Raw genomic sequence first — 115343 nt, 5'->3', positions numbered from 1 at the left:
CAATACAACGTAGAAAATCGCCAAGATCCTCGCATCTCGTTGGCGCAATAAAACCTTGTTTGAATTCATTAAACGTGAGTGTCGGAATAGCTTGTTTAACATAAGAAAAACTTAAACACGTATCTAAATGCACATGTAGTTCCACTTTTGGCATAGCGTTAATTGCTGTTTTTATACTTTTAGTAAATCCGCTTAAAGGTTTTAAAGACGCTTTCATGTTAGTATCCTGCGAGTTATTTTTGAATAAGCTTGCAGAGTTATTGCCATTTTAAAAAGGACATATGTCCTTTATTGCATACACCAATTTATGTCATACTGTTCTCCGAAAAGACCCATACTGAGAGAATAAATAGTGAAAAAAATTACCTCTTCTGAAAAAATTGAAGAATATTTTACTCTCTATCAGCTTGATAAAATTCTATCTGAGGAAACAATAAAGTCTGCAAAACTGCTTAAAATAGATACGTCTGAATACTTAATATCACAAAATGACAAAATTAATTTTATTTACTTTCTTGTTGCGGGAAAACTACAGGTTGAACGTTATGAAATAAACGGTGAACATGTTATTTTTTCATTTGAAAATGCCTTTTCAGTTATTGGTGATTTAGAGTTATTTCAGAATAATGACAGCAAAAAAAACCGTATCTATAGTACAATACAGGCAATTACTGAGTGTTATTTACTGGCATTTCCGTTACAGGTTATTCAGAAAAAAGAGCTTAACTCCCCTATTTTTTTACAGTTTATCTGTCAACATCTTAGCAAAAAGCTTTTTAATGCATCACAGCTACACTCTTCCTCTTCATTCTCTGCTGAATATAAATTGAGGCGCTATTTAATTTTTGCCGAAAGCCAGTATGGTTCTGAATTTAAATTGGAAAATCGCGATTCATTAGCTGCTATGCTCGGTGTATCTGTCAGGCAATTAAACCGTACACTAGTGAAATTAATTGAAAGGAAACTTATTGAACTTAAAGGTAAACACATTAAAATTATTGACCTAGAAAGCGCGTCATGATTACAAACGAATTACAAAAGGCTGCCATGACAGCCCTTCAATATTTTGCACTACTTCTTAGTTGCCAAAATAACACTAGAAGCTTTGATAATCGCAGTCACTTTACTTTTAACATTTAACCCCAACTCTACGGTACTATTATTTGTCACCACCGCAGATAACAAAGTTCCTGCAGTGGTTTTTAAATTTACCACAGAATTAACGCTTCCTTTTTCAATGGATTCAATTACACCATTAAATTGATTACGAGCAGAGAAATTATACTCTTCAGCGTTAGATACTAATACAACCCAAGGCGCTTTTATTACTGCTGTCGCCAGTTTACCTTTTTCTAAACCGAGTTGTTTAGTACTATTTTTGGTAATCACTGCCGCAATGCTTTCACCATGACCTAAATCGAGTATAACTTCATCATTTACCGCTCCCATTAAAATTGAATCAACAACACCTGACAATTGGTTTCTTGCAGAAATAGCCATTGAATATCTCCTATACTTAATAAAAGTCGACTTCAGTAGTACTGTTTTTTAGTAGTTTAATCTCATTGCCATTCGAATTAAGACTTAAAATAAAGTCACATTTATAGGCAATATTCTTAGCGTTATAATCACACTTAGAATTGACGAGTAATATTGTTTGCCCCAACGCGCGTATGTCCATCATGTGATCAAACGGCTTACTCATATCTTTCCCATAAGTTACTATAGTCTCTGATATGATTGCATTATCTTTAAAATATTTTATCGTTGTTGGAAGTTTAAATTCATTATAATCATTTTTGCTATATTGTTTTTTCGTGTCAGCAAGCAGTGAGCCAGCAATAATGCCATCTTGGTTATATTGGTAGATTAATTCACCATTCGAATCTTTTTTAGACATTATTTGACAGTTATCACCTATCACCATTTCGACAGGCCCACTAACATCTCGACCAATCAATTTATTTTTAACTCGCTTTACAAAAAGATAGTTATGAGCACCATTTAAATACTCATCTTTCTTTTGATCAAAAGAAAAACTTTCCACACAACCATCATGACCAATTTTTAACATTGATTCATAATTAATTGATTTATCCTCATTATAAACAACTGATTTTATTTGCTTAACAGCACCTCTAACAGGATTGAAATCATAAAGCTGAGCCAGATTAAACACCACTGGGTTATATTGCTGTTCTTGAAACGCTAATGATGCAAAAGAAACAGGGAATAAACTTAAATAAATGATTCCCAATAGGTATTTTTTACTCATTTTTATCGTCTACCTCTAACGGCTACGGCTTGTTTTGACTTAAAAATAGCCTTTTGTATACATATTATCAGTTTTTCGATAAAAGTCAGGTTATGAACTCATAAACTTAGTACTAAAAACGAGCCTTAAATTAAATTTAAGGCCATTCTCGGTTTGCTTAAAATAAATAACAAAGAAGTTACTTAAATTGATTATGGCATAATTGGAGCCAGTGTAGGGTTGCGTTCATCATTAAAAACACGGCCAAAACGTGGGTTTCCTTGGTTCCATTCCTCAACAGCAGCATGAATATCAGCTTTAGTTCGACCAATAAAATTCCACCACATTAGTACAGATTCATTTAAAGGCTCACCACCGAGCAATAAAATATGACTATCTGAAGCTAGCTCTACAGAAATTTCAGTGATACTTTTGCCTAAATAAATTAATTCATTACTATTCACTTGCTGCCCTTCAATAACGGCACTTCCATTTATGACAAAAATACCGTATTCAAATTCAGAGCATAACGTTAAAACTTGTCGAGCGGTTTTCTTAGCAATAATATCGAGCCCGACCAAAGGGGAAAATGTCAGTGTTGGTGCTTTATAAGTACCATATTCCCCAACTAATAAGTTGAAATGCATTTCTCCTTCAGACCATCGAGGTAGCGTAGGATAATGGTCAAAACGTGGAGAAATATCTTTAACTGCTTCCGGTAAAGCGATCCACAGTTGTACAGCATGTAATCGGCGACTTTCTCCGTAGGTATCTTCGGAATGGCTGATCCCATAACCTGCCGTCATTAAATTGACCTGTCCTGGCCGAATAACCTGTTCATAACCAAGACTATCTCGATGTAATACTTCACCTTCAATCATCCAAGTGAATGTTTGTAAAGCGGTATGAGGGTGAGGTGATACCTTCATTCCCTCTGAATCTCCTTTAAAAACCGTAGGTCCAGCATGGTCAAGAAAGCACCAAGCACCTATTAGTCTACGTTCTCTTGTCGGTAAAACTCGTGCAACAGGAAGCCCACCAACATCTTTTGAGCGTGCTGTAATTAACTGTAAATTAAGTATTTTATCATTATTTTGAATACTCATGCTGACCTCATCAGTAATTAGCAAATATTATTGGCGGATATCATTGTATTCAGATGTTCTATCGAATATTGCTTTTGCAAAAGGGCATAACGGAATAATTTTTCGTCCCTCCTCTCTCATTCGCTCAACAACCTTAGCAACTAGTAACTTTGCAATGCCTTGTCCTTTTAAGCTTTCATCAACTACTGTATGGTCAATAATCACCAGATCATCGCCAGTATAAACAAAGGTTATCTCAGCAATGCGAGTTTGCTTGTCATCAGATAAAATAAAAAAGCTATGGTGATCAGATTGGATATTCATCATAAATAACGCCCTCTAAATTAAATCAATTTAACTTAGAGTATGTGACGTATGCTAAAAAGACAATATTCTACAATTGTCGATGTGATCCAAATATTTTGAAGTTAGAATGTGGATAAAAGGAGAAAAAATGTTGCGACAGCGCTTAACTAGAGATTAAATTTAGTTTAACGCTGTTTTTCAATTGGTTAATTAATGTTCAGTACATTAATTTTCGGAAAAATTACTTATCACTGTATAGGTTAATGAGTTTTCTGAACTATCGATAACTTTTAATTTTACATTTCGATAAGAAATAATATCGCTATTCTTGAGGTTATACTGAATAGTATCGCCAAACCCTTGATTCTCAATATTCGAACCTATTTTCTGATAACTAACATCAACAACATGGCCATTTATCCCATTGAAAATTAAGGCTTCTTCAAATGAGTTACCATCAGTATTATTTAGTTTTACTTGTTCGATTTGTGCTTTATCACTACAAACAGCAACATTAACATCTGTTACGATACAAATCTCATTAGGAGTAGAGTCTTTTTTAATTAAAAGTGAATTCCAAGGCTGCCCTAAAACCTCAACAACGACCGAACCAGAGTCAACTATTTGGTCTGGCATATAAAAATCGCCTTTATCACTTGACCCCACTTTTTTGAATACACCTGGAATAATTTTGTAAGCCAAATCTATCTGCACAGGGTTTAATATTTTAATTCCGTCTATTTCGCTAATGTTGCCTTCTCTTACTAAGGGTTGCCCTACTGTAATATGGTTCACCTGACCTATTCGGGGTTCACTAATTTTCTGTGATTCAGGAACATAGTTATACTCAGTCACTGCACATCCTGATAAAGAAACAATACAAAAAACTGGAACTAATAATTTATTCATCTTGATAAAATCCATGGCATTAAGATATTAAATATTATCTTTATAAAACAATTTCAACAAGTTACTAATTATGTTCCTGCCAGCTAATAGATAGGAAACCTTCGGCTTATCATTCACTTTGAAATTTTTCCATTTTAATGAAGCCGACAACTACAATAATAGAACTGATACATTGCCCACAAATGATTATGATAATCATTTGTGATAATAAATTTACCTTAAGGTGTTAAAAGAAAAAGAGTTATTGAATTTATAGTCCAGGCTCTTCCATTGGCTGAATAGGGTTTGTTACAAATAATAAAATATTTATTTTTATAACTTGTTGAAATTTGTCTTTTACCTCATAGAGTTTCCCAATCATCCTAATTTATGTGATTTACAATTTCATTTCTTACTCAATCAAGAGGTAATTATGACTTCATCATGTCAACATTAATACTTCCGTTCATTTTCAAACTTTTCATATAAAAACATAAGATGATCCCCCTATAAATTTCATATTAATTTTGTAAAAAAATAAATCTCATTTCTCTTTAATAAAATTAAATAGATAATCAAATTAAATTATGTAAGAAAAATATATGAATATGTTACATGCTGTAAAAAATTGATTTACATCACAGACTTTTCATACTTAATTTTCTTAAACAAGATTTATCTAGCGTGCAAAAATACTTATACTTATCATTATTCTGATAAAAAAATCGCCATATAAACTATGAATACGCATTATTAGATTATGAGTAAAATTTTCAACTAAAATACCCCATAAAAATAGAATACATTTCAAACTAAATATCACGAAATTATATTCAAATAACAATTTACATGTTGATCCTAAGTTAAATTTGTATATTATTAACAAACTAAAAAATACAACATAAAAATTTGATAGTTTAAACACCTTTCTGGGAAAAAAATTCTTAACATAGAATCTGTTCTGTGTAGGGAACTGTATGCTCTAAATTTATTATTAATTTTTAATTTAGGCATTTGAATTTATGGAATGAAGTTATCGTATACTCATACAAGGAGATTCACTTAAATGAGTAAGAAAAATCTCGGTAGTGTTGCCCCTAAAGAAAGAATTAATATCAAATATACACCTAATACAGGTGGAGCTCAGGCTGAAGTTGAACTTCCTTTAAATATGCTGATTGTGGGTGATATGACAGGTAAAACTGAAGATACCCCAATAGAAGAACGAAAAGCAATTTCAATTAATCAAAACAATTTCAATTCAGTTATGGAAAGTGCAGGTATTAATTTAAATATCAACGTCCGTAATACACTTGAAAACACCAATGATTCTGAGCTTAATGTCAATCTAGATGTAAAATCTCTGCAAGATTTTTCACCAGATAATATTGCTCGCCAAGTTCCTGAGTTAAACAAACTTCTTGAATTACGAGAAGCTTTAGTTGCATTAAAAGGTCCTCTAGGCAATGTCCCTGCTTTTAGAAAGCGTCTTCAAGAATTACTTGAAAATAAAGAAACACGCGAACAACTTCTAAAAGAACTCGATATTGCCGCTAATCAAAAATAATGTTTATAGAGGATTATTTCATGTCACTAAATACAGAAGCTCTAGGCCAACAAGCCCCAGCATCTAACGGCTCTCTTTTAGATGAAATCATGGCTCAGTCACGTATGTCACCTGAGACTGAAGCGTATGATATTGCAAAGCAAGGCGTTGCAGCTTTCATTAGTAATCTTTTCGCAAATGAATCAGAAGACCAACAAATCAATAGATTATTAATTGATAAAATGCTGGTTGAGCTTGATAACAAACTAAGCGCCCAAGTTGATGAAATTATTCACGCGCCTAAATTTCAAGAAATTGAAGCATCATGGCGCTCCCTGAAATTACTCGTTGACCGTACTGATTTTAGAGAAAATATCAAAATCAATATTCTTCATGCAACAAAAGAAGAGTTATTAGAAGATTTTGAATTTTCTCCTGAAATTGTTCAGTCTGGTTTTTATCAGCACGTTTATTCTTCAGGTTATGGACAATTTGGCGGCGAGCCAGTTGCAGCAATTGTTGGGAACTATGCATTTAACAACACAGCGCCTGATATGAAGTTAATGCAATATGTCAGCACTGTCGGAGCGATGGCACATGCGCCATTCTTATCATCTGTTTCCCCTAATTTCTTCGGCATTAATAGTTATGCTGAATTACCTGCGATTAAAGATCTTAAATCTGTCTTCGAAGGCCCTGCACATACGAAGTGGCGCTCTCTGAGAGAAGCAGAGGATTCGCGTTACTTAGGATTAACGGCACCACGTTCCTTATTACGCTTACCATACTCCCCAACAGAAAACCCAGTGAAAATGTTTAACTATTCCGAAAATGTTAAACAAGACCATGAGCACTACTTATGGGGTAATACCGCATTCTTACTCGCAAGCTGTATCAATGATAGTTTTGCACAATACCGTTGGTGCCCAAATATTATTGGCCCACAAAGTGGCGGTACCGTCAATGACCTCCCTGTACACATGTTCGAAGCGATGGGTGAGTTACAAACTAAAATACCAACCGAAGTTTTAGTTACTGATCGTAGAGAATTTGAACTGGCAGAAGAAGGCTTTATTACCCTAACAATGCGTAAAGGTAGTGATAACGCGGCATTCTTCTCTGCAAACTCAGTTCAAAAAGCCAAAACCTTCCCAAATACCCCAGAGGGTAAAATGGCAGAAACTAACTATAAGTTAGGAACACAACTGCCATACATGTTTATTATCAACCGATTAGCTCATTACATTAAAGTGCTACAACGTGAGCAAATTGGCTCTTGGAAAGAGCGCCAAGACCTTGAGCGTGAACTGAATATCTGGCTTAAACAATATGTTGCGGACCAAGAAAACCCGCCAGCAGATGTTCGTAGTAAACGCCCTCTTCGTTCAGCTGAAATTAAAGTGCTTGATGTTGAAGGTGATCCAGGTTGGTATCAAGTCGCAATTCAAGTTCGTCCACACTTCAAATATATGGGCGCAAACTTTGAATTATCACTTGTTGGTCGCCTTGATAAAGAGTAACAGTGATGTCATTCAATCATAGCTGGTCCCCTAACAGCGGAGCCAGCTTATTCGATCGAATTAAGAGGAAAAATGCGAGTTTTTCCTCTCGTTCACGTACAAATACACTCATTGAATCAATTAAACAAAATTTAAATGATGTCCTGAATAGTCGGCCGAATGGTTGCCAAGGCTCACCATGTCTAGGGATACCTGATTTAAATGATGCGACTCAATCTGCGGTTGATTTTAAAACCGAATTAGAGAATAGCATTGCAAGTTGCATCCTCACTTATGAACCTAGGATCACAAGTGTTGATGTGCAATTCATTGAAAATGATGCAGATAGTTTATCTTTACAATTCAGTATTAATGCTTGTATTGACTTAGATAATCAACAGCAACTCATTGAGTTTAATATGTATTTGGATAGTAATCGTAGATATCAGTTAAAGTAGCACTCTTATGTCATCAAAAAACTATTTTACGAATGAATCAGAATACTTAAAGGATTTGGCAGAACAAGTTGCGCAAGAAAAACCGCAGCTTGTTAATCTGTTATCCAATAAAATTCAAGATCCTGATAGTGCCCGTATTATCGACGGATTATCATATTTATCGGGTAATTTACGGCAGCAAATCGATAGGCAATTCCCTGAATTAACCAATAGCTTAGCAAATATGCTATGGCCAAATTACGCACGTCCTGTGCCTAGTATGACAATTGTTGAATACCAGCCTAATTATTCTGAATGCCACCACGCGATAAAAATTTCAGCAGGCCAACTCTTTAATGCAACACCTATTTATGTACAAAATGAAAATACCAACCAAGAAACTTTATTTCAATGTCGATTTAGCCAAAGTCGTGATCTCTGGTTAATACCAGCGAAAATTACGCAAACTTTACAAAGAACAACCGCCATTGAAATAACATTTGAATTGGATGGAATACAACCTCTCGCAAACATTGGTTTAAATAAATTATGTTTTTATTTAAATGGTTCTCCATTTACAACAAATCAGCTTTATTTTTTATTAAGTCAGCATATACAGAATGCCTCACTAGTCACAGATGAGCATGTATTGCCACTTAACCAGTTTGCAGTGAAACCTGTCGGTTTTCAAAAACAGGATGCATTACTCCCTTACCCAAAAAATAGTTATGATGGCTACCGCATCTTACAAGAGTTTTTCTGTTTTCCTGAAGCCTTTCTATTTTTGGATATTCAAGGAATGGATGACATTCCCTTAGCTATCCAAACCAAGCAATTCAAACTTGTTATTAATTTTGATAAAGAAATCCCCGATGGGGTTATTCTTCATAACGATAGTATTAAACTGAATTGCACTCCCATAGTGAATTTATTCCGTGCTGACAGTGAAGCAATCAATCTCACAGGAAAAGATGAGGAATATGTATTAAGCCCTAATTACCAATACGCCCACTGTTTTGATATTTTTTCCGTTAATGAAGTTTATGGATTACGCTATCCATCTGAAGCTAAAGCTTACCCGGTCACCTATACCGCATTTGAAAGTTTTTATCATCAAAACCATCACGAGCAAAATGATGGATATTATCGTTTAAAAATAACTCAAAAAGAGCGTACCTATGGTTACGCCCATCGGCTTTCTTTTGTTCGTCAACACGAACACCAATTACAACAATGCGAAGAAACGGTTTCGATTTCGCTCAATTGTACTAATCGCTATATCGCATCCCAGTTATCTACACGCTCAATTGATTTAGACCGTTCATTTATACCTTATGGGGCTTTATCAGCTAAAAATTTATTCAAACCAACAGTTCCTTTATACCCACTGCTCGATAAAACGTTGTATTGGTCAGAACTAACTAATTTATCCCTAAATTATCAATCTTTACTGAACCTAGATTCATTAAAAAAAATATTACAACTTTATGATTTACCTTCAGTTTATGACAAGCAGACCGCAAGGCAATCCCAAAAGCGTTTAGATGCATTAGTTGATTTACATTCAGAGCATATCGAACGTATCTACAAAGGGTTGCCAGTTCGTGGTTTAAAAACAACCTTGGTAGTACGTCAGAACGCTTTTCTTTCTGAGGGAAGCTTGTTCTTGTTTTGCACTGTTATTGCTCAATTTTTTACCTTGTATACCAGCATTAATATGTTCCATGAGTTAGAGGTTCTTAACCTTGATAATAAGGAAATTTATCAGTGGCCAGCACAAATCAACCAGCACATACTGAAATAATCGATCGCTGGCTGGAACAAGCTGGCCCATCGGTTACAGAGTATAATTTTTATCAACTTGTTGAATTATTAAATAAAATGATTCATCAAGACATGGATATCACTCGTGATAGTAGCGATATTATTCGCTTTAAATCACACTCTAATGTTGCGTTCCCAACGAGAGATGTCGTGTCTTTTGAAAAAAATGCCACTCATCAATATGAGCTAGAAGTTGCTTTTCTCGGGCTACAAGGAAGCCAGTCACCACTTCCTGGTTATTACCTTGATGAATTTGCTTGGGAAGATGCACAGCAAATCCCAGGGATTTCTGATTTTTTAAATATCTTTAATCATCGATTGCTCTCATTGCTCTATCGTATCTGGCGAAAATATCGCTACTACATCTGTTTTGAGAATGAAGGCCAAGATTCCTTCTCCCAATATATGTTTTCTCTTGTTGGTTTAGGAAATGGAGTTAATCGCGGACGGATTAAAATCAATCACAGCAAAATGCTCGCTTACGCAGGGCTTTTAGCGAGTCCGAGCCGTTCAGCAGATGTCATTAGCAGTCTAATATCCCATTGTTTTGACTTAGAAAATGTATCGGTTATTGGTTGGGAAACACGCCGTGTTCCTATCCCAGAATCACAACAAAATAAGTTAGGTATTATTTCTCATCAACCCGGACAAAAATCTCGCCCTCGAATGTTATTAGGTGAAAATTTTAGTCTTGGATCTCATATACATGATTGCAACGGAAAATGCACTATAGAAATCAGTGAGTTAACTATAGAGCGTTATATGCGTTTTTTACCTAACGGTAGTGATTTCGCTCCTCTCGTCGCCTTCGTTTCTTACATTTTTCATGAGCAATTAGCTTGGGATTTACGTCTTAGTATTGCTGAAGATCAAGCTGAAGGTTTCTGTTTAGGTAAAAAAAATCATAACCAATTAGGTTGGCAAAGCTTTTTAGGGAAACCGGCTAAAAAGCCAAGTGTCACCATTACGGTATTGGAATAAAAGACATGGATAAACATCAGCCAACAATTTCATTTAGCATAACGAATAGTGAACAACTAGAAAGTGGTTACCTACCGAGTGCAACATTGACCCAACATGGCGGCCTAATTGGTAGTGGTAATCAATGTGACTGGAAAATTCAAGACGGTGATGGTGCTATCTCTGCCAGCCAGTTTACTGTTTTCTGGAAAGATCAGCATTTTTGTTTAAAAGTAAACTCAGGCTCTGTTTACATTAATCACGCGATTATACCGTTACATCTTGATGCGGTGAAGCTTGCCCAAGGAGATCAAATTAGAGTGGGCAAACTGGTTATTACAACCAATATTAGTTTAACTGGGCAGCCTGTACAAAATATGATGGCAGCGACACCGCAATCTATTGTTGCAAAAGATCATAATCCTTTAGATTCATTATTTGATATTGATACGGTAAATAATGAAAACAAAGAGTCCCCATTTGTTCCAACTGTTCAAGGTGCTCTCACTACAGATCCCTTACAAGCGCTAGAAAATGAAAATCTCAGTTTAATTTCTAAGAGTCAATCCGTCGTCTCAGAACCTTCTTTATTGAGTGACCCACTCTCTTATTCACCTGCCCTTGCGATATCAGATAATCAAGAGAATACCATGGTACAAGAATTTATTGATTTACCCAAAATTACACCTTTCGAAGATGAACACATGACCGATATTGATCATGTTGCCATTAACCCTCTCATGAATGGTTTAGGTATCCATCTTAATTTAGCGAGCTCTCAACAAGCTAATGACTTTCTCATAGAACTCGGTAAAACAATGAAAGCTGCTGTTGAAGGTTTACTCGCTTTGCAGCAACAGCAGGAGAGTTTACAGGATAAGCAACTTCGCCCTATTGAAGATAACCCGCTACGTCTAAACAGTAGTTATGAAGATACGATGAAATTGATGTTTACAGATGAACGTAGCCCTGTTCACCTTTCAGCACCTTCCGCCGTCACTGAAAGTCTGCACAATATGCAGTTACATTACCATGCAAATCAAGAAGCGATATCGACAGCTTTAGCAACAATGCTTGCGGCTTTTTCTCCAGAACATTTATTAAACCGTTTTTCCCAATACCGACGTGCTTCAGATAACACGCCAATGACTGATGGCTGGGCATGGGAAATGTACAGTAACTATTACAAAGAGCTTTCTTCATCGCGGCAGCAGGGTTTTGAAAAATTATTCTATGAAGTTTATTCCCATGCTTATGACCGAGCATTAAGAAAAGGCCTAGAGGAAGCTTAAAATGCAGCTTAGAACTTTCTCAGTGTTACTGTTATTTGCCTCATTTTTCATTTTGAGTGGGTGCAGTAAAACGTTACAGACAGCGTCAAAAGTGGGGCAAATTCTATTGGACCCGTCGATTCCCGTTGGCTATCCAAAAGATCAGCCATCCACTGTTGATTTAACCATCCTCGCTGAACCCTATATTAATCCTAATCAGGAAGATGAAGCTGCACCGATAAATATCCAAATTGTTTATCTTAATGAAGATTCTTTATTTGGCTCTTTAGATCATGACCAGATAGAAGCTAAAGATGGGGACTTAGAGAAAGTTCTGAAGAAAAATTATATAGACCACCAAGATTACACTATCTTGCCGGGCCAATATAAGCCCTTCCCGACGATGACACTACAGGCATCTAATCGTTATATCGGCATTATTGCCTATTATTCAGACCCTGATAATGCGGAATGGAAAAAAATAGTTAAAGCCCGAGGAAAAGGACGACACTACTTTATTTTAGCTCACATTAGAGAAAACGAAATCGAATTTAGACAAGAAGAGGATGATTAATATGTCGACTAAAAATAGAGTAATTTGGCGTGAAGGGCTATTTATCAAACCTCAACATTTTCAGCAACAGCAACGTCATCAAGATTACGTTACTGAAAGTATTTTAAAGAGCTTTATCTCTCATTTTTGGGGATTCAGTACGTTATCGTTAAGTAACGATTTATATTCGTTAGGTCGTATTGGTATTCAAGAAGCTTCTGGCGTTATGCCAGACGGCACAATTTTCTCTATTCCAAACCAAGATTTATCACCACAACCAATTGATATAAAAAACATTACTGATAGTGATAGTAATGTCATCTACCTTGCCTTTCCTTTAGCTAATGGGAACGTTGGTGAAATCTCAAATGAGCATAATGGGAGCCGTTTACTTTCATGTTATAGTGAAAGTACAGAAAATGTTCGTGATTTACATACTGAAAATGGTGATTTAAGTACTATCCACGTTGCACGATTAAACCCTATCCTCAAGCAAGGTAAAAGTGGCTTAGACGCTTACGTGGCATTGCCCATATGCCGTATTAGAGAACGTAATGCCAACGGAAGCTTAACGCTTGATAACGATTATATTCCAAGCCTCCTGAATATTCGGGCATCGCTATTACTCAATGAATTTCTTACTGAGATTGAAGGCACTTTGTATGAACGAGGTAAACAAATAGCCTCCCGAATTGGTGCCCCTGGCCAGCAAGGTGTTGCGGATGTCGCTGAATTTATGATGCTACAAGTACTCAACCGTACCTATCCACTTTATTCACATTATGCGCAAGAGCCAGTCATTCACCCTGAAAAGCTTTTTCGGGATTTATTGGAACTTTGTGGCGAGCTACAAACATTCACGAATTCGTCTCGCTTACCCGATACCATTGCAAAATATAAGCACTTTGATTTAACAGATAGTTTTCTCCCATTAATAAAAAGTATCCGTGAAGCATTAAGTGTTGTCTTGACGCCGCGTGCAATTCCTATTCCGTTACAAATCCAAGAACACGGTATTCGAGTGGCGACTATTCATGACAAACAACTACTCCAAAAAGCGGAATTTATTATTGCAGTTAAGTCACAGATGCCACAGGAACAACTACGCCGGCAGTTCCCACAGCAAACTAAAGTGACCACGGTAAATAATATTCGTAGCTTGGTCAGTGTTCAAATACCGGGAGTCCCTTTATCCCCTCTTTCAACTGCTCCACGGCAATTACCTTATCATTCTGGGTATAACTACTTCCATTTTGATCAACAAGGTAATGAATGGAAGGGGATCCAGCAGGATGGCAATATCGCCTTCCACGTTTCTGGCAATTTCCCTGATTTAGATATTCAGTTATGGGCAATAAGAGATGGAGCACTCTATGACTGATAATATTTTGCTTAATCACGATGTTGATAGCGGTATTTCACAGAAGAATTACCAAATCCCACTTAGGGGTAACAACATTAACCCAATGATCGATGCTGCAACGCCACTTTTAGGTATGGTTTTACGAATGAAAGCGATGTCTGAAACGCCACTTTCAGAGAAACTTTACCAGCAAGTGGTCATGGACATCACGTCTATTGAACAGCAACTGCAAATACAAGGTTACGAGCCTGGGGCCATTGTTTCGTTTCGTTATGTCTTGTGCACTTTCATTGATGAAACAGCGCTTGGATTGGGCTGGGATCAAGAAAATGGCTGGGTAAAACAGTCATTACTTGTCCACTTTCATAATGAGTCATGGGGTGGCGAAAAGGTCTTTATCTTAATTGAAAGATTATTAGGTGAGCCCAAACGTTACCTCGACCTCATTGAGTTTATCTACCTTTGTCTCTGTCTTGGATACCGAGGTCGTTACAAAGTATCTGCGGGGCAAAATGATGAATTCAACCATTTGCTTAGACGCTTACAAAAACAAATACAACAACTTAAAGGCGATGCAAAACCGATTATCCTGTTTGAAAAAGGGGATAACAAGCAGAGCCGCTACCGTTTAGGTAAGCGGTTAGGCGTACGTTACATCATCATTGGTGCGGCAATATTAGCATTTATTATTTATCAGATTTACTCATCCCAACTGAATTACCAAACACTCAGAATTGTGGAACAACTTAATACTTTACTCGGCTAGGACGCATTATGATCCAAATTGATCTCTCAACACTTGTTAACCGATTACACCCGATTGCTAAGCATGCGTTAGAAAGCGCAGCAGCCTACTGTGTAAGCCATCAACAACCTGAAATTACGATTGCTCAGTTTCTTCAGAAACTCATTGAAACGCCATTAACTGACATTCGCCTAATCAGCCAGAAGAGCACTTTGGATATTAATAAGCTGTCAGAATTATTAGATATTCAAATTCCACCTCATCAAGCCATTACACAGAGCTATCCGAGCTTCTCTCCTTTATTGGTAGAGTGGATGAAAGACAGCTGGTTACTTGCATCGACAGAATTCAACCACAGTGAACTTCGCTCAGGTGTTCTCTTTCTCACATTATTACAAATGCCGTTGCGTTACCTCCCAAAACCGGTTGCAGACATGCTTTCACAAGTTAATCGAGAGCAATTAAAACTCAGTTTTGATAAGTGGACAGAAGGGTCTGCTGAATCGCCTTTTGACGAACAAGCACCTCAAAATAACGGCAAAATCGCGTCGGACTCATTGTTAGCAAAATTTACGCAAAACATGACCGAACAAGCTCGAAATAATGAGCTCGACCCTGTTTTATGTCGCGATCATGAAATCGACCTTATGATTGATATCCTTTGCCGCCGTCGGAAAAATAACCCTGTCGTCGTTGGGGAACCAGGCGTTGGGAAAAGCGCGCTTATTGAAGGCCTCGCATTGCGTATTATCGCCGGTGAAATCCCTGAAAAATTAAGAGGATGTGAACTTCTAACCTTAGATTTAGGTGCATTGCAAGCTGGTGCAGCGGTTAAAGGTGAATTTGAGAAACGCTTTAAAGGCATCATGCAAGAAGTTTCTCAATCTCCTCACCCCATAATTCTATTCATTGATGAAGCGCACACATTGATTGGTGCAGGTAATCAACAGGGTGGCCTAGATGTTTCCAATTTATTGAAACCTGCATTAGCGCGCGGTGAATTGAGAACAATCGCCGCAACCACCTGGAGCGAGTATAAAAAATACTTCGAAAAAGATGCTGCGCTAGCCCGCCGTTTTCAGTTAGTTCAAGTTAAAGAGCCCATATCTGCGGACGCAATTATCATTATGCGTGGTTTACGCGCTATTTATGAAAAAGCACACAATGTTTTTATCGATGATGAAGCACTTCGAGCCAGTGCTGAACTCAGTGAACGTTATATTTCAGGACGTCAATTACCTGATAAAGCCATTGACGTATTAGACACCGCATGTGCAAGGGCAGCGATCAATTTATCTTCGCCGCCAAAAATGCTCTCTTCATTAAAAACAGATCTCCAGCAAATAGAGATGGAGACAGCGATATTAAAAAGAGAACATCATCTTGGCTTGGATAATCACTCAGAACGCCTTGAGGAATTAGCATCAAAAGCAAATGAGATTGAGCAAAAAGCTTCCGATATACAACAAGCATGGGAACAACAACAAGCGCTTGTTTCGCAAATTATTACTTTGCGCTCAACGTTATTAGACGATGAGAATACTGAGCCCCAATCTGAAGAAACTTGCCAATTTGATGAGCTGAAACAGGAATTGCAAACATTAGACCAGCAACTTGCTCAACTACATGAAACACATTTGCTTGTTTCGCCACACGTCGATAAAAAACAAATTGCAGCCGTTATCGCAGAATGGACAGGCGTACCATTAAACCGATTATCGCAAGATGCTTTATCTATTGTTACAGACCTTCCCTGCTATTTAGAAGAAAGCATTAAAGGGCAATCATTAGCAATACAGTGCTTACATAAACATTTGTTAACGGCACGCGCTGATTTACGCCGCCCAGGTCGCCCTCTTGGTGCATTTTTATTGGCAGGGCCAAGTGGTGTCGGTAAAACAGAAACTGTGATCCAAATTGCACAATTAATGTTTGGTGGAACTCAATACCTAACGACTATTAATATGTCTGAGTTTCAAGAAAAGCATACGGTATCTCGTCTCATCGGTTCGCCACCAGGTTATGTCGGCTATGGTGAGGGGGGGATATTAACAGAAGCTATTCGTCAGAAGCCTTATTCTGTTGTACTACTTGATGAAGTCGAAAAAGCCCATCCAGACGTTCTAAATTTGTTCTATCAAGCATTTGATAAAGGCGAGATAGCCGATGGTGAAGGACGAGTCATTGATTGTAAAAATATCGCATTCTTCCTAACGTCTAATTTAGGTGACCATGTGATTACCGCGTATGCGGACAAGCCTGATGAGCTGCAAGATGCACTTTATCCTGAGCTCACCACATTTTTTAAACCCGCCCTACTGGCCCGCATGGAAATTGTTCCTTATTTACCTCTTTCGGCTGATATTTTACGGCAAATTGTTGATAGTAAGCTGACGCGTCTTATGATCTTATTGAAACAACGTTTTAATGCAAAAATCCAGTTAGAAGATAGCGTCCCTAATGAAATTTTACGTCGATCTTCTCGCGCTGAAAATGGTGCTCGTATCTTAGAATCAATTATTGACGGTGCCTTATTACCGCCTCTTTCTTTGTTGCTCCTTCAATTCAGTGCCCGTAATGAAACCATCTCCCATATTCGTTTAACAACGGAAAATGATGAATTTATTGCGGAGGTTAACAAAGAAAAATGAAAGCAAGACTAAAAAATGCACTTGCTCTTCTTGAGTGCCGTGACGTAGAAGCGCTAGCCGTTCAATTTTTGACATATAGTTTTTCGCGTAGCGTATTCAGCGGGCTAATTATTTCATTGCTCAATAAAACCGAAAATAGATTAGAAAGCTGGAACATTGACCACTCACTCCAAGTTCAAAGCCATTTTTTAGACACTGATATTACTGATGCCGATCACCCTTTAATTCAACTTGTATTAAAGGGTGAACCCACATTTTGGAAGAATTTACAGCAAGGTAGCTACATTAATAACGCGTCATTACGTGATTTTATTTCGCAGCTTCCTGTTAATACTGGGCTGTATAGCTTACCACTGCATGATCTGAACCATAAACCATGCGGTGCCATTATTCTTTTAGGGCAGGCCAAAGAGTTAGAAAATTTCGAACAAGGCATTTTCCCTATTTATTGCGAGCTCTTTCATCAGCAATTAAAACGCATTCTTGAATTGGCAAATACGCAACAAAAAATTTCGCACTTGCAATATCTCAATCAGTTGCAGAAAGAAAAGGAAGTAAGCCTCAATGAGGCCTTAAACATATTAACGGCATCAATCACAAGTATGGAACCAATAACAAATAACCCAAAAGATATTAATGATTTAGAGGCTGCTGTAGAGAGCTATGAAAAAGAAATTTTATTAAACAAGCGGCGTGAGCTAAAGGAAGATATCAACGCAATGGCAGAACACCTCAACATATCTAAGCGTGCGCTGATATATAAATTGAAGAAGTACGGAGTATAAAATGAAAATACTGAAACTCTTTTTTTGCTCTTTGATGCTAGTTTTCTTCGCTTTGTCTGGAAAAGCTGAAAGCAATATTAGCCAGAAGATCGCTGAAGAACTCACCCAGTGTCGTCTAGAATCTTCTCAGCTTATTCGCTTAGATTGCTATGACAAAATAGCGCTGTCCTCGACGCCTGCAGCAAATACTTCACCTAATATTGCTCAAATGGGGAAAACTTGGCGCCAAGCTTATGAACACGAAATGAAACGTGTCGAAAATAGTGCGGGTTTCTTAGTCTCAGTACCTGAAAATGGTGATTACCCCGTCATTATGACTATCCCTGCCATTGGTTTTCAACCTCCGCGCCCTGTTCTCATGTTGAGCTGCATCGACAACATTACCCGTATGCAAATTATTTTACCCAATAAACAAGATGCAGGCAGTGTCATGGTCTCGACTGATAGAACGCAATTCACTGCAGAATGGTTTTTACGCGAAAATGGCTATGTATTGGAATCAAGCCGTGGTTTACCTGGCATAGATGAAATCAAGCGTTTATTAAATGGCGAAAAATTGACTTTAAAATTAACTAATAACGAAAAACTAACGTTCAATATTTCAGGGATGTCCCAAGAAATTAAACCATTAAGAGCCGCTTGCCACTGGTAAAAATAATGACAAACAATACCCCTTATTCTTGGAAAGAACAGTTACTTGCCCATCTTGATGAACAGCTGGTGTGTAGTGCTGTGAACGATAGTGACCCCGACTGGGAGTATATCGATAGTGAAATGATAAAATTCGGCTCTCTCAGTCACAGCCAATTAGATGTTAAAGAAATTCAACGTCGGTGTTTGCGGTTGCTTGAAACACAGACAAAGGATTTCCGCTTAATCGTTCACTTATTACGTACCTTACAGCATGCAGGTGAACCTAAAGAATTAGTTTTAGCAGCGCAGATCCTTTCTGATTTTACGCGCCAATATTGGCATGTCTGCTATCCAACGAATATTAAGCTCAAGTTACGCTTAGCGAACCAAATTATAAAACGCTTCGAATCAGTAAACGATATTTTTTGCCGTTCTGCTAATAGCAAAATGCGTGATGATATCCTGGGATCTTTTGCCTATTTAGCGCAATTTTGGCATGAACAGAGCCCTGAACTTTCTGAACAAATTGATGCATTGAGTCGAGGTTATCAGCGAATTGAAGAAAGCGAACAGCCCATAGTGTTAGCTTCAGCACCAAAAGAAGCCGCAATGCCTATTACTGAAACTGTACAACCACCAGCAAATAGCTTTGTCATGCCAGCAATCAATATAAATCAGCATGACGAAAGACAATGGAAGCAAACGCTACTCCAAGTTTCAGAAGTTATTTGTTTACAAATGCCTGAAAGTTCAGTTGGTTATCGCTTACGACGTTATGCTATCTGGCATTCCATTACAATGTTGCCCCAAGCCGATCGTCAAGGTAAAACCCCCTTAGCGCCGGTTTCGATGGATCGCATAATGGATTACAAAGCCCAACTTTCTCAACCATCAAACTCCCTATTAAATAATGTAGAGCAAAGCTTATCACTATCGCCTTATTGGCTAGAAGGCCACATGCTCGCAGCACAAGCAGCAGCTAAACTGGGTTATTCAGAAGTCGCGGATGGTATCGCAGAAGAGTTACGTCTTTTTTTAGCTCGCCTTCCAAACCTCGTCAATTTGCATTTTTCTGATATGAGCCCTTTCGTCCCCGACAGCGTAAAAGAATGGTTAGAAGATTGTCGCCAAACAGAGAGTGGCCAATTATCTCATTCAAATACCACATTATTACAGCAAGACGTTTTACTGTGCTATGAACAACAAGGGCTTGAAGCCGCATTGAAGCTCATTGAATCAAGCCTTGTAACTGCAATAGAGCCTAGAGATAAATTTTATGGGCAATTATTGTCAGCGCAACTATTCGAGCTCTCAGGAATGGGCTATATGGCGGCCCACTTATATCAGCAACTTTATACTGCTACTTTACACTTTTCACTCGAGGATTGGGAACCCAGCCTCGTAAGACAACTCGTTCAAAAAACAGACAAAATACCAGAAACAACAATGACTATGGATAGGGATCTACAATAATGAAATTACCGTTTTTCTCCATTTCAAACATAACCAATTCGGTAAAAAAACTGTTTTTTGCTGATAGGCCCAAAATTGCCTCCTTTTTCCTATTTTTATTAGCGTTACTCCCTGCGCTCGTCATTGTGTGGATTTGGTGGTGGGGGCCGACATTCACTTATCAAGACTCAATGCCATTTAGTACACTCACCTCACGCTGGCTTGCTACGCTAATTATTATTTTGCTTGTCGTCAGTTGGATAGGTTTAGTTACATGGCGTCGAGTAAAAAAACTTGAAGCGTTAAAACTCGATGTTGAGTTAGCCGTTGTTGACCCCGTTAGGCAGGATATTGATTTCCAAAATCGTTATTTAGACTATTGGAAATCTCAATTTACTCGTCACCTAAATGGCCATTCTAAGGCTGTTTATTTGCGTCCTTGGTATTTTGTTTTAGGTGCAAACCAAAGCGGAAAACATAGCTTATTGAAAAATACGCTGAATCCATTGGATATCGCGCCAAGTGACAATATCGTTAATGAACAAAAGCTGCCTTTAAATATTGAGTGCTTGTTGACGGATAGTGCCGTTCTTTTTGTTCCTAACGGCAAGCTATTGACTCAACCAAATGAACATAATGAGAAACCTCAACTCTATCATCGGTTGTGGGAAGAGTTACTTAATTGGATAAAGACTAATCGCTCAAGACAACCCATGAACGGGATTATTTTAACGGTAGATACCTTATCCCTACTCACCAATACGAAAGAGCAAAACAGCCAATTGATTGCTGACCTGCAAATGCGTATTGAAGAAATTAGAATGACTTTTAATAGTCAACTACCATTATATATCGTATTAACGAAGCTCGATTTACTACGTGGTTTCGATTCAATGTACCAGTCATTGGATGCGCAACAACGTAACCAAGTACTGGGTGTTTCTTTCGACCTTAAATCTCAAAAAGATTGGAAGACGGGTTTAACGCACTTCTGGTTACAGTGGGTTAACCAAATGAATAGCGCACTACCTGAAATGATGCTACAACGAGCAGAAGGTAATCAACGTAGTGATTTATTCAGCTTTGTACGTCAAATAGAAGGGTTACAGAGCCACGTTATAACATTAATTAATGCACTGTTGATTAATAACGAACAACATAACATTTGTTTAAGGGGTGTTTATCTCACCTCTGCATTACAGATTGGCCAAATAGACGATGTCTTTAGCCAAACGGCATCCGTGCAATACCATTTACCGACAGCCCCACTAACAACTTGGCCAATCAATGATAGCCACCCTTACTTTACACATAATTTATTTGACCAAGTCCTTTTCAGTGAGCCCAATTTAGCAGCTGAAAATCAATATTGGGTCAAAAAACACCGTTCTCGTCTCTTAGTCACAACACTGGCCAGTTTTGCCGGTTTAATTGCGCTTTGGAGTGGTTGGAATCACTATTATGATAAAAACTACCGCGCCGGTGAGAGTGTGCTTAATGAGGTTAAAGCCTTTAGAACGATAGATAATAACGTCCAAAAAGATACTGATGGTAGCTTACAACTTCCCGTCCTCAACCCATTGCGTGAAGCGACACTTGCCTATGGGAACCACCGCGATAAAAATGCGCTGTTTTCTGATATGGGGCTGTATCAAGGCCAAAAAGTCGGCCCACAAGTTGAGCAAGTTTATCTGCAATTACTGACCGAACGTTTCTTACCCGCAATTATGTCAGGGCTTTTAATTGAACTTAATAATGCAGATAAGGGCAGTGAAGATAAACTCGAAATTTTACGCATTATGCGCATGTTAGAAGATAAAACAGGGCGCAATAATGGCATGGTTGAAGACTTTATGGCGAATTATTGGAGCCATCTCTTCACTGGGCAACGTGAAAAACAAATGCTATTAAAAGCACACTTACGTTATGCGCTTGAACACACGGATTGGAAAGCGGAACGAGACAACGGTCTGATGACTGCGATTAAGGCCTTCACGCCTTTTGCGACCCCCATTAAAAATGCCCAGAAAGAACTCAGTGTGTTATCGCTTTATCAACGTGTGTACCAGGCATTACGGCTAAAAGCCAACCAAGAACTTTCAGCGCCTTTAAATTTGCAATATCAGATAGGCCCAAGTTTTAATACTGTTTTTACCGCTATTGATGAGGATAAATTAGAAATCCCACAGTTTTTAACACGTTCAGGATTATTAAACTATTTTATTCGCCAAAATGACAAATTAGTTGAACTCACGTTGCTTGATGCTTGGGTGCTCAATCTCACATCAAATACCCAATATAGTGAGAATGACCGTAAAGAAATTCAACGTCAAATCAGTGAGCAATATATCAGTGATTATATCGCTCAATGGCGTAACGGAATGAGTAATTTAGAAATTCGTGAATTTGACTCAATCCAAGATGAAATCATCGCTCTTGAACAAATCATCAGCGGAGAGCAGCCTTTACGTCGTGCCTGTAGTGGTCAACTAAAATTGGCCACGGTTTTAGAGTTTTTCCGGTATTGGTTTTCTGATTCGTTTGGTGGTAATCCACCGTTATATTCATGCGGCCTGACTTCGCTGTAATACCCGACGATATAATCCGTTATTGCATGGGCTGCTTCACTGAAGCTGATGTAGCCGGTCACCGGCACCCACTCATTTTTCAGACTTCTGAAGAAGCGCTCCATCGGGCTGTTATCCCAGCAGTTACCACGCCTACTCATACTTTGTTTTATCCGGTATCGCCACAGTAACTGTCGGAACTGCCTGCTTGTATAGTGGCTACCCTGATCACTGTGGAACATGAGCCCGGATGGCTTATTTCGTATTTCCCATGCCATTTTCAGCGCTTTGGTTGTCAGTTTGCTGTCCGGAGAAAATGACATTGCCCAGCCCACGGGTTTCCTTGCGAACAGGTCGAGTACAACGGCCAGGTATGCCCAGCGTTTACCGGTCCAGATATACGTTACGTCGCCGCACCATACCTGATTGGGCTCTGTCACTGCGAACTGTCGCTCAAGGTGGTTCGGGATAGCAATGTGTTCATGACCGCCACGTTTATACCGGTGAACAGGCTGCTGACAGCTCACCAGCCCCATCTCCTTCATTAGCCGTCCGGCAAGCCATCGTCCCATCCGGAAGCCCCTGTGTGTTGCCATTACAGCGATACTTCTTGCACCTGCTGAGCCATGACTGAGGCCGTGCAGCTCCTGAACCTGACTACGTAATACGGCTCTCCTGCCGTCCGGATTGTCAGGCCGGTTTTCCCGGTATCTATAGCTGCTGCGGTGAACTCCGAACACGCAGCAAAGAGTGGCCACAGGATAATGCGCTCTGAGTTTCCCGATCACCGAGACCTGTTCAGGGAGTCTGACATCAAGAGCGCGGTAGCCTTTTTTAATATTTCGTTTTCCATTTCAATACGTTGAATTTTTTTCTTCAGCTCACGTATCTCAATTTGTTCCGGCGTGATAGGGGATGCTTTCGGTGTTTTGCCTGCCCGTTCGTCCCGTAATTGCTTTACCCACCGCGTCAAGGTGGAAAGCCCGATATTCATGGCTTTCGCGGCATCTGCAACTGTATAGTTCTGATCCACAACCAGCTGGGCTGATTCACGTCTGAATTCTGCACTGAAATTTCGTTTTTTCATTAAGGCACCTGTGTTGTTCTGAGGTGAGCATATCACCTCTGTTCAGGTGGCCAAATTTATTAAACCACTACAATCCGCGAATATGTTATTAGAGATGTCGGTGACACTGAATAACGAGAAAAAAACAAGGTGGCATTTATCCCCATCCCCCCTAAAAGGACATAAGTCGATGATTTAACTATCTCTTAATGAGTAACTAATTAAAGTATCCCAAAGACTACCTCAATATAGTAAAGGGGAGCATAAAAAGTGTGGCGCAAAAACGCTTCAATTGCATCCCCACCCCATGAACCTATGAGGCAGCGTTGCCTGCTTTTAAAGTTTCAAGGTTGCAGTGACTCGCTGTTGTAACGGGCGAATAATCCTATCTCTGTTTAATGGCTAGAATTCATAAAACCCATCTCACTGCGGCGAAGGTATTCTTGCCCAAACTCATTGTTCAGCTCGCAATCACAAGAACTCAGTCTATTATTTAATTTATATTATTTCAGTAAATATATCATAGAAAATAAGAATGATATTTTAGATAAACTTGATTACAGGTGTAATTATTTTCCTTAATTCTAATAAATAATCAATAGCATTTACTTTGTTAGATGCATTAAAATTTAATGTTTCTAGTTTTTGGATAATGGGATCAAAGCAATAAATTTCATTTTCATTTAATCCCCCATATTTTTCAACTAAAGAAAGAAAAAAGACCATATTGATAACGACTCCAGCTTTCATTTACCCAACAATTAAATAAGTTATCGGGTAAAATTGTTTTCCACTTTGCAATATACTCAAGTGAAACATAACGAGAGGCTGTTGCTTCACCAAGACTATCGATTATTGATGCGAAGTAAAGATCTCTCATTATATTTTCTCTTTGAATCTAAATATTAATTTCATTAATTTCTGGTTCAGCCAATTGGGCTAAAATAGACAAATGAATACGTGCATCGACTTTTTGGATATGTTTAATATCAAGTTCCCCACCTAAAATAATCGCAGGTTCAAAACCAAATATTTCATTATCACCAAGAGGCCCAAGTTTTTTTACCGCTTTTTCAAAAAGACCTTCTTTACTATGTCTATCTATCTTAGAAAATGCAAATAGAGTCTCTATACTAATGTTTAAACTTTTTTCTGTATGCTGTTTTTTCAATTCTTTAGTTTGTACAAATAGAGTATTAAATGCCGTATTAATAACTACACACTGGCCAGTTCTTTCACCGCATAAATAGATATTCCCAAATCCATTAATGGCAATCGCATGAAAACTATCAATTTCCTCTAAATAGGTGTTTTCCAGCCACTCATCGACAATATCCTCATAGTCATCAGGATCTACAATTGTAAATAATCCATTATAATAACTACTCCATCCTTCATTGTGCCAATAAGTTAAGAGTAATTCAGGTAACTTTCCTCGCCACTTATCGATTTCTTCCTCAGAAACAAAACGAGATATAGTGGCTTCTCCAAATTTTTCAACAAATAATTCAAAAGCTTCATCGCGCATCTTATTTTCCTTTTCCTCGGCAGACTTCTAATTCTATCGTTACTTTTATTAAATTGTTTGATTTACAGTAAGGCAAGGTATCCTGATAACCATATTAATACGGTGTTCTCTGTTGGAAATCAGGTGCACTTAAATACTCTCTTACGCCAGGATCAAACTCAACATCCATCACTTTATCTGAGTTTAAGATACTTATGATGGCGTCTAGTCCTGGCCTAATGGGACCTAAAAAATGAATATTTTGTTTCTTTTGTATCAGTACCACCGGAATTACATCTAGATCAATTTCACTCACTAATTCAGGATATTCATCGATATCAATCCAAATAAAACAATCATCAACAAATCTTTCAGACAAAAGTGTGAAAGTGTCTTTCCATGATTCACAATTATGGCACCAAGAAGCACAAAAGCTTATCACCAGTTTTTTTCCAAAGGCTGATTGATAACGAATATTATCTTTATTTAAATCTGGATAATTAATCACCTCTACTCCTTATATTTATTCGATTAAAGTAACAAATATTATTGTATTTAATTTTATTACTCAGATGAAATAAGTGCCAATTTGCTATATGTCTTTCAAGCTGACAACCATTTTGAATAACCGCCTCACAATGAGAAATAGAAATAGTTTTACCTAAAAGTACTTTCCCTTTAAAATTCAGTGATAGTACTGTCCTTTTTACTGCTTCTTGATTAACTTGATTAACACTTGATGAAAGAAAACGAACTCGGCTATCAACCGCTAATTCGGCCTGTTCTACAGAGGCAAATGTCAATTCAGGTGAATTCACATCAATGCCTGTAATCAAACAAATACCTTTAAATGCTAAGCGCGATAATTCAGGGACATCAAGATAACCAATAAGATTTTGAAGATAAGCGGTATTACCGGAATTAGCATAATAAACAATCTTTAAGTAATCAGGCAGTAATTGTATTTGTTCTGATAATACAACTCCATCAAGCATAGAAGATGTATAACCCATCAATCTAGCGATATTCTCTATTATTTGTGAATGAATTAAACCTTTACTTCCTTTTAAGCTATTTTCATTTAAATACAACTGAATGAGTTGAATTAATGCGGAATAAATACGATTATAGTCATCTGAAAGCCAACTAATTGCCTCTATAGCGGCATATTTTATTGTAAGGTCTGTTTCATGATTAAAGAACTGCCATAGGTCTTCAGATACGCTATTTAGTCCCATATTTTTCGTATAGTCACATAGCGCTATTTTGACCTCTTTTGATGGGGAACTTAAATACTGTAAAAACGTTTCGTATTGAATAACCTCAGCATCATATGCTTTTATTTTCAATAGCGCGATATAAAACATAAATAAATCAATATCTTTAAGTATTGCTAATTGCGCATTTCTAGATGTGATTTCCACCCGAACTAGAGCATCTATAGCACCAATAAATGCATCAAAGCCTAATGTTTTTATCGTTCGCCAAAAATTATCAACGTCTTTCTCATTATCTAACTCATTAAAAAGCGAAGCATAAATAAAGGCATCCTCATAACCTTTCCAACGTTTTAATGCGGACAATGCTTCATGTAAACCAAGCTGCCCGGCATGATATAAACCGTCAAGGTTCGCGTTTAATAGTGCATTAAAGTGATTAAATCGCTCTACATTAATTAATGAAGAATAACGGCTTTCATGTAGCGTTTTATAATAAAACGTCGCATTATTCAGATGCTGCCGAATAATCGGAGTTGGATTTAGAAAATCAATAGAGATTACTGTTGACATATTTTTATCTACTAAACATGTTTTATTAACTATAAGGCCTAACAATCTTATGCCATACCGTTCCATCATACAGGTCTACACTATAATCACCCGCTACCACTAACATGCCGTCACGCACATCCATATGGCCAGACAGAAGAACAGATTCATCACCATCCATCGGGCGTACCATTTCATTGCCGTCCCAACACTGTAAACGATAGTCATCACAAGCCCAGACTTTATCTTCAAACCAGCGCAGTTGATTCAGTAAAATCGTCGAGCCCCCGTGGTACAATTTTTCCCATTGGAATTGACGGCCACGCCATAGGCTGCCGCCTTCACCACCGATATACACATAACCATCTGGGGCGCACAGCACTGCGCTTAATTGTTCATTGGAGGGAAAGCCACAGGGGATCCATTGTTCACCATCATAGTGCCAGACATCCCCTTCACCGCCAACGGCATACATATCTTGCTCTGAAAAACCATCAAGATCCGTGAATCCCATATCGGTATCTGTTTCTCCACCTGGAATACCTTTTTGAAGTCGCACCCATTTTCCAATGTCGACACGTTTATAAATTTCACGTGCAGAGCCGACATAATAGGCATAACCTTCAATGCATTTGATATTTTTAGGATTTGCAAAATCACCTTCCATGACCTTTTCTAAGGGAAACTTAGAACCACTACCCATAGATTTTACAAACCCATCATCCCCTCTAGAAGCAAGCATCCCTTGTTCTTTTGGTTTGAAACAAACTCCCACTTTAGGACTATCAAACCCCTCAAATCTAATATAATCAATCGGGTCATCTGGTGTATCTAAATAAATACATAACAACTGTGAAGGTATTTCACTATTCCAGAGATTTCTGGCTTTTTCATAGGGAACATCTTTGCGTAAGCAAAAATACACGATATTTTTATCTCGGATTGCACATCCAGTAAAAATATACCCTTTGATATATTTAGCCCAATGTTCTTTGGTAACATAACTCATTATCTTTCTCTCTCTTTTTCAACTGTTATTGGATTACCTCGAGAGTCTTTGGCAGGCAATCGTGCATTCTTACACATCGGCAAGTAGTAGCCCTTAAGTTGTTCTCTTATGCAATGATTAGAACAGTTGGCATATGGAAATGTTTTTTTGTGGGAACGTACCGCCGCATCAATCGCCTGATCCATACTCAGTGTATTATTATCTAATTTATTATTTTTAACTAAGCGGCTAAGTTCATCATCCATCGCCGTATGAATACGCCCATGGCTTCCACCATGCCAAGAAGTTCCTTCGACACAAACAGTTGGGGCAATTGACGCATCATAATTTGGACAGGCGTCTTTTATCATATTGGAATAAATTAAATGATGCCCCGTTTGCCCTTTGCAACACCCGCCGTTGTTGGCCGGCTCCGTTTTACTCCCTCTAGCCCCCTTAATGGCATTTTTTACAGAATAGGGCACTAAATTGCATTTTCTTGCCCGTGCGCATGCATTTAATGAGGCTAATATTTCTTGCGTGTCTTCGGCTAACTTTTGGGCTCTTCTTATTTGTTCTTCAGGTGACAGATTTTTATAACTCTCCGCTTCTTTCATCAATTTCTTGATGTCTTCGGCTTTTTCGGATAACACTTTGATTTGCTCAAGCCCTTCTTCAGCCGCTGATTTAATAGAACTAATCTCAAAGCCAGAATAAGCAAGGTCGCCCAATGTCCAAATGGCCATTGCCGCATTTCCCCACGCTGGAACAGCACTACCCACAGCTTGTTTTGCAACTGCTTTCGCCCCTACTTTCCCCAAGGCTTTCATTGCTGCATTTTCAGCCATGTCCGTTAGCTTACTTTTTAATGCATTAACGTAATCCAACTCACTCTTTAATGTCTGTATCGACTCAGACATATCATCCATGTATTCTTTCGCCATTTCCTGCATTTCTTCAGGGGTATTTCCTGATACTTTTATTTCAAGCCCAGCACAATGGTCATCCGTCCAATGCCATTTTTTGCTGTTCTTTTTATTTTGTCGTTGCTTTTTTTTTGCTAAAGCTTTTCTGAGCTTGCTCTCTTTTTTGAGCGTTTGCTGTGTCTCTGAATTATCTTTATCCGGCTCACAACGTTTTTCAACTTGCGTATTTTCTTTATCACACGCTTTTAATCCCCCAAAAACACCGCGGGAAACATAAGGAAAAGTCGGTGTATTAGACGGAAAAGAACCATGGTTGTGTGTCATTAAATCTTGATGGCGGGCAACGCCATATCCTTCAAATTTCACATTCAATGACCATGAACGGAAATAAGCCTTACCTTTGATTACTCCCGTCATCACCCCTTTAGCTAACCCATAAGTGGCAGGTTCATCGCCAGTACTAGTAGAAAAAAATGAACGATCTTCCTGAGCTACCATGGTATTTTGAATAAACACCGTTGCGGTGCCATTTGATAACGCATCCGCTTTTGACGTATTTGGATAAGGAACTACACTTGGCCCTGGAGACCAGCAAGGGTCTGGAAATGCGGCCGTTGATACGCCATCAGATGCCTTAGAGCATGCTTCTCGATCATTAACATAGACACGTGTATCCATCTATTTAACCTCTTGATATTGTAAAATAATCGCCGTTCTTTCCCCGCTATCTGCGCTAGATATCACCAATCCGCTATCTCCGGGTCCTTCTGGATGTTTCATCCATTCAAACAAGGTTGCCAACATCATCACACTGCTTGCTGCTCCTGTTTCACCTAGGCTTTTAGCAATTAAATAATGAGGATAATGTGCAACTTTTTCTTTTAACGTACGAGTTGTTGCCAACGATATTTCTTTAAAATAAAAAGATTCGCCATTAGCGTCGCTAATGTGAAATTGAGTATCACTTAATGAAAGATATGAGCCTTGGCAAGCATGCTCAATTGCCTCTGATAAACTTTTTACTCTTAAGGGTAATTTAGTTTGAAGAATATGTGCCGCTTCTAGCTGAGTATCAAAACCAAGAATATTTACATGACTGTGCCTATTGTCTGCTAATGTCAAGACGACTGAGGCTGCACCTTCCCCAGGAATAAAACCATCTCTGTTTTCTGAGTGTAATAACCGATGTGTGTCCATATAATGGCGAATAGTTTCTGCGTTAAAATAGCTATCGCACCCAATTAGTAATGCCACGTCAGCTGTTTGAGTTGACAATATTTCCTGTACAAAAGGCAGGGCTTCACCGATCCCGGCTTTACCTCGGTTAAATGCTATCGAGTTAGTATGAAAAGGCTGTAAGACTGTCTCTGAAATCATCTTAAGCCATTGAGGGAACATTCCTGGCCTATCTTCTTCCGGTAATAATAAACACACTACAATGTGTTCTTTATCTACCGTGATGGTTTTTAGTGATTGCTCAATGACATCGTTAATTAAAGCAATAAATCGTGCAGGTCCCCATATTTGGCAGTCATATAACAGAGAGCCAATGATTGGGTGATTTAGTGTGTCTCGAAAATGAGTTTCCCGGAAATGGTCTAGCCCCGCTCGAATAGCCGCGGTAGCAGAAAATAGGTCCGTTCCCACAGGGGTACATAGTCCAGCAGAAATAATTGACAAATATGGTTTATCTTTCATCTTACCCCCGACATGTCGACACTGGTGCTTGGCGAGATACGTAACTATCTAATAATGGCCCTACAAGCACTTGTTCAACATCTTGAATAGTACGGATCTGATGATGACAACGCCAAATAACAGAGAAATAATTCTTTTCGGGTTCAAAATAGAGGGTATCTACCTTAGGTGTTAGCAATACTACCTCGCCATCACGCTGATATAATCGTACGGGGACATTATTTAACCTTGGAAGCTTGAAATGAATTTCTGGACGAGTCGGATGTATATTGGTTAACGTAATCACTTCATTACCGACAGGAAAATCAATCTGTTGGTCATCTGGTACAGATTGGAAATAACATTCATCAAAATCATCCGGTAGAAACGGTGCCGTTTCATTACGCCATTTATCATCGAAAGTTCCCGCGTATTTCACACGCTCCCCGTAATGGCGGGGTAATACTGAGAGGGCAATAGGCTTAACATCATTATCAGGTGCATCGACTAGTTCTTTTGGGTTTTCTAATTGGGGCATCATCATCTCCCCATTCGGTTTTTCTAAAGAAAAATAACCTCTTCCTAATGGATTAATAGAGTGAGAGATCATCTCATCTTGGAAATGATACTGCCCACCAAAAGCAAAACCATAATGTAAAGGAACGGTTGTAAACGGAGTCACATCACCTGCCGTATAATGTTCAGTTCCCTGTTGCCACTGTCGGTAACCAATGACAGAGAGACTTTTTTTCATTTCACCGACCTGTACCGATACCATTAAATGCTGAGTCGGTTCGGCATTCGGTGCAAACGCGTTAGCATTAAAGATCACATCACACTTATGCTTTCTTAAGACAAAGTCAGCATCATAAAGAGGAACAGAAGTTCCCACTTCACCAGTATATGTATCCGTATAAGCCAGTGCTTTAGGAGGAATAATTGGACGTGCAAGTTGATTATCATCAGGTAAATGGTAGCTAGCTTTCATCACCACAACCAGATATTCAAATCCCGCTTTATCAATCATCACTGTCGCTTTAGCCGTCGTATGTTTAGCGTTATTTATCAACTCCATATTCCTAGTCCCCTTCAATTAACTTGCACTGAACCGCCCTTAATACGGTTCGTTGCTGAAGCATAGTTATCAATATAAAGCGCTTTTATTTGCACAAAACCATCCGCAGTAAGAGTTAAACTCGACTCACCACACTGTAATGTAATAGATTCACTTGCTTGAATATGTAACTGCCCATGCTCTGGAGACGAAAACATCATGTTATTTAACGGAGTTTCTGGCAATATCATCGAATGATTGTTTTGTTGGATCAGCCCCATGATTAGTGGGTTCTGCTTATTACCATTGATAAATTGAATTGCACAAATTTTACCTATGTCTGACTCCACTATCGGCGCTAAACTCAACGCTAAAATAGGTGTATCAATCTCATTTAATGCAATAAATACACTTTTCTCACTGTAGCTAACAAGCCGAGCTAATTGAATCGATGGAAGTCTTGCTTGCTCTTCAGCCAAAGAAAGAGGTTCTGTTTGTTCAATGATTTCATCTAGAAGTGATGGATCATTTGGTCGTATTTCATTGGTTATGGATAATTTTGTCATGACTAATTACCTAAAATAGTTTTAGCTTTAAATGTAATATCGCCATTAGCTTTAAGGAACTGATCACCTGACGTTTCAATAATAACTTCATGACCCTGAATACGAATATATCCGTCTTTATCCATTCGCAATATCGATTTTCCACACACTATTTCAAATGAATCGCCCGCAACATATTGGATATTTTCCTTGACTATCGACGTCTTATTCGCACCAACCCTTTGTTGATAATTTTCATTGACGTGCAATTTTTTACTTTCACCCACTTCTTCATCTTGGTTTAGGGTCACTTTGACCATTTGATTTTTTTCAACCACCTCTAAATGATCAGCCAACACATGCGTAGTCCGATTATTCAACACTTTGGTATTCATATCCTTCTGGGCATGTATAAACACTTCCTGTTTGCCGTTTTCATCCTCAAAGCGCAGCTCGTTAAACCCTTCCCCTTTATGGGTTTTCGTCCGAAACGTGGTACGGGTTTTATTTTCAGGAAAACTGATTGGAGTCGCATTGCGACCATCATAAGTACAGCCCGTGATAATCGGCCTATCAATATCCCCATTGAGGTAACTAATCTGAACGACCGTTCCGATGCGTGGAACCGCAGAAAAACCATAGCCGCCGCCACTCCAGCCCATCGCAACACGCACCCAACACGAAGCACTGTGGTCAGGCTCTCCACGTCTGTCCCAGTGAAAATGGACTTTCACCGCACCATGTTCATTGACATAGATTTCTTCACCCGGAGGGCCCACGACAGTCGCAACTTCATCACCATCCGCGGTTGGTTTATAACGATAAGGTGGCCGCCACTCTTGCGTACCAGGGATAAAAGAAACGCTGTTCGACAACTGAGTACCATCCCCTCCGCCATTGTCTGCCAGAGGTTGAACACCATGATGGCTCACGCTAATAACTTGCCAACTGTTATTCATCGGGAGGTGTGGATGATTCGATAAGGTAAAGATTTTACCCGGCATCAAGGCAAAGCAGTTTGTTGTGGCATTGCCCACCTTGCTCCCATTACGTAACTGTTCAAAACGAATTTGGGTGAGTGGCTTACCCTCTTCATCTAATTGAAAACGGCCGTAACTTTCAAAGACGCTGTGTTGCCCACCCTTTTCCAATTTATTTTCATGTTGAAGTGGGTAGGAAGGGCGAATGAAATTATTGTCTTTATGAATGGTTTCATCCACACACAAGTATTCACCATACTGCCATGTCATGGCGGTACTGTCGCTGATATCCGTATCCGCTTGCGGGTTATACATCAGGTTAATTCCCGCCGTCATCCCCATGTGTTCGTCACTGTAAAACAATTGGTTTTCTTCAAACCAAAAGTTAATCCCTTCCTCAAAGGCGAGACGACACCAAAAATCAAAGGCGGATTCTCGCTTTTGGGTGGTGTAAATACGTTTGGGATGTAAGTCATCACGGTAAAACTTGCAGTCCGACTTCACATGCGCTTCATCCAGCAAGGTTTTTAATATGGTCGGTACGTTTTGATTTTGAAAAATTCGGCTATCTTGATTTAGGGTCATCACCCACATTTCTGGACGAATATCAAAGTGATACCACGTTTTTACGCCATCCGTATTCCCTTGAACCGCCCCTGCTAAAATGCCATTCACTTTACGGACTTGGGCACCATCACGCTTGACTGTTAAAGAAGAGGCGACGCCAAGGTGTTTCTGAAAATCAATAAACGGTAAGGCACTAACAGCACTAATCGAAAGGGAAAATAACGAAGACAACCCTTCCGTTAAATTAAATTCGGTAACTTGAAAAGTTTCATCAGGTAGCCCAGCAATTGAGCATGTAAACACCAAGCCACTTTCCAGACTTCCCATGCCTAGTGCATCTAACAATGCCCCGTGAGCGGCTTGTAATGCCTGACTTTCTGAAAAAGTTTGTCCACCACCAAGTTTTAATCCACCACCAAATCCACCGCCATGGATAAGCGGGTTATTGGCTACACTGTTCAATTGGGATGTCGCCTGAGTTGCCATAGATGCCGCTGTTGATACCAAAGCCCCCCCTTGCTGGGCTAATGCTGCCGCTTTTTGTACTTTACTGGACACCAACTCATTGACTTTAGATTGCACTTTATTTTTAACTTGATTTACCGCTTCATCTTTGACAATAGAAACGGGGTCAATGGTGGTTTTTTTGGGGTCTTTGCTAAACATCACTAGTCTCCATGACAAAATGGATAAGAAGCGGGGAACGAAATAAAAGCGATGACGAGCCCAAAAGAGCCCGTCAAAAAGGTATTACGCTTCGAGCGGTGCGCGCCAGTCATCAGCACCCGATGTGCCTGCAACCGTGTGCTCCCAGTCCACTTTGCGGTAAGACAGAGAGACTTCGATTAACTGCGTGAAATCGGCTTTTGCCGGGTCTTGGCAGTGTGGCATTTGGCAGTCAATATTGACGATAGTCGCATCGGTTAACGTGGTGGTGAAGAAATGCTCTTGTTTACCTTCAACTGAGGTGCGGTACCATTTTAGTTCCACTTTCGGCAGCATTTCGCCAGAGGCTAAGGCGTTATACAGCAGTGGAACCGCTTTATTTAACGCCACGGTGAAACGGAACGGCTTGTGCGCACGTTGGCCTGAAGGCTGGCCGGATTGCGGGTCTGTCGGTACAGTCACAACGTGAGAAAATTCTTGCACCAGCATTTGGTCTTCATGACCTTGTACATAGATGTTACCCACAGAATCCGCAGTAAATGCACCGGCAGTGATGTTGCCTTGGGTTTTTCCTTCAATGGAAATATAGCATGGAGTTGGCATAGCGATATCCTTTATCAAGAATGACAAATTGAGTTAAGTAAATATAATTAACTGTTAATTTCCGTCATCTCAGCCAGTGCGCACGGTAAGATTTGAGTTAAGGATAATAAAAGCTTATGGATAGACTGTAAACCTAGCGGCCTTTTTGTATCTCCCTAGGATAAGTGACTTAGCGTAAACTGGTTGAAATATCGCTATATAATTTCAGAAAAACACTAAAAATGAATCATAACCGAATTATCATCGAACAAAAAATAGACCAAACTGCGATAAGCCCAGTAAGTTCTAATGTACATAGAAATAAACTATGTAACCAAATATTTCAATCGAAAAAGTAATTACAACAAATTGATTTTATTAAAATAGTTCCACAATCACCATACAAGTCTTGTAAGTTTAATTTTTCCTCCTTATTTTAATAGTGTATTAATCTGCATATATCTATTTTCTTGGTGGATAAATTCATATAAAATCAAACTAATTTCATTTAGCTCTGATAGAATCATTTTTTCATAGCGATAATAATTACATCATCTGTATCGTGTACGTATATTAGTTACGGTCAAGGCGTACAAGTCCAATAATAAATAACTAGACTGTACTTTGAGTATCTATCATGGTTTATGGTTATCAATCTGTTCCATAACAAACTGATATAATTTATCAAACTCGCCATCAGCTAAAACCCTCGCAGGGATAACAGTGCCTTCACCATCAGAAGCAAAAATAAACAGATACTCTTCCCTGATATAACATTCTTCTATATTTTGCCAAAATACCCTGACTAAGGTGCCCCTCGTCATATTGTCTATGTATTTCCTGTTAATTTTAACTTTGACTAGAGAATCAGGATCGCTATGTTCTTTTTCTTCATTTCTATATAAGTAATGCATTTCTATTCGAAAGGTTATATACAAGCATGCTAACGAGCTGACTAAGCCACAAAAAGAAAAAAGACCTAAGTTTTTTAAGCCAGAAAAACCATCTACAACTGAATAAGCCTTATACCCAATCATCAATAAGGCGATCCCCGATACAATCGATGCTATAGCTAATAAATTCCATAGATTAGTAAATAATCTGTATGGCATTTTTTCCTTATCTACAGTAACTGGCATTTGAATGAGTTTTCGTATTTTCTCTGCTTCCAATCTTGATGGTGAAAATTGAATTTGATAACGGCTTTTCATCAACTTTAATTCCTTAATTTATCATGAAGAATGAATACCAGAGTTGACTATACCTCTCTTCGTATTCATGCATTAGCTATGGTCAAGGTATTCCGTTAATCGGTAAGTCCGGTGGCTGTCTTTCTGAAACCGAAGAAGCCGAAGTGGAATATTTTGATAGGTGATCAAAATGAGCCAACTTGAGTAGTTGGCTCATTTGTTTTTATTACTTTGCTGATACTGACTGAAAATAATCTTTAACTCTAGAGGATTTAAAAAGAATATAAGTCAAGAAAATCATTATGATTGGTAATAATAATACACCTATAACACCGCCTGTTTTCTCTGCCATGCTTGAAAACCCATTTCCTTCGAGTGCGTTATTAATCCCTTTAAATGCAGAAAAAATTGACATTAGCGTTATGATTGACCATAGAATTTTCAATAAAGCTGCTCCAATTTTTTTCTTCATTAAAACTAAAACCACAGTTAAAACTTCTACTGTCGGTAATACAAGTTGATACAATGTCAACCCAATAATTAAGAACGCCCCATCAGAGCTACTCCAGACATCAACTGATGAACTTAATCTCAACATGCTAGAAACGTAAAAAAAAGCGCCAGTTATATGTATAAGCATGAAAAGGGAAAAAACAATTAATATAACCCATAGAGAAGCGGGCATTTTCATAACGACCTCCTGTGTCAAAGGTCGTTATGTTAATTTAACTTAAGTCAAGTGTCATTGTTTTGTTCAATGTCGCTTCTTGCGTATTTTTATGCCTATTGATACTCAACGATTTTTCAAATATATATCACTGACACGAAACCCAATAATTAAAATTAATATCAATCAGTTAAATTAAATCCATGACACCCCTGTCATTTCCCTTCATTTTTCTCTCGAAAAAAAGCCAAATAGCCGGACATAACCTGCCTGGTGAGGTTGTTATCGTGGTGTTCTCTTTTTCAAGCTAGGGAATAACACTGATGGCAACTTACCGATTAGATACCGATTTAGCGTTTTTACGTGAATGCAGTAATGAAAAACTGGGCTTGCTTGTGTCTGTACTGACTCATGACAGTATTGATTCACCGTTCATTGTCTAACATACGCCACCAGAGCAGCGTCCCTCGCTGTTCGGGGCTTTTATGTCCTCACACAAGCTATTGTGAAACGGCGTTTAACGGTTGGATAAATTCCAATAGCTAAAAGTTTCTCTTTACCATCGATTCGGTATATTAACCGCCAATATTTTCCGTCATTAGTTTGAACCGATAGATACAGCCCACCACCATCAGATAGTTTTTAGTCTTTTTCTTTAGGCTTACTGGAATCAATTTGCTTAACGGTTAGCTTCATTTGGGGGTACTCAAATCATGGGGTATAAATGTACCCCATATGTACCACCTGAAGGGGGGTAGTTTTCAATAGACGATAGTAGACGTTGGAATAATGGGATTTAGTTGGAATGCTTGTTTGCTTGTTTGTTTGTATAACTTAAGGGGATTGGAAGACTTTAGAAAATGTTGCTAGAAGTGAAGATGGCGGAGGAGGAGAGATTCGAACTCTCGGATGGTTTCCCATCGGCGGTTTTCAAGACCGCTGCCTTCAGCCGCTCGGCCACCCCTCCGCAATGACGTGCACTATAAACATCCTCTCATTGGATGTAAACCCCTAATTTGAACATTCGCTTTAAAAATATACGCCTTTCATACTGTTGGGTGAAAATATCGACATTCTAACGACTTTACTTGGGTTATATCTCGATTTTTGCTAAATTTACGTTCTAATTTTATTTGAGTTGAAAAGAGTATGTTGGTTTTTAATAATCAAGAGATAGAAACAGATGCGCAAGGTTACCTGCTTGATAGCCAACAATGGAGCGAAGAATTAATACCTTTGCTCGCGCAGCAAGAAGATATTGAAATTACCAATGAACACCTAGAGATTATCCGTTTCGTCAGGAACTTCTATTTGGAATTTAATACCTCACCTGCTATTCGCATGTTGGTTAAAGCAGTTTCTCAACAATTTGGCGAAGAAAAAGGCAATAGCCGCTATCTATACCGGCTATTTCCAAAAGGGCCAGCTAAGCAAGCCACTAAACTTGCTGGCCTGCCAAAACCGGTGAAATGTATTTAATTTTTCACTAATAGCGGACACTAAAGTCCGCTATTGGCTCGGTCTTCCAGTTTTCTGTGAAAAAATGGTCTACTTTTGCTCCCGGTGGTCCCCCAGCTTTTAGCCACTCATCAACAAATTCAATATCTTGCTCTGTTCCGTAAACGGCTAGCTTAACACTGCCATCATCTCGGTTACACACAAAACCTTTTATGCCGTTCTGATTAGCCCAATGATAGGTTTGGTAACGAAACCCAACCCCTTGAACACGACCATAAATATAAAAATATCGACCTGATGCAGTCATGTGAGCCTCCGTTGTCAGAGCATAATGTATTGATACCTTCTTTTTAACAGTTGTTTTTTATTCATTGAACAGATAATCTGCTAAATGAGGCACTGCTTTTCATAGTTGCGTATAAAGACAGTGTATTGCGTTATTAATAATTGTCCATATATTAGCTTGAAAACGCGTAGCACTGCCCATATATAGTTTGAAGTATAAGCAAGGCTTTTAGGAGGTCGCTATGATGATCACCAGTAAATATGGAATCGGGCAACAAGTTAGGCACAAACTTCTCGGCTACTTAGGCGTCGTTGTAGATGTTGACGCTGAGTATTCGCTCGAACAACCACATGATGATGATATTGCCGCTAACAGCACACTACGCGATCTACCTTGGTATCATGTTGTTATGGAAGATGACAATGGGGATGCAGTTCATACATATTTGGCTGAAGCTCAAATTACTTATGAAACCGTAGAAGACCATCCAGAACAACCATCAATGGATGAACTAGCGGAATCCATAAGGTCTCAGTTGCAAGCTCCTCGCCTTCGCAACTAACCTTCAATTATCTATATTGTTATTTATGAACGCAACCGTAAAGCAGCTCACTAGCTGCTTTACTTTTTAACGCTAGAAATACTTTATTTTTCAAGACCTAAAGCAGGTATTTCTTGTTTTGGACATTTATCCATAACAAACTGCAAACCAGCCTGCAAAGCGATTTGCTGTGCTTCTTCGCTAATCACTCCTTTTTGTAACCACAAAACTTTAGCTTTAATTTCCACGGCTTCTCTGGCCACTCCTACTGCAGCTTCTGCATTACGAAACACATCGACCATATCAATAGGCCCAGGTATATCACTAAGCTTTTCGTATACTAGCTGCCCTAACAAAGTTTGACCTGCCAATTTAGGGCTGACAGGAATAACGGTATAGCCTTGATGTAAAAGATATTCCATGACTTCATAACTCGGCCTATTTGCCTTATCACTCGCTCCCACTAAAGCGATTGTCCGGACACGCTTTAAAATTTCAGCAATTTCTTGATCTCTCATCAAAATATCTCCCAAAACCTATAAACTATTCATTAGCATTATGATATATGTTGTATATCTTTGCTCATTCAATTTTTAAAGATGTCTATCTCGCATCTTATTTAAGGGAACATCATGGAATCAACTACCCGTAAAATTACAGCCTCAAAAAATATTGCTTTGGTTGCCCATGACCACTGTAAACCTTCATTATTATCTTGGACTAAGAAAAATAATGAACGGCTTCAAGCTCACAATTTATACGCAACAGGAACTACAGGCAATTTAATCCACCAGCACACTGGGTTGCCTGTTACGAGTATGCTAAGTGGCCCAATGGGGGGAGACCAACAAATAGGCTCAATGATTGCGGAGCAAAAAATTGACCTATTAATTTTCTTCTGGGACCCTCTTAATGCTGTGCCTCATGACCCAGATGTTAAAGCACTACTACGTTTAGCCACCGTTTGGAATATTCCTGTCGCAACCAACTCTGCAACCGCAGATTTTTTAATCACCTCACCCTATTTTGATAATACGATAGACGTCGTTATTCCTGATTACGAAAGCTATTTAACCAAACGAACTAACTAATTCTATCTCTATTAAGCGCCAGAGTATTCTGGCACTTAATAGATCATAATATAGCTTTAAGGTTTCTTTTGTTTTGGAACGCCCAATTGCTTGAGTTCATCGACAAATTCTGACGGTTTTTCTGGGTGATAAAGCAACCAAACTTGCTGCTTAGCCCGTGTTAATGCGACATATAGCAAACGCCTTTCTTCTGCATGGTCAAAATCTTCGGGCTTAGGCAATAATGCTTGCTCAATAACTGATTCGCGCGCAGGCGCAGGGAAACCATCCTTTCCGCTATTCAGACCACAAATTATCACATGATCTGCTTGCTGCCCTTTTGATGCATGAATAGTCATAAACTGAATATTTAATTTTGGCCAACGAGTTTTGGCTTTATCTAAAATATTAGGTTTTAAATAATGGTAGCGGGCTAGTACTAATATCGTTTCATCATCAAGGACATAACCACTCATTTTATCCAATAAGCGTTCCAAGGCATCTTCATAAAGAAGAATAACAGATTTTTTATTCCCTTTAGTTAAACTATTCAATGGCTTATCTAACTGCATAGGGTTTTGTAAAATAAACTGATTTGCAACCTCACCAATGCGTTGGTTAAAACGATAAGTCGTGTCTAAAGCGCAAAGTTCCCCAATACCAAAGTTATGTTCAAACGATGTCGTTAAGTCTAATTCTGCACCACTAAACCGGTAAATGGCTTGCCAATCATCTCCAACCGCAAATAATGTGGTTTGCTTATTCTGCTGACGTAGTGCTTGCAGTAACTTCGCCCTGAGAGGTGAAATATCTTGAAACTCATCAACTAAAATATGTTTCCATGGGCTAATAAAACGTCCTTTTTCTAAAATATTAATGGCTTGATGAATTAATCCAGAAAAATCAATTGCACCTTCATCTTTCAAAGCGCTTTTCCATACTTTCAATAGCGGCGCCATTAAACGAATACGTTTTTGAAAAAGATCTCTTATTTCTTCCGACGTATTATCAATCATGTCCTTCTGGCTACCGCCATGCATACGCATTAAACTTAGCCAACGGTCTAAACGGGCAGTGACTTTAGTGCTAATTTTTTCGTCTTTCCAGAATTCACCGTCTGGAATTTCCCATTGCAACTCTTCAGAAAGCCATTCTCGCCATCCTTTTGCCTGCGCTTTCTTTGCTGAACATTGTTCTCGCCATTCGTTTAATAACAGTGTTTGTCGTTTTTGAGTGTCTGTTTCTAACTCGCTAATCACTGGCGATTTTTTGCTACCTTCACGAATGATATGTAGAGCAAGCGCATGGAAAGTTTTAGCTTCAATATCTTGTTGTAAACGTAAATGAATACGCTCATTCATTTCATCTGCAGCTTTACGGCCAAAAGCCAACAAAAGAATTTGTTCTGGTTTTGCCAAACCTCGCAAGATTAGCCAACCCGCTCTTGCAACTAGGACTGATGTTTTACCACTTCCAGCCCCCGCCAGTACTAATACATTATCCTCACCATTAATCACAGATAAGGACTGTGAATAATTGAGTGGTGATGTTTCTACTTGCTGGAAAAAATCGTGATAACGAACTAATACAGACTCACACCAGTGATCGTTAATTTGTTTTCGGCATTCTTGACCGCTATTCAGCCAATTCAGACATTCGTGATATTGTGCTGCACAATTTTCATATAATGAAATGCGCACCAAAGGCATAGGCAGAGACGAAAAGTTTTGTGATATTTTATCTTTTATTTCAGATAGATGACGTAATGTTAGCCACCTGTCTTGTTGTGTCAATTGTTCAATCGAATTAACTAATTCAGTCAATACACTAGCACTGACTTGACTCATTTCAGTGCTCCATTGTTGCCATTTTTCATTCAAATAATGGTAAAAGCGCTGAGTTTGCTTCCATTCAGTACCATGTAAACGAACAACTTGTTCATTCACAATTTCAAATTCTAACTCCCCCCAAACAATCCCTCTCTTACAACGAAGATCGATAAGTTCATTAAATGGGATAAGATATTGGTGGTTTTCACCACTCACTTCAATACCTGCGTTGAGTAAGCGAACCCGATTGTAGGGATGCTGAGCCAGACGCTGTCCAATCTGTGTTGATTTCAGTTCCATACGTCCTGCACCTGAGAAAATCAATGACAAAAATACGGTTGGCTTGATTCCAAACGGTTTTTTATTCCTTGCAAACAAGCTATCCTATATAGATTAGGGCTTGTCTTACCTTTGAGGTACTTTGTGTTAACACTGCTTACCAGTTATCGTCGTGTGCTATATAACAGCCATTTTTTATATTATATCCGAATATTTATAGCCCTGACAGGCGCAACCTTAGTGCCGTGGTTGTTAAACCAAGAGCCTAAAATCACCATCCCACTGACATTGGGTGTGGTTGCTGCAGCACTAACTGACTTAGATGATAGGCTAACTGGCAGAATAAAAAATTTAATTATTACACTTTTTTGTTTTTTTATTGCATCAGTTTCTATTGAACTACTTTTTCCCTATCCTTTATTTTTCTTTTTTGGCCTCGCATTTTCTACCTGTGGCTTTATTCTTCTTGGCGCTTTAGGGCAGCGATACGCAACCATCGCATTTGGTGCGCTGTTAATTGCCATTTATACCATGCTCGGCGTACCCATTTTTGATACTTGGTACCAACAACCCACATTATTACTCACAGGGGCAATTTGGTATAATATTTTAACCTTGATTGGGCATATCTTATTTCCTGTTAGGCCATTACAAGATGCAATTACCCAATGCTATCAGCAACTTTCAGCTTATCTAGATGCAAAAGCCAACTTATTTGACCCTGACTTAGAAGATGACTACCAACGCTCAGTTTATGATTTAGCATTAGTAAACAGTCATTTGGTCAGTACCATGAACCAAGCAAAAATTGCATTACTGAGTCGGTTAAAAGGAGACCGGGGGCAAAAAGGTACCCGAAATTCGCTACAATACTATTTTGTTGCCCAAGATATTCACGAACGAGCGAGTTCGTCTCATATTCAATATCAACAACTTAGCCGTACTTTACGTCATTGTGATATTTTATTTCGTTTCCAACGCCTATTAACTATGCAAGCGAGAGCCTGCCAGCAAGTTGCTCAATCTGTTTTATGGCGTAAACAATACCAACATAACCCTCGTTTTGAGCGTACTTTCACTTACATTGAAAAATCGCTACAGCTACTAAAACAGCAATCGCCTGAGCTTCATGAAATTAAGGCCCTATATAACTTACTTAAAAACTTAAAAGGAATTGACGTCCAACTGAAAGGCCTAAGCCTTGAGCAGAGTTCATGGCAGCAAAATAATAAGCAAATAGAACAGTTATCTGACGAATCGTTATCAGGTATTAGTGATATTATTTCGCGAGTTAAGCACCATTTAACACCAAAATCCTCTTTATTTCGCCATGCAGTAAGAATGTCAATTCTCCTTTGTACTGGCTATATCATCATACAACTATTTGATATGGAAAGAGGATATTGGATATTACTCACGAGTTTATTTGTATGCCAACCAAACTACAGTGCCACTAAACGGCGCTTAGCCCTTCGCATAATAGGAACTATCGTTGGTATTCTTATTGGCTTACCTTTGCTGAATTTAATCCCTTCAATGGAAGGGCAACTTACGCTAATCGTTATTTCTGGTTTACTGTTTTTTATGTTTCGCAGTAGTCAATATGCCCAAGCAACATTATTTATCACACTTCTCGTTTTGTTTTGTTTTAACCTACTGGGCGAGGGGTTTGATGTTGCACTTCCACGGATCATTGACACATTAATTGGTTGTTTTATTGCATTACTTGCAGTGAGTTTTATTTGGCCAGACTGGAAGTTCCGCCAACTTCCCCAAGTCATTCAAAAAACAATGGACAGCAACTGTCGCTATTTAGATGCTATTTTACAACAATACTACCAAGGTAAAGACAACCGCCTTGAGTACCGAATTGCACGTAGAGATGCACATAATAATGATGCAGAGTTCGCTTCTATTGTGTCCAATATGGCTTCTGACCCCAAGTCTTATCGAATCACCCAAGAACAAGCTTTTCGCCTACTCTGCTTAAACCATACCTTACTCAGTTATATTTCTGCATTAGGCGCACATCGTGAAAAAATGCAAAATGAAGGTAACCTTTCATTACTCAACGACGCAATTTGCTATGTTGAATCGTCGTTACAAATCACCATCATTGACCCACTCGTTATTGATGAAAAATCAGATAAGCTTCGCCATAGTTTATTAAACCGAATAGATAACATTTCAACTAGTGATGACGAAAAAACGTTACTTATCATGGAACAAACTAAGTTATTACTCGAATTAATCCCTGAGATAAAACAGATAATTCGAACCATTAGTGCGTCATAAATATACCGATGAGCGGGTATTAAAATCCTAAATACCCGCCCATTTCATATCGCGTAATGTAATATTAATTCTAATAATAACAGTCGCTTTCCGCAGGTTTAGGCTGACGTCAACTCAAAACTATTATACCAAGCAATTAACTCTTGTTTGATATCCTTGGGTAAAACAGCACTATGACACCCTTCTATTGCAGCAGCTAAGCCAATGAGTAACTTAATACTTGGGTTATTCCTACCATGTTTTTTTAGCTTCATAAAACAAGCCTTTGCCCCCATCATACGCAGCTCATCAACATGCGATACCCCGATTTTCCCTAGTGCGCGCTCAACCGACATATTCATATTAGGCAAATCTTTTATACGCATAGTCATTGATTGCTTTTGTTTTAATTCCTCGATAGCTGAACGGTACGCCAACTCAATATATTGGAGAAACAAGGACTCGTCATGCCAAACTTGTTCCGAAAGTAGATAGTAGCGCATTTCTAATGGAATGCCTTTTTTACTATAAACTAACCGATTAAACCCTAACGCTTCAAAGTGACTTCTTGCCACTAAGCAGCCACGCAAATAAAAACAACCATCGAGTACCAACCCTACAATGGCATCATCGACTAATAGACAAAATCCACCAAAATGATTTTTACGTTTTAGCTCGCCAAACTGACTTAACAAACGAGATAAATAAAAAATTTTTTCTTCTTCTAACAACATTACCAAACTCCTTTTTGGGTATGCTCAATTTTCATCCTTGAGAAAAATAATTTTATAACTTCTTTTTTTACAGATAATTACGCATAACTAATTTTGAGAGCTTCCATAAAAAATGCCAAGAAGAATGCAGAAAAAAACAACAAAGTTGCGAAGCGCTTTGAAAAAATAGTCTTGATATTGGATGGATATACAGTTACTGTATGTTTATACAGCATTGTAACGAGGTAAATTATGAGCATCTATTCTTGGAACAACTCAACAGAACATTCTCTTAATAATTACGCACAATCAATCCCTGCGACAGGGCTTACTAACAGCTCTATGCAACAAGGTATGGTGAGCGAGCTTGTTTACGATGAAAAACACCCTATTATGGATTACATTTTGTTGCCAATGCTTCGCCAGTTTGGGGTTCAATCACGCTGGTTACTCTGGTTAAGCCCTAATAAGAAACTCAGTAAGCACTGGTTAGAACAATCAGGAATACCAACTCATAAGGTTATGCAATTAAACCATATGGAAGATATCACTACGATTGGCGCCATGGAAAAAGCACTAAGAAGTGGTAATTACAGTGTGGTTTTAGGGTGGCTACCTGAAATAAGCGAGCAAGATTTTGTTCGCTTGCAATACGCAGCTCAAGAAGGCCGTTCTATCGGTTTAATTATGCGCCCACAGAAAACGTTTAATATGATTAATACACTAGCAGGACAGCCAAACCACTTAAAAATTCATTCAAATCATTACCACTAGCCAAGATTAAGAATTTTCTTACTAAATTTAACCTTTAGAAATATTTTCCTCTAAAGTTAAATTAAATGTATTGTAGATCAATCAGATAGATAAAAAATAATCATTACAGAAAATATACATATCTCTCTGATTTATACACTAAAAAAATACTTTTTTTAACGATTATTGCTCACTCTACTTGTATCTTTTTAAGTTCGTTGTAGACTTTAGCTTGTTCGGCTTATGGCATTATTTTTTTACTTTTATTATTTTTTTGTAGATAATGTCTGCGAAACCTAGCAAGTAAATTAAACCAATGGCATATAATAAGGCTCAGCGAAGCCAAGCCAATATTGGATGATAACGAGGCGTAAAAATGAAAAAAACAGCTATCGCAGTAGCAGTGGCAGTAGCAGCTTTTGCAACCGTTGCACAAGCAGCTCCAAAAGATAACACTTGGTATACCGGTGCTAAATTAGGTTGGTCTCACTATGAAGACACTAGCCTGAATCCAGCAAAAACTGGTACAGACTATGCAGGTTGGGGCACTGTTGGTAACAGCACTGACCGTGACACAATCGGTGCAGGTGCCTACGCTGGTTACCAATATAACCAATACTTAGGCTTCGAGCTTGGCTATGATTGGTTCGGTAAAATGAAATACAAAGGCGCTGGTAACAGCGGTGACCTGAAATCTATGGGTGTTTCATTAACTACCAAATTAAGCTATCCAATCATGGATGACTTAGATGTTTACACTCGTTTAGGTGGTATGGTTTACCGTACAGAAGCTAAAGCTCACCAAAATGGCCAACGTTTCAAAGAAACTGACACTGGCGTTGCACCTGTATACGCATTAGGTCTTGAGTATGCAATCACTCCAGAGTGGGCTACTCGTTTAGACTACCAGTGGGTTAGCAACTTAGGTGATAAAGACAACATCGGTACTCGTCCAGACAACGGCATGCTGAGCGTTGGTGTTGCATACCGTTTCGGTCAAGCTGATGCTCCAGTTGTTGCTCCAGCTCCAGTTGTTGAGCCAGCAGCTCCAGTTGTTGAAAACAAACGTTTCACACTGCGTTCAGACGTTCTGTTTAACTTCAACAAAGCATCTCTGAAACCAGAAGGTCAGCAAGCTCTGAATGAACTGTACAACGAACTGAGCAGCATCGACCCAACTCAAGGTCGCGTACTGGTAGTTGGTTTCACTGACCGTATCGGTTCACAAAACTACAACCTGCCTCTGTCACAGAAACGTGCTCAGTCAGTAGTTGACTACTTAGTATCTAAAGGCGTTCCAGCTAGCGCAATCGCTGCAGAAGGCCGTGGTAAAGAAGATCCAGTAACTGGTAACAAATGTGACAACGTTAAAGGCCGTGCAGCTCTGATCGAGTGTTTAGCGCCAGACCGTCGCGTTGAAATCGAAATCCAAGGTACAACTGAAGTTGTAACTCAGCCAGGTGCTTAATTCTTAGCCCTAGTTTGAATTTCGAACTGAAATACAAAAACCCCAATTAATATTGGGGTTTTTTATTACTAAAAATAATAGACACGATACAAAAATTCATTTTTAAAATTAAACTTCCCGCAATCATGTCATATAGCTTGAATTACCAGCACGGATCCTCACAGATCTTCTTTAATTATCTTTTCCCCTTTGGTGTTCCAAGGATCGCTTGCAAATCTTGTTTTAATGAGCTCATTTGGCTTTCATATTTATCTTTGTGTTCCGCATCTTCAATCAACTGAATAATAGTTTCAGACAACGTTTTATTACGCTTCACGGCAAGATTAGACAAACGCTGCCATACTGAAAAATTTAAATCTATTGATTTCTTACGTGTATGTGGATGCTCGGCATTAAAATGACGCTTACGCCTCGCCCGAATACTCTGTTTCATTCGGTTATCAAGCTCTGGGTTCATATGCTGAGTGATCCACTTTAGTACATCAACCGGTCTATTTTCCATTTTTAGCAGCAAGTCTATGGCTTCTTTTTCTGCGCTTCTTTCTATATAGCGGGTAATTGCTTCGCCACCTCTTGCTTTATTGACGAGGTATTCCCATTTCCAGCCACATTCAAGATTTTCAAGCTGCTGATATTTCATAATTTTTCCTGAAGAAAATTGAACCTATTTTTATATTAGCAAGATTATAAACAAAATACTCATGCAGATATTCGATTTAGTGGAATATTCACTTTTTCAATAAAGAAGGTAAGCCTACCTTGTAAAAATAGTGTACAATCCGCCCCTATCTGTTAACAAATTAATAAAACTGCATGTCCACATTTGAATACATACTCGTCATCTATGGGATTGGCGGTGTATGCGCAATGCTATTTACCCTACTCGTAACAAAAGATCCAAACTTTTTTATGCGCCTACTGAGCGCCATACTTATTGGCTTAACTTGGCCAATGACACTACCCATTGTATTTATGTTTTCGTTATTCTAGTCGATAATTCAACAATTATTGCTGCAAGATTGCCTATCAAAGGCTAATATAACAAGCTTGCCCATTGGGTAATGAATTAGCCTGAAATTTGTTTATAAAACAAACAATGCTATTTAGCAAATTTATTAAATAAACCTTTTTCAGGCATATACGCCCAGCTTACTGGCAGGCATTTTATTTATAACTCTATTAATAGCAGATAATTATAGTGATCAGTCAAGAACTAACATGGCAAGGCCTAATTCCTAACTTATCGTCATTTCAGACGAAATTTGTATCTTCAGAAACGTTGACCCCTGCAATTTTATCAGACATTCAGCCTAGGCTATCTGATGGCATACAACATTTTGTTGATGAATTTGCCCAAACGCGCTTTATGTTTATCAAGTCTGATGAAAGTGAGACATATCTTAGCCTTTATGCTAATGCAATTACCCCATTACTGGCAGAGATAAATACTATTGATGGTGACTATCAATTATCTGAAGATAACCGCGTTTTCCAGTGGGAAAATGGTGTTACAAGCCGTTTTTCTTCTCGTGATAAAATCGCTTACCGTAATTGGATAGAACCCGAACAATTATTTGGCTATGTTACCCCTTCCTTGAATTTAGTCCCAGGCTTACTTCACCAAATCAATGGTGGCATATTAGTTATCGCTGCTAGCACATTAATTAATCAACCTTTAATGTGGGCTCGCCTAAAAAATATGGTTAACCGTCAACAGCTTGAATGGCTACCTTATTCGGATAATCAACCTTTACCCATTGAAATTAAGCCACAGCCTTTAGAACTTAAAGTCATAATTGTTGGTGACCGACTCGCTCTAGAAGAATTTGAATTTACATCACCAGAGCTATTTAGCTGCGCTATTTATGGCGAATATGAGCCTGTTATGTTCTTCGAAGATGAAGAACAATTGACCTTATGGATGCGTTATATTAAATCCATTATTGATTCAAATAAATTACCGAATATTTCCCCTGATGGGTGGCTTCCTTTTATCCAACAAGCTGTACGTTACTGTGAGGATAAATTTAATCTTCCTCTTGATAATCTTTGGTTAGTTCGCTCCCTTGTAGATGCCAGCCATTACCATGTCAACCATTTGCTCACTCAAGAGTCATTTAATCAAGCTAACGAAAATCGCCAATGGCGCCATAGTTTCCTAGCAGAACGTACTCAAGATGATATTTTGCAAGAACAGATCTTTGTTAAAACCGAAGGCGAAGTTATCGGCCAAGTTAATGGTTTATCTGTTTTGCAATACCCGGGGCACCCTGACGCTATTGGTGAACCTTCTCGAATTACCTGTGTCGCCCATTTAGGTGATGGCGAATTCACTGACGTAGAACGCAAAGCAGAGTTAGGTGGTAATATCCATGCCAAAGGCATGATGATCATGCAAGCCTATTTAAATTACGAGCTTAAATTAGAGCAACCTCAACCTTTCTCAGCCTCTATCGTCTTTGAGCAATCTTATGGTGAAGTTGATGGTGATAGCGCATCACTCGCAGAGCTGTGCGCTTTAATTAGTGCATTAGCACTACAGCCTATTGACCAGCAAATTGCTATCACTGGTGCGGTTGACCAATTTGGCTATGTCCAACCTATTGGTGGGGTGAATGAGAAAATTGAAGGTTTCTTTGATATCTGTGAAAAACGCGGGTTAACTGGCAACCAAGGTGTCATCATCCCAATGGCAAATGTCCGCCATTTATGCACCAAATCTGCTGTCGTTGAAGCCGTAAAAGAAGGCCAATTCCATATTTGGCCCGTTGAACATGTCGCCCAAGCCATTACTTTACTCACTAAACAACCTTACTTTGAACAGCAAGCTGAAGAGGAAAATATACACCTGTTAGCTTTAATTCAAGAACGCATTAATCAAGCAAATTCACCGGATAAGGCTAGACTTCCTTGGTTCTTAAAATGGATGAGTTAAGTAAAGATTGCGTAAAAAATAGCAGATCGGAGTTGTTCAGCGTACAAGTGTAAGCTATCCTGTAGCCCTACACATAATAAAGGCTATCTTAAGAACATGGTTGATAAACGCGGATCCTACACAAAAGATGATTTAATTGCTTCTGGTAAAGGCGAATTATTTGGAGAAAATGGTCCTCCACTGCCATCAGGAAACATGTTGATGATGGATCGCATCGTCAGTATGACTGAAGATGGTGGCACATTTAATAAAGGTTATGTGGAAGCTGAACTGGATATTAATCCAGACCTTTGGTTCTTTGGCTGCCACTTTACAAACGACCCTGTCATGCCTGGCTGTTTAGGCCTAGATGCAATGTGGCAGTTAGTTGGCTTCTATCTTGGCTGGCTTGGCGGTGAAGGAAAAGGACGTGCTTTAGGCGTTGGCGAAGTTAAATTTACAGGCCAAGTCCTCCCTACTGCGAAGAAAGTCACTTACCGCATCAGCTTTAAACGCGTGATCAACCGTAAGCTGATCATGGGGTTAGCAGACGGTGAAGTCTTAGTTGATGGTAAATTAATTTATACTGCAACAGACTTAAAAGTGGGTCTTTTTAAAGACACGAGCGCATTCTAAGCTTTGAAATGCAAACCTCCGCAATGGCGGAGGTTCTTAAATTGATTGATATCTTTAACTTAAAAACCCGAAAATACTCAAATAAACGAGTACAGGCTATTTAACCTAAAAGATTAAAAGAATGTGGGGGTTACACTACCGCTATGGTTCGATCCTCCATCGCCTTTCGCCAACCACCTAGCCAATGCGACCGAGCATCTACTGCTTGATATGGGCATAGTTCTTTAGAGCGCCCTGCTAAACCTGCTTGATAACCTCTTGATAAAGCTCTTTCTAAACGGTCTCGCTTCTGTCTTTTCATGCCTTACTTCCCTCATCATTTAAATGGAAAAGAAAACAGCACCTACTATTTTTTAATAGGCACACTATAGAAATAGCGCCCGTTGATAAAAAAATCAAGTAAAGATTTTCATATATTTGTCATAAATAGCATAAATGTGACTTGTATGTGGCAATTAATATAATCTATTGATTTTAATCATAAATAAAAATATCCTTTTATTTATCATCATATTAGAGAACAAAAGAATTTATCATTCACTAATATATAAATTAAAAAAATATCTATATTTAATAAAAATAATAATGCACCTAAAATATATAAACCATATATATTAAAGGTGCATTTAATATAAAATACTTAGGTAATAACTAGTATTTATCTATCTCTTTCGCAATACTCTCAGCCACTTGCTGCCAGCCCATCGATAACGTACGGACCAACTCCGGGTAACCATCTTCATTTTGATCTAATTGCACATCAAAATTACGGCGGATCACGTTGTTATTATGAGAGTAAGTCCAAAAGCCTTGAACTAATACTTTACCGTCATACCGCCCATTAAAGGCCGTTAAAGTGATATCGAGCGTATCCGGCGAGTTCTGTAATGGCTGCAAAGAAACTAGTTTTTCAGGTAATGCCGCAGATAATTCTCTCACCATCGACTGCCCAAGCTGTTGTTCTAATGGGCTAGCCCATAAGTGTGTACTCGCATTGGTATAACTGACATCTGTCGTTTGGTAAGTAATACCATTTGACGTCAATACATCCGATAACATGATGCGCTGTAACCATACTTGGCCTTTATCCATCACCTCTGCAGATTGTGTCTGAGGAGTTTTCATTGGCAATTGATAGTACTTTTTCTCAGGAGTACTACTACAAGCCGCCAATAATAAAACAAATATCGATAATAAATATCTCATTATTTTTTCACTCCTTTAGGCTCAACATCCTTCGTTGGCTCAGCTTCAAAAACTAATGCGTTACTCTTATTATTTAAAGTACGTAAAAGTGGCTGAACTTCTCTCAATACTTGGTCTAAACGCTGCATGTTATCCACCATTTTATTATAGGCTGGTGAACCAGGTTGGAAACCTTGCATTGCACGGTTCATTTCTTGCAGTGTTTTTTGCAAGTCATGAGGTAAATTTTGGAACTCTTTACTCGCCATCACTTTGTTGAGCTGTGCCAACATGGCATTAGCTTCTTTAACAACTTTCTGCCCTTCTGCCAATGTTTGTGTGGTTTGATTAAGCATTGGTTCAATTGGCATATTGTTAATTTTATCCAACACTGCAATGACTTTTTGTTGAATTTGCGCTAACCCTGCACTGGTTGTCGGGATAATTTTATAGCCAGCAACTACAGTTGGGCCTTTATAAGGCTCTGCATTTTGCACAAAATCCAAATCAACAAATAATGCGCCAGTTAGCAAGTTTCCTGATTTTAATGATGCCCTTAAGCCATCTTTCAAGGCTAAATTTAATTCATTTTTCAAATTAAAATTCTTACCGACATCTTTAGAGAAACGCTCTGGCTCAATGTGAATCAAAACCGGAATTCTAAAGTCATTATCCAGTGATTGGTCTAAACCTTCCGTATAAAAAGGCACTTGTGCAACGGTACCTAAACGAATACCACGGAACTCTACTGGCGCTCCGGGTTGCAGGCCTCGCACTGAGTCTGAGAAAAACAAAACAAAATCTTGATACTGCGTATACAAGGAATTTTGAATACTACTTTGGTTATCAAACAGTTGGAATTCAGTATTTTCCTTCACATTTGCACCTGGAACCCACCCTGTTGGAACATCAAAACTCACACCACCGGTCAGTAATGTGGCTATTGAGCCCATTTCAACGTGAACTCCTTGGGATGACATATCAAAAGCAATGCCGCTGTCTTTCCAGAAACGTACATTTGAACTAATCAATTTGTCATAAGGCGCATTGATAAATAATTGGTAGCGCATATCACGCTTGTCCATATCAAAGTCACTGGTTTCAACAGAACCAACTCGGTAACCACGGAATAATACTGGGTCACCTGGGTTTAGTTGCCCTGCCTTATCGCTCACCAATACAACACGAATTCCCTTAGCATCTGGTGATGCAAGAGGCGGAGTATCCAATAAGGTGAACTCGAAATGTTCTTTTGCCGCTAACCCCGGTTGAAGCTCAATGTAAGCACCTGAAAGTAATGTGCCAAGCCCAGTGACGCCATCACGCCCAATTGTCGGTTTTACAATCCAAAACGCGGAATCGGTACGCAACAATTCTTTCATTTCATTATTCAAGCGCGCTTTAATAATCACTCGACTAAAGTTGTCATCAAGTGTCACGCTTTCTACAACGCCAATATCAACGCTGCGACTTTTAATTTTCGTTTTACCCGCTTCTATTCCTTCAGCATTGTAAGTGATTAATGTCACTTCAGGGCCTTGGTTGCTAAAGTGGTAAAATAAAACCCAAGCACCAAGCAAGAGCGTCACTATTGGGATCACCCATACAGGCGACCAACTTTTTAGCTTGCTAATTTTGGCATTGGCCTGCGGTGTTTCTTTTTCAGTCACCCGATGACTCCTTCTTGTTCAACAGTATTTACTGCATTTTTTCTTTCACAGCGATCCCAAGTTAATCTAGGGTCAAAGGTCATCGCTGCAAACATTGTGAGAATAACAACCACACCAAAGAAAATAATCCCCATAGCAGGGACAATATTCATCAACTGCCCCATTTGAACCAAAGAGGCTAAAATAGTGATAACAAATACATCTATCATTGACCAACGACCAACATATTCCACCAACTCATAAATAAAATGCATACGATGTGGGTCACGATTACCGTACCCCTTGGAATCTAGGCAAAGCCATGCAATTCCTATCATTTTCAATGTAGGCACCATAATACTGGCCACAAAAATCACCATGGCAACAGGGTATGACCCGTCTTCCCACAACAAAATGACTCCGTCAATAATGGTCGAGTTTAATGCGGTTCCCAACGTATTTGTGGTCATCATTGGTAGTACGTTAGCAGGGATATACAACATAATTGATGTCACTAAAAGTGCCAAAGTCCATTGTAAACTTTGGTTTTTCCGTACACTACCATGGGAGTGACAACGTGGGCATTTTGATTGTTCGGCAGGTAAAATCGCCGTACACACAAGACATAAACGTACATCTTGTTTAATACCCGTCTGGCCCACGATTAACGGCTTATCTAATTTCGGAGCCGCTTCAATTCGGTTCCATAGCCAGTGACGATCTAAGCATTGAAAAGCCCTTACTTGCAGCATGCAGTACGCGCAATAAGGTAAAAAGCTTAACCCGATGCCAATATCGCCGTAAGCTATCAATTTAACAAAACTGACTAAGACCCCCGCTAGAAAGATCTCAGCCATACACCACGCTTTCATTTGGAACAGTATACGGGTGATCACCACTTTAATACCTTTAGGAATATGAACTTGCAACCCTAAAAGGATAATGGTGACCATACAAAATGCAGGAATAATCAATGAAAAGAATAGAAAAAATAGTGCCAGACCGCTATAACGCGTGGTTGCTATAATTTCAATGATTTGGAATAGTGAAATTTCATTTTCAATCCCTGCGGCGCCCATCTTAACAAAAGGGAACAAGCAGGCAACAAACAGCATAATTAATGCACTGAATGCATATGCTGCCGGCTGCTTATACGGATATCGCCACTTTGAGACCAATGTGGTTTCGCAGCGTGGACACGTTGCCTTGCTCCCTTGTTCCAACTCAGGAACTGCAACCAACATGTCACACTGAGGACAAAGCACATGTTCATGAGACGCATGGTTGCACAAAGTGTATTTGCTCCTTTAATTAAAACGTAATTAGCCGTTCTTCAGCAATTCAAGCTCTTGCCAACGGTCAAATGCTTGCTCTAGTTCAGCTTCTTTTGCTGCTAGCTGACTCAGCGTTTTTTCTGTTACATCATGTGGTTGATTGAAAAAATCGGCATCACCAACTTGAGTTTGCAATGTTTCAATTTCACTTTCAAGTTGTTCCAATTTTGCTGGCAATTGTTCCAATTCACGTAATAAATTGTAACTGAGCTTATTTGAACGTTTTACCGTTTCTTTCGGTTTCGTCTGTTTATCTTGGGCAGTCACTTTACCCGTTTGTTCTGCTTTCAAACTCACTGTTTGTGCTTTTTGCTGCTGAGCATCGTAATATCCGCCCGCAAAACGCTTAATAACCCCATTACCTTCGAAGATCCAACATTCTGTCACACTGTTATCAACAAACTCTCGGTCATGGCTAACCAATAAAACCGTTCCTTGGTAACCATCAACTAGCTCTTCGAGTAACTCTAAGGTTTCGACATCAAGGTCGTTAGTCGGTTCATCGAGGATCAATAAGTTACTTGGTTTTAGGAATAAACGCGCAAGCAACAAGCGGTTACGCTCACCACCAGAAAGCGCCCGAACAGGAGTCATCGCACGTTTTGGTGGAAACATAAAGTCTTGTAAGTAGCCTAAAACATGGCGTGGCTTGCCATTGACCATGACTTCTTGTTTGCCTTCCGCCAAGTTATCCATCACGGTTTTATCTGGGTCCAATGCCGCACGGTGCTGGTCGAAATAAGCAACTTCCAACTTAGTCCCACAATGAACTCGTCCGCTATCTGCTTGTAAATCTCCTAGCATTAAGCGCAATAATGTTGTTTTACCACAACCGTTTGGCCCAACTAGCGCAATTTTATCGCCACGTAATACTTGAGCTGAAAAATCTTTTACCAGTACTTTATTATCAATCTGGTAATTCACATTTTCCATTTCGAACACAATTTTGCCAGAACGGGCTGCTTCACCCACTTGCATTTTCGCTGTGCCCATCACTTCACGACGCTCTGAACGCTCTACGCGTAGCGCTTTCAGCGCACGAACACGACCTTCGTTACGAGTACGTCGCGCTTTAATACCTTGGCGGATCCACGTCTCTTCTTGGGCTAATTTACGGTCGAATTCTGCATTTTGCATCTCTTCAACACGCAATGCTTCTTCTTTATTCACCAAGTAGTCATCATAATTACCCGGCCAAGAAGACAGCTGCCCACGGTCTAAATCAATAATACGTGTTGCCATATTACGGATAAACGAACGGTCATGGGAGATAAATACGATGCTGCCTTGGAAATCTTTTAGGAAGTTTTCCAGCCAAAGAATTGTTTCTATATCTAAGTGGTTGGTTGGCTCATCTAAAAATAGTACTCGTGGGTTACTCACTAACGCACGGCCCAAAGCTGCTTTACGAAGCCAACCCCCTGATAGTGAAGACAGTTCTGCATCCGCAGGTAAACCGAGTTTTTTCAGCACATCACTGATACGAGAGTCCAGCAACCATAAATTGCGGTTATCTAACACCTCTTGCAATTCAGCCAATTTATTTAGATTTTTTTCACTCGGGTCGGTTTCGACCTCTTTTGCAACATGGTGATAATCTTTGAGGTACTGAGCCTGTTCTGCAACACCTTCAGCCACAAAATCAAAAATAGTGCCTTCAATATTACGCGGTGGGTCTTGCTGCAAGCGTGCAACAACTAAATCTTGCTCATAAACCAATTGGCCATCATCTAACGGCTGTTCTTTCGTTAACACACGCATTAACGTTGATTTACCCGCACCATTGCGACCAACCAAACATACACGTTCGTTATCTTCGATATGAATTTCTGTATTATCCAGTAATGGGGCATCACTAAACGAAAGATATGCACCCGACAAATTAATTAAAGCCATTGATTCTATCCTTACTCTGCGTGGCTAATTAGCCAGCAGTTATGTATTTGGCGGTTACGAGCAAAATCTTCTGACAGTGTTTTAGCTGTGATTTCTTGTGCTTGTAATCCTAATTCTTTAATTGCTTCAAGATCCATTTTGAAACCGCGTTTGTTATTAGAAAACATTACGGTTCCACCACGGCGTAATAACCGCTTTAGGTGGGTAATCAATTGGATATGATCTCGTTGTACGTCAAACGTACCATCCATGCGTTTTGAATTTGAGAATGTTGGGGGATCAATAAAGATCAAATCAAATTGTTCCCGGCTATTCGCCAGCCAACTCAAGCAATCCGCTTGAATTAAACGATGTTGGCGACCTGTTAGCCCATTCGCTTGTAGGTTTTTCTCAGCCCACTCAAGATAAGTGCGTGACATATCTACGGAAGTGGTGCTTTTCGCGCCGCCAAGCCCTGCATGCACAGTGGCAGTGCCGGTGTAACAGAACAAATTTAAGAAATCTGCATCTTTACTCATCTGGCCTAACATTTTACGGGCAATACGATGGTCAAGAAATAACCCTGTATCCAGATAGTCCGTCAAATTCACCAACATTTTCGCATTGTATTCTTGCACTAAAAAGAAATCGTCTTTTTGCGCTAATTTCTCATACTGCTGCTTGCCTTTTTGGCGCTGGCGCGTTTTTAACACTAGCTGATTCGATGTCAGTTCTAGCACATTCATTGTTGCAGTGATCACATCAAATAGGCGTTGACGAGCTTTGCGTTCATCAACAGTTTTCGGTGGCGCGTATTCTTGGATAACCACTTTGTCGCCATAAATATCAACCGCAACATTGTATTCAGGTAAGTCTGCATCATAAACACGGTAACTATCAATGCATTGTTGTTTTGCCCATTTACTTAATTTCTTGATATTTTTACGTAAACGATTTGCAAAATCAGGTGAAATTTCCGCTATCGTTTCTGATGGCGTAGCCGCTAGCTGGTAGTTTTTCTGGACACAATCTAAAGGACCATTCTTAGCTTTAAATTCACGCTCTGAACGCAGTTGCAAACAGCTAAGTAACTCAGGAGAAGCACTAAAAATCGATAAACGCCAACCAGGGAAGCGGGCCTTCACGATCCGCCCTAACTGGCTATGTAGCGCAATTAAAGCAGGCTCACTTTCTAAACGCTCCCCATAAGGGGGATTGCTAATAATCGTGCCTAACGCATCGGCCTTAACTGGGTTTTCCAATGCAGCGGCATCACCTTGCTTAAAGGTGATTAAATCTTGTAACCCTGCACGGCGCGCGTTCGCACGAGCCATTTCCAGTACGCGCTTATCGATATCAAAACCATAAAAACGCGATGTCGTTTCTTTCAAACCTTGGCGGAAACGCACTTGCGCTTCCGTGGTTAGTTCACGCCAAAGTTCCGCGTTAAATTTCGACCATGCATAAAAGCCCCAATGCGTACGGTGTAACCCGGGGGCTTTATCTGTTGCCATCATTGCGGCTTCAATTAACAAGGTTCCTGAACCGCACATTGGGTCGACCAAGGGTGTTCCTTGCTGCCAACCTGAACGGTTGATAATTGCTGCCGCCAGCGTCTCTTTTAAGGGCGCTTGACCTGCCAAATCACGGTAGCCACGAATATGTAATGAATCACCACTTAAATCGAGTGCTACACTGGCTTTTTCTTTATTTAAATAGACGTTAATACGAATATCCGCTTGCTGGCGGGCGACATCAGGGCGCTGGTCTAGCTTGCGTACGAAGCTGTCTACGATAGCATCTTTCACTTTCAATGCACCGTATTGGCTGTTGCGAATTTCTTCGTTAGTCCCTGTAAAATGAACAACAAAGGTATCATTGACGGAGAAAATCTCACTCCAGTCGATTGCTTGTACACCGAGGTACAAATCTAAGTCACTGTAGACGTCAAAATCATTCAGTGGCAATAAAATACGCGATGCCAGCCGACTCCACAGTAGGCTTTGGTACATCACACGTTCGTCGGCCTGAAAATAGACACCCCCTTGGGCCACTTTGCATTGGCTAGCGCCAAGCGATTCTAATTCCGTTTTCAGTAGTTCTTCAAGGCCGCGAGCTGTGCTGGCAAACAGAGAATTCATAGTATTTATTACCAATTTGGATGAAAAATTGTTGCGCATTATAGCTAATCTTATGCAGTTGTCATAAAGTTGCTACGCACAATTATAAGGATTAAAAAATGATAACGCTTTCGCGCCTTTACACACACCCAGTTAAATCTATGCGAGGAGTTCGTTTATCCCACGCCTTCGCTGATATTAGCGGTTTGACTTTTGATCGTAATTTTATGGTAACCACGCTGGAAGGTAAATTTATTACGGCGAGAAAATATCCACAAATGTTACTTTTTACACCGGTAATGCTCAATAATGGTCTTCACTTGCGAGCACCAAATGGCGAAAGTGCGACGGTATTGTATCAGGACTTTGATGATAAGCAGAGCCCTACTGAAGTTTGGGGCAATCATTTTCATGCACTTATTGCACCTGAAGCAATAAATAGCTGGTTAAGTACCTTTTTTGACGAACCGGTACAACTACGCTGGCTAAGCCCGCAGCTTTCTCGTCGCGTCAAAGAACACCAAGATGTGCCGATGTCTTTTGCTGACGGCTACCCTTTCTTACTGATCAACGAAGCTTCTGTCCAAGAACTGCAACGCCGTTGCCCTGCCAGTATTAAATTAGAACAGTTTCGTGGCAACTTAATTATTACAGGCGCCAAGCCTTTTGAAGAAGATACATGGAAAACCATTCAAATTGGTGATGTCATCTTTACATTAGATAGGCCATGTAGCCGATGCATTTTAACTACTGTTAGCCCAGAGAAAGGGATCAAACATCCCCACAGTGAGCCACTTGCGACATTACAAACCTTCCGTTCAGATGAAACAGGGGATGTCGATTTTGGCCAAAATGTGATTATTAAAAATACCGGTGTTATTCGTGTTGGCGATACTCTGACGGTATTAGAAACTAAACCAGCAAAACAGTATTTAGTTCAAGAGCGGGAAAGTGACCTAGCAGCTAATAGTTTAAATACTCAAGCCAATAAGGTCAGTTTAGTTTTTGAAGAAACAGAATATACCGGTGATAACCAAAATGTGATCCTGGAGCAATTAGAATCCAATGGTTTAACTATCCCTTATTCATGTCGAGCTGGCATCTGTGGTCGCTGTAAAATTAAACTTATTTCAGGGGAAGTCACCCCGTTAAAACAAAGCGCCATTAAAGAAAACGGTTATATACTCGCCTGTAGTTGTATCCCGAAAACATCCGTTAAATTAGCGTTTAATTAAGCGTTGATTTTGCTTTTTAACACCATCAAGGTTTCAATTCTACGATGGTGTTAAACGCTCAAAACTAGATTAATTAGCAAAAAAACTTTTTGTTTCACTATTCTTTTTTGATCTCTAGCGATCATTTAAATAGCATTACCGTATAATTGACGTTTCACTTTAGATGAATATTCAAGCATGCGATCGTTCATGATCTTAATTGGATCGCAAAATCGTAAAGTTCGATCGGGTAATTCTAAAATTGGTTCCGCTAATAAACATAAACTCGCAGAAGAGCCAGCCTCAGCAATAATAAATGTGGAATAATGGTTCGTATTTTCTAAACACACTTGAATTATTTGCCCCTGCTTAGGCTCATTAATATAGTGAAATGAAGAAAAGTACCAACTCTTTGGCATCTGTGGCTTTAAAAAACGAAAAGCAACTAAACTATTTAAGACTAATTCAGCTCTTTCTTCTTGAGTAATATTTAGCCTTTTAGCCTGCTCATCAAATAAATAATATTCACCTGCATCTTCGATACTAAAAGGCATCTCATTACGAGCAAAAACCGTTAGCATCTTAGCAGGAAAACATGAACGAAATATCATGCCGTTGGCGAGATCTAACATCACCCTATTATGGTCATGATCAAAATACCAACGCCAATGATCATCAGGTTTAATATTCATAAACGATCCTTTAGCGATTTACCGGTAAATAAAGTAGAAATGATCTCTATAATGATCCTTTCTAAATTTACTCTAAGGCTATTTTTATATGCTAAAAATTGGATCTGCTAAATAAGAAGATGCGTTAGAAATAACTGGATAATATTGTTATCTAAATAGCAAATCTACTGAAAATTGAGTTCAACTTGATACAAAAATAGCCACTATTAGCAATATAGTTTAAAAGGGGGAATAAATAAACCCCCTTGATACGTAAATTTACAATTTATTACTAGATATGATTAACAATATCTTTAATTAATTTTGGCCCATGATAAATAAAACCAGAATAAATTTGAATTAAAGAGGCACCCGCTTCCATTTTTTCACGCGCCGCGGTAAGGGAATCAATTCCACCTACTCCAATTATTGGCAGCTTTCCATTTAACTCACGTGAAATAATCTTAATAACTTGTGTACTTTTTAATTGCACAGGACGGCCACTTAACCCACCAGCCTCATTACAATGATTTATCCCTTGAACCAAAGAACGATCTAGCGTGGTATTCGTTGCAATAACGCCATCAATATTATGCCTAACTAGGCTATCTGAAACTTGGATAAGTTCCTCTTCAGATAAATCAGGCGCAACCTTTACAGCGACAGGTACATATTTTTGGTGCTGTAATTGTAATTCCAGTTGTTTTGCTTTTATACTACTTAATAAATCATCTAGTGCTTCGCCATATTGTAATGTACGCAAGCCTGGCGTATTTGGTGAGGAAATATTAATAGCAATATAACCTGCATGAGCATAGACCTTATCCATGCAAATTAAATAGTCATCTTTACCTTGTTCAACAGGTGTATCTTTATTTTTACCAATATTGATACCAATGACCCCGCCGTAATTCGATTTTTTAACATTCTCAACAAGATTATCGACACCTTTATTATTAAAACCCATCCGGTTAATTAAACCTTCTGCTTCTACAAGTCGAAATAACCGCGGTTTGTCATTACCAGACTGTGGACGAGGAGTTACCGTACCAATTTCTATAAACCCAAAACCCATTGCACCAAATGCATCAATACATTCACCATCTTTATCTAAACCCGCGGCGAGCCCTAGTGGGTTTTTAAAGGAAAGCCCCATGCATTGAACGGGTTTAGTGGCAACAGATTGGCGAATAAGACATTGGAAAGGGGAATGGTTCAAACGTTGAAGCTGGCGAAAAGTCAATTCATGAGCTTTTTCAGGGTCGAGCTGGAACAGTGCCTTGCGGGCAAGATGATATAACATATCCAATAACCTATTTTTACTAGTGCGTTTCAATAAAATAGACATTATGTCGCGCGCCAAAACCCTCGCCAAAGACTGATTGCCGAGTTTTCACTGTGCGAACTATTTTTCGTCGGATAAAACGCGCTATAGATTACCCTATCTCACCGCGCTTTTACCATGAAAAAATCAATAAAAATTCATTTGCCTGGTTTTTTGGGGGAAAACAACCACTTTATGACAGTTATCTCTCATTTAATATTCCATTATTGTCATAAACAAATAAGCCGCTAAATTAATTTTAGCGGCTTATTAAAACCAATAATTGGTTAGCTATATATAAATCAGCTTTCTAACGCTTTGGTAATTTTTTCAAATAGATCACCAGAAAGGTTATCGAGCGCTTTCAATTGCTCAAGCACTTTGCGCATCTGCGCTTGGCGCTGTTCATCATAACGTTTTAAACGGATCAACGGCTCGATCAACCTTGAAGCCACTTGCGGGTTACGTGTATTCAGATCGACTAAAATTTCATACAGGAATTGGTAACCACTGCTATCTTTCGCATGGAAATTAACGGGATTCCCTGCTGTGAAAGCACCGACAAGTGAGCGAACACGGTTCGGGTTACTCATACTAAATGAGCGGTGATTCAATAATGCACGTACATTGGCAAGCGCTTCTTTTGCAGGGTTCGCCCCTTGCAATGTAAACCACTTATCCATGACTAACCCGTCATGGTGCCAACGCTCATCAAAGTCTGCCATTAACTGTTCTTTACAAGCTAACTGTGATTCATTTGCTGCGGTCAATGCGGCCAGCGAATCCGTCATGTTATCGGCAGATTGGTATTGTTCCAGCACTAAATTGTTCGCCAGTTCGCTATCATCACCCGCCGCTAAGTATTGCAGGCAAATATTACGCAATGAACGTTTAGCAATATCTTGGTGATCAACACGATAGCCATCAATATTAATGGAGCGATAAACGGTGAGAAGCTCATCATGCATTTCTACTGCTAAATGATGATGGATAAAATTCACCACTTCGTGGATCGCTACCGGGTCAATAACCGTAAATAATTCTGCAAGCTCATTTTCGGAAGGCAACGTTAAGATCAAGGCGACTAACGCAGGGTCAATCGAATCACTTAATAATACACCGCGAAAAGCATCAACTACTGGCTCAGGTAAAACTAAAGCCTCACCATTTTGATAGTGAGCCACGTTAATTTTTACATAATTATTAATGAGTTGCTGAGCAGCATCCCAACGAGCAAATTCATTGCTTGCATGCTGCATCAAGAAAGCTAATTGCTCATCTGTGTAGTTGTAATCTAATTTTACAGGGGCTGAAAACTCACGCAATAAGGAGGGAACTGGGCGACTTGTCACCTCATCAAAAACAAACGTTTGAGTTTCTTGCGTAATGTTTAGCACTGAATTTACCACACTACCATCACGTTTTAGCGTAATAATTCCACCTTGCTCATCATAGAGCTCAATATCCAATGGGATATGTAATGGCAGCTTTTCAGCTTGATCCGCTGTAGCTGGCGTCATTTGGCTAACATGTAGCGTATATTGCTGTTTTTCTGGTGAATATTCATCACGCACAGTTAAAACTGGCGTCCCTGATTGGCTATACCAACGACGAAATAGTGATAAATCAACATTTGACGCATCTTCCATCGCCTGCACAAAATCGTCACAGGTTGCCGCACTGCCATCATGGCGATGAACATAAAGTTGTATTCCCGCTTGGAACATTTCCTCACCGAGCAGCGTATGGATCATGCGAATGACTTCAGACCCTTTTTCATACACTGTTAAAGTATAGAAATTGTTCATTTCGATGACTTTGTCAGGACGGATCGGGTGCGCCATTGGGCTTGCATCTTCAGCAAACTGGGCTGAACGCATCACTTTAACATTGTTGATACGGTTAACAGAGCGAGAGCCTAAATCAGAGCTAAATTCTTGATCGCGGAAAACAGTTAACCCTTCTTTTAAGCTCAATTGGAACCAGTCACGGCAAGTGATACGGTTACCAGTCCAGTTATGGAAGTATTCGTGACCAATCACAGATTCGATATTCAGATAGTCTTTATCCGTCGCTGTCTCACTTTTAGCTAAAACATATTTAGAGTTAAAGACATTCAAACCTTTATTTTCCATGGCTCCCATGTTGAAGAAATCAACGGCAACAATCATATAGATATCAAGGTCATACTCTAAACCAAAGCGTTCTTCATCCCATTTCATGGCATTTTTCAGGGACTGCATTGCCCATGGTGCACGGTCTAAATTACCTTTATCGACAAAAAGTTCTAATGCAACTTCACGGCCACTACGAGTGACAAATATGTCTTTTAAAACGTCAAAATCGCCTGCAACTAAGGCAAATAAATAACTTGGTTTTGGGAATGGGTCTTCCCATTTCACCCAATGGCGGCCGTCTTCTAACTCACCTTCTGCGATACGGTTACCATTTGATAATAAATAAGGATAACGTGATTTATCCGCTGTAATTGTGGTGGTATAGCGAGCCAGCACATCTGGTCGGTCTTGGTAATAGGTAATATGGCGGAAACCTTCCGCTTCACATTGTGTGCATAACGCCTCACCTGAAACATATAGCCCTTCTAACGCTGTATTCTTTTCAGGGCTAATTTCATTCACAATCCGCAGTGTAAAAGATTCAGGTAATGATTCAATAATCAATTTACCTTCAGATTCTTTATAGTTTTTCCACGCTTTGCCATCGACTTCAATACTGACTAGTGATAAATCTTCGCCATTGAGTTCAAGTGTTGATGACTGAGAGTTAAGGCGTTTTACCTTGCTTATTGCGGTAACGACTGTCTTCACTGGGTCAAGATTAAAATCGAGGTCAATTTCTGTAATTGTGTAATCAGGTGCTTGATAATCCTGACGATATTTCGCTTGTCTTAGCTGGGTCATAAGTAACCTTTTAATTCGTTATATTCAATATCGTACTGCTTTATTACTTATACAATACTATAAGCCACAATAATGTGAATGGATTTGAGAAACATTTTCATCAAAAAATGTTATCTATTTTTATGGCAATGTTAGCTTTGTATGTCACACCCTGCTTAACTTTGTTAAAAATTCGTTTGTTTGTTGGTGCTATAGTACTATTAAATATTTTATAGCGTGTTAGTATCTTTTCGTGATTAATGCTTTTTGTCTATTTCTATGGAACATAATACGAATAAAACGTATTTATTTGATTTTATAGTAATACAAAAAGGCAATGCGTGAATTTAGGTTGCCGTGCTCCTTGAAACCAAGAGGTAGAATAACACTTCTATCTTTTGCTAAAGTGGGTATACTTTTGCAACTTTAACGATTTAGCTAACGACTATTGCTGCTTTTATCTCATTGTGAATTTTTGAAAAATCAAACAGGTTTCAAGGGAAACAAGAGTAAAAATGAATAGCATTAGTGGTAAAGATAAGCTCCGCGAGGATGTCTGCGTGCCATGAATTTAGACGCTACACCAATTATTACATCACTGCTTGATACCGATGCTTACAAGCTTCATATGCAGCAGGCCGTTTTCCACCGTTACCACCAGGTACCGGTTGTCGCTGAGTTCCGCTGTCGTAGCAGTGAGATCTTAGGTGCTTACGCCAATGAAATCAGGCAACAAATTCAGTTGATGGCTAACTTATCACTTTCTGATAATGAACTGAATTTTCTCCGCCGCTTACCTTTCTTCCAAGAAGACTATCTTACGTGGTTAAAATCATTCCGCTTTAACCCTGAACAAGTCGTTGTCAGTACCACCGACGAAGGCCAATTGGCTATTCGCATTAGTGGGCCTTGGCGTGAAGTGATCATGTGGGAGGTACCACTCCTTGCATTGGTCAGTGAAATCATCCAAAAAGATAGGCACCCAAACATTCATCCGAGTGATGCTGTTCAGCAACTTAAAAAGCTGTTAAATGTTTTTTATCAACAAGCTGATGAGCACCAACTCGACTTGTCTAATTTTAAGCTAATGGACTTCGGGACACGCCGCCGTTTTTCCTACGATGTGCAATCCGCCATTGTTTCGATGCTTAAACAAGAATTTCCTTATCTTGTGGGGACTAGCAATTACAAACTTGCTCACGAGTTAAACTTAGCCCCTGTTGGCACACAAGCCCATGAGTGGTTCCAAGCCCACCAGCAAATCAGCCCTGAATTGGCAAATAGCCAACGCGAGGCATTGCAGAGCTGGCTAGATGAATACCCTAATCACTTAGGTGTCGCATTAACTGACTGTATCACCATGGATGCCTTTTTGCGTGATTTTGATGCTAACTTTGCGAACCGCTACCAAGGGTTGCGTCATGATTCAGGGGACCCGATCGAATGGGGCGAAAAAGCCATTGCTCATTACCAAAAATTGGGTATCGACCCTATGAGCAAAACACTGGTGTTCTCTGACAGCTTAGACTTACAAAAAGCACTTGAATTATATCGTTATTTCCACCAACGGATTAACCTTGTTTTTGGTATCGGCACTCGTCTAACCTGCAATATTCCCAATGTTACGCCGCTAAATATTGTGATCAAATTGGTAGAGTGCAATGGTAAGCCTGTCGCTAAGCTCTCAGATAGCCCAGGAAAAACCATTTGTGAAGATGATGAGTTCGTCAATCAACTCAGAAAAGCGTTCGACCTACCTAAAATGGAAAAAGCCAGCTAATTAAGTCTCTTTTCCCTAGCTCTGAGTAAGAATTTGCACTTTTCTTGCCCAGAGCTTCAAAACCCCCTTTTTCTTTTATTCACTTACTATTACTATAGCTTTTAAGCTCAATAACCACGCTTCGCTTCAACAGAAATGTTTTATCGCGATTTTTTACTTGTTTCCTAATAAATGGCAAGTAACATAGAGCTTTGGCCCCTGAAAAATGGGATTTCGTTAATATCCCTACTTTAACTATTTTAATCGCCATAAACCGATGACATTTTTTGAATAATATTCATAGATATAAGCGGTCGAATGGATTTAAAACAATTTGAATTACATCCTAAATAATTCGAGTTGTAGGAAGGCGGCAAACAAAGTGAGCCCTAGGAGCATACATAAGTATGTGACTAGGGTCGGTTTGTGAAGCCAACGCATCTACGGCTCGAAGTATGACGGATTGAGATAGTCGAAGTAGATATCGTTAAATATGAAGAGAGTGAATTATATGATAGTAGCGCCTGTAGTCGACGTACTGCAAGGCCGAGTGGCGGTAGGCACAGAAGTCACCGTTCAAGGCTGGGTACGTACAAGGAGAGATTCAAATGCTGGTTTTTCTTTCCTCGCCGTTTATGACGGTTCTTGCTTTAATCCGTTACAGGCTATCATTAATAATAATTTACCGAATTATAATGACGAAGTCCTGCACCTAACAACGGGTTGTTCTGTTGAAGTTACGGGTACCGTAAAAGAATCCCCAGGCCAAGGTCAATCATTTGAGCTTGAAGCCACTGCTGTAAAAGTTGTTGGTTGGGTTGAAGACCCTGACACCTACCCAATGGCAGCGAAGCGTCATAGTGTTGAGTTTTTACGTGAAGCCGCACACTTGCGCCCACGTACTAACTTAATTGGTGCTGTTGCACGTGTGCGCCACACTTTAGCGCAAGCTATCCACCGTTTCTTTGATGAGCAAGGCTACTTCTGGGTTTCCACTCCAGTGATCACTGCCTCAGACACCGAAGGCGCGGGGGAAATGTTCCGTGTTTCTACATTGGATTACAATAACCTGCCACGTGATGACAAAGGTGAAGTCGATTTCAGCGAAGATTTCTTTGGTCGCGAAGCTTTCTTAACCGTTTCAGGCCAACTGAACGGTGAAGCCTACGCAACAGCAATTAGCAAAGTTTACACTTTCGGCCCAACCTTCCGTGCTGAAAACTCAAATACTAGCCGTCACTTAGCTGAATTCTGGATGGTCGAACCTGAAGTGGCATTTGCATCTTTAGATGATGTCGCAGGCTTGGCAGAGAAAATGCTGAAATTCGCCTTCAAAGCCGCCCTTGAAGAACGTCGTGATGACTTAGAATTCTTTGCACAACGTGTCGATAAAGACGTTATTAACCGCTTAGAAAGCTTTGTTAACTCAGACTTTGCACAAGTTGATTACACGGATGCCATTAAAATCCTTGAAACTTGTGGTCAGAAATTCGAAAACCCTGTTTACTGGGGTGTCGATATGTCGTCTGAGCACGAGCGTTACCTTGCTGAGCAACACTTTAAAGCCCCTGTGGTTGTGAAAAACTACCCGAAAGACATCAAAGCTTTCTATATGCGCCTCAATGAAGATGGAAAAACTGTTGCTGCGATGGATGTATTAGCACCGGGTATTGGCGAAATCATCGGTGGCTCACAACGTGAAGAACGTCTTGATATGTTAGATGCCCGTCTTGAAGAAATGGGTATGAATAAAGAAGATTACTGGTGGTACCGTGATCTGCGCCGTTATGGCACCGTTCCTCACTCAGGTTTCGGCCTTGGTTTTGAACGTTTAGTGGCTTACGTCACTGGTGTGGGTAACGTACGTGAAGTGATTCCATTCCCACGTACCCCAAGAAATGCAGCGTTCTAATAACTGCTTTTCTATGTTAACACCTTAATATACGGGCCAACTAATGTTGGCCCGTTACTTTTCAGTCCTAATATGCTTTCACTATACAACTATCTCATCTTGTTACATCAAATTACAGCCACATGATAACCAGGTCACAATTTTTACGTTATCACCTTATTATTCTCCGCAAACAGCCAGCAATCTGCTACCACTAAGAATAATCTGCTTTTTAATCTCACTATTCTCTTTTTACTAGTGATAAATAACCGCTTTGCATTCGCTAAACTGCTCAAAAAAAACTCAATTTACCTTTTGAAAAAGTTCCCTAATTTTTGTAATATTTTTTAAACTGGTACGATGAGTGGTTATTTATTGCTCTATTTTTTACATTTTGAAACATCTAGTTACCATTTGTTTCAGAATCTTTGATTTTGTAGCACTTTGAGGGTAGATAATTTTATTTAGCAATGGAACACTGGTCGCTGACATAGACGACACTAATCTCTCATAAATAGTTCCAATTATTTTTTGCGAATTATTTTTGGCAGTGGCAGGTGTCCGAATAACACCAATGAGGGTAATAATAATGATGAAACGCAATATTCTTGCAATGGTTATCCCAGCTCTGTTAGCTGCTGGTGCAGCAAACGCAGCTGAAGTATACAACAAAGACGGCAACAAATTAGACGTTTACGGTAAAGTTGACGTTCGTCACTACTTCGCAGATGGCGGCAGCAATGGTGCTCCAAGCCAAGACGGTGATGATTCACGCGTTCGTTTAGGTGTTAAAGGTGATACTCAAATCACTGACCAACTGACTGGTTTTGGTCGTTTCGAGTGGGAAACTAAAACTAACAAAGCTGAGAACGAAGGCGAAAACAAAAACCGTTTAGCATACGCTGGTTTACGTTTTGCTGATTTCGGTTCAATCGACTACGGCCGTAACTACGGTGTGGTTTATGACACGAACGCATGGACCGACGTATTCCCATTATGGGGTGCGGACACTATGGATCAAGCAGACAACTTCATGACTAGCCGTAACCGTAACCTGTTAACTTACCGTAACAACAACGCGTTCGGCTATGTTGATGGCCTAAGCTTCGCTCTGCAATATCAAGGTAAAAACGGCGACGACAACCTGTCTTCTGCTGGCGTTAAAAAAGACAACGGTGACGGCTTCGGTTTCTCAACTGCTTATGACTTAGGTTGGGGTGTAACACTGGGTGGTGGTTACTCTAACTCTTCCCGTACACCAAACCAAAAAGCTATGGCTAACACTGGCGGTAAAAAAGCTGAAGCGTGGAACGTGGGTGGTAAATTCGACGCTAACAACGTTTACTTAGCGGCTATGTACGGTCAAACTAAAAACATGACTCGTTACGGTGCAGGCGGTGATGACTATTTATCAGGTGTTGCTAACAAAACTGAAAACGTTGAGTTAGTTGCACAATACCTGTTCGACTTCGGTCTGAAACCATCTATCGGTTATAACCAATCTAAAGGTAAAGACCTGAGCACTAAATACGGTAACAAAGATCTAGTTAAATATATCTCTGTGGGTTCTTACTACTACTTCAACAAAAACATGTCTGCAGTTGTTGATTATAAAATCAACCTGCTAGATAAAAATGATTTCACCAAAGCTTACGGTATCAGCACAGATAACGTAGTTGGTTTAGGTCTGATCTACCAATTCTAATTATCAGTTAACTGATAAGTTAGAAAACGGTAACATGTTTTTGTAAGCAGCGCTTCGGCGCTGCTTTTTTATTTCGCTCTTCCCACCTCAAACTGTGCCCCCTAAAAACTCCTAAATTATCGGTAAGACAGACTGATTCACCGCCTTTATAGATATTTATGGTTAGATTACATGCAATTCCTACCTAGTTCACAAGATCTCGCCGATTTTTGGTAAAACGGTTGGCAAAAAGCCTTTATCACGTTACCCTGAGAACTCGACTCGTTCGACTAAACCCGTTTTCAGCTACACCCGCGAGTTTCGTATGGTATGGGCAGATTACAAGCAAGGATAGCCAACCGCATTCTCACTTATGCCTTCATACCTTAGGAACTGTGTGGGTACCACTACAGAGCTTTGGAATCGACAACATGTTTGAAAAAATTACTTCTGCCCCTGCTGACCCAATCTTAGGTCTTGCTGATAGTTTCCGTGCTGATCCCCGCGATAATAAAATCAACTTAGGTATTGGCGTCTATAAAGACGAATCAGGGAAAACCCCTGTGCTTGATACCGTTAAAAAAGCAGAAAAATTCCTGCTGGATAACGAAAACACCAAAAACTATCTTGCGATTAGCGGAATGCCAGAGTTCGGCCGTGTAACACAAGAACTGTTATTCGGTGCACAACATGAAATTGTCACCTCAAAACGTGCACGTACAGCGCAAGCACCCGGCGGTACTGGTGCCCTGCGTATCGCAGCTGATTTTATTGCGAAGCAAACTAATGCAAAACGCGTTTGGATCAGCAACCCAACTTGGCCTAATCACAAAAATATTTTTGAAGCGGCTGGCTTAGAAGTGCTGACCTACAATTACTATGATGCAGCCAACCACGGTATGGATTTCGACGGTATGCTTAACAGCCTGTCATCCGCTGTTGCTGGCGATGTGATTGTTCTACACGGTTGCTGCCATAACCCAACGGGTATTGACCCAACTTCTGAGCAATGGACAAAGCTGGCGGCATTATGTGCGGAAAAAGGTTTATTGCCGGTTTTTGACTTTGCTTACCAAGGTTTCGCAAAAGGCTTAGATGAAGATGCCGAAGGCCTGCGTATTTTCACCAAAAACAACCCTGAAATGATTGTTGCGAGCTCATTCTCTAAAAACTTCGGTTTATACAATGAGCGTGTCGGTGCTTGTACCATCATTGCCAAAGACAGTGACAACGCAGAGCGTGCATTTAGCCAAGCGAAAGCGGTTATTCGCGCCAACTACTCAAACCCACCAGCGCACGGTGCGGCAGTGGTAACAACCATCCTTTCTGATGACGTATTAAAAGCTGAGTGGATCCAAGAGTTAACCGCAATGCGTGAACGTATTAAGCGCATGCGCCAACTGTTAGTGAAAACATTGGAAGAAAAAGGCGCCAAACAGGACTTTAGCTTCATTATTAACCAAAATGGTATGTTCTCCTTCAGTGGCCTAACAAAAGAGCAGGTAGAGCGTCTACGTAGCGAATTTGGTATCTATGCCGTAAGCTCTGGCCGTATTAACGTGGCAGGATTAACATTAGAGAACATGGTTCCATTATGTGATGCCATCGTTAAAGTGCTGTAATCATTCAAATGTGTTAACGCTTAACCTTTGAAAATAATAAAACAGCACCTTTAATATCATGCCAGTCAGTCCCATTACTGACTGGCTATTTTTATAAACAACTATTTAAGGTGGCTAAGGAAGCGCTCAGTTATTTGTACCGCCCCCCAATTCTTTCTATAATTACTGTTATTTATACTAAGATCGAGATTGCTTTCATAATCAATGCGTTCCTCAACAAGTAACTGAACCAAACGGTCGATGGTTTGCTCTATATGTTGTTCTGATAATTGCGAGTAACTACTGAGATGACGCACCTGCATGACACTATTCATTGACCCAATATGGTTGTTATGAGATAGCATCACTTGCCTGCCGCTCTTTGAGCGATATATTGTTTCAGCAACCTTAGCTGACAATTGTTTATAACTGACTTCTTCAGTATCAAAATCAATTAGAACCACCTGATTGCGCCCCTCAAAATCAGTGATCTTCACATCGCCTTTACCGTGACCGCTGACAATATAGAGGTCGTCCCCTTGAGCTGCTGCTAATTGGTCTTTTCCATCTAAAGAGATGAGCACATCTTGATGCATGCCTTGCGCCCATAAAATATCATCACCTTGCCCACCATATAGCACATTTTCACCACCATAAGTTATCAGCTTATCGTGACCACTATCTCCTTTGATGATACGCCCATATTCACTCATATCCATGACGCTATCATTGCCAGCTAAAGTATCAATAAGCCAATTATTTCTAGGGCTATCCTGCTGTAATAGAATCCCATCATCTCTCAACGTTAGGTTTAAAGGCCTTGCTACACCATCAACTACCACGCCATTTAATGTGCTTGCAAGCTCATCAACGGGTTTCCAAGTGGTGAACTCCCCTGACTGTTTGGCTTTATGGAGTTTTTCAGAGAGATAATTAACGAGCGGAGTCATCCCGTGGCTCGTGGAGGAGTTAAATTTTTCGTCCAGCCGCTCATAGTGGTGAATATTGAAGCTCCCCTCACCATCATCGTTAGAAGCCTTAATTTTTACCAGTTTACCGGCTGGTGAAGCATAAAATTGGTATATTGAGTCACTTTCTTCAATTGGTTGACGTTTAAAATTGACTAAATGAATATGGTTATTGCCAATCTGGTCTTCAATATAAATGGCACCTGCCTGATGACCATCAATTAAATAGTGGTCATCACCTGCCCCGCCCATTAACGTATCGTTCCCTTGACTGGATAACAGCAAATCATCCCCAGAGCCACCACTAATAAAGTTGTCCCCAGAACCACCATATAATAGATTATTACCACCGCTGGCTTTAATATTATCATCACCATCCCCTCCCAACAGGACATAGCTTTCTAAGCCTTTATTGATAATAGTGTCATCACCATTTTGAGCATCAATGACATGTTTTTCGGTTCGATAGCCCATTGGCATTATAATTTGATCATCATCTGCGCTACTTTCATTAACTGGGGTTACTGGTGTTAAGCGGTTTTCCTGTAAGTTGACTTTAAATAAATTGCTATGCTTGTCTTGAAGTAAAACAACATCGGAGAGCTTATTGCCTACATTCGTAAACTTAATAGTCAATTGTTTTTGCCCGAATTTATCTAAACGGTATAGCTGCCCATCGTCCATATTCAGCGAATAACCATTTTCGGTAGGCAGCAATAGGCACAGGCTGTCCTTATCCGTAAAGCTGTCATTGACTTTAGAAAAATCAAACTCAACCTCACCATATTCCTCTTTACTTTGTACAATTTGGTAGGTATCGATTCCATGGCTAACTTCAATATAACTACCTAATTTTATTAGGGGTAATATATTATTTTGACTATTTCCACGGTAGGTTAAGTGTTCAGCACGGCCTATTGGCGTAAACCATCCCCAATTAGGCTCCTTATAATGACGTGATTGGTTTATCGTTATAGTACCCATTGGTTCATCTATTTTGACAGATTTTCCGTCTGTAGATGATAATTGATCCCCTTCTTGTATATAGCTTAAACTAAAATACTTGTTAGGATATTTTTCATCTATTACCGTTGTCATCATCCAACCATCAAGGGTTTGTAATCGATAGACATGATGTGGCACCTTCGAATCCGCATCTTGCACATTTTCGAGGACAATAATGACCTCACTTTCCACATTTTGAAAAAAGTGACCATCAATACTATTTTTGGGTGGTTTGATTGTTAAAACCAAGTTGTTGCCGTCTAACTGAACTTGCCTTATTTCATCTATAAAATACTCTATAGCGACTCTGCTTTGTTGGTAATTAGATTCTTTGATAACCACTTTCGCCTGAAACTTATGGTTACTTTGTGTATAAATAGGGTTTAGGTATTTTCGCGTTTTAACCGCTTTCTCTTTTCCATCAAAATAGCGCTCGGTAAGGTGCAAGTCGTCAACATGGTCAAGCCACTCATAACGGCGAATATGATAACTATCATTACCGTCACCACCAGCTGCAATACCTTGAGTTAAAATGAGTTTATCATCCCCCCCTTTGCCCTCTACAATGTCTTTTCCTAACCCACCATCCAATATATTTGCCGTATCATTTCCCCGTAAATGATCATCGCTATTCCCTCTTATCATCACATTTTCCATACTTTGCAAATGGGCAACTGGAATAAAAGAGTGATTTCGCTCCCGCTGATAAAGCACCGTATTTTTGTTTAAATTTACATAGACACGGTGGCTATCTGGTAGGTTATCAATAATAATTGTGTCCTGCCCGTCTTGGCCATCTAGATACTTGGTCGCCTCCTTTCCCCCTCGTGAAGTTAACGATGCTAAACAACTATCCCGAATAAAAAATAGATCGTCTTTATCTCCCCCTGCAAAATACTTTTCACCTGATAATACTTGAAAGGCATTCTTCTGTGATTTTTTACCGATTACAACGTCATTACCATTAGCCGTATTCCAGCTAGTCCCTTCACTATTGGTATTTTCAATATATAACGCTGTCCGTTGGCTGTTATTCACTAAATGCTCACTGAAAACGCGTTCGTTTTCCCTTAGCATTTGTTGCCCTAATACACCAAATTCGGTTTTTTTCGAATAAAAACTAATTTGTTCCGGGTTGGAATTTATTAACTGGTCTTGAAGAGGCAGTGATAATTCATCATCTAAAATTTGGTGTCGTACTTTAAATTCATCTAATAACGAGTTCTTATAGGTAGAATTTAAAGAGTAACGCTCATGAGTCGCTATGCTCCCCGTATTTCTAAGGTCAAATATCTCTTTCTCTTTAGCTTGAATACGAAAATCATGGTGAATAGACCATCCCATATTTTCATAAAGGTGTTTTAAGTTTTTAAACCACGCCGTCGTTCTGACAAGTTTATTTTGTAAAATGAATTTAACTTCATCAGCAGTAAACAGAGGTGCCTCTTTACGTAAAAAACGTACCGTCGTATTTCCCGCCCCTATATAGAGATTCCCCAACTTACCGTAAAAATAATTATCATAATTATCAACCAAGTAGTATCGAGGCTCATTCTCATAGGTCGGCTTTTCAATGACACTAAGGTGGTGAGCAAACCCTGCCTGCATAATATTATTTTCAAATAAAGCGAGATCCATATTCCAATCTTGCTCTTTAAACGCATTAATATAATGTTGTATATTCATTTCTTGCTGGCTACGCATGGTTGGGTCTAAACCTAAAGCACCGCGGATCCCCTCTTCTAATTCACGATCCCAGCCAATATCAATAACTTCTTTGATGTTTTCAACCGCACGAACACCGCTATAGACCCAGCCCCCGACAAGTAATATCCCTCCTACAGCTAACCCAATTACAGGTATAATAGACGAACCAACTAAGACACCAATAACAGTGAGCCCATTAACCACAGCGCTAGCAATAGAGAAATAAGCATTTACGATAAGATCTTGGCGTTGTTTCGGGTCTGTGACACTGTCTAATTTAGATAAGCTGTCGTAGGCTTGGTAAACATCAATTCCCATCCCTACCAAATTGAAAATCACCACTACCCCCGTGGCAATCCTCGCACGAACCAACGAAGTGGCTCCCTTACTGGATGCAATATTTAATAGCATTGGTTGCACTATCATATCGCCATAATTGAACAAGGCAGATGCCGCAAGTAAATAAAACTGTTTTTCTAACTCTTTAATTTCCTCATCACTAATATCAGGGTTATCTAGTTTATCTAAAATGGCATATGCGCTAATTAGGCTTTGAATAGCTCCGGCTGCTCCCATTGCTTGCCCAGAACGATTTGCCAAGCGTTGAAATTGAGGAAGCCTCTTACCTGCTTGACGAGTCTTAAGTAAGACTGTGGATGGGATACTATTTTTCTGAAAATCGATACTATTCGCTAAATATCTAAACTGTTTTTTTAATACCCCAGACTCAGCAAAGTTAGCTTGGTGATCAACTAATTGGTGGATATCTGCTGATTTTAATTGCTCATGGAACACTTTGATGAAAGAAAGATCTTCTTTCCCACCTTCCATCAACGTGAAATACATTGTTAGTTTTTCTGGTGAAAAACGAATTTTATTATGTAGATAAGCCGTATTGATATCACCTAAAGAAATCGGTTTTCCATCAATAGTGGCACCTAATTGTTGTAATTTGGCAAAGGCAAGTTTTTCACCGTTAATAGTGACCCAAACGTTTTTTGGTAACGTAAATTCAGTTTGTTCAATAATTGATTGCCGCTGGCTACGTAGAGAAGACAATGCGCTTTTAAAGCTAGCCGAGTCTAAGTCAATAATCTGGAAATCTGCTCTAAATTCCCCTTCAGAAAGTTGGTTATTTTCACTAAAGTAATGCTTAATTTGCTGTTGAAACTGCTGCTGAGCTTGTTGAGAAGAGCTATTTTTTACATTAAGTTGGAGCCCATGGGGATCAAATAAGCTGATTTCATAACCGCCATTACGTTGTACATAAGTTACGGTATAAGTGACCGATTTCCCCTTTAAGAAGATTATTGCGTTATCCACTTCGCCAAGTGTTGCGAATAGACTACCAAGTGATTGATCCGCTATTGAAATCCCATTTTTGTGGAGTTCAGTATTAATATCTTGGCTGTACTGCTCCATCTTTATCAGCAGTGAGTTTTCTGCTGATGTCGATGCATTTTTCACTGTGGCTTGTTCTATTTGCCCTTTACGTTCAATAAAATCTCGTGCTGAATGGCTTTCCCCTAAATACAGTTCAACCGCGTATATTCCCCCCAAAGTTTGGTCCATCTCTCGGCTTTGAGCGCCTGAACGAATAATTCCATGCTCTACTAACTCAACTTTATTACCATAAATCAATTGTTGATTAAATTTAGCCAATCGCTGTGCTTGGTAATTTTCATAAACACTAAATGCATCGGTGAAAGAATATTTTTCTAATGGCGCATTTTCGCCAATAAAATTGGCAGTGGCTAGCTCACTAAATTTTATTAGTTTATTACTAAATAAAATATATTCATGATTATCTGTAACTAATGCTAAAATTTTGCCTTTATCGATTCCACTTCCAGCAGGAAATAATTTCATTAATAACTTTTGTGAACGCTCACTTAAGTGATTTAGTATCGTGATGTCATTTCTTATCGCAGACAATAATATCTGGATATCACTCGCTTGTTGCTGATAACGACTTGATATTTCTAGTTCTAAAAATGGCTTTAGTAATAGTGAATTAGCTTCAAACTTTTGACTTAACGTTGCATTTAGTTTTCGGTTTACTAACGGATCAGAGACTGCAATTTTTAGTTTTTTAACATCAACATTGCCATTTCCATCAGAAAAATACTTCAATAAATAGGTATATTCAGTCTTATTAAGATCTTGAATAGAATTTTTGTTTAATGCTATATTTTCAAGCACTTCAACAATAGAGTGATGTGTATGTTCGCTTAGTATTGGTATTGCGCTTTTTTTATTATTTGACTTTAAAAAATCATTTTTACTTTCATAATTTGAACCAGAGTTAATTTTCAACAAAATTTTACGTTTATTAAGGTTGCTAGAAAACTCAGAAATAAACTGCCTACTCCTATCTCCCATATTACTTATCATAGAATCAGTAAAATGGAACTCAATATTATTAGAATCTACTTGTGGATACTTCTGTTTTAATACTAATAACTCATCAGCTAGTTCAGTTACTGATTTTCTAATAATACCCTCATCACCTATAATCAACCAATTAACCTTTTGTTGACTTTGCTCTGAAGTGGCAAATTCTAAAGAACCGTACTCTAAAATATGTTTGCTTCGTTCTATATCCATCTGAAATATAAGCGTGCCAAATGGGTTCCTTGCCGCTATTTTTTCTGCATAAATTAAACCCGATTTACTATCTGACAATCGAACAATAACGACCAAGTTTGAACTCATCTGTTGCTTACTTAGCGGAACCTTAAGAATGTTTTCAGCATCTACCATTTGCCAAATAGGTACATCGATAATATTCATCTTTCTCAGTTTCTTGGTAAACTTTGCATGAAAATTCGCTGGTAAAATCCCATTATTTTTCTTTATTTCTTCATGAAATAACCTATACACATCTGGGTTATAGCACACTTTTTTTAATAAATTCATATTAAATAATCTAGAATATGCACCTTTAAACATACGTAAAGGATCTAGCTTAGAAGGTTGCTTTAACTGCTCAAAAGTAAGTTCACCACGGCGTAATTCATTAATAAAATGTAGCGCCGCTAACTGATTATTAATCTCTACCTGACCTGTTTTGGGATTATATATATAAATCATTTTATAGTTTTTTGTATTAATAAGACCTTTAATCCCACCCTCTGGATAAACTTTTTTCTTTCCATTACTTGCAACTGTAATTGCTCGATTGTAAGCAACAACTGGTGCATTTAGTTTATTTTTTCCTAACAGTACAACGGCTTTCAGTGCAAAATTTTCATTTACCCCTCCTCGGCTTAACTCACAGCCCAACATAATTAATTTATCTGGATTATAATTATTGAATACTTTTTGTTTTAAATAAATTAGTCCATCTGTATATTCTTCCGCTGATTTATCAGCATAGAGTGTTGGGTTATTTTCACCTGAATAATCACCATGGCCTACAGTTACCCAACGTACTTTCCCTGATTGCGCTCGGACAATATCACCATATATAATTTTATATTGCTTGGTAGTTAAGCTATATTGAATAATCATCGAGTCATTCGGGTGTTTGGCAAATGCATTAGCTACAGCATCTGCGGTTACATTATCTCCCTCTAATTGAATGATGACATTATAGCTATATTTTTTTGCGGACTCACTGTTAGTGCTTCCTTGTTGCATATTTTTTATCTGTCCGGATTTCCTTTCTTCATATTTATGCAAAGGATTATTCCAAACATCGATATCATCTATTTCTGTCCCATTCCCTCCGGCAAGAATAGATTTTCGTTTATTGTCTTCTAGATGGATATCATTGAACTCATCACCAATATCAAGAATAACTTTCTCATTAGATTGCTGCTTGTTTTCTTTATTTTCAGCATTATCGTTAAGGTTTTTTTTTCGACTAATTTCTGCTAGTCCTTTTAAATAGGTATCTGATATTTTTCTTTTGGGTTCAAATAATTTTCCATGATCACCTTCACTCCATTTTTTATTTAACGGAGCACGATACCCCTGATTAATTAATAATTGCTGGAAATTAGATAGTTGTTCTACATTATCAATAATAATAGAACCATTAAAATTCATTGGAAAATACGTCTCAATTGATTCCGTTGACCCTTTAAGCTTATTTCTCCCCTTTAAGTTTTCAGGTAAGAAAAAAGTTATCGGAAAATTTTCACTCATCACACTGGCAGGGTTGGCATCATCAGCACCGTGGTGAACCAGTTCAAACCCATTTTCACGGCCTAGCAGGCGGTTCATCTTATCTTTGAGTTGTTTTATTTTCTTATTGCTAACACCATTATCCTGCCCCTCATAACGATCATATTCCGTTTTATTATTAAATAGTTTTTTTTCCTTTGCTGATAATTCATCATAATTAACACTTGCTTTCCATGTTTCCCACGATGGCATTTCTCTCACATTGATATAATGCTCTAAATCTGACATTGGAAATATAATGCTAAATAAATCATAATCTGCCGTGACAGGCTTGCCAGTCTTAGTATCGCCAACAACTAGAAACTCTGTAAGTTCTCCATTTTCTAGATGATAAACTTTCCAGTTATCCGATGTTCTGTCTGCACTTTTTTTCAGGAAAAAGACTTTTTCATTATCATCAACAATGGATGTAGTACGATAATAGCCTTCATCATTAATGAGTTCTAACGGTGAGATAGCACTAAGTTGACATAATTCATTTATTCGCTGAGTACTAATCTCTAAATGGACACTAATCGCCTTACTGGATTGAAACAGCTCTTGAAGCTGGCTATTAAGTTTATCACTGTTAGTTCGGCCTGATTTTTTAGCAAATTCCTGTTGTACTGGGATAAAACCACTATGAGGCCCCCAGTCTGCACTTTTACCTTTGATAGCCAACCCCTTACTACTGTACTCCCCCGATTCAATTAAACTCGTTGATTTAGTATCTATCGGCCTTATACCAATAATAATATTTTCCTCATTAGCTATTTTCGTAAAAATGCGTTGATGGCTAGCTGGAATACCTGTTTCGACCTGTGGAGTCTTTTCTGTTAACGGTTTAAGTTGTAAATTGATACTCGAATAATCTTGCCCTGTTTTGCCATTACCTTGAGTTTTAACATTAACATCCTTATCATTCATATTCTTATTTCCCTGAAAATTACAAATTCACTAATAATTTCAATTAATTATTTGTTTATTATTAAAAAAACAATTATTTGTTCGATAGGAAAATAGCAAAATTCGAGGTATTCCAAAACTCAGTCAGGAACAATTAGGACATAGTGTTAACTATTATTTATTTGTGACATGATTAATATTAAGTTATAAAAAACCCCCTGTAATTAAGGGGGTTAAGTCAGATTAGATAATTACCAAACAGGTAACTCATCTTGCAAGAAAGGGTTTGTTTTCCGCTCAAAACCGAGATTAGACATCGGCCCATGACCAGGGATAAATTGATAATCATCGCCAAGCGGTAATACTTTGTTTTTAATTGATGAAATTAAGTCTTGATGGTTACCGCGTGGGAAGTCACTACGACCAACACCACCTTTGAATAATACATCACCCATGGAAATTAATTTATCAGCATGGTTCACAAAAATAATATGACCGGGCGTATGGCCAGGACAATGCAGTACATCAAATGTAATATTGCCACAAGTCACTTTGTCCCCTTCTTCTAACCAGTAATCTGGTGTGAAGTCAGGGCATTCGCCTATATAAAACATTGCATTTTGCTCTGCGAGGTTTTCAATCCAAAAGGCGTCTTCTTTTTGTGGACCATAAATAGGCACTGAAAAGTGCTTAGAAAGGGTAGCCGATGCACCGATATGATCAGAGTGACCATGCGTTAACAGAATTTTAGTTAACTTCAGCCCAAGGTTTTCAATAGCAGAAATTAACTTCTCTGCTTCTCCACCGGGGTCAACAACAACTGCATCTAACGTATTTTCATCCCAAATAACTTGGCAGTTTTGCATAAACGGTGTTACTGGGATAATAGTATATTTCATCGAGCAATTACTCCATAATCTGTGTCACCTATGCACAGATTACCATGTTCTTGCAGGCCCTGTATCAATATGTATAAAATTGCTTCGAGGATAATAACCAACACCACCTGCTTTCATTTTCAGCGCAGCTTTACGGATATTACTCAATTGTAACCCTTCGATATGGAAATCCATCGCCTGCCCGCGTGTGTGGTAGCTTTTCTTTGCCACCCCAGAGCTTTTACTACGTAATTTATTATTAGTCTCTAAAGAACGATAACCAGAGATCAGTTGGACAGGTTTGTTTGTTCCCATCATCATTTGTAATAAATAGATTTGGTCAAACAGTTTTGGGTCAATAGTTTTCACTTTGTCGCAACGGTAGTCACGGAAAAAATGATTTAAACGTGCTAGTTCAGACTTATTATAACGGCGCCCGTCAAAAAATTCGGTTTTTAACGATTCGCCTGTATTAATATTTTGAAAACGCAAAATTCGTGGTCGAGGGGTCGTCATTGCAGCAAAGACATGGCTTGGTAATAAACTAAGGCCAATCGTTGCAGCCCCAATACCTAACCACTTTCTGCGGGATTGATCAATTATATCCATAGGTGATAGCTCAGACTCTAATAATTTCAGTATTAATCGATAAAATTTTGGCAACCTATTGAGTCTAGCAAATCATGCTTAGCTTTAATGTATAATTATGTAAAGATATGCATACTTAACAGGAATTTTATTGCAGTTTTCGTCAGTAATAGAGTTTTGTCACTCAAACTGCTCGAAACATGCAATCTTAGACACAAAATATGCTGCCTTTATCAAAGTAAGTAAAATAGCCATAGCTGAATAACTATAAAACAATGGAATAAACAGGATAAAAACGGAGAATAGAGGAAACGTCACGGAATGAAAATTTACGAAGAACTATGTTCAGGCCGTTAATACGTAAAATAATTAAGGGGAGAAAACTCCCCCTTACAAATTAAAACTCACAATTAGTGTAAAATCTTTTTCAACATTGGCAAATATTTATCTGCATTATCAATAGAATTATCATACTGATAAATATCTGCTCGATATTGTGGCTGTTGGTCTTTATCTACCCAAGCCGTTTGGTAGTACAGAAAAACTGGGATTCTATCTGGTATATTCACATACCGTGTTGACCCCTCTTTCAATGCACCGTCAATTCGTTTTTGTTCCCAACCTGCATCACCTAACAAAATACTGGCTAACTCACTTGCTTTATTCACACGCACACATCCAGAGCTTATTGCACGTGCATTACGATTAAACAAACTATGGTTTGGTGTATCGTGTAAATAAATCGCATCTGAACTCGGCATATTAAACTTATAGCGCCCTAATGAGTTAGTTGGGCCCGGAGCTTGTCGAATTCGATATGGGAAATTAGCTGGGGTGATATTATCCCAGTCAATAGCATATGGGTTGATTTCATATGAATCAGCCCCCCAACCCGAATAAACCGTATAGCCTTTTCGACTAAAATAACTTGGGTCTTGCTTCCCTTTTGGGGCGATATCTTTACGTGCCATACTGGTTGGCACACTCCAAGGCGGGTTAATTACCACGTTATTCAGTGCGCTGCTCATGATCGGTGTTTTGCGATCTGCACGACCAACAATCACTTTAGAATCTAAAATGACTTCGTCATTTAAATAGAAATCTAAAGAGTAGCCTGGAATATTAACTAATATCCCTGTACCACGACTTGCAGGAATAATACGTAAACGTTGCATATTAAGCGCCATTAAACCCGCTTTTTGTTTTGGCTGCATATTTAACCAAACACGCGTGCCTTTTCCAACTACGCCGTCGGCCTCTAAACCATATTGTAATTGGAATTTTTTTACAGCATCAACGAGTTCTTGGTCATATACTTTGGACACGGTACTTGCAGGTGCATCACTTGGCTCTGTTGGTTCGACGGTTTGTTCAACCGCCAGTTCTGCAACTTGAGCCATTGTTTCAGGAGGGGCAACTTCTTCGGTTACATTTCCACCCTCAAGTAACCCTTCACGTTGTAAGATTTGACGTAACATAACCACATCATCGCTAGACTGCCCTAGCTTTAATGCTTTTGTTCCTACTATTTCTAGGTTATCTTCAGGCATCGCCAATAATTTCAGCATTTCCTTGCGCATTGGCAAATACATTGGATGATTCGGTGCCTGTGATTTTACCCAACTACTTAGGTTATTAGATTCAACGGCATCTAGCCATGGTTTCATTTGAGCCGTTGTTGGAGCAATAATTTTATATGGCCGATTAGTATATAGCCAGTACTGCCCGCTCGCCTCTACTGATGATAAATACTGTAAATAGCCAAGCATGGCATCAGATAAAATAACGTCGCGGCCCAGTTCATTTAACTGGTTATTTTCCAGTATTGCCAACCATTCCCCAAATTGAGGCTGAACCCCAGCAAGGGATAATTCTGCCAATTGTTGTTGAAATTGGCTAATTGCCGTTTCATCTTGCCACAATAGCTGCATTTTCCTATCAGCATATAGTTTTGCTAATTGCGTAGAAAAAATAGGTTTCACATCCGTAGGAAGTGATTGTGTTATTTTTACTAAACTTTCTGTTGGTGTAACTGGAGCTACCGCTTGAACTTCAGAAACACTTTGCTGCGTATTTTCTTCATTTGAAAATGCAGGAAACTGTAACGCCATCAACCCGCATATTACTGAGACTTGCAGAGCTCGCACTCTTCTCTTTGCCATACATCCACCTTAATTAACTACATGGATAACAATATTTTTTATTATAATTACAATTTTATTGTATTTAATTTTAGCAGTAATGTTATAGGAATAGACTAATTTTCCTTTTTTCGGATTATAGACAGATAACCACTTAATGAGAAAAAGAATTATTTTCATTATTAGTGGGTATTTATTGGTGCTTTAAACATAGATGAATTTTATTTTAATTAAAAGCTTTAGCTAACGCTTTCTTTCTCACTTAATTTCCATATAGAAAAAGAGGTTTTCATCATGAAAAAATATGTTTTAAACATCGGGTTTTATTCAAATTAATTAATAATCTTGTTAAATTGCATTTGCACTATTTGTTAAATACAAGAAAACCGATATTTATTCCTAAATACCGGCTTTCATTTCATTCACAAAAACTATTACTGCAATGTTGGTGCTTGTACGTTCGGGGTTTCTTGTCCGAAGCCTTTTAAGCCAACCACATGCACATGCTCATGATTACCAACCACTTTACGAACTAGCTTATAGGTTGTGCCCTTCTCAGGGCTAATATTCTCAGGCGCCGCAATAATTAGCTGCATTTCTAACCTGTCACACAGTTCAAATAAGGTTGCAATTGATTTAGCATCTAATCGCGCAGCTTCATCTAAGAATAATAACCGGCAAGGAATAATATCTTTAGCACGCAGACGGCGAGACTCTTCTTCCCAGCTTTGTACTACCATCACTAAGATGGACATACCTGTACCAATAGCCTCACCGGTGGATAACGCACCACTTTCTGCTTTTAACCAGCCATCTGAACCTCTATTAACCTCAACTTCTAATTCTAAGTAGTTGCGGTAATCGAGTAATTCTTCACCGATGGTTTGTGGCAACCGCTGCCCAACATCCACTTGAGGGTTAAGGCGTTGGTATAATTTCGCCATCGCTTCAGAGAAAGTTAACCGTTGGCTGGTAAACAAGTCTTGGTGCATTTCACTTTCTTCAGAAAGGACACTGAGTAACAGCGCATGGCTTTCTCGAATATTCACATTGAGGCGAACCCCTTTAACCTGACCAAATGCCACGGCTTGCAGCCCTTGGTTTAGCATACGAATTCGATTCTGTTCGCGCTGAATGGTTTTGCGAATAATATTCGCCACACTTTTTGAACTGATCGCCAATTTTTGCTCACGCGCCGTTAGCTCTTCCGTTAAGCGCGCCAGCTCAATTTCCATTTGCTCGATTGCATCAATCGGGTCATCTGTACGAATGATGTCTTGGCGAATACGTTCACGTAGGTGTTGATATACCGCGATAAAGAATTTGATCTTCCGCTCAGGGTGTTTTGGATCTTCGGACAAACGCAGTACATCACGTAAATGTTCGTTATCCGCAACCGCTAAACGCAACGCACCTAAGGCTTTATCCGACATGGAACGTAAGCTGTCACCGTCAGTATAGGCCAGCTCACGGCGATGTAAACGACGCTCGACGCCATTGTCTTTCACCAAGCGCATTACCGCACACCAACCTGCTTTTGCCGTCACTACCTGCTCACGCAGCATATAGTAGTCTTTTTCTAACTTACGAAGGCGCTTCTGTAAGTTATCCATTTCAGCTTCACATAATGTCAGCTGTTTTTCTAACTGGTTAATACGGCTACGATTTTCCATGACGCGCTGGTGCAGCTCATCACGTCGAATACGAGCGCGCTCTTGAGCATCAGGATCAGCTTTTACGCCGATCTCTTGCATCTCAACCTCGAGCTCTTTCAACATTTCTTGTTTGGTATCGAAAGAACTGCGTAACGAGGCGAGAACTTGATGGAATTGTGCACTTTGCGCTTGGTGCTGACGCAGCTGTTCGCGAGCGCGTGTACGCTCGGTTTCTGCCTGTTCTAAACGCTGACGTAATTTTTCATTCAAGTCCGCGTTTTCATTCACCATTCCTGTTGAGTCACTGTAACTAAAGTGAGCACGACGCTGAACAACCTCAACTAATGCAAAGGCTTGCTGTTTTGCATTTTGTTGGCTGTGTTTTGCTGACTCATAATCTTTGCGTAATTGTTCATGTTGTTCAGGATCACTGAGTAACACTGTCACAATCGGTTCTAACTTTTCTAACGCATTACCATGTTTATTCAGGAAATGTGCCGCTTCTTCTGCTTCCGTTAGTTCTTCGTTTATCTCTTCGACTCTGTCCGCCAATGTTTCATCGAGTAATAACCCCATTTGAGGTAATAAACGATTAAGAGCCGCAAGGCTTTCTTTACCTTGTGCAAATTGTTGGCGTTGCTGCTGAGTTTGCTCTTCAAATTGTGCCAAAGCACGTTCAATTTCCGTGCGTTTCTGGTTAAGCGAACGAATTTCAGCTTCAGGATCATCTTCAAAGGCCACGGAAATGTGTTGGCCTATAAACCGACTGAATGCTTGGTGAGAACGCTGAATTTTCTGCACATCAAATGACAGGTTCGCGTAACGCTCAGCAAGCTCATCACGTTCAGCAGTTAATGACTCTAAATGACTTTCACGAGCAGCACGACCAAACAAAGGTAATTCAGGATAACGAGAGTAACGCCATTGACGCTCAGACGAACGGACTAATACCGCATTTTCAAATTCCTGCGCATCAAAAACGCTGTCATCGAACGATTGAGGATCCCCCTCGATAAAATAAACATCGTCAGGGCAATCTTGTAATGTTTCGAGCTGGCCACGGACCACAGATAAGTCTTGAACCACAATACCATGACGAGCTGGGCCATATAACGCAGAAAAATAAGCCGCATCTTCGATGGTAATGTCATCATAAATTTCTGATAACAAAACACCATTAAAACGCTCAGCCAACGCTAACATGCGGCCATCTTCCGCACCACTTGGCTGACTTAACCGCTCAATTTGCTTTTCGAGATCTTTACGTTGCGCAGCAACTTCATCTCGTTCAACCGTTATTTCCCTTTCTTGTTCAAGGAGTTGCTGCATAAACTCAGTCACAGCAGTACTTGACTCAAACGTTTCATGGGATTGCTCATTAAGCTGCGTTAGCGCTTCTTGAGCCATAATCCATGCAGGGGCTTTAGATGAAAGTTGGCTAATACGCTGGCGAATTTGTTCCAGTTCTTGGCGCATTTGCATTCGTCTTTCGCCACTCTCATTCACACCAATACTGAGCTCTTCTTGTTGCGCTTCCAGCTCAGCCATCAGTGCATCAAGTTCATCTGGCTCATAGCTTTGGCCATGACGTTTACAGAATTCCGCCAATAAGCGTTCTGCATTTTGCTGGCTATTCAGACGTTGTTGCAATTCAGATAGCTGCATACGTAATGGTTGTACACGATCCGCTAAATGTTGTTGTGATGACCAATCACGTAATAATGTACGCGCTTGTTGGTATGCATCACTGCGGCTAACTTCCCCTACCATATTTCTAACTAATTGATAGGCTTGCTCAAATTGGCTATGTGCGGCATCCGCCACACTCATTTTTTGCTCAAGCGCTAATAACGCTTGGGTAGCTTGTTGTTCACGCGCTTCGAAGGTATCTAGCCATTCATCTGCGTTATCAATGGATAATTCAGGAAGCTGGCACAATTCACGAGCACGCGTTAAGGCATGCAAGGCTTGCTGGTACTGAATGGCTCGTGTTTGTTGTACATCCAGTGCTTGTTGGTAGTCAGCTAATTGATTTTTTAATTCATCAACTTCAATTTCAGCAGCTTCAGCTCGTGCTTCATATTCTTCTTGAGTTTCAGTCGATTCAGCAACAACTTCACTTTGTTCTTCAAGACGATAAGTCAGTTCTTCGATATCTGCTTGATAGCGATCGATTTTTTCTTGTTGGCGCAGCGCGGCTTGCACTAAATTTAAATGGTCACTGGCAGCTTGGTAGTCAGCTTCTAATTCTGTAGATGCCCCATTTTGCTCATTCAATTCACGCGCCATTTCGACGCTACGAACTTGTTCAACACGTAATTGTTTACGGCTAGCTAATAGCTCATTGCGCGCAGCCAGTGCTGCATCAAGGTGAATGCGTCTTTCATTGGAATGACGCATATAATCCGCAGAAACATAATCATTCGCCTGGCTAATCAAATGTTTGAATAAGTCGCGGTCTGATTGAGTGACACGAATGGCTTCTAATGTTAAACGGTTTTCACGCAGAGCCGCTTCCATATCTTGGAATGCTTTACGTACCCCACTGTTTTCTGGCAACAAATAATCACGTAATGAGCGAGTAATGGCACTAGAAATACCGCCATATAGTGACGCTTCAATCAGTCGATAATATTTGCTTCGGTCACTCGCAGAACGTAAGCGTTTCGGTAACACGCCTAATTCAAACAGTGTCGAGTGGTAATCGGTAATTGAGCTAAACTGCTTAAACAAAACGCCTTCCTGTTCTTCAAGACGTTCTTTTAGCTCATTGAGTGGGATCACTTTTGCTTGGCGGCCATCGATAACTTCCGTCAATATTTCCGTTGGAACTGTCGCTAATGGAATGCCTTGTACCATAAATGGCTTAATATCGACTTTTTTATCGCGCCCTGCGACTTGCTGTAAACGCACCCCCACCATGACGCGCTGATGCTTCGAATTTAACACATCCAAAATAGCGTAACAGACACCAGGACGTAACTTACCATGCAAGCCTTTATCACGAGAACCTGAGGTCGCGCCGGCTTCCGTTGTGTTACGGAAGTGAAGTAAGGTTAAATCTGGGATCATCGCGGTAATAAATGCCGCCATGGTTGTTGATTTACCCGCACCATTACCACCCGATAACGTGGTCACTAATTCATCAAGGTCAAAAGTTCGGGCAAAAAAACCGTTCCAATTCACCAGCGTCAGTGAGCGAAATTTTCCGCGTTCAATCATTATTCTTCATCCTCATCACTTTCTGCCAGTTCTTGACTCTCTTCGCCACCCTCTTCATCACTATCTTTTAGTGATAATTCACCGTCAAGAGAGATAGCTTCACCATCACGGATCATCCGTAACTGTGCATCTTGTGGGTTATCGCCACTGCGCACATCGGCGCCAAAACGGAATACAGATTCACTAATAATAAATTTACTCGAATCATTTTGCAGAAAATGCACCATTCCCAAGCGACGTAAACGATTGAGTGATGTTCTTAATTTTTCCTGCAATTTTTGTTTATCTAGGTCAGAGCCTGTCGAACGTTGATTAACAAATTTAAGTAGTTTGCTTTCATCCGCTAATGATAATAATTCTTCAAATAACTCTTGTGAGGTAAAAATACCTTGGTTACTCAAGCGTTCAGGGCTGAGATAGAGATAACAAAGAATTTTCCCAACCATCATATCTAATTCAGATAACACAGAGCGAGGTATTAAGGTTGTTGATCGCGGACGTAAATAGAAGAACCCCTCAGGGGCACGAATTAATTCTACGTTATATCGTGCATAAAATTGTTCTAATACTTCCTGAAAATCCATTAAAAATGCGTGGTTATCAAGGTCATCAACACTAATATGGCGACCTGAACGCAATTGGCTGTCTAGCTCTGGAAAAATCGGGTTAGCTAATGCTTGAGCCAGTTTAACTGGCATAAATTGTTCAATATTTGTCGATGACATGTGCCTGTACCTTGGCTCCGTGATCATTAATAGCTTGCCATTCTGCCGGTAATCCCGCCAAATCAGCCTCTGCGATACCTAATTTAACAGCTTGGTCGATAATAATTCGAGCAACATCAAAATGACGTTTTTGTGGATATTGCAGTAAGTACTCATGCAACACACGGCCAACATCGAGCGGCCGTTGCTCTGCTTTATAAATAGCTAACTCAACTTCCATTAGCTCAGCAAGCTTGTCATTTAATTCACTAAACTCTTCAAACTCAAGCTCTGGTGGTAATTCACCCATGACCTCTTCATCATGCAACGCGAGCTCTTCATCACGCATATCGAATAACCGATCCGCATTAGCGTAAGTGAGTGCCCAAGGGCTATCAAGGTAGTGCTGAACGGATTGACGTAACCGCTGAGAAAATATTCTATTTTTATCCATATCGATAGCTGTACGGATAAACTTATGAACATGACGGTCATAACCAATCCATAAATCGATAGATTGTTGACCCCAGCTAACAATACGGTCTAGTTTATTTTGCAGGTCAAAAACCAACCTATCCACTAAGTCAGAGAATGCCGGCGCATTCATATTAGCTTCTTGAATACGTAATAAATTCGCTTGCAGTTTATCCCCTGCGGCTTCCAATGTGTCTTGCAACTCACGCAATGTACCTGATGTTTCTGATAATAATTGCTCACAGTTAGCAATAGCTGCCTGCCAGTCTTGATTTAATAATGCGGCAATATCTTCTTTTACTGAATTTTGCTGTTCATCCATAATACGTTGGGATAAATCAATACTGTCAAAAATTTCAGCAACTGAATATTTTAGTGGGGCAAACACGTAACGATGCCAATAAAATTCATCACCACCTTCCTCTGCGGCTTCAGCGGCACGTTGCAGCTCTCCTGCAACAATAGAAAGTTGCATGGAAAGTCTTAATGTTGAGAACTCTCTCTGACGAATATAATAATCGCTGATGCCAATCCCCAAAGGGGTTAGCCGGTAAATTGCATTACCTTCAACAATGTCACTGGCAAAACGGTTAAAAATCTTCTGGCGAACCATATCATTGATGGCATTATTGGCCCTTACTGACAATGATTCAGTTGTCTGCTCAAACCCTTTGCAAACTTCACGAAAGGCATCAACCAGTTCCCCTTCACTCATTTCACCATTGACTCTTTCACTGTTTAATACCGCTACCGCGAGCAAAAATGCTAAACGTTCAGCGGGAAGTGAAATCGAAAAATCATTTTTTCGTGCCCAAGACACAAGTTCAGGGACGGTCTGGGAAAAATCACTCATAAATCGTCCTTTTGTATTTGTTTGCGTGCCATGACATGAATATAACGCCCCATGCTAATATAGGGTTCTTCACGGCAATACTGCTGTTCTAATGCCAACAATGCCGGAAAATCTTTTTGCTGTAACTGCCGACTTTGTAAATAGTCATGGAATACCCTGACACCACTTTTACCGATGATTTGCATATTACACTCGCCTAACCAAGCATCAACCTGATGAGGAAAAAGCGGGTTTTGTGGTGATAACGAGCGTTTACGACGACGTTGAATATGTGGCGTTGCAAGATGAAAATTTCCCAAAATTGCATTACGCATCACCAGACCATTTGCATTATAGAACATGACAGAAAATACGCCTTCTGGTCTAATTATATCTACCAGTTGTTCAATTGCATATTTTTGATCGCTAATCCATTCAAGTACCGCATGAAATAAAACAAGGTCAACAGGTTCATCAATATATTGTGCGATATCTTGCACTGCACAATGAACAAAACGCATGTTATCGCTAATACCTTGTTCCTTGGCAAGCTCACTGCCTCGTTCCAACATCTCTTCAGATAAATCGCAAAGTATCACCTGATGCCCCATTTCGGCGAGTTTGCGTGAAAAGTGTCCTTCACCACCACCTGCATCAAGTATTTTTAGAGTTTTACCCTCAAATTGGCTGCTTAATAATTGAGTTAAATCTTGCCAAACTACCGCTTCTCGTATTTTTCCTTTTGTCGTTCCGTAGATATTTTTTGCAAATTTATCGACAATATCATCAAAGTTGCGGTCTGCCATGTGCTATCCGGTTGCCTATCATCTATTATTTAAAGCGGTTTATGAGCCAATTTGTCGCGAAAAAACGTAAAATGGTTGATTACATCCTGATATTGAGAAAATTAACTCTAACCAGAAATATTCTCACATTGCAGCGTATTTATCACATACAATGCGAGGCGACTGTTAAAACAGGAATTATAACAGATAATAGCTATATTTTTGCATAGTACTTCATTGTGCTCAGCAATTTTCAGTTTGCTACTATTAAACACTATTCTGTTATTTTCCCTCTAATTTCGCTGCGTTATTGCATATTTTTCCGTAGATTCTGCCACAATGATTAATCGATAACCCTTAAGAATAGGCTTAGTTATGTTATTTATCTTAAAAAAATATATTGGTTCTCTATTGATGCCATTACCATTATTACTCATCATCGGGTTTATCGGATTGCTTTTGCTTTGGTTTACACGCTGGCAGCGTTGTGGAAAGGCGTTTACTACCCTAAGTTTAGTTTTAATAACTCTGTTGGGGTTACAGCCTGTTTCAGATACTTTACTTGCCCCAGCAGAAAAACAATTCAATAAGCGCTATGAATTAATTACTGAGAATCCACCTCAAGATGTACGTTATATTGTTGTTCTCGGTGGCGGTTTTACGTATAACCCTGATTGGAGTCCAAGTTCCAATCTGTTGAATAATAGCCTACCTAGAGTGACTGAAGGTGTTCGTCTTTACCTTAAACACCCTGGTAGTAAACTAATTTTCACTGGCGGTAAAGCGAGTAGTCCTATCAGCAGTGCCGAAGTTGCTGCACAAGTTGCTCAATCCTTGGGTGTCCCCGCACAAGATACTATTCCACTCACTGAACCCAAAGATACACAAGAGGAAGCTTATGAAGTTGAAAAAATCATTGGGAAATCTCCTTTTTTATTAGTAACTTCTGCTAACCATTTACCTCGAGCGATGACTATGTTTACTCAACGAGGAATGAACCCTTTCCCTGCCCCCGCAAATCAGTTGGTTATCACGAGTGAAATTAATCCATGGGAGAAATATATCCCTTCCTCTTATTTCTTTGGCCATAGTGAACGTGCTTGGTATGAATTTCTTGGTACGCTTTGGTGGCATTTAAAACCCAATAATACACAGACGTTAGAAGAGCAACTTGCTACGCCTGAGTCAGTTACCGCTGAATAGTAGCAAAAAAGGTGTAATCTATTGAGATTACACCTTTTGTTTAGCTAAATCGCATATTGGCTATTTGAGCTATTAGGAAAATGTGGGCTACTGAATAAATTGACTTCTAACGAGTTCAAGATCTTCAGGGGTATCAACACCAGCACCTGGCGTAGTTTTCGCGACATCCACATGAATTTTCTCGCCATACCAAAGCACCCTAAGTTGCTCCAGCATTTCGATTTTCTCTAATGGGCTTGCTTCCCACTTAATATAACGACGAATAAACCCTGCTCGATAAGCGTATATACCAATGTGACGCAAAAAGGTATCCCCTATTACATCATGGCTTTTCGCAAAGTTGTCTCTATCCCAAGGAATAGTTGCCCGAGAAAAATACAATGCATAACCTTCGTGATCAGTAACAACCTTGACAGTATTTGGATTAAACGCTTCATGAGCATCATTAATAGGTACAGCTAGCGTCCCCATTTCAGCTTTACTCCCCTGAAGATTACGAGCAACTTGGCTGATAATCTCAGGTGGAATTAAAGGTTCATCACCTTGCACATTCACGATGATTTCATCGTCAGAAAAAGCATAGGTATCAATAACTTCAGCTAGTCTTTCTGTCCCAGACTGATGATTTGGGTTAGTCATACAAGCTTCACCACCTGCTTCAATCACCGCTTTAGCAACATCAGAGTGATCTGTCGCAACTATCACTCGGCTAGCCCCCGATTTAACAGCTTGCTCCATTACTCGAACAACCATTGGCTTGCCATGGATATCAGCCAAAGGTTTACCTGGTAAGCGTGTTGAGGCATAACGAGCAGGAATAATAACCGTAAACATGAGGATTACTGACCTTCATCTAATGAAACGGGGCGCGCTTCATTTTCTAGTAATACAGGGATGCCGTCACGAATTGGATAGGCTAAATGATCAAACTTACAGATAAGTTCGAGGTTTTCTTTGTTATAACTTAATTTGCCGTGACATACAGGACAGGCAACGATTTCAAGTAAACGGTGATCCATGTTTTCTCCCGAATGGATTTTAACTCACTTGGAGTCAGGATATCACATGCAGATATCACCGTTAACTTTAATCTTCCTGAATAAGATCTCCTGCGAGAGATGAGAGGATAAAAGCAGGAGAAATTGTTCTGTTTATTATCTAATAAGCAATAACGTCAGCTGCCGTTATGCCATCCGAATTACGAGTAACAGAGAACTCAACGTTTTGACCTTCGAATAATGATTTGATTTTTTTATTAGCAATTGACTTTGTTGTCACAAATACATCATCACCACCATTGAATGGTGAAATAAAACCGTAACCTTCTTTTGCGTCAAACCATTTAACTCGACCCATATGTAATTGAAAATTCATATTAAAACTCCTTTTGTTCTGAGAACAATATTTTTTTTATCTTTGTATCATTACTCTTTCTTGCTTCCCATTTATAAAATGCCGATCTATTAATACATCAAAGAGTAATTAAACTTTACCAATTCATGCGCACAAATCATTGCGCATATTTTATAACGCCCATATATATAGATTTCAGACACCGCTAATCTACTGCGAAGTTAACAGTCTATTTTGACATTATGATGACAAAACGCAGTGACAGCGACTTTACAATGTAGATTACGCGAGGATATGAAGACTAACTAAAGAACGGAGCGTGAAATTTAAGCTAGTATAAAATCCAATTATCAATGTATTGTATCTAGATACATAATAAGTAGATCTATATCACATTGGAGATATTATTATCACAGAGGAACGTTATAGACAAGTTTTTTTGTTATTTGTGATAAGTTTTCTTATTCCGCTTAAGATTTTTTCAGCGTCAATCGGCTGCAATTGTGCTTGTACTGGAAGGAACCACCAATTTGGTTGTGCAAAAGCACGGCATTTCACCGCGTCTTTTTCGGTCATTAATAAGTTTTGCTCATTTTTAACTAACGGTGAAAGCTGTTTTAATTCATACGATTGGTGATCAGCAAAAGCATGAGTGTTAATAACTTCGACCCCTTTGTTTTCTAATGAGGTAAAAAAACGAGGAGGATGACCAATACCTGCTATTGCGACAACCGCAGGTAATTGTGTAACTGCACGTTTTTCACCAGTCACCAAGTTATAAGCAACATCGCCTTCAAGGGCCATTACGGCTTCATTTTCTTGAGCTTCACCACCGTTAACAATGACAGCATTAACACGCTTTAAACGCCCAGCCCTTTCACGCATAGGCCCTGCGGGTAGCCACCAACCATTACCAAAACGACGCTGGCCATCAATAACGACAATCTCGTAGTCACGTTGCAATGCATAGTGCTGCAACCCATCATCAGTAATAATTACATCTAATTGGAATTTTTCCAATAACGCTTTAACTGCATCACTGCGCTTAGGCGCAACAGCCACGGGGGATTTAGTACGATGAAAAATTAGTATGGGTTCATCCCCAGCAACTTCAGTTTTCGTCGTTTCATCGAGTATCAGCGGGTACTTTTCAGCTTTACCGCCATACCCTCGAGAAACAACCCCCACGCGGTAGCCTTCTTTGGTGAGTGATTCCACTAACCAGATAACAACAGGGGTTTTACCATTTCCCCCCGCTGTCAGGTTTCCCACCACTACCACTGGAATTGGCGCTTTCCATGAACGTTTCAGCCCGATTTTATAAGCTATATCCCTAATTACCGTTACCAACCCATAAAGGAAAGATAACGGCAGCAATAAAAGATACAGCCATGACTTGCCAGACCAAATGCGTTCTATCATTGTTTAAACTGAATGCTATGTAACTGTGAATATGCGCCATCTTGAGCTAATAGCGATTTATGGTCACCACGCTCAATGATTCGGCCATCTTGTACAACTAATATCTCATCTGCATTTTCTATCGTCGATAACCTGTGGGCAATGACCAAAGATGTTCTATTTTTCTGTAACTCATCAAGAGCAGCTTGAATAGCACGTTCAGACTCTGTATCTAGCGCGGATGTCGCCTCATCAAGAATAAGAATTGGGGCATCACGTAGCAGTGCTCGAGCAATCGCGATCCTTTGACGTTGCCCTCCAGAAAGCATAACACCATTTTCACCAATAACCGTGTCCAAGCCTTTTTCAAGTTTAGCAATAAAATCCATTGCATAAGCCATTTCTGCAGCTTTCTCTATTTGCCCACGGCTGTAGCTGCCGTCTGTTGCATAGGCAATATTATTGGCTATCGTATCGTTAAATAGATAAACATGCTGAGAAACTAACGCGACTTGGCTACGTAATGAAGATAACGTGTATTCACGAATGTCATGCCCATCAATTTGAATAGACCCCTCGTCGATGTCATAAAAACGTGTAATCAAATTTGCAATTGTGGACTTACCTGAACCTGATCGCCCAACCAGAGCAACTGATTTCCCTGCTGGCAAAGTAAACGAAACATCGTCTAACGCAGGATGCTCTTTGGTTGCATAGGTAAAGGTAACATGCTCAAATTTAATATCCCCTTTAACCTCTTTAAGTACTTTATTTCCGTTATCTTTTTCTTGTTCGGAATCTAAGATAGCAAATAAAGTTTGGCAAGCCGCCATACCACGCTGGAATTGTGAGTTAACGTTAGTTAATGATTTTAAAGGACGCATCAGTGCAAACATTGATGAAAAAACAACTGCAATTGTACCCGATGTTAATTCATCACGAATTTCAGGAAAACTCGCTGCATAAAGGACAAATGCTAGTGCAAATGATGCAATTAACTGAACAATAGGGTCTGAAATTGCTGAAGCGGTTACCATTTTCATATTTTGGCGGCGCATGTTGTTACTGACTTTATTAAAGCGTTCAGTCTCAACTTTCTGTCCCCCAAAAATTAAAACTTCTTTATGGCCTTTTAACATCTGTTCAGCACTTGCCGTCACATGCCCCATTCCGGTTTGCATGTTTTTACTAATCTTACGAAAACGTTTAGAGACGATACGAATAGTGACTGATACAATCGGGGCAATTACGATTAAAATAAGAGAAAGTTGCCAGCTATAATAAAACATCATCGCAAACAACCCGATGATATAAGCACTTTCACGAATAATTGTAATTAATGCTCCAGAAGAAGAAGATGCAACTTGTTCTGAATCATAGGTAATTCTAGATAATAGTGTTCCTGTCGATTGCTGGTCAAAAAAACTAACAGGCATTCCCATCATATGACCAAATAATTTACGCCGCATGTTCATCACGACTTTACCTGCAACCCAGGAAACACAATAGGTTGAAACAAAGCTAGACCCACCACGAACAACCATTAAACCCAACACCGCAAGCGGAAGCCATTTTAAAACGTCATTATCTGCTTTATCAAAGCCCTCATCCAATAAAGGTTTTAATAAAGAAATCATAAACGCGTCACCCGCTGCGTTTATGATAAGTGCTATTGCTGCAACGATTAAACCCGCTTTAAAAGGCGCAATTATCGGCCACAAGCGACGAAAAGTTTGTTTTGTCGAAAGGTCTTTATCATTCATACTTTTAATTACCAGACTTAATGTAAGCGCACTATTCTACTCGGGAAATAGCGGTAAGCCAAACCACAGATGATACCAGCGGGGCTGAATTTCATAGCGATAACGTGAAATTTTAATTTTTTCCTTTTTAAACCATATAGTTAACTGGCCATCTTCCGCTGTATTTAACCATTTAATATTATTATTTTTATACCGAAAATAGACTTTTGGCGATGGAATTTTCCATGCACTATACCTTGCTGATGAGACTACCACCATTGAAGGTTGAACATTTCTTAACAATAAATCAGTTGATGACGTGCTGCTTCCATGATGTGGAGCGAAAAGAAGAGTCGAACGTAACCGATTCTTGTACATTGCGACCAGTGATTTTTCCCCTTGTTTTTCGATATCTCCTGTTAATAAAATTTTATGAAACCCATCCGTTAATTGAATAACACAAGAATCATCATTATGTGATATTGGTGCTAGCTTTTCAGGCCATAATACTTCAAAAGTTAATATCCCCCACTGCCATTTTTGGCCTTTAAAACACGGAAGGTGTTCCATACTTTTTATATTATTAGTTTTTTCCCTATTTACCGACGTTTTTTGTGGGCCAAAGCTACTTCTTACACTTAGCCATGGATATTGCTGGATTAAATAATTTGCACCACCAGTATGGTCTAAATGATTATGGCTTAAAATGACTCCAATTGGGGTTATATCGTGATATTTAAGGAAAGGAATAATTTGACGCTGTGCATTGCTATCCCCTTTCCATGCATTACCTGTATCATAGAGTAACGCTAAATTGTTTTGTTCTATCACAACAGCCAAACCATGCCCGATGTCTAATACCGTCATTCTCCAACCTTCTTTGGATTGTTTACCGCTCCCCTTTTCTAAGAAAATTGAAATAACTACACAGCTAATAAGCCCGAAATAGCGCTTGTACCACTTAAATAAAACGACAATGATACTTAACCAACATATTAAAAATAAATAATAGGGAACATTGATAAATTCTGACCAAAAAGTACTGAAATAAGGTAATGGTTTTAGCCCTATATCTATAACCCTATCTATCGTATATAAAATAGGTTGCTGAACCACTTTTATTGGTACTAAAAACAAGAGCAAAATAGCAGGAACAACACACCAAGAAACTAACGGGACAAACCAGATATTTGCCACTAACCCCATTACATTAATACCATTAAATAGACTAAGTTGCATTGGGATCAGTAAGACTAGTAAGCCAATTTGTAAATGGGTTAACCCTATAATTTTCCCCTTTACACCTTTAGATAAATGATATGGTAATGGAAATATGGTTAACCAATAAAGAATGGCTAGCACAGCGAAACTAGATAACCAAAAACTATCTGACAAAATAGCCAATGGGTCTAATAATAATATTCCTGCGATACTCCACAGTGCCCATTGCCAAGCAAAATACCTTGCAGGCTTATTTCTGATATATATCCATAATAGTAGGGCAAATAATGCTCGAGTCGCAGGGATAGCAAAGCCAGAGATCCATGCATAAAAAATTGCTAGCCCTATACCAATTACTACTGGTAGTGTTTCATTGACATACTTTATTGGTAAAAAATATTGAATCACTCGAGTGATAAGAAAGCCAAACAAGTAAGCTAACCCAATATGCAAGCCTGATATAGCCATTAAATGTGTCAAACCTGTTCTCTGTAGTAAATATGTTTGTTCTACTGCCAACAAACTTCTATCTCCAAACATTAGTCCATAAATAATCCCTTTATTAGATAATGAATTAATTAGCTCCATATAATTATGGATAACTTTTTGTCTTACAGAACAATCCTTTTTTAATAATTCTATTTTCTTACTTTTCAAAACTCCAATGATTCTATTAGCCAAATAATAACGTTGTAGGTTAAATCCTCCTTCATTTAGTGAGCTGTGTAGTGGCTTTACAGTGCCATTGATTCGCCACAACTGCCCAGCGCAAACAGTTTCCTTTGTTTTCCATGTAGCATATAACGGAGGAAAAACAATGCGATTGTTAATTTTATCAATACGTACTTTGATTTTTTGCTCTTTGCTATTCAAAGGAATACCAACAATAACCACATCAATATCGTTATTTTTTTTAGATAGATAATTAATATGATTAATGATGTTAATTCCATGCCAATTAGCCCATAGAAAAAACATAATAATTAGTGCTAAAAACTTGCCTGATTTACCAAATATAAAGAATATTATTAATACCGATACAAACAAAGAAACAAATAATAATTCACTCAGCATTAAAATTTTAGGCATAAATAAAAGTGGTAATGTACCTAAAATCAAAGCAATAGAAGCCATTGTCATCGAAATAGACAATTTTCCATTAAAGATTAAATTACATTTTTTGATTGAGTTATTTAGCCATCTTATTATGTAGATGATATTTTTTATCAACTTTTGTATCCCTACATAGCGTTTATTTGCTTTAGTTTATTTATTCCTATGAATTTTTTAAGTCTCTTTGTTTTATTTTTCGTAGCGCTTCCCAATATGTTTTTTACTGATAAAAATATACATATTAGTTTGCGAGGAGCTTCGCAAAACACGTATATATCTCTAAAGCTGCTTTTGGATTTATTTTATTATTTTTATAGGCTTTAAAAGTATAGAAGTGGTGTTGGTGTTGGTGTTGGTGTTGGTGTTGGTGTTGGTGTTGGTGTTGGTGTTGGTGTTGGTGTTGGTGTTGGTGTTGGTGTTGGTGTTGGTGTTGGTGTTGGTGTTGGTGTTGGTGTTGGTGTTGGTGTTGGTGTTGGTGTTGGTGTTGGTGTTGGTGTTGGTGTTGGTGTTGGTGTTGGTGTTGGTGTTGGTGTTGGTGTTGGTGTTGGTGTTGGTGTTGGTGTTGGTGTTGGTGTTGGTGTTGACCAGAAATAAAAAACAGTGCTGTATAAAATACAAGCACTGTTTTGATGTAATAATTAAGATTTACAGCCCGATTATTGGCCGTAAATATTTACACGATCACGTAATTCTTTACCTGGTTTAAAGTGAGGAACATATTTACCTTCTAGTTCCACTTTATCACCAGTTTTTGGGTTACGGCCAACGCGTGGAGCACGGTAGTGAAGAGAAAAACTGCCGAAACCACGGACTTCAATACGCTCACCGTTAGCTAACGTATCCGCCATATGCTCAAGAATTTCCTTTACAGCTTCCTCAACGGTTTTTGCTGAAAGATGAGACTGCTGGCTAGCCAGTCTTTCAATTAATTCAGACTTGGTCATAGTACCTCCCTAAACTACCGTTACAAAGGGGCAACGCTACTGTTGCCCCCACTTAATTATTCGCCTTTAGCTGCTTTGAAAGCTTCAGCCATAGCATTGTTGCCGAATGCTGTATCTTCTTGTTTGTTCACAGCTGCGACAGCGTCTTTCTCATCAGCTTCGTCTTTAGCGCGAACAGACAGGTTGATTACACGGTTTTTACGATCAACACCAGTGTATTTAGCTTCAACATCATCACCAACGTTCAGAACCAGTGTTGCATCTTCAACACGGTCACGTGAAGCTTCTGATGCACGCAGGTAACCTTCAACGCCCAGTGTCAGCTCAACAGTTGCACCTTTAGCATCAACTGCGATTACTTTACCAGTTACGATTGCGCCTTTCTTAGTTGCTGCTAAATAGTTATTGAATGGATCTTCAGCTAACTGTTTAACACCTAAAGAAATACGTTCACGCTCTGCGTCGACTTGCAGAACAACAGCTGCGATTTCATCACCTTTTTTGTATTCACGAACTGCTTCTTCGCCTGCAACGTTCCAGGAGATGTCAGACAGGTGAACCAGGCCATCGATGCCGCCGTCCAGACCGATGAAGATACCGAAGTCAGTGATAGACTTGATTTTACCTTCAACGCGGTCGCCTTTGTTGTGAGTTTCTGCGAATTGCTGCCATGGGTTAGATTTGCACTGTTTCAGGCCCAGTGAGATACGACGACGTTCTTCATCGATATCCAGAACCATAACTTCAACAACATCACCAACGTTAACAACTTTAGATGGGTGGATGTTTTTGTTAGTCCAATCCATTTCTGAAACGTGAACCAGACCTTCAACGCCTTCTTCGATTTCTACGAAGCAACCATAGTCAGTCAGGTTAGTAACGCGACCAGTCAGTTTAGTACCTTCTGGGTAACGTTTAGCGATTGCGACCCAAGGATCTTCGCCCAGTTGTTTCAGACCCAGAGAAACACGAGTGCGCTCACGGTCGAATTTCAGAACTTTAACATTGATTTCATCACCAACGTTGACGATTTCGCTTGGGTGTTTAACACGTTTCCAAGCCATGTCAGTGATATGCAGCAGGCCGTCAACACCGCCCAGATCAACGAATGCACCGTAGTCAGTAAGGTTCTTAACGATACCTTTAACTTCCATGCCTTCTTGCAGATTTTCCAGCAGTTGATCGCGCTCAGCGCTGCTTTCAGATTCAATTACAGCACGACGAGAAACAACAACGTTGTTGCGTTTCTGATCCAGCTTGATTACTTTGAACTCAAGCTCTTTGCCTTCCAAGTGAGTAGTATCACGAACTGGACGTACATCAACCAGTGAACCTGGTAAGAACGCACGAATACCGTTCAGCTCAACAGTGAAACCACCTTTAACTTTACCGTTGATAACACCAGTTACAGTTTCAGCTTCTTCGTAAGCTTTTTCCAGCATCAGCCATGCTTCATGACGTTTAGCTTTCTCACGAGACAGGATAGTTTCACCGAAACCATCTTCTACTGCATCCAGAGCTACATCGATTTCGTCGCCAACTTGGATTTCTAGCTCACCCTGAGCATTTTTGAACTGTTCTACTGGGATAGCAGATTCTGATTTAAGACCTGCGTCAACAAGGACTACGTCTTTATCGATGGCAACAACAGTACCACGGACGATAGAACCAGGACGAGTTTCAATATTCTGCAGGGATTCTTCAAAGAGTTGAGCAAAAGATTCAGTCATATTAATGATCTTCAAGAGTTTTAAATTAACGTCCACTTAGCTTCCCGCCAAATGGGGTTGTTTCACATACCCCACAACATTCCATGTCGCAAGGTTGATGCTATGCTAATAATATAATCACATAGCGGTAACTGCGTATATTATCTAATTATAAGCTAAAATAAAGCCTATTATCACGATAATTGTAGAATTTTTTTTGCATAGGTGTGTGCTTTTTCAATAACTTCCTCAATAGACATACTTGTGGAATCCAGCACTAATGCGTCTTTCGCGGCAATAAGAGGTGCAACAGAGCGATTACGATCACGAAAATCCCGCTCTTCAATTTCGCTTAAAAGACGTTCAAAATTAACATCAAAACCTTTTTCTTGCAACTGCTTCATCCGCCGATGAGCCCGTTCTTCCGCGGAGGCATCAAGAAAAATTTTTACCGGTGCATCGGGAAAAACCACCGTTCCCATATCACGGCCATCAGCAATTAGCCCAGGATGGGTTCTAAATGCACGTTGGCGTCGGAGTAAAGCTTCACGTACGCGAGGAAAAGTGGCTGTTTGGGATGCAGTGTTTCCTACTGTTTCGGTTCTAATTTGATTCGAAACATCTTCCCCTTCCAGAATGACTTTCAGTACATTATCTTCAGGAACAAATTTCACATCTAAATTTGCAGCCAAAGGAACTAACGCATCTTCGGATTGGATATCAACATGGTGATGTAACGCTGCTAACGCTAATACACGATAAATCGCGCCAGAGTCTAAAAGTTGCCACCCAAACTCGTTTGCTAATGCTTGGCAAAGCGTACCTTTACCTGCTCCGCTTGGTCCATCAACGGTGATTACAGGGGCTATCGCCACCATAAAAAATCTCCTTTTCTGCAAATAGCCTAGCTACCCGCAATTAAAATCTGTGAAGGTATTATACCAATCCAGTAGATTTGTGAAATAAGCAGGTTCTGATGATTGCTAAAAAATAAGAAAAAGTTGATATTTGAATCGTAAAAATCAGGTTGATATCAAAGAAAATAATATCAACCCAATCAATAGATTAATGACTTAGACGTGCCAACTGTTCGAAGTAATCAGGAAAAGTTTTTGCAGTGCAGCCCGGATCCAAAATTGTTACTGGTGTATCTGATAATGCAACTAAGGAAAAACACATTGCAATACGATGGTCGTTATAGGTTTCAATTTCAGCATGTTGTAATTTTTTCGGTGGAACAACACGAATATAATCATGCCCCTCTTCCACTTCAGCGCCAACTTTTCGTAACTCTGTCGCCATCGCATATAACCGGTCGGTCTCTTTTACCCGCCAGTTATAGATATTACGAATAACCGTTTCGCCTTCAGCAAACAGGGCAACCGTTCCAATGGTCATTGCCGCATCAGGGATCGCGTTCATGTCCATATCAATACCTGTCAATGTTCTGCGTTCACATTCAACGTAGTCATCACCCCAACGAATAGTCGCGCCCATTTTTTCTAATACGTTGGCAAATTTAGTGTCCCCTTGCAAACTATTGCGCCCAATTCCTGTTACACGCACTACGCCCCCCTTAATGGCGGCCGCAGCGAGGAAATAAGACGCTGATGAAGCATCACCTTCCACTAAATATTCGCCTGGTGATTGGTATTGTTGCTGCCCTTTGATAACGAAATATTCATATTGATGATTTTCGACATTAACACCGAACGTTTTCATTAATGCTAATGTGATATCAATGTAAGGTTTGGAGACTAACTCGCCAATAATTGTAATTGTTGTGTCTTGCTCTGCACGCGGTGCCGCCATTAACAGCGCAGTTAAAAACTGGCTAGAAACAGACCCATCGACTGAAATTTGGCCACCGATAAAACCACCTTTTAAACGTAATGGTGGGTAATTCTCTTGTTCCAAATATTCAATCTCTGCACCGCCTTCCCTCAGCGCATCAACCAAATGCCCAATTGGGCGCTCTTTCATGCGAGGCTCACCCGTTAAAATAATATTATTACGGCTTAGTGATAGTGCTGCAGTCAGTGGGCGCATTGCAGTTCCCGCATTGCCTAAAAAGATTTCTGTTTCATCTGGATGAGATAAATTTCCACCTAAACCTTCCACACGACAACGTGTTTTATCTTCAGACAATTGGTAGTTAACACCTAGCTGGCTTAATGCATTCAGCATATGGCGAATATCATCACTGTCCAATAAGTTAGTGAGTATGGTCGTTCCTTTAGCCATCGCTGCTAATAATAGTGCGCGGTTTGAGACACTTTTTGACCCTGGCAAATTAATTGTGCCGTTGATTGAAGAGATAGGTTGTAATGTCAGGGATTGCATAAAAAGCAGTTTCTCCAGTGAAGTTTTGCAAGTAAATAATATCTGGCTCCATTTTCTTTTAAGTCAAATAAGAAGAGCACAGATAACCGACTGAACATCCTATTTCAGTCGGCAAATCTCATTATTGAGCGTTATGGCGTTCGAAATCAGCCATAAAATCAACCAAAGCCTGTACACCAGCTAATGGCATCGCATTATAGATTGACGCACGCATACCACCAGCCACTTTATGGCCTTTTAGAGAAAGTAAGCCTTGCTCTTTGGCTTCTTCAATAAATTTCGCATCAAGTGCCGGGTTTTGCATTTGGAACGGTACGTTCATCCAAGAACGGTTTTCAACCGCAACACGGTTAATATAGAACTGGCTATCATCAATTGCATTGTAGAGTAATTGTGATTTTTCATAATTACGCTTAGCCATTTCTTGCAAACCACCTTGCTCTTTTAACCATTTGAAGACCATCCCCGCGAGATACCAAGCAAAGGTCGGTGGAGTATTAAACATTGAATCGTGTTTTGCTAATACCGTGTAATCAAATACAGATGGAGTCTGAGGCGAAGCTTTACCGAGCAGGTCTTCTCGAATAATAACGATAGTTAATCCAGCTGGCCCAATATTTTTTTGAGCTCCCGCATAAATTACACCATAACGGCTTACATCAATCGGTTTAGATAAGATAGAAGAGGAATAGTCAGCAACAATAATTTTATCTTCAGGGAAATCAGGTTCCTCATGAATAGCTAAGCCACCAATGGTTTCATTTGGGCAATAGTGAACATAAGCGGCATCATCACTTAATGGCCACTCTTTCATAGGTTTTAAACTAACAATGCCATCTTTTTCTTCAGTAATTTGAATTACATTAGGTGTACAGTATTTTTCAGCTTCTTTTGCTGCTGACTCTGACCAATAGCCGCTTACAATGTAGTCTGCGGTCGTTTTATCACCTAGTAAATTCATTGGTAACGTCGCAAAATGGGCTCGAGCTCCACCGTGACAAAATAAAACTTTATAGTTATCAGGGATGTTTAATAAATCACGTAAATTTTGCTCTGCTTCTGTTGCCACTTCGATAAAGTCTTTTCCGCGATGGCTAACTTCCATGACAGAAACGCCTAAACCCTTCCAATTACAAAACTCTTGTTCAGCACGACGCATGACTTCAACAGGTAGCATAGCTGGACCTGCACTGAAATTATAAACCTGACTCATTGACCTCACCCTATCCATCTTCAATTATGGTTAATAAAATTCACTCAGATAGTTAAAGTTGTACCACTCCAAGCCTTTAGCTGCAACGGTTATTGTCAGCAATCCCAAAAATGAAAGGGGGGTTATTTTTTGATAATGGGGAAAAGAATTTTGTTAATCTTGTCACACTCTCGACAAGCACCATTTTATGGAGAAATTAACAATAAATAAGCGATAATATCCCGAATTACATCATTGCGCTGTGTTTCGGGATATTCATTGAAATGTCTTTTATTGAAGATTAAAAATTAGCGAATAACTTTGCTTACGATTTCAATCGCTTCTTTTTCTATTTGGCGTAAATGCTCTTCTCCACGGAAGCTTTCACAATAAATTTTATACGCTTCTTCCGTGCCTGATGGCCTTGCTGCAAACCAGCCATAATCAGTCATGATTTTTAAACCACCAATTGGCGCATTATTACCGGGGGCTGCGGTTAAACGCTGTGTAATTTTATCTCCTGCCAATGTATCTGCTGCAACCATTTCCGGTGATAATTTACTTAGCTTCGCTTTTTCTTCGTGAGTAGCTTTCGCTTGAATACGGTTGTAAATCGGTGCCCCAAATTTTTTGGCAAGGTTATTATAACGCTGCTGCGGGTTTTCACCGGTAACCGCCGTAATTTCCGCGGCTAGTAAGCAAAGAATGATACCGTCTTTGTCTGTTGACCAAGGTGTGCCATCGAATTTTAAGAATGATGCCCCAGCACTTTCCTCACCGCCAAAACCTAGTTGTCCACTGAATAACCCATCAACGAACCATTTGAACCCTACAGGCACTTCAACTAATTCACGACCGATATCATTAACAACACGGTCAATCATCGCACTTGAGACAAGTGTTTTCCCTACCGCAACATTTTTTCCCCACTGAGGGCGGTGTTGGAATAGGTAGTCGATTGCCACAGCAAGATAGTGATTTGGGTTCATTAAACCATCGGGGGTAACAATGCCATGACGGTCATAGTCAGGGTCATTAGCGAAAGCTAAATCAAATTTTTCTTTCATCCCAAGCAAACCCGCCATTGCCCAACTTGATGAGCAATCCATACGGATAACACCATCATGATCCAAAGGCATAAAACGGAACGTTTGGTCTAATTGGTCATTTACGATTTCAATATCTAATTGATAATATTCAGCAATTTTTTTCCAGTATTCAATACCGGAACCGCCTAGTGGGTCAACACCAATTTTCAAACCAGACTTAGCAATCGCTTGCATATCAACAACTTCGCCTAATGCAGAGACATAAGGCATAACCAAATCTTGCTGAATAACGTATTCACTCGCCATCGCTGTATCAAAATTGACTCTTTTAACCCCTTCCAGGTTATTGACTAGCAATTGGTTTGCATTTTTTTCAATAACAGAAGTTAAATCGGTATCAGCCGGCCCGCCATTCGCAGGGTTGTATTTAATACCGCCATCTTCAGGTGGGTTATGTGAAGGCGTAATCACAATGCCATCCGCAACATCTTGGTGTGATTGGTTATAACTTAAAATAGCGTGAGAGATAGCTGGAGTTGGCGTAAAACCATTATTTTCCTGAACAATTACATGAACTTGATTTGCCGCTAACACTTCAACCACTGTAATAAACGCTGCTTCTGATAACGCATGGGTATCTTTCCCTACAAAACAAGGACCTGTTACACCTTGCTTTTTGCGTAAATCGGCAATTGCTTGTGCAATGGCTAATATGTGGTTTTCATTAAAATTTTTACGCAACGAACTACCACGATGCCCTGATGTGCCAAACTTAACAGCTTGAGATGTATTATCGGGTTGTGGTTGCTGCGTATAATATTGAGCGGTTAATTGAGCGACATTGATCAAGTCACTTTGAAACGGAAGCTGCCCTGCACGTTCATGTATTGTCACTTGTTTTCTCCCAAAGCACTGATGCTTTGTTATCAACATCAGTGGCCTTTCAGTTTTTAAATAGTATTACAAACTTTTTCAATCACATTGGTTGGAAATTGCATTTCCTGCATGATCGCATCAACCATGCTACGTTTACGATTCGTATTCGTATTCGTGATCACCCAATAGGGTGTTCCTGGTATATGACGCGGCTTAGATTGCTTACCAGCTGCAAGTAATGTTTGTTCATCACCAGCAAAATAAATACGAGTTCGGCCATGCATTAACTCTGTTGCACTCGCAAAACGATTCGCATCTAAACTATATAAAGTAGATAAAATCAACATAAAGCGGTCAATCGCTTTACTTTTTTCTGCATAAGCGTCAGATAACAGAAGCTCTCTAATGACTCTAACAGGGTTTAATGCAACAGCAGGTGTACTCATCGCAGGTTCAGCCTTAATAACAGCATGTTCCTGACTAATTTCTTTTGCTTGTACTGGCTGCCCGGATTTGAAATTTAACATACGGCGCAAAATATCCGATGCACTTTCACCGATATGCTGTGTATGGCTCGCAATATAGCGGTAAAGCTCTTCATCAACTTCTATCGTTTTCATTTTTTCCCAGTACTTTTTTAACTAAAATTTGCGGTGTGATTATAAGACAGATTTAAAAAAAACAAAACAATTAAAATTTCAATAACTTAAAGTAAACATTATTCTAAGTTCAAAGATAATTCAGTGGGTTATCATGCCATGACTTCCAGTATTTTGCCTCAGTGATCAACTTCAATTTTCTGAAATTCATTGGCTAAGGATATTTTGATTATCGACTCATTGACTTACCTCAGCCAAAATCGCAGCTTATTTGACCATTTGGATTTTATTCATAGCCGTGACATGATAAGACCACATGTACCGCTGACGAATTGATCAAACAAATATGACTGTGTTACTTAACCATACTATCCATAAACCTGAAAATCCAATCTCAAATAGTCCTATTGTACTCATACATGGGTTATTTGGTGACCTCAATAACTTAGGTGTTTTAGGACGTAATCTACAACAATATTTCGATACGATTCAAATTGATGTTCGTAATCATGGTGACTCATTTCGTGATGAGCAAATGAGTTACCAACAAATGGCCCAAGATGTTATTACTCTAATAAAGTCTTTAGGTTACGAAAATGCTATTTTAATTGGTCACTCTATGGGTGGCAAAATCGCCATGGCGGCAACAGCAATAGCCCCTAATTTTATTAATAGTATCGTTGCTATTGATATGGCGCCTGTCGCTTACCAAGTCCGCCGTCATGATAAAATATTCGCGGCGCTTGATGCCGTCACAGCAAAAAATGCAAAAACTCGCCAAGAAGCTACTGTGATTATGCGTGATTACATTAATGAGGATGGTGTTATCCAATTTCTGCTTAAATCCTTTAAACAGGGTGAGTGGAAATTTAATTTACCTGCCCTAAAAGCTAATTATGAAAGTATTATTGGTTGGGAAATAGTACCCGCCTGGAATAAACCCGTGCTGTTAATCCCAGGAGGAAATTCCCCTTATGTACAAGCTGAATATAAAGAACAAATCGCACAACAATTTCCGCAAGCCAAAGCGTGGGTTGTTGCTGATACAGGGCACTGGGTTCATGCAGAAAAACCAGACCATGTTTTAAGAGCCATTCATCGTTTTTTATCTATCCCTGAATAATTGTTCACATTTAAATATAGATATTGAAAAGATATATAACTTTTCAATATCTTTAAATATATTTGTAGTTAAATATAATTACTTTATTAATTACATAATAAGACTAACTTCAATACACAGCGAATTACAAACCCTGTATTATCCAAATTCTACTCCACCTTATTACTATCTAGTGCATATTTTATCAATGCAAATTTGGAATTAAAAATTCAAATAACTTAAGGAATTTATTAATATAGAAAATGGATAGTCTCAAATCAAAATCAACATTATACTTCATTAGTGTTATTGCTAAGTTATCAGGGCAAGTAAATCCTAAAGAACTAGAACAAACACTCAATCAATCTATTGGTTATAATGAAAAACTTAACATTATTAAATCGAAACATGCCATTCGCTGTAGGAATAAATATCAGAAGAATAAAAATGTAACTAAAATCGTATGCCCTGCTATTTTATATAATACCAAAGGAGAAGCCATTCTATTAGCTAACTGCAATCAAGAACAAGTACTCATTCAGCAATTTGGGAATACGCCCCCAGAGATATGGAGTATTGATGAGCTGAATCAACAATGGAATGGTCATTGGTTAGAAGTAAACCTTAAGCAGGGTCAATTTGACATTACCTGGTTCCAAGTTGAATTTATGAAATACAAACCCATTATTTTGTGGGTTTTATTCTTTTCATTTATATTACAAATACTCGCATTAGTTTCCCCTATTGTTATGCAAGTTATTATGGATAAAGTACTCGTTCATAATAGCTTAGTCACATTGGACGTTTTAATTTTTGGGTTAATTATTGCAGCGTTGATCGAAGTGACATTGAAAGGATTACGAGAGTATATTTATCATCACACTGTTAATCGCATTGATATGACACTCGGCTTGAAGCTGGTAAATCATTTACTGAGACTGCCTATTCCCTTTTTTAAAAGCAGGCAAATAGGCGCAATTGTCACCCGAGTAAAAGAACTCGAAACTATTCGTGAGTTTTTAACCAGCAGCTTTTTTACCCTATGTGTCGATGTGCTATTTTTATTTGTATTTATTTTTGTGATGAATTTGATCTCCACAACACTCACAATAATATTTTTGTGTTCTATTCCTTTTTATCTTTTATTAGCTTGGTGGTTAACGCCTAAAATTGAATCTGCTGCACAACAACAGTTCACCAATATTGCCATCAATACCTCTTTTTTGACCGAAAGTATCAATGGGATCGAAACAGCCAAAAGCTTATCCGTCGAACCAAATTTCACTCGTCGCTGGGACGGCCAAACCGCTGATATGAGCCAAACTAACTTTGTATCAGGGCAAATAAGCTCCCGCTCTGAACATCTAGTGATGGCTATTGAAAAAATCACCAGTGCTATTGTTTTGTGGGTTGGTGCTTCTGAAGTTTTAGCATTGCAGATGACGATTGGCCAGCTTATTGCCTTTTACATGATGGTTAGCCACGCTAACCAGCCCCTCATCAAACTAACTAAACTATGGGGGGACTACATTCGAACCAGTGTCGCTATCGAAAAACTCTCCCAAATTATTAACTTACCTACCGAACAATCACAGCAAGAAAATAAGTTATCTCTTCAAGGGCATTTAAATCTAAAAAATATCTCGTTCCGCTACCAACCTAACATGCCATTTGTTCTAAAAAACTTTAATTTAAATATTAAAGCGGGAGAAACTATTGGTATTGTTGGGACATCAGGGTCAGGTAAGAGCACCCTCGCTAAATTATTACTACGGCTTTATACCCCTGAAAGTGGTGCTATTTTTGTGGATGGAACCCCCATGTCTGCGATTAACTTGCACTCCCTTAGACAACAAATTGGTATTGTTTTACAGGAAAATTTCTTATTCAGCCAATCTGTTTTTCACAATATCGCTCAAACCTCACCGGATGCCTCCATGGACGAAGTCGTTCATGCCACCAAAATGGCGGGAGCACACGATTTTATTTTGAAATTACCAAAAGGTTACGACACCGTTCTTGCCGAGGGGGGAACATCACTTTCTGGCGGCCAACGCCAACGTATTGCTATTGCTAGAACACTGCTTTCCAACCCTAAAGTGATTATTTTTGATGAGGCAACTAGCGCTTTAGATGACGAATCCCAAGCCGTTATTCAAGAAAATATGCATATTATTGCAAAAGGAAGGACCATCATCACAATTGCTCACCGCCTATCAACTATTCGCCATCACCAGCGGATCATTGTGATGCAAAATGGTGAAATTATCGAGCAAGGTAGCCATCAGCAACTTATTGAACAAGGTAATTTTTATAAACATTTGTGGACTCTACAACAGTCTCTGAAATCAGACATGGACGTAAAATGAAACATCGATTAGACAAAAACCGTTATAACAGCTTTTTGCCTTCACACTTGGCGATATTAAAAACACCACCGTCTTACTTGGCACTATACGTCGCTATTTCTATTAGTGTAGGCGTTTTTATTGCTATAACTTGGTCGTTTTTTGGTAAGTTGGATATTCAAGCAACCACGCAAGGTAAACTTATTGTTTCAGGACGAACACAGTTAATTCAAGCGTTTGAATTAAGTCGTTTAGAACATATTCATGTCACTGATGGGCAAGTAGTAAAACAAGGGGATCCTTTAATAACTGTCAATGTATTAGGTGTTGACCAAGATATCCTGAGTTTAAATTACCAACATAACTTCCATGTAGCCGAAATATTAATTTATCAAGCATTGATTTCACAACAGCCTATTGAGCAATTACCTTTATTTAACCAATTAACTGAACTAGAACAAAACAATACACGGGCTAGCTATCAAACACAAAAAATAGAATTTGATTCATTAATTAATGAACTTAATAATGAAATTCAATTAAATACTGTCAATCAGCAAGCTAGAAAAGACGAATTACTCACTATCAATTCCCTCATCGTAAACATCAAAAAGCGTCTCGATGCACACCATTCGTTAACTAAAAAGCAGTTGATCAGCCAGAAGGAATTTTTAGAACAAGAGCGAGAACTATTAATCGCTAAAAAAGAAAAAGTCACCAAATTATCTGAGCTCTCAATTCTAAAAAGCCAGTATCAAGCCTTAAATGAAAAGGTAGGCAGAATTAAAGCCCAAAAAAACCAAGAGTGGGATGAAAAATACAAACAAGCTGACTTTAAGCGGGCTTCCCTTGAGCAAGAACTATTAAAAAATAAAGAAAGAAACCAATTAGAAATCATACGGGCTCCCGTTGATGGCACGATACAACAACTTGCTACACACACTATAGGTGCAGTGTTACAACCCGCACAGCAGTTAATGGCTATAGTACCTAATAATCATGTTCAACTAGCTGAAATTAAAATCTTAAATAAAGATATTGGTTTCATCCATGAAGGGTTAAGAGCAGAGGTGAAAATAGATGCTTTCCCTTACACTCGTTATGGCACAGTTGAAGGGGAAGTGATTTCCGTCTCTCGTGACAGTACTCTCGATGAAAATCTTGGATTAGTGTTCTTAGGGCAAATCGGTCTTAAGCAAAAAGAACTAGTAGTTGATGGTGAGTCTATTGAACTGACACCCGGTTTATCCATTGTGGCAGAAATAAAAACAGATAAACGCCGTATTATTGATTACTTACTTAGCCCAATCAATGAATACACCTCAAACGCGATGAGAGAAAAATAATCGATGGAACAGTTAAATAATCATGGTTTGGATGCCTTAGTTTGGGTGGCTAAATATTATCAAAACAATGTTTCATCTGACCAACTAAGACATGCTATTGGTATGCAAACTTTATCCCCTACTGAGTGGGAAATTAGAGAATGTGCACAAATATTGGGGTATGAAACCGAGCTTATTGCAGCACAATATAAGCAATTAAGAACACTACCTTTGCCCGCTTTAATCTATATAGATGGTTTCTGGCAAGTAATTAGCCAAGAAAATGAATTGGTACTCATTAACCCGACTAATGATGAACGAAAACCTATTTATAATTCGATTGGGCATCAACAAGCTGAATTTGACATAGTACTCATTAAGGAGCAATTAGAACCGGAGCAAAAAAAGGCCTTTGGTTTTAGCTGGTTTATTCCCTCTATTTTGCGACAACATGTTAAATTACGAAATATTTTTATTCTCTCTGCCATTATTCAGCTTTTCGCCTTAATTAGTCCACTGTTGTTTCAAAATTTAATCGACAAAGTGTTAGTTGGCCGCAGTCTCTCAAATTTACACGTTATTGCATTGGCGATTTTTGCCATTGCTGTTGCAGAGCCGATATATGGTTTTATTCGTAATAAGATTTTTAGCCATAGTAGTAGCCAGATAAGCGCTGAATTATCAGGGAAAATTTATCGCCATTTAATGGCCTTACCTTTAAATTATTTTAAGCTAAGGCCAACAGGGAAAATTATCGCAAGGATCCGTGAATTAGCTCATATAAGGCAGTTTTTAACGGGCTCGACACTGATGCTATTCATTGACTTTATCTTTGTTATCCTTTTTGTCGCGGTTTTATTTTCCTACAGTAGTTTGATGGCTTGGATTTTATTGGGCTCTATGGGGGTATTTTTTGTTTTATGGATGATTTTAGGCCCAATCATTCGCCAACAAACTCAAAAATCTTACCAAGCCGATGAAAATGGTCTCACTTTTCTCACCGAAAGTATTACTGGGATTGAAACCATAAAAACGACAGCAACAGAAAAATACTTTAATCAACGCTGGAAAAAAATATTTAGCAAGCAGCTAACTCAAAGCTTTAAAGTATCAATGCGCAGTGAAGTTGCCTCTCAGTTAATGACACTTGTGAGTAAAATAACTACCGCAATTCTTTTGTGGGTTGGTGTCAAGGAGGTATTAAACGGTGGGATTTCTCCTGGCGAATTAGTGGCATTTAATATGCTAAGCGCGCATGTTACACAACCTGTATTGCGATTTGCTCAAGTTTGGCAAGATTTCCAACATACCATCATTTCATTGCGTCGGGTGGGAGATATTCTTGATGAACCTGTAG

At 39.3% G+C, this 115343-nt stretch carries 92 protein-coding genes, 1 tRNA gene and 1 pseudogene (2 of these 94 only partly in view); 35 read left to right on the top strand and 59 right to left on the bottom strand.

Annotated elements, in window-relative coordinates:
- Positions 1-217, bottom strand: partial view of an adenosine deaminase gene (gene add / locus M1F25_RS08110; protein WP_198633446.1) — the beginning only. 812 nt of this gene lie to the left of the window's left edge; the window shows 217 of its 1029 coding nt (coding positions 1-217); its start codon is at positions 215-217; its stop codon lies off the left edge, out of view.
- A 135-nt stretch (positions 218-352) separates the two neighbouring features.
- Here add and M1F25_RS08105 point away from each other — a divergent pair, with 135 nt between their 5' ends.
- Positions 353-1021, top strand: coding sequence for a Crp/Fnr family transcriptional regulator (locus tag M1F25_RS08105; RefSeq protein WP_181489573.1), 669 nt, complete (start codon positions 353-355; stop codon positions 1019-1021).
- A gap of 50 nt (positions 1022-1071) precedes the next feature.
- Here M1F25_RS08105 and M1F25_RS08100 read toward each other — a convergent pair whose 3' ends face one another.
- The 5 genes from M1F25_RS08100 to M1F25_RS08080 form a co-directional block, all read right to left on the bottom strand.
- Positions 1072-1500, bottom strand: a complete 429-nt coding sequence (locus M1F25_RS08100; RefSeq protein ID WP_181489572.1) for a TOBE domain-containing protein — start codon at positions 1498-1500, stop codon at positions 1072-1074.
- A gap of 16 nt (positions 1501-1516) precedes the next feature.
- On the bottom strand, positions 1517-2275 hold the full coding sequence (locus M1F25_RS08095) for a YnfC family lipoprotein (RefSeq protein ID WP_110591491.1): 759 nt from the start codon (positions 2273-2275) through the stop codon (positions 1517-1519).
- A 191-nt stretch (positions 2276-2466) separates the two neighbouring features.
- Complete coding sequence (locus M1F25_RS08090) at positions 2467-3360, bottom strand: pirin family protein (protein WP_181489571.1); 894 nt, start codon at positions 3358-3360, stop codon at positions 2467-2469.
- Positions 3361-3387: 27 nt separating this feature from the next.
- Positions 3388-3663: a GNAT family N-acetyltransferase gene (locus M1F25_RS08085; RefSeq protein ID WP_181489689.1), complete on the bottom strand. Its 276-nt coding sequence runs from the start codon at positions 3661-3663 to the stop codon at positions 3388-3390.
- A 207-nt stretch (positions 3664-3870) separates the two neighbouring features.
- The gene (locus tag M1F25_RS08080; RefSeq protein ID WP_187367839.1) at positions 3871-4554 is read right to left on the bottom strand and encodes a hypothetical protein; all 684 of its coding nucleotides are present in this window, start codon (positions 4552-4554) and stop codon (positions 3871-3873) included.
- A gap of 1045 nt (positions 4555-5599) precedes the next feature.
- Between M1F25_RS08080 and tssB the strand changes: the two genes are divergently transcribed.
- The 14 genes from tssB to tssM are packed head-to-tail and all read left to right on the top strand — an operon-like array spanning position 5600 to position 22840.
- Positions 5600-6100 (top strand): type VI secretion system contractile sheath small subunit, encoded by a 501-nt coding sequence (gene tssB, locus M1F25_RS08075; RefSeq protein ID WP_004255987.1) that lies wholly within the window; start codon positions 5600-5602, stop codon positions 6098-6100.
- A gap of 20 nt (positions 6101-6120) precedes the next feature.
- Positions 6121-7599 carry a type VI secretion system contractile sheath large subunit gene (gene tssC / locus M1F25_RS08070; RefSeq protein ID WP_181489570.1) on the top strand — a complete coding sequence of 493 codons (1479 nt, stop codon included), beginning with the start codon at positions 6121-6123 and terminating at the stop codon, positions 7597-7599.
- A gap of 5 nt (positions 7600-7604) precedes the next feature.
- Positions 7605-8036 (top strand): type VI secretion system baseplate subunit TssE, encoded by a 432-nt coding sequence (tssE, locus tag M1F25_RS08065; protein ID WP_112308192.1) that lies wholly within the window; start codon positions 7605-7607, stop codon positions 8034-8036.
- 7 nt (positions 8037-8043) lie between these two features.
- Positions 8044-9819 (top strand): type VI secretion system baseplate subunit TssF, encoded by a 1776-nt coding sequence (gene tssF / locus M1F25_RS08060; RefSeq protein ID WP_112308193.1) that lies wholly within the window; start codon positions 8044-8046, stop codon positions 9817-9819.
- Positions 9783-10820 carry a type VI secretion system baseplate subunit TssG gene (tssG, locus tag M1F25_RS08055; protein ID WP_094960749.1) on the top strand — a complete coding sequence of 346 codons (1038 nt, stop codon included), beginning with the start codon at positions 9783-9785 and terminating at the stop codon, positions 10818-10820. The genes tssF and tssG overlap by 37 nt, the downstream gene beginning before the upstream one ends.
- 5 nt (positions 10821-10825) lie before the next feature.
- Positions 10826-12091 carry a type VI secretion system-associated FHA domain protein TagH gene (gene tagH, locus M1F25_RS08050; RefSeq protein ID WP_004908049.1) on the top strand — a complete coding sequence of 422 codons (1266 nt, stop codon included), beginning with the start codon at positions 10826-10828 and terminating at the stop codon, positions 12089-12091.
- A 1-nt stretch (position 12092) separates the two neighbouring features.
- Positions 12093-12644 (top strand): type VI secretion system lipoprotein TssJ, encoded by a 552-nt coding sequence (gene tssJ / locus M1F25_RS08045; RefSeq protein ID WP_004908047.1) that lies wholly within the window; start codon positions 12093-12095, stop codon positions 12642-12644.
- 1 nt (position 12645) lies between these two features.
- Entirely contained in the window at positions 12646-14004 is a 1359-nt protein-coding gene (gene tssK / locus M1F25_RS08040; RefSeq protein WP_181489569.1) for a type VI secretion system baseplate subunit TssK, read from the top strand.
- Complete coding sequence (gene icmH, locus M1F25_RS08035; RefSeq protein ID WP_004256004.1) at positions 13997-14752, top strand: type IVB secretion system protein IcmH/DotU; 756 nt, start codon at positions 13997-13999, stop codon at positions 14750-14752. The genes tssK and icmH overlap by 8 nt, the downstream gene beginning before the upstream one ends.
- An 8-nt stretch (positions 14753-14760) precedes the next feature.
- Entirely contained in the window at positions 14761-17382 is a 2622-nt protein-coding gene (tssH, locus tag M1F25_RS08030) for a type VI secretion system ATPase TssH (RefSeq protein ID WP_181489568.1), read from the top strand.
- Positions 17379-18167 (top strand): Fis family transcriptional regulator, encoded by a 789-nt coding sequence (locus M1F25_RS08025; protein WP_181489567.1) that lies wholly within the window; start codon positions 17379-17381, stop codon positions 18165-18167. Before tssH ends, M1F25_RS08025 begins: the two co-directional genes overlap by 4 nt.
- Position 18168: 1 nt before the next feature.
- On the top strand, positions 18169-18819 hold the full coding sequence (gene vasI / locus M1F25_RS08020) for a type VI secretion system-associated protein VasI (protein WP_004256010.1): 651 nt from the start codon (positions 18169-18171) through the stop codon (positions 18817-18819).
- Positions 18820-18824: 5 nt separating this feature from the next.
- Positions 18825-20273 (top strand): type VI secretion system protein TssA, encoded by a 1449-nt coding sequence (gene tssA, locus M1F25_RS08015; RefSeq protein WP_112308195.1) that lies wholly within the window; start codon positions 18825-18827, stop codon positions 20271-20273.
- On the top strand, positions 20273-22840 hold the full coding sequence (gene tssM, locus M1F25_RS08010; protein WP_232368729.1) for a type VI secretion system membrane subunit TssM: 2568 nt from the start codon (positions 20273-20275) through the stop codon (positions 22838-22840). The genes tssA and tssM overlap by 1 nt, the downstream gene beginning before the upstream one ends.
- Here the strand turns inward: tssM and M1F25_RS08005 are convergent.
- The 15 genes from M1F25_RS08005 to M1F25_RS07940 form a co-directional block, all read right to left on the bottom strand.
- Positions 22738-23906 (bottom strand): IS3 family transposase gene (locus M1F25_RS08005; RefSeq protein ID WP_094963266.1). Its coding sequence is split into 2 segments (ribosomal slippage): positions 22738-23657 and positions 23657-23906, totalling 1170 coding nucleotides; the frame shifts between segments, so codons are not numbered across the junction. The genes tssM and M1F25_RS08005 overlap by 103 nt on opposite strands.
- A 522-nt stretch (positions 23907-24428) precedes the next feature.
- Positions 24429-24635, bottom strand: a complete 207-nt coding sequence (locus M1F25_RS08000; protein WP_004256026.1) for a hypothetical protein — start codon at positions 24633-24635, stop codon at positions 24429-24431.
- The gene (locus M1F25_RS22460; RefSeq protein ID WP_220129045.1) at positions 24586-24765 is read right to left on the bottom strand and encodes a GAD-like domain-containing protein; all 180 of its coding nucleotides are present in this window, start codon (positions 24763-24765) and stop codon (positions 24586-24588) included. Before M1F25_RS22460 ends, M1F25_RS08000 begins: the two co-directional genes overlap by 50 nt.
- 18 nt (positions 24766-24783) lie before the next feature.
- On the bottom strand, positions 24784-25413 hold the full coding sequence (locus M1F25_RS07995; RefSeq protein ID WP_140170758.1) for a GAD-like domain-containing protein: 630 nt from the start codon (positions 25411-25413) through the stop codon (positions 24784-24786).
- A gap of 94 nt (positions 25414-25507) precedes the next feature.
- The gene (locus tag M1F25_RS07990) at positions 25508-25900 is read right to left on the bottom strand and encodes a thioredoxin family protein (RefSeq protein ID WP_094960742.1); all 393 of its coding nucleotides are present in this window, start codon (positions 25898-25900) and stop codon (positions 25508-25510) included.
- Entirely contained in the window at positions 25893-27182 is a 1290-nt protein-coding gene (locus tag M1F25_RS07985) for a hypothetical protein (RefSeq protein WP_094960770.1), read from the bottom strand. The genes M1F25_RS07990 and M1F25_RS07985 overlap by 8 nt, the downstream gene beginning before the upstream one ends.
- 25 nt (positions 27183-27207) lie before the next feature.
- Positions 27208-28170 (bottom strand): hypothetical protein, encoded by a 963-nt coding sequence (locus M1F25_RS07980; RefSeq protein ID WP_181489566.1) that lies wholly within the window; start codon positions 28168-28170, stop codon positions 27208-27210.
- Positions 28170-29753: a PAAR-like domain-containing protein gene (locus M1F25_RS07975; protein ID WP_094960740.1), complete on the bottom strand. Its 1584-nt coding sequence runs from the start codon at positions 29751-29753 to the stop codon at positions 28170-28172. The genes M1F25_RS07980 and M1F25_RS07975 overlap by 1 nt, the downstream gene beginning before the upstream one ends.
- Positions 29754-30773, bottom strand: coding sequence for a 3-oxoacyl-ACP synthase (locus M1F25_RS07970; RefSeq protein WP_094960739.1), 1020 nt, complete (start codon positions 30771-30773; stop codon positions 29754-29756).
- Position 30774: 1 nt separating this feature from the next.
- Positions 30775-31827, bottom strand: a complete 1053-nt coding sequence (locus tag M1F25_RS07965) for a DUF2169 domain-containing protein (RefSeq protein WP_094960738.1) — start codon at positions 31825-31827, stop codon at positions 30775-30777.
- A 14-nt stretch (positions 31828-31841) separates the two neighbouring features.
- On the bottom strand, positions 31842-32372 hold the full coding sequence (locus tag M1F25_RS07960) for a DUF6484 domain-containing protein (RefSeq protein WP_094960737.1): 531 nt from the start codon (positions 32370-32372) through the stop codon (positions 31842-31844).
- Between the two features lie 2 nt (positions 32373-32374).
- Positions 32375-34564 carry a type VI secretion system Vgr family protein gene (locus M1F25_RS07955; RefSeq protein ID WP_181489565.1) on the bottom strand — a complete coding sequence of 730 codons (2190 nt, stop codon included), beginning with the start codon at positions 34562-34564 and terminating at the stop codon, positions 32375-32377.
- A gap of 84 nt (positions 34565-34648) precedes the next feature.
- On the bottom strand, positions 34649-35167 hold the full coding sequence (locus M1F25_RS07950) for an Hcp family type VI secretion system effector (protein ID WP_004250011.1): 519 nt from the start codon (positions 35165-35167) through the stop codon (positions 34649-34651).
- Positions 35168-35781: 614 nt separating this feature from the next.
- Complete coding sequence (locus M1F25_RS07945; protein ID WP_094960735.1) at positions 35782-36357, bottom strand: YcxB family protein; 576 nt, start codon at positions 36355-36357, stop codon at positions 35782-35784.
- 205 nt (positions 36358-36562) lie between these two features.
- A complete protein-coding gene (locus M1F25_RS07940) occupies positions 36563-37027 on the bottom strand; it encodes a hypothetical protein (protein WP_096864213.1) in 465 nt (154 codons plus the stop codon).
- 299 nt (positions 37028-37326) lie between these two features.
- On the opposite strand from M1F25_RS07940, the gene M1F25_RS07935 reads away from it, so the two are divergent.
- Complete coding sequence (locus M1F25_RS07935; protein WP_377145485.1) at positions 37327-37446, top strand: DUF3944 domain-containing protein; 120 nt, start codon at positions 37327-37329, stop codon at positions 37444-37446.
- 76 nt (positions 37447-37522) lie between these two features.
- Here M1F25_RS07935 and M1F25_RS07930 read toward each other — a convergent pair.
- Positions 37523-37699 (bottom strand): annotated as a pseudogene (locus M1F25_RS07930) (Arm DNA-binding domain-containing protein); the annotation flags it as partial.
- Positions 37700-37882: 183 nt separating this feature from the next.
- A tRNA-Ser gene (locus tag M1F25_RS07925) sits at positions 37883-37970 on the bottom strand.
- Between the two features lie 182 nt (positions 37971-38152).
- Here M1F25_RS07925 and M1F25_RS07920 point away from each other — a divergent pair.
- Positions 38153-38482, top strand: a complete 330-nt coding sequence (locus M1F25_RS07920) for a TusE/DsrC/DsvC family sulfur relay protein (RefSeq protein ID WP_004256090.1) — start codon at positions 38153-38155, stop codon at positions 38480-38482.
- A 7-nt stretch (positions 38483-38489) separates the two neighbouring features.
- On the opposite strand, the gene M1F25_RS07915 is transcribed toward M1F25_RS07920, so the two are convergent.
- Positions 38490-38768 carry an acylphosphatase gene (locus M1F25_RS07915; protein ID WP_004256093.1) on the bottom strand — a complete coding sequence of 93 codons (279 nt, stop codon included), beginning with the start codon at positions 38766-38768 and terminating at the stop codon, positions 38490-38492.
- A 220-nt stretch (positions 38769-38988) separates the two neighbouring features.
- Between M1F25_RS07915 and hspQ the strand changes: the two genes are divergently transcribed.
- Positions 38989-39309 (top strand): heat shock protein HspQ, encoded by a 321-nt coding sequence (gene hspQ / locus M1F25_RS07910; RefSeq protein ID WP_004256095.1) that lies wholly within the window; start codon positions 38989-38991, stop codon positions 39307-39309.
- 83 nt (positions 39310-39392) lie between these two features.
- Here hspQ and M1F25_RS07905 read toward each other — a convergent pair whose 3' ends face one another.
- The gene (locus M1F25_RS07905) at positions 39393-39806 is read right to left on the bottom strand and encodes a CoA-binding protein (RefSeq protein WP_004256099.1); all 414 of its coding nucleotides are present in this window, start codon (positions 39804-39806) and stop codon (positions 39393-39395) included.
- A gap of 114 nt (positions 39807-39920) precedes the next feature.
- On the opposite strand from M1F25_RS07905, the gene M1F25_RS07900 reads away from it, so the two are divergent.
- Entirely contained in the window at positions 39921-40379 is a 459-nt protein-coding gene (locus M1F25_RS07900; RefSeq protein WP_004256102.1) for a methylglyoxal synthase, read from the top strand.
- 56 nt (positions 40380-40435) lie between these two features.
- Here the strand turns inward: M1F25_RS07900 and helD are convergent, their stop codons facing one another.
- Positions 40436-42487 (bottom strand): DNA helicase IV, encoded by a 2052-nt coding sequence (gene helD, locus M1F25_RS07895; RefSeq protein WP_112308202.1) that lies wholly within the window; start codon positions 42485-42487, stop codon positions 40436-40438.
- A 123-nt stretch (positions 42488-42610) separates the two neighbouring features.
- Here helD and yccS point away from each other — a divergent pair, with 123 nt between their 5' ends.
- Positions 42611-44761 carry a YccS family putative transporter gene (gene yccS / locus M1F25_RS07890; protein ID WP_181489564.1) on the top strand — a complete coding sequence of 717 codons (2151 nt, stop codon included), beginning with the start codon at positions 42611-42613 and terminating at the stop codon, positions 44759-44761.
- A gap of 98 nt (positions 44762-44859) precedes the next feature.
- Here the strand turns inward: yccS and M1F25_RS07885 are convergent, their stop codons facing one another.
- Positions 44860-45474: a TfoX/Sxy family DNA transformation protein gene (locus M1F25_RS07885; protein WP_136134709.1), complete on the bottom strand. Its 615-nt coding sequence runs from the start codon at positions 45472-45474 to the stop codon at positions 44860-44862.
- A 231-nt stretch (positions 45475-45705) separates the two neighbouring features.
- Between M1F25_RS07885 and sulA the strand changes: the two genes are divergently transcribed.
- Both sulA and ompA read left to right on the top strand, forming a co-directional pair.
- Complete coding sequence (gene sulA / locus M1F25_RS07880; RefSeq protein ID WP_036957904.1) at positions 45706-46227, top strand: SOS-induced cell division inhibitor SulA; 522 nt, start codon at positions 45706-45708, stop codon at positions 46225-46227.
- Positions 46228-46582: 355 nt separating this feature from the next.
- Positions 46583-47674, top strand: coding sequence for a porin OmpA (ompA, locus tag M1F25_RS07875; RefSeq protein ID WP_004256113.1), 1092 nt, complete (start codon positions 46583-46585; stop codon positions 47672-47674).
- A 175-nt stretch (positions 47675-47849) separates the two neighbouring features.
- Here ompA and matP read toward each other — a convergent pair whose 3' ends face one another.
- Positions 47850-48314 (bottom strand): macrodomain Ter protein MatP, encoded by a 465-nt coding sequence (gene matP / locus M1F25_RS07870; protein WP_112308203.1) that lies wholly within the window; start codon positions 48312-48314, stop codon positions 47850-47852.
- Positions 48315-48487: 173 nt separating this feature from the next.
- Between matP and M1F25_RS07865 the strand changes: the two genes are divergently transcribed.
- The 3 genes from M1F25_RS07865 to fabA all read left to right on the top strand — a co-directional run bounded on the left by M1F25_RS07865 (position 48488) and on the right by fabA (position 51224).
- A complete protein-coding gene (locus tag M1F25_RS07865; RefSeq protein ID WP_071585857.1) occupies positions 48488-48664 on the top strand; it encodes a GhoT/OrtT family toxin in 177 nt (58 codons plus the stop codon).
- A gap of 208 nt (positions 48665-48872) precedes the next feature.
- Complete coding sequence (locus M1F25_RS07860; protein ID WP_181489563.1) at positions 48873-50609, top strand: AAA family ATPase; 1737 nt, start codon at positions 48873-48875, stop codon at positions 50607-50609.
- A gap of 96 nt (positions 50610-50705) precedes the next feature.
- Entirely contained in the window at positions 50706-51224 is a 519-nt protein-coding gene (fabA, locus tag M1F25_RS07855; protein ID WP_004256129.1) for a bifunctional 3-hydroxydecanoyl-ACP dehydratase/trans-2-decenoyl-ACP isomerase, read from the top strand.
- Positions 51225-51354: 130 nt separating this feature from the next.
- Here fabA and rmf read toward each other — a convergent pair whose 3' ends face one another.
- The 6 genes from rmf to rlmKL form a co-directional block, all read right to left on the bottom strand.
- A complete protein-coding gene (gene rmf / locus M1F25_RS07850; protein ID WP_004256131.1) occupies positions 51355-51525 on the bottom strand; it encodes a ribosome modulation factor in 171 nt (56 codons plus the stop codon).
- Between the two features lie 350 nt (positions 51526-51875).
- The gene (pqiC, locus tag M1F25_RS07845; protein ID WP_004256133.1) at positions 51876-52430 is read right to left on the bottom strand and encodes a membrane integrity-associated transporter subunit PqiC; all 555 of its coding nucleotides are present in this window, start codon (positions 52428-52430) and stop codon (positions 51876-51878) included.
- Positions 52430-54079: an intermembrane transport protein PqiB gene (gene pqiB, locus M1F25_RS07840; protein WP_004256135.1), complete on the bottom strand. Its 1650-nt coding sequence runs from the start codon at positions 54077-54079 to the stop codon at positions 52430-52432. Before pqiB ends, pqiC begins: the two co-directional genes overlap by 1 nt.
- Entirely contained in the window at positions 54076-55350 is a 1275-nt protein-coding gene (pqiA, locus tag M1F25_RS07835) for a membrane integrity-associated transporter subunit PqiA (RefSeq protein ID WP_071585858.1), read from the bottom strand. Before pqiA ends, pqiB begins: the two co-directional genes overlap by 4 nt.
- A 30-nt stretch (positions 55351-55380) precedes the next feature.
- The gene (locus M1F25_RS07830; RefSeq protein WP_004256139.1) at positions 55381-57288 is read right to left on the bottom strand and encodes an ABC transporter ATP-binding protein; all 1908 of its coding nucleotides are present in this window, start codon (positions 57286-57288) and stop codon (positions 55381-55383) included.
- An 11-nt stretch (positions 57289-57299) separates the two neighbouring features.
- Positions 57300-59408 carry a bifunctional 23S rRNA (guanine(2069)-N(7))-methyltransferase RlmK/23S rRNA (guanine(2445)-N(2))-methyltransferase RlmL gene (rlmKL, locus tag M1F25_RS07825; RefSeq protein WP_181489562.1) on the bottom strand — a complete coding sequence of 703 codons (2109 nt, stop codon included), beginning with the start codon at positions 59406-59408 and terminating at the stop codon, positions 57300-57302.
- A gap of 98 nt (positions 59409-59506) precedes the next feature.
- Between rlmKL and M1F25_RS07820 the strand changes: the two genes are divergently transcribed.
- Entirely contained in the window at positions 59507-60622 is a 1116-nt protein-coding gene (locus M1F25_RS07820) for a YcbX family protein (protein WP_094960704.1), read from the top strand.
- A 125-nt stretch (positions 60623-60747) separates the two neighbouring features.
- On the opposite strand, the gene M1F25_RS07815 is transcribed toward M1F25_RS07820, so the two are convergent.
- The 3 genes from M1F25_RS07815 to pepN form a co-directional block, all read right to left on the bottom strand.
- On the bottom strand, positions 60748-61293 hold the full coding sequence (locus M1F25_RS07815; RefSeq protein ID WP_094960703.1) for a cell division protein ZapC: 546 nt from the start codon (positions 61291-61293) through the stop codon (positions 60748-60750).
- A 271-nt stretch (positions 61294-61564) separates the two neighbouring features.
- Complete coding sequence (pyrD, locus tag M1F25_RS07810; RefSeq protein WP_094960768.1) at positions 61565-62575, bottom strand: quinone-dependent dihydroorotate dehydrogenase; 1011 nt, start codon at positions 62573-62575, stop codon at positions 61565-61567.
- A 323-nt stretch (positions 62576-62898) separates the two neighbouring features.
- Positions 62899-65517, bottom strand: a complete 2619-nt coding sequence (pepN, locus tag M1F25_RS07805; protein WP_164455817.1) for an aminopeptidase N — start codon at positions 65515-65517, stop codon at positions 62899-62901.
- Positions 65518-66061: 544 nt separating this feature from the next.
- Here pepN and pncB point away from each other — a divergent pair.
- From pncB to M1F25_RS07785, 4 genes are all read left to right on the top strand, one after another.
- Positions 66062-67276 carry a nicotinate phosphoribosyltransferase gene (gene pncB, locus M1F25_RS07800; RefSeq protein WP_164455819.1) on the top strand — a complete coding sequence of 405 codons (1215 nt, stop codon included), beginning with the start codon at positions 66062-66064 and terminating at the stop codon, positions 67274-67276.
- A 490-nt stretch (positions 67277-67766) separates the two neighbouring features.
- Positions 67767-69167 (top strand): asparagine--tRNA ligase, encoded by a 1401-nt coding sequence (asnS, locus tag M1F25_RS07795; RefSeq protein WP_036957910.1) that lies wholly within the window; start codon positions 67767-67769, stop codon positions 69165-69167.
- 571 nt (positions 69168-69738) lie between these two features.
- Complete coding sequence (locus M1F25_RS07790; RefSeq protein WP_181489688.1) at positions 69739-70851, top strand: porin; 1113 nt, start codon at positions 69739-69741, stop codon at positions 70849-70851.
- A gap of 410 nt (positions 70852-71261) precedes the next feature.
- Positions 71262-72452 carry an amino acid aminotransferase gene (locus tag M1F25_RS07785; RefSeq protein WP_110591460.1) on the top strand — a complete coding sequence of 397 codons (1191 nt, stop codon included), beginning with the start codon at positions 71262-71264 and terminating at the stop codon, positions 72450-72452.
- Positions 72453-72553: 101 nt separating this feature from the next.
- Here the strand turns inward: M1F25_RS07785 and M1F25_RS07780 are convergent, their stop codons facing one another.
- The 8 genes from M1F25_RS07780 to cmoM form a co-directional block, all read right to left on the bottom strand.
- Positions 72554-81208, bottom strand: coding sequence for an anthrax toxin-like adenylyl cyclase domain-containing protein (locus tag M1F25_RS07780; protein ID WP_318839874.1), 8655 nt, complete (start codon positions 81206-81208; stop codon positions 72554-72556).
- Between the two features lie 230 nt (positions 81209-81438).
- Complete coding sequence (locus M1F25_RS07775; RefSeq protein ID WP_004256171.1) at positions 81439-82086, bottom strand: MBL fold metallo-hydrolase; 648 nt, start codon at positions 82084-82086, stop codon at positions 81439-81441.
- A 39-nt stretch (positions 82087-82125) separates the two neighbouring features.
- Complete coding sequence (locus tag M1F25_RS07770) at positions 82126-82674, bottom strand: YcbK family protein (protein ID WP_004256173.1); 549 nt, start codon at positions 82672-82674, stop codon at positions 82126-82128.
- A gap of 389 nt (positions 82675-83063) precedes the next feature.
- Positions 83064-84815 carry a L,D-transpeptidase gene (gene ldtD, locus M1F25_RS07765; RefSeq protein ID WP_181489560.1) on the bottom strand — a complete coding sequence of 584 codons (1752 nt, stop codon included), beginning with the start codon at positions 84813-84815 and terminating at the stop codon, positions 83064-83066.
- Positions 84816-85228: 413 nt separating this feature from the next.
- Positions 85229-89671, bottom strand: coding sequence for a chromosome partition protein MukB (gene mukB, locus M1F25_RS07760; protein ID WP_181489559.1), 4443 nt, complete (start codon positions 89669-89671; stop codon positions 85229-85231).
- Positions 89671-90396 (bottom strand): chromosome partition protein MukE, encoded by a 726-nt coding sequence (gene mukE / locus M1F25_RS07755; protein ID WP_181489558.1) that lies wholly within the window; start codon positions 90394-90396, stop codon positions 89671-89673. Before mukE ends, mukB begins: the two co-directional genes overlap by 1 nt.
- Positions 90377-91702: a chromosome partition protein MukF gene (gene mukF, locus M1F25_RS07750; RefSeq protein ID WP_144140177.1), complete on the bottom strand. Its 1326-nt coding sequence runs from the start codon at positions 91700-91702 to the stop codon at positions 90377-90379. The genes mukE and mukF overlap by 20 nt, the downstream gene beginning before the upstream one ends.
- Positions 91699-92487: a tRNA uridine 5-oxyacetic acid(34) methyltransferase CmoM gene (gene cmoM, locus M1F25_RS07745; RefSeq protein ID WP_140170786.1), complete on the bottom strand. Its 789-nt coding sequence runs from the start codon at positions 92485-92487 to the stop codon at positions 91699-91701. Before cmoM ends, mukF begins: the two co-directional genes overlap by 4 nt.
- Before the next feature lie 354 nt (positions 92488-92841).
- Between cmoM and elyC the strand changes: the two genes are divergently transcribed.
- Positions 92842-93669 (top strand): envelope biogenesis factor ElyC, encoded by an 828-nt coding sequence (elyC, locus tag M1F25_RS07740; protein ID WP_164455828.1) that lies wholly within the window; start codon positions 92842-92844, stop codon positions 93667-93669.
- A gap of 87 nt (positions 93670-93756) precedes the next feature.
- Here the strand turns inward: elyC and kdsB are convergent, their stop codons facing one another.
- From kdsB to seqA, 14 genes are all read right to left on the bottom strand, one after another.
- On the bottom strand, positions 93757-94503 hold the full coding sequence (kdsB, locus tag M1F25_RS07735) for a 3-deoxy-manno-octulosonate cytidylyltransferase (protein WP_096864230.1): 747 nt from the start codon (positions 94501-94503) through the stop codon (positions 93757-93759).
- 5 nt (positions 94504-94508) lie between these two features.
- Positions 94509-94688 (bottom strand): Trm112 family protein, encoded by a 180-nt coding sequence (locus M1F25_RS07730; RefSeq protein WP_004256203.1) that lies wholly within the window; start codon positions 94686-94688, stop codon positions 94509-94511.
- 139 nt (positions 94689-94827) lie between these two features.
- A complete protein-coding gene (locus tag M1F25_RS07725; RefSeq protein ID WP_004256206.1) occupies positions 94828-95043 on the bottom strand; it encodes a cold-shock protein in 216 nt (71 codons plus the stop codon).
- A 402-nt stretch (positions 95044-95445) separates the two neighbouring features.
- Positions 95446-96444: a tetraacyldisaccharide 4'-kinase gene (gene lpxK, locus M1F25_RS07720; RefSeq protein ID WP_110591452.1), complete on the bottom strand. Its 999-nt coding sequence runs from the start codon at positions 96442-96444 to the stop codon at positions 95446-95448.
- Complete coding sequence (msbA, locus tag M1F25_RS07715; protein WP_181489557.1) at positions 96441-98186, bottom strand: lipid A ABC transporter ATP-binding protein/permease MsbA; 1746 nt, start codon at positions 98184-98186, stop codon at positions 96441-96443. The genes lpxK and msbA overlap by 4 nt, the downstream gene beginning before the upstream one ends.
- Before the next feature lie 36 nt (positions 98187-98222).
- A complete protein-coding gene (locus M1F25_RS07710) occupies positions 98223-100616 on the bottom strand; it encodes a DNA internalization-related competence protein ComEC/Rec2 (RefSeq protein ID WP_272673235.1) in 2394 nt (797 codons plus the stop codon).
- A 180-nt stretch (positions 100617-100796) separates the two neighbouring features.
- Complete coding sequence (locus M1F25_RS07705) at positions 100797-101117, bottom strand: hypothetical protein (RefSeq protein WP_318840333.1); 321 nt, start codon at positions 101115-101117, stop codon at positions 100797-100799.
- A 38-nt stretch (positions 101118-101155) separates the two neighbouring features.
- Entirely contained in the window at positions 101156-101443 is a 288-nt protein-coding gene (ihfB, locus tag M1F25_RS07700; protein ID WP_004256221.1) for an integration host factor subunit beta, read from the bottom strand.
- Between the two features lie 56 nt (positions 101444-101499).
- Positions 101500-103173, bottom strand: a complete 1674-nt coding sequence (rpsA, locus tag M1F25_RS07695) for a 30S ribosomal protein S1 (protein ID WP_004909559.1) — start codon at positions 103171-103173, stop codon at positions 101500-101502.
- A gap of 173 nt (positions 103174-103346) precedes the next feature.
- Positions 103347-104030 carry a (d)CMP kinase gene (cmk, locus tag M1F25_RS07690; RefSeq protein WP_094960688.1) on the bottom strand — a complete coding sequence of 228 codons (684 nt, stop codon included), beginning with the start codon at positions 104028-104030 and terminating at the stop codon, positions 103347-103349.
- A 187-nt stretch (positions 104031-104217) separates the two neighbouring features.
- A complete protein-coding gene (gene aroA / locus M1F25_RS07685) occupies positions 104218-105495 on the bottom strand; it encodes a 3-phosphoshikimate 1-carboxyvinyltransferase (protein WP_036957912.1) in 1278 nt (425 codons plus the stop codon).
- Between the two features lie 121 nt (positions 105496-105616).
- Positions 105617-106708, bottom strand: coding sequence for a 3-phosphoserine/phosphohydroxythreonine transaminase (gene serC / locus M1F25_RS07680; RefSeq protein ID WP_036957913.1), 1092 nt, complete (start codon positions 106706-106708; stop codon positions 105617-105619).
- Positions 106709-106995: 287 nt separating this feature from the next.
- The gene (gene pgm / locus M1F25_RS07675; protein WP_094960685.1) at positions 106996-108630 is read right to left on the bottom strand and encodes a phosphoglucomutase (alpha-D-glucose-1,6-bisphosphate-dependent); all 1635 of its coding nucleotides are present in this window, start codon (positions 108628-108630) and stop codon (positions 106996-106998) included.
- A gap of 56 nt (positions 108631-108686) precedes the next feature.
- A complete protein-coding gene (seqA, locus tag M1F25_RS07670; RefSeq protein WP_004256238.1) occupies positions 108687-109232 on the bottom strand; it encodes a replication initiation negative regulator SeqA in 546 nt (181 codons plus the stop codon).
- A gap of 325 nt (positions 109233-109557) precedes the next feature.
- Here seqA and ybfF point away from each other — a divergent pair, with 325 nt between their 5' ends.
- From ybfF to M1F25_RS07650, 4 genes are all read left to right on the top strand, one after another.
- Complete coding sequence (ybfF, locus tag M1F25_RS07665) at positions 109558-110334, top strand: esterase (RefSeq protein WP_004256243.1); 777 nt, start codon at positions 109558-109560, stop codon at positions 110332-110334.
- A gap of 242 nt (positions 110335-110576) precedes the next feature.
- On the top strand, positions 110577-112682 hold the full coding sequence (locus tag M1F25_RS07660; RefSeq protein WP_181489555.1) for a peptidase domain-containing ABC transporter: 2106 nt from the start codon (positions 110577-110579) through the stop codon (positions 112680-112682).
- Complete coding sequence (locus M1F25_RS07655) at positions 112679-114007, top strand: HlyD family type I secretion periplasmic adaptor subunit (protein WP_181489554.1); 1329 nt, start codon at positions 112679-112681, stop codon at positions 114005-114007. The genes M1F25_RS07660 and M1F25_RS07655 overlap by 4 nt, the downstream gene beginning before the upstream one ends.
- A 3-nt stretch (positions 114008-114010) precedes the next feature.
- Positions 114011-115343: the 5' portion of a type I secretion system permease/ATPase gene (locus tag M1F25_RS07650; protein ID WP_140170793.1), read on the top strand. Its footprint extends 767 nt past the window's final position; the window shows 1333 of its 2100 coding nt (coding positions 1-1333); it begins with the start codon at positions 114011-114013; the stop codon falls past the right edge of the window.

The sequence above is a fragment of the Providencia sp. PROV109 genome, assembly GCF_033681625.1.
In the GTDB taxonomy this organism is placed as follows: Bacteria; Pseudomonadota; Gammaproteobacteria; order Enterobacterales; family Enterobacteriaceae; genus Providencia; species Providencia hangzhouensis.
Note: the sequence above shows the minus strand (reverse complement) of the source record. Positions and strands in the feature narration are given on the sequence as shown.

What these genes read in the sequence shown, in the direction of transcription:
- elyC (WP_164455828.1), top strand. Translation starts at nt 92,842, where the DNA reads ATGTTATTTATCTTAAAAAAATATATTGGTTCTCTATTGATGCCATTA.
- M1F25_RS07945 (WP_094960735.1), bottom strand. Translation starts at nt 36,357, where the DNA reads ATGAAAAGCCGTTATCAAATTCAATTTTCACCATCAAGATTGGAAGCA.
- M1F25_RS07660 (WP_181489555.1), top strand. Translation starts at nt 110,577, where the DNA reads ATGGATAGTCTCAAATCAAAATCAACATTATACTTCATTAGTGTTATT.
- icmH (WP_004256004.1), top strand. Translation starts at nt 13,997, where the DNA reads ATGACTGATAATATTTTGCTTAATCACGATGTTGATAGCGGTATTTCA.
- ybfF (WP_004256243.1), top strand. Translation starts at nt 109,558, where the DNA reads ATGACTGTGTTACTTAACCATACTATCCATAAACCTGAAAATCCAATC.
- M1F25_RS07950 (WP_004250011.1), bottom strand. Translation starts at nt 35,167, where the DNA reads ATGCCAACTCCATGCTATATTTCCATTGAAGGAAAAACCCAAGGCAAC.
- tssK (WP_181489569.1), top strand. Translation starts at nt 12,646, where the DNA reads ATGTCGACTAAAAATAGAGTAATTTGGCGTGAAGGGCTATTTATCAAA.
- M1F25_RS07960 (WP_094960737.1), bottom strand. Translation starts at nt 32,372, where the DNA reads ATGACAAAATTATCCATAACCAATGAAATACGACCAAATGATCCATCA.
- M1F25_RS07970 (WP_094960739.1), bottom strand. Translation starts at nt 30,773, where the DNA reads ATGAAAGATAAACCATATTTGTCAATTATTTCTGCTGGACTATGTACC.
- M1F25_RS07935 (WP_377145485.1), top strand. Translation starts at nt 37,327, where the DNA reads ATGGCAACTTACCGATTAGATACCGATTTAGCGTTTTTACGTGAATGC.
- pqiC (WP_004256133.1), bottom strand. Translation starts at nt 52,430, where the DNA reads ATGAGATATTTATTATCGATATTTGTTTTATTATTGGCGGCTTGTAGT.
- ompA (WP_004256113.1), top strand. Translation starts at nt 46,583, where the DNA reads ATGAAAAAAACAGCTATCGCAGTAGCAGTGGCAGTAGCAGCTTTTGCA.
- M1F25_RS08100 (WP_181489572.1), bottom strand. Translation starts at nt 1,500, where the DNA reads ATGGCTATTTCTGCAAGAAACCAATTGTCAGGTGTTGTTGATTCAATT.
- M1F25_RS07785 (WP_110591460.1), top strand. Translation starts at nt 71,262, where the DNA reads ATGTTTGAAAAAATTACTTCTGCCCCTGCTGACCCAATCTTAGGTCTT.
- tssE (WP_112308192.1), top strand. Translation starts at nt 7,605, where the DNA reads ATGTCATTCAATCATAGCTGGTCCCCTAACAGCGGAGCCAGCTTATTC.
- M1F25_RS22460 (WP_220129045.1), bottom strand. Translation starts at nt 24,765, where the DNA reads ATGAGAGATCTTTACTTCGCATCAATAATCGATAGTCTTGGTGAAGCA.
- vasI (WP_004256010.1), top strand. Translation starts at nt 18,169, where the DNA reads ATGAAAATACTGAAACTCTTTTTTTGCTCTTTGATGCTAGTTTTCTTC.
- M1F25_RS07905 (WP_004256099.1), bottom strand. Translation starts at nt 39,806, where the DNA reads ATGAGAGATCAAGAAATTGCTGAAATTTTAAAGCGTGTCCGGACAATC.
- tagH (WP_004908049.1), top strand. Translation starts at nt 10,826, where the DNA reads ATGGATAAACATCAGCCAACAATTTCATTTAGCATAACGAATAGTGAA.
- M1F25_RS07900 (WP_004256102.1), top strand. Translation starts at nt 39,921, where the DNA reads ATGGAATCAACTACCCGTAAAATTACAGCCTCAAAAAATATTGCTTTG.
- M1F25_RS07790 (WP_181489688.1), top strand. Translation starts at nt 69,739, where the DNA reads ATGAAACGCAATATTCTTGCAATGGTTATCCCAGCTCTGTTAGCTGCT.
- M1F25_RS07865 (WP_071585857.1), top strand. Translation starts at nt 48,488, where the DNA reads ATGTCCACATTTGAATACATACTCGTCATCTATGGGATTGGCGGTGTA.
- rpsA (WP_004909559.1), bottom strand. Translation starts at nt 103,173, where the DNA reads ATGACTGAATCTTTTGCTCAACTCTTTGAAGAATCCCTGCAGAATATT.
- M1F25_RS08000 (WP_004256026.1), bottom strand. Translation starts at nt 24,635, where the DNA reads ATGAAAGCTGGAGTCGTTATCAATATGGTCTTTTTTCTTTCTTTAGTT.
- mukB (WP_181489559.1), bottom strand. Translation starts at nt 89,671, where the DNA reads ATGATTGAACGCGGAAAATTTCGCTCACTGACGCTGGTGAATTGGAAC.
- M1F25_RS07815 (WP_094960703.1), bottom strand. Translation starts at nt 61,293, where the DNA reads ATGAATATTAAACCTGATGATCATTGGCGTTGGTATTTTGATCATGAC.
- tssH (WP_181489568.1), top strand. Translation starts at nt 14,761, where the DNA reads ATGATCCAAATTGATCTCTCAACACTTGTTAACCGATTACACCCGATT.
- M1F25_RS08025 (WP_181489567.1), top strand. Translation starts at nt 17,379, where the DNA reads ATGAAAGCAAGACTAAAAAATGCACTTGCTCTTCTTGAGTGCCGTGAC.
- M1F25_RS07770 (WP_004256173.1), bottom strand. Translation starts at nt 82,674, where the DNA reads ATGGATATAATTGATCAATCCCGCAGAAAGTGGTTAGGTATTGGGGCT.
- M1F25_RS07655 (WP_181489554.1), top strand. Translation starts at nt 112,679, where the DNA reads ATGAAACATCGATTAGACAAAAACCGTTATAACAGCTTTTTGCCTTCA.
- tssA (WP_112308195.1), top strand. Translation starts at nt 18,825, where the DNA reads ATGACAAACAATACCCCTTATTCTTGGAAAGAACAGTTACTTGCCCAT.
- rmf (WP_004256131.1), bottom strand. Translation starts at nt 51,525, where the DNA reads ATGAAAAGACAGAAGCGAGACCGTTTAGAAAGAGCTTTATCAAGAGGT.
- tssB (WP_004255987.1), top strand. Translation starts at nt 5,600, where the DNA reads ATGAGTAAGAAAAATCTCGGTAGTGTTGCCCCTAAAGAAAGAATTAAT.
- matP (WP_112308203.1), bottom strand. Translation starts at nt 48,314, where the DNA reads ATGAAATATCAGCAGCTTGAAAATCTTGAATGTGGCTGGAAATGGGAA.
- helD (WP_112308202.1), bottom strand. Translation starts at nt 42,487, where the DNA reads ATGGAACTGAAATCAACACAGATTGGACAGCGTCTGGCTCAGCATCCC.
- pepN (WP_164455817.1), bottom strand. Translation starts at nt 65,517, where the DNA reads ATGACCCAGCTAAGACAAGCGAAATATCGTCAGGATTATCAAGCACCT.
- rlmKL (WP_181489562.1), bottom strand. Translation starts at nt 59,408, where the DNA reads ATGAATTCTCTGTTTGCCAGCACAGCTCGCGGCCTTGAAGAACTACTG.
- sulA (WP_036957904.1), top strand. Translation starts at nt 45,706, where the DNA reads ATGAGCATCTATTCTTGGAACAACTCAACAGAACATTCTCTTAATAAT.
- lpxK (WP_110591452.1), bottom strand. Translation starts at nt 96,444, where the DNA reads ATGATAGAACGCATTTGGTCTGGCAAGTCATGGCTGTATCTTTTATTG.
- M1F25_RS08095 (WP_110591491.1), bottom strand. Translation starts at nt 2,275, where the DNA reads ATGAGTAAAAAATACCTATTGGGAATCATTTATTTAAGTTTATTCCCT.
- M1F25_RS07965 (WP_094960738.1), bottom strand. Translation starts at nt 31,827, where the DNA reads ATGGAGTTGATAAATAACGCTAAACATACGACGGCTAAAGCGACAGTG.
- M1F25_RS08090 (WP_181489571.1), bottom strand. Translation starts at nt 3,360, where the DNA reads ATGAGTATTCAAAATAATGATAAAATACTTAATTTACAGTTAATTACA.
- M1F25_RS07975 (WP_094960740.1), bottom strand. Translation starts at nt 29,753, where the DNA reads ATGGATACACGTGTCTATGTTAATGATCGAGAAGCATGCTCTAAGGCA.
- tssF (WP_112308193.1), top strand. Translation starts at nt 8,044, where the DNA reads ATGTCATCAAAAAACTATTTTACGAATGAATCAGAATACTTAAAGGAT.
- M1F25_RS07885 (WP_136134709.1), bottom strand. Translation starts at nt 45,474, where the DNA reads ATGTTGTTAGAAGAAGAAAAAATTTTTTATTTATCTCGTTTGTTAAGT.
- tssJ (WP_004908047.1), top strand. Translation starts at nt 12,093, where the DNA reads ATGCAGCTTAGAACTTTCTCAGTGTTACTGTTATTTGCCTCATTTTTC.
- M1F25_RS07955 (WP_181489565.1), bottom strand. Translation starts at nt 34,564, where the DNA reads ATGTTTAGCAAAGACCCCAAAAAAACCACCATTGACCCCGTTTCTATT.
- msbA (WP_181489557.1), bottom strand. Translation starts at nt 98,186, where the DNA reads ATGAATGATAAAGACCTTTCGACAAAACAAACTTTTCGTCGCTTGTGG.
- mukF (WP_144140177.1), bottom strand. Translation starts at nt 91,702, where the DNA reads ATGAGTGATTTTTCCCAGACCGTCCCTGAACTTGTGTCTTGGGCACGA.
- asnS (WP_036957910.1), top strand. Translation starts at nt 67,767, where the DNA reads ATGATAGTAGCGCCTGTAGTCGACGTACTGCAAGGCCGAGTGGCGGTA.
- tssC (WP_181489570.1), top strand. Translation starts at nt 6,121, where the DNA reads ATGTCACTAAATACAGAAGCTCTAGGCCAACAAGCCCCAGCATCTAAC.
- M1F25_RS07775 (WP_004256171.1), bottom strand. Translation starts at nt 82,086, where the DNA reads ATGAAATATACTATTATCCCAGTAACACCGTTTATGCAAAACTGCCAA.
- ldtD (WP_181489560.1), bottom strand. Translation starts at nt 84,815, where the DNA reads ATGGCAAAGAGAAGAGTGCGAGCTCTGCAAGTCTCAGTAATATGCGGG.
- seqA (WP_004256238.1), bottom strand. Translation starts at nt 109,232, where the DNA reads ATGAAAACGATAGAAGTTGATGAAGAGCTTTACCGCTATATTGCGAGC.
- pyrD (WP_094960768.1), bottom strand. Translation starts at nt 62,575, where the DNA reads ATGTTATATCATCTTGCCCGCAAGGCACTGTTCCAGCTCGACCCTGAA.
- M1F25_RS07780 (WP_318839874.1), bottom strand. Translation starts at nt 81,208, where the DNA reads ATGAATGATAAGGATGTTAATGTTAAAACTCAAGGTAATGGCAAAACA.
- cmk (WP_094960688.1), bottom strand. Translation starts at nt 104,030, where the DNA reads ATGGTGGCGATAGCCCCTGTAATCACCGTTGATGGACCAAGCGGAGCA.
- aroA (WP_036957912.1), bottom strand. Translation starts at nt 105,495, where the DNA reads ATGCAATCCCTGACATTACAACCTATCTCTTCAATCAACGGCACAATT.
- M1F25_RS08085 (WP_181489689.1), bottom strand. Translation starts at nt 3,663, where the DNA reads ATGAATATCCAATCTGATCACCATAGCTTTTTTATTTTATCTGATGAC.
- M1F25_RS07830 (WP_004256139.1), bottom strand. Translation starts at nt 57,288, where the DNA reads ATGGCTTTAATTAATTTGTCGGGTGCATATCTTTCGTTTAGTGATGCC.
- fabA (WP_004256129.1), top strand. Translation starts at nt 50,706, where the DNA reads ATGGTTGATAAACGCGGATCCTACACAAAAGATGATTTAATTGCTTCT.
- M1F25_RS07980 (WP_181489566.1), bottom strand. Translation starts at nt 28,170, where the DNA reads ATGAGTTATGTTACCAAAGAACATTGGGCTAAATATATCAAAGGGTAT.
- tssM (WP_232368729.1), top strand. Translation starts at nt 20,273, where the DNA reads ATGAAATTACCGTTTTTCTCCATTTCAAACATAACCAATTCGGTAAAA.
- hspQ (WP_004256095.1), top strand. Translation starts at nt 38,989, where the DNA reads ATGATGATCACCAGTAAATATGGAATCGGGCAACAAGTTAGGCACAAA.
- M1F25_RS07985 (WP_094960770.1), bottom strand. Translation starts at nt 27,182, where the DNA reads ATGTCAACAGTAATCTCTATTGATTTTCTAAATCCAACTCCGATTATT.
- M1F25_RS08080 (WP_187367839.1), bottom strand. Translation starts at nt 4,554, where the DNA reads ATGAATAAATTATTAGTTCCAGTTTTTTGTATTGTTTCTTTATCAGGA.
- M1F25_RS07730 (WP_004256203.1), bottom strand. Translation starts at nt 94,688, where the DNA reads ATGGATCACCGTTTACTTGAAATCGTTGCCTGTCCTGTATGTCACGGC.
- M1F25_RS07940 (WP_096864213.1), bottom strand. Translation starts at nt 37,027, where the DNA reads ATGAAAATGCCCGCTTCTCTATGGGTTATATTAATTGTTTTTTCCCTT.
- M1F25_RS07920 (WP_004256090.1), top strand. Translation starts at nt 38,153, where the DNA reads ATGTTGGTTTTTAATAATCAAGAGATAGAAACAGATGCGCAAGGTTAC.
- cmoM (WP_140170786.1), bottom strand. Translation starts at nt 92,487, where the DNA reads ATGGCAGACCGCAACTTTGATGATATTGTCGATAAATTTGCAAAAAAT.
- M1F25_RS07725 (WP_004256206.1), bottom strand. Translation starts at nt 95,043, where the DNA reads ATGAATTTTCAATTACATATGGGTCGAGTTAAATGGTTTGACGCAAAA.
- kdsB (WP_096864230.1), bottom strand. Translation starts at nt 94,503, where the DNA reads ATGTTTACGGTTATTATTCCTGCTCGTTATGCCTCAACACGCTTACCA.
- M1F25_RS07820 (WP_094960704.1), top strand. Translation starts at nt 59,507, where the DNA reads ATGATAACGCTTTCGCGCCTTTACACACACCCAGTTAAATCTATGCGA.
- pncB (WP_164455819.1), top strand. Translation starts at nt 66,062, where the DNA reads ATGAATTTAGACGCTACACCAATTATTACATCACTGCTTGATACCGAT.
- M1F25_RS07995 (WP_140170758.1), bottom strand. Translation starts at nt 25,413, where the DNA reads ATGCGCGATGAAGCTTTTGAATTATTTGTTGAAAAATTTGGAGAAGCC.
- mukE (WP_181489558.1), bottom strand. Translation starts at nt 90,396, where the DNA reads ATGTCATCGACAAATATTGAACAATTTATGCCAGTTAAACTGGCTCAA.
- ihfB (WP_004256221.1), bottom strand. Translation starts at nt 101,443, where the DNA reads ATGACCAAGTCTGAATTAATTGAAAGACTGGCTAGCCAGCAGTCTCAT.
- M1F25_RS07915 (WP_004256093.1), bottom strand. Translation starts at nt 38,768, where the DNA reads ATGACTGCATCAGGTCGATATTTTTATATTTATGGTCGTGTTCAAGGG.
- serC (WP_036957913.1), bottom strand. Translation starts at nt 106,708, where the DNA reads ATGAGTCAGGTTTATAATTTCAGTGCAGGTCCAGCTATGCTACCTGTT.